This window comes from Hymenobacter terrenus, assembly GCF_000972495.1.
GTDB classification, from domain to species: domain Bacteria; phylum Bacteroidota; class Bacteroidia; order Cytophagales; family Hymenobacteraceae; genus Hymenobacter; species Hymenobacter terrenus.
The window spans coordinates 56,401-151,151 of the sequence record NZ_LATM01000012.1 but is presented as its reverse complement, the minus strand read 5'-3'; the positions used below and the strand labels follow the sequence as shown (position 1 = coordinate 151,151).

The following is a 94,751-nucleotide window of genomic DNA, read 5'->3' as shown; positions in this document are numbered from 1 at the left end:
GATTTTACGCCCATTGAACTAGCCTTCAGCAAGCTCAAAACCAGCCTGCGCACGGCCGCCGCCCGCTCCCGTGAGGCGCTGACGGCCGCCTTACAAGCGGCCCTGGCCTGGATAACGGCGCAGGATGCCCAAAACTGGTTTGGCCACTGTGGTTATCACGTACACTGACTGCAAAATCGCTCTAGGAAGATGGTGCCTTTGCTTCCTCCAGCTTATAATGTGGTCATAAAACCGGCTTTCTCTCCCGCTCGACCTGAACTGGCATAGCCTCGTGACTGGCACACTGGTTTTTGCTTAGACCCCGCCGGCCGGCAGTACCAGAGATGATGCCAGTGACGGTGCAGCGCAATATAGGATGAACTTCAGAGAAGCCTCCGTATCGACAGTAACGTGAGTTAGGCGTGATGCTGTAGCTATACCTTTCCTAGGTTGTACGGACAATTAACGAAGCCATAGCAGGGCTGCTACGAAATGCACCATTCCCCAAAAGCTGCTCGCCGTTTTATCGTAGCGTGTGGCCAGTCGGCGAAACGGCTTGAGGCGGCTGAAAAAGCGCTCCACTTTGTTGCGGTCCCGGTAGAGGTTTCGGTCAATCACGCGGTGGATGAGGCGGTTCTTGTTGCTGGGCATGACGGCCTGGGCCCCGAGGGCGGCCACGCTGGCGAGCACGGCATCGGTGTTGTAGGCTTTGTCGGCCAGTACGTTGCCGGCACCCCCGGCGGCCGAGAGAAGTTCCGCCACGCGCCGGCAATCGGTTTGCTGGCCGGGGCCGAGCACCACGCGCAGCGGGTTGCCCAACGCGTCGACCACCGCGTGGATTTTCGTCGTCAGCCCGCCGCGGCTGCGGCCGAGGGNTTTCGTCGTCAGCCCGCCGCGGCTGCGGCCGAGGGCTTCGTCGCCGACGCGGCTTTTTTTCGGCTGCCCGCCGCTTGGGCGTGGGCCCGCACGAGGGTCGAATCGAGCATGACCCAGTCCAAATCGGGCTCCTGCACGGCCTCGAACAGGCGTTGCCAAATCCCTTTTTGCGCCCAGCGCCAGCTGCGCTTGCGCAGCGTGTCGTGCTTGCCAAAACGGGCGGGCAGCGCGCGCCCGGCACACCCGTGGCGCGCCACCCAAAACACCGCATTGAGAAAGAGTCGGTTATCGGCCCCTGTTCGGCCAACGTCCCCGGCTTTGCCCGACAAATGGGGCGCTAAAGGGGCCCACGCACGGTCACTGATTTCATCCACATTGCTCACGAACGCAAAGATAATTGTCCGTATAACCTAGGCTAGTTTCTTACGCAAGAAGTGGTTCCTGCCACTGTTCAGTTGAACAAGTCCAGGAGTTCCTGCTGGGTGAGAGACTTGATGAGCGCCGCATTGGTTTTAATGAGAGCGTTGGCCAGCTTGTGCTTAGCGGCTTGCAGCTTCATGATTTTCTCCTCGATGGTATCGGGGCAGATGAGGCGCACGGCCACCACTTTCTTGCTTTGGCCGAGGCGGTGGCTGCGGTCGATGGCCTGGTTCTCCACGGCGGGGTTCCACCACGGGTCCACAATGTAGACATAGTCGGCCTCGGTGAGGTTGAGGCCCGTGCCACCGGCTTTGAGGCTGATGAGGAACACGCGCACGCCTTCATTTTGCTGAAAACGGTGGACGGGTGCGGCACGGTCGCGGGTTTTGCCGGTTAGGTATTCGAAGGGAATAGCGTGGGTGCGCAGCTCCTGCCTAATCAGGTCGAGCATGGTGACGAACTGCGAGAAGATGAGGATTTTGTGCTGGGGGGCCTTGTTTCGAATTTCTTCTACCAAGACCTCCAGCTTGGCTGACTGGGTGCCATAGCCGGCCAAATCGGGGAGCAGGGTGGGGGAGTTGCAAATCTGGCGGAGCTTGGTGAGGCCTTGCAGGATGTGCAGGCTGTTTTTGCGGGCCGTTTCTTCGTGCTGGCCCAGCAGCCGGTCGCGGAATTCCTTCTTGCAGGCCTCGTATACGCGGCGCTGCTCGGGACCCATTTCGCAGTAGAGTACCATCTCGGTTTTATCGGGCAACTCGCGGGCTACCTGGGTTTTGGTGCGGCGTAGCACGAAGGGGCTGACTTTCTGCTGAAGCGCGCGAGCCTGGTGCGCATCCTTAAACTTATCGATGCGGCTGGCATACAAGTCTTGGAAGTGCTGCTTGCTGCCCAGCAGGCCAGGGCAGGCAAACGAGAGCTGCCCGAACAAATCGAACGCGTTGTTCTCGACCGGCGTGCCGGTGAGCACCACGCGGTTGCGGGCCTGTAGCAGGCACGCGGCCTTATAGCGCTGCGAGTCGGGATTTTTGATGGCCTGGGCCTCGTCCAGAAACACGTAGTTGAAGCAATACTCCTTGAGTTGGCGGATATCGGCCACCAACGTGTTGTAGGTGGTTAGTACGATGTCGCAGGCGTCGAACCGCGCCGCTTCGCGCTGCCGGGCCGGGCCGTGCAGGGTGTGTACGCGCAGCGAGGGCGCAAATTTTTGCACTTCGGCCTGCCAGTTGAAGACCAGCGAAGTAGGCACCACTACCAGGCTGGGTGCGGCTGGGCTCTTGGCGCGCTGCAATACCAGGAAAGCCAGCACCTGCACCGTTTTGCCCAGGCCCATATCGTCGGCCAAGCAGCCGCCAAAGCCGAAGGTGTCGAGGAAGTTGAGCCAGTTCAGGCCTTGATGCTGGTAGTCGCGCAGGGTGGCGTGCAGGCCCTGCGGTATCGGTACGGGCTCGATGCCAGCAAAATTGGCTACGGCGGTCTGGTAGGTGGCCAGGCGGGCCTGGGCATCGGCGGTAATTACCGCCAGGTCGTACAGCTCCTGGATGGTGGCAAAGCCGATGCTGGGCGTGCGAATACGCTCCTCTACCACGTCGCCGGCCTCGAAATAGCGGGCGAATTTTTCTACCCACTCCTGAGGTAGGATGCCGCGGGTGCCGTCGTCGAGGCGCACGTAATGGCTTTTGTTGCGGATGGCCTGCTGCACCTGCCGCAGCGAGGCGCTTTGCGACCCAAACTGCACGTTGAGCTGAGTATCGAACCAATTCGTTTCGCCGGTTACGCGCACCGTGACCTTGGCCCGGTTGGGATTGAGGGTATTGTTTTTGAGCTTATTGAAGCCGAGAACGGTAATCTGCTGATTCTGCCAATCTTCAAAGGCGGTCAGAAACCATTCTTCCTGCAAAAATAGGGTTTTGGGTACGTAGAGCGAGGGCTGGTGCAACTGCTCCTGAAAATCAGGATATTGGCGCAGGAGGGCTACGGTGAAGCGCGCTTCGGCAGCGGCATCCCGTTCGAGCGCGAAAGGGCGGCCTAGTTCGTCGGTGCCCAGCAGCTGCCGCCGCGAAAGGATGGATACTTCCTTGGGGCCGTAGCGCATCACGGGCAGCAGCTCCACGTGCGGGCCAGCATCGGTGAGGTAGAGCAGCTTTTCGGGCTCCTGGTCGAAGCCGCTGGCTAGTAGCTGCTGGGGGGTAGCAGGCCGCACGTAGGAATAGTTGATGTGCAGCTGGTCTTCCAGATTAGCCAGCACGTCCTGCTGAAACTCGGCAAACTTGGTCCGATGAATCAGCAGGGTATTATTCCGTTTCTTGAAAAACTCGATGACGCGCCACGCGTCCACATTCTCAATCAGGTAAAGCACCTCGCCTACCGCCACAAAATACTCGTAGCGAATGGCGAGGCTCCTCAGGTCGACGGGCTGGTCGTGCAGCAGGAGGTGGCCGGCGATTTCAAAAAAGTCGCCCCGCTGGCTCACCCGCAGGCGCAGGTCGGTAGGCGCGCGGCGCAGCTGCAGGGGCACCAACGCCGGCGCCGTGAGCTTCTCCGATACAGCGGCATTGTGACCAAAAAACGGTAGCCCGGCGGGGTTACCCAGAATGGCCCGTAGCGCCTCAATCGCCCCGGCCGAGCGGGCCTCCTCGTAATTGTGCTGGAAGCGTGCTAACCCGGTATAAAACTTCAGCTCGGCGGCTACTTCCGTCTGCCCCAGGCCATCGAGGGGATTGAGCGTGGTTATGGGATTTTTGACTTTGCCGGCCGCAGTGAGGGCCGCTTCCGCCAGTTGCACGGTCAGGTGGCCGTAGTATTTATGCTTGCCAAATACAATGAGCCGCCGGCTATCTGGTGAAGGCAGCACGGGCTCGCGCCTGGTGGGCAGCAGCTCTTTCACCAGTTCCTGCTTCGCCACGGCAGTGGTGGGATAAAGGCCCGTTTGCCTGGGCGTAACCAGCAAGGCCGGGCGGGCGTAGGCCAAGTGAAAGTGCGCGTCGAGGTCCTGGGCATACTCCAGGCCGTAGTCGCGGGCGGTAGCTTTGAGCAGCTCGCGCCGCCGATGGGGGTCGAAGAACACCCGCAGCTCGTTGCGTTGCAAGATGCTGAGCAGCACCAGCGCCTGGTGCTCGCAAAGCGTGGTTTTTGGGGCCGGACAGGCGCAACTCAGCAGGAGCCCCTGCGCTTGCTGCTCCACTACGACGGCCGGAAACTTCTCGCCGCCCACCATTGGGACCGCGCTGGTAAACGAGCCGAAACCCAGTGTCAGCGTTTCGGGCTGAACGGCGGCCAGGGCCCGGCCCTCAAACGGTGGGAGCGCCGGGCAATGCCGGGCCACCGCCACGCTGGTCAGGGCCGCCAGCGTAGTTCCCGGGAGCCGGTACTGGTGGGGATGCGCCTCTTTGTCTGACAAAAGTGGAATCTGGGATTGTTCGGACATTGGGCAGCTCAGGTTACCAAGGTAGCAAGATAGTGGCTAGGGCCGGAGGCTAGAGTGGCAACTTTGTTCTTCGGCTTATTTTTGGGTTGGTGTATGCGGCGCGGGTGAGATGCCCCAAGTCCGCTGCGTACACCAGCCCGAGAACGGAAACTTAGGTTAAGTATCCACAACTGGCTGACTGACCCTGAACAAGTGCATATCTCTTGTGGGTGCAAGTGCTCGTGCCCCAGAAAGTGTACGCAACACCCCCGTCCCAAGCAGCAGTTAAGCCTTTTTTTGTGGCCCTATTGGGCCACTTTTGCTTTTCCTTTGTTGAAGAGCTTTGCTTTCGCTTCCTTAATCTATGCCGCTGCTTGAAGTTACGGATGCCCGCCTGGCGCGGCAGTTTATTGAATTACCGGCCCGCCTACACGGGGCGGTACCGCAGTATATCGGACCGCTGGAAAATGAAGTGGAGGCGGTGTTCGACCCGGCCAAGAATGCAAAATTCGCTAATGGTGAGGCCATACGCTGGGTCTTGACCGATGCTACGGGCACGGTTATCGGCCGGGTGGCGGCCTTCTTGAACCGCGATGCGGTGGACGTGCAGAACGTCGACCTGTCCACCGGCGGGCTGGGCTTCTTTGAGTGCATTGATGACCAGGCGGCGGCCAATATGTTGTTTGATGCTGGCCGGGCGTGGCTGGCGGCGCGGGGAATGCAGGCCATGGACGGCCCCATCAATTTTGGCGAGCGCGACCGGTTTTGGGGCTTGCTCATTGATGGCTTCGACCGGCCACCCAACTACGGCATGTTCTGGCACCCGCCGTACTACCAGCCGCTGTTTGAGCACTACGGGTTTCAGCTTTATTTCAAGCAATACACCTGCTACCGCACCACGGCCGCGCCGCTGCATGCCAGCTTTGCCAAGCGAGCCGAAGAGCACGCCGCTGAATTTCGCTTTGCCCACGCCCGCAAGCAGGACGCCGAAAAACTGGCTCAGGATTTCCACCACGTCTACAACCTAGCTTGGGCCAAGCATTCGGGTGTGAAACCCATGACCCTGGACCAGGCCCGTAACATCGTGCGCGAGATGAAGCCGGTGGTGGACGAGCGCCTGCTCTGGTTTGCCTACCGCGGCACCGAGCCGGTGGCCTTCTTCATCAGCCTGCCCGAGCTGAACCAGATTTTCCGGCACGTGGGCCGGCGGCTGAACCTCTGGGGCAAGCTGCGCTTTCTGTGGGCGCAATGGCGCTTCCTGCGGCGGCCCGACAAGCGGATGTTCGGCATTATCTACGGTGTAGTGCCCGAATACCAAGGTAAAGGCGTAGACGCGGCTATGCTGGTACACGCCCGCCAGGCTTTCATCGACGCGGGCTACGCCGACCTGGAGATGAACTGGATTGGGGATTTCAACCCGCGGATGCTGGTAACCACCCGCTCCATCGGCGCTACCATCGTGAAAACTCACGCCACCTACCGCTTCCTGTTCGACCGCGAGCGGCCATTTGAGCGCAGCCCGATAATTCGGTAGGATATATCTTCAAGCAAGCTTGTCCGACATCGGCTTAGAAAGGATAGCCAATAGCCAGATTCAGGCGGCCGGTGGTGCTGGTGGGCGTGCCGTAAGGGGCTTGCAGCGGAATAGCATAGTCGAAGCGGATGACGAAAAATTGCACATCAATGCGCAGACCGACGCCGGTGCCTACGGCCAACTGGCTGAGAAATGTGCCGGAGTTGAACTTGCCACCCGGCCGGCTGGGGTCCTCATTCACGAGCCAGATGTTGCCGGCATCTAAGAATACAGCCCCTTTGACGTAGGGGAATAAATCCTGGCGGTACTCTACGTTGCCTTCCAGGCGCAGGTCGCCTACCTGGTCGTAGTAGTTATTGATAATGTCAGAACCGGTGGGGCGGTAGGTGCCCGGCCCGATTTCGCGGGCGGCGAAGGCCCGGACGGAGTTGGGGCCGCCGATGCCGTACTGGCGCAGATAGGGCAGCGTGCCCCCGGCCGAATTACCGTAGGGCAGCCCTATTCCAATTTGCAGGCGGCCTACGATGCGGTTGCCGGAGGTGGGATTGGCCGAGATACGGTAGTACTCGCGCAGTTCCAAATCGACTTTAGTGTACTGCGCGAAGCGTTGGTTGGCAATAGTATAGAATTGGTCACCTTCTTTTTTGACAGCCAGGCCGCTTAGGGCGTTGGCAACGTTGCCACTGACTTCGAGCAGGCCCTGGAAGAAAATCTGTTGGCGGCGCTGTTCGAGCACTTGCTGGTTGAACGTGTAGCGGTACGAGCTGCCCAGGATGAACTGCTGCTGAAAGGCGGTGCGCAGAAACGGACGGCGAATGAGCACGGAGTCAAAAGCCGGCTGGCTCGAAAACGTGCTGTACGTTACGTCGATGGGCCGCAGCTCCTGCTCGTTTGTGATTTTCTTCTTCCAGCTGTAGCCATAATTGAGGTTGAAGCTGGCCGTGGTGAAGTACCCGGTGCGTGTAACGTAGCGAATGCCCGCCCCAAAGCTGGTACGGGGCTGGAAGTCAGAATTGGGCAGCTTCACGTCGAGTATTGGCAAGTTGGGGGCAATTAGCCGCGGCACAATCAGCTGGGCATTGAGGCCGAACTCAGTGGAAATAGCGCCGGTATTATTGCGGCTTTCGGAACCACTCGGGGCGCGGGTCTGCACTTCGTAGGACGCTCTGCCCGTTACGATTAGCTGCTCCGCCCCGCGCAGGGCCGAGCGATTACGGTAGCTGATGTTGATGCCCGGCCCGGTGAATTCGCTGGTCTTGTTCACCAGTTGCAGCTCGGCCCGCAGGCTTTTCTTCTTCAGCTGGGTCATGCGCACGTCGGCATCGAGGCGGCCGCGGCCGGCCGAATCACCCGCCGCCGCGGGGTTGAAGCGGATTTCCACAAATCGGAATGTGCCCAGGCTCATCAGGCGCGAGAGGGTTTGGTCGCGCCGCCGCTGCCGAAACAAGCTGTCGGGGTAAATGAAGACAGTATTGGTAATGGCCCGGGCCCGGAACATGTTCTCATCGGGCAGGTACTGGTACTTGCGAAAGCGAATGGGTGTGCGCCGGGTGGTGTCGGTCAGCACGAAATTGGTGTTCAGCTTCACTTCATCGAGCCAGTAGGGACGCAGGGCCCGCGCCGGAGCATTGGCTTTCACCTGCACGTCCACCGTCACCTGATTACGCAGCGTGCTATCAACGGCAAACAGCAGAATATCGGGCGTGAAATAGTAAAACCCCTGGTTTTTCAGGCTCGCGTCGATGCGCACCCGTTCCTGGGTCAGCACGTCCAGATTGTAAGGCTCGCCCACTTTCAGTAGGCTGGCTGCCTGGGTGCTGCGAATGGCGGCGAGCACCGCCGAGTCGCCGGCTGGGAAGTTTACTTCCTTGATTTTGTACACTTGGCCAGTCGTGGCCGTGTAGTTCACCTGGGCGGTTTTTGCCTCGGCCTTCACCTCATTCGTCACGGCCGCGTGGAAGTAGCCCCGGTTTTGCAGCCGATTGGTCATCAGCCCTCGCGTGGCCGCAATCTTTACCTGGCTCAGGAGCACCGGCGGCTCACCCAGCTTATCGGCCAGAAACTTGCCGATACCCTTGGTTTTGCCCACGCCCAGGTGCCAAAAGTACAGCTTCGGCCGCAGGCCCAGAAACGAGAAGTTGGGTTGCGGCCGTACCACGCCTTCCAGCTCGGTTTGCAGCGCGTCGGCATTTTTGGGTTTCTCCGGGTAATTGATTTTGACCTTGGTGCCAGTGTAGAGCTTTTCGTTGGCTGGAATGTAGCGCAGGCCCGAGCAGGCGGAAAACAACAGGCAGCCGAGAGCAAGGAAAGAGGAGCGGAGCTCTTCCCTCTTACCCAAGGCCCGCTTCAGCCATTCGGCCCGGCCCGGCAGCGCTCCGCGCAAACCACTATTGGTCCGTTGTCGAAACGACTGTTTTACTCCTGCCTCGCTCAATGGTACTATAATTCCGTTCATCATCAATTCTAGTTAGCACCCGCGATAGCCGGGGCCGCCTGGCGGCTCAGCGTACCACGCCTCTGGGGCAATACGGCCGCCGAGGCCGAGTCACGAGCTGCCTGGTCCTCTTGTTTCTGGTCCTCTCGGTCCTGCTTTTCCTGCTTGCGCGACTGTTTGCGCTGCTGCTTTACGTCCTGGCTCACCTTCTCAAACAGCTCCTTCACGTTGTTGTACTCGCGCTGGTAGATGAGGGCTGCGCCGGTCCGTACAATCTGGCCGTCAATGTCCTCGTAAGCATTCTGGCGGAAGGCGCGCAGGCGCAGGCGGCCATCGCGCAGCAGCGTGTACTCCAGGCTCACGTCGCCCGCCAGGTTGCTGGCCGTGCTGGCCCCCTGCGTCGACTGGGTGCCGCTGCCGCCTCCGCCGCCCGCAAGGGGCACGTCGGTGCCCACGCGTACGGTGAGGCGGTTGTTGAGCAGCTGGCGCCGCACGGCCACGTTCAAATCCGTGCGCGAGCCGGTGCTGCCGTCGGCCCCGTAATTAGCTTGGTTGGTCACGCCGAGGTCGAGGCCCAGGCCCGCCAGGTACTTACCCGTGAGGTTGTTGAGCTGGTCGGTGAGCACCGAGCTGACCGAGCCTCGCAGCTGCGAGGTGGCAAAGCTCTCTCCCGAGCTTGACTGAAAGGGATTTTGCTGGATAAACCGGCCCAGAATCAGCAGCGAAAACACTTGCTTGCTTTGCTCCGAGCTTTGGTCGGGCTGTCGCAGCTGGCCCAGCTTGGCATCGACCTGCCCGCCGAGGGCACCGCGCTGCTCTTCCGGCATGGTTATGTCGAAGCCAATGAGGGGCTTGGTAAGGTTGCCGGTTACGTTGATGAGCACGTTGAAGGGCAGCGTGTTGCGGGCCAGGCTTTGCGTTTCGGGGTTATCAGTTCCTTGGTTGGCCAGCAGCTCGGATGGTGAGGCCTTGAGCTTGTACACCGCCGTTAGGTTCAAGTCAGCGTTGTAGGGGTCGCCAGTCCAGGTCAGCGACGAGCCGCGGCGAATATTGAATTCCCGCGAAGTGAGGCCGTAGAGCGAAACGCGGTAGCTGCCGCGGGCCACCGTGAGCGCGCCACTGAGCGTAATGGTGCCGCTGGGGTCAATGTTGGTGGTCAGGGCGCCGTTGGCTCGCACCCGCAGGTTGTCGCCGCTGGCGGGGTCGATGATGAAGGTAAAAGGCGTGCGGTCGGTTATCTTAATACGAGCCGTCACGTCGTAGCCCTGGGTAGTCGTTTGCACTGTGTCCAGGGTCAGCTGCCGGGCCAGCGCGGTGTCGAGCGGAATGCTTTTGTCAATAAACTTGACAATGCCTTCACGTTCCTGCACCGACGGGTCGGCGCTCGGCGATTCCACCGTCAGGTCCGACCCATTGACCACTGTCACATCCGTATCGACTTTGATGAGCGTCAGCGGCCCGGTCAGGCGGGTATCGGAGTCGAGCACGAGGCGCCCGTAGTAGAGCGGATTGTCTTTGCGGGTGCTGCGTACGGCCATGAAATTACTGGTCGTGGCCCGCAGGTCGAAGGCGTAGTTGACAAAATCCTTAGTCAGCAAATAGCCATTGGCCACCGCCTTGTTCGACGCCGAATCGAGCACCGTGAAGTTGTTGAAGGCAATGCCCCGGTCATCAAACGTGAGCGCCTGGTTGGGCAGGCGGAAGGGCGAACCCAGCTGCGGCACGATGAAGCCGGCATCATCGGAGGTGGTGAGAGTGCCGCGCACCTGCGGGGCGGCGGTGGCACCCGTCACCGTCAGCCGCCCGCTGATGTAGCCGTTGGCGCTACGCAGCTGGCCCGCCGAGAAAGGCTCGATGAGCTTTAGATTGAGTCGGTTGGCATCGACGATAAAGTCGAGCGGGGTGGCGCTGGTGGTCACGTAGCTGCCGCGAATCTGCACGTCGTTGCCGGCTCCGCCCACGCTGCCCGCAGCGCCGCCGGTCAGGCGGGCTTCTACGTTGTAGCGGTCAGGCGCTGGGTTGGTGGCATCCACCGCAATGTCGCCGATGAGCGACTTTTGAAACACGAGGTTGCGCACCGTGGCGTTGGCGGTGAAGGCTTGGCGCTTGGTGCCCAGGTTGTCGATGCGAGCCGTGCCGTTGAGCGTGCCGGCCACCAGCGAATCCTGCTGCTGCACGATGCGGGCCAGCTCAGCCAGTTCAAAATCAGTAAACGTGACACCCAGCGGCGAGGCCGGCTCGGCCGGGTTCTGGCTTTGCAGGGCCAGAGCGCTGCGCCCGTTGCTGAGACGCAGACCATCGGCCACCACGGCGCCGGTGGGGTAGTAGCGCACGTAGTTGTTGGCGCCGGCTGTCCAGGCCGCGTAATTAAGAATCTGCTCGGGTGCGGCCGAAAACTGGTAGACCTGGCCCGTAACCCGTCGGTTATTAATTGTTACCTGTTCATCATTGATGGACAGCGTGCCGGCCAGTGCCAGCCGCTCCCGGTTGGCCGAGTCGCCGAGGATGGCCACGCGAGTGAAAACCTTGTTGTCGGCCACGTTGCCGGTGATGCTGGGGGCGCGCAGCTTCAGCGTGGTGTCCTGGGCGGCACGGGCCATGAGCAGGCTGTAGTTGAGCTTGCTGGCATCCGACCCCACATCCAGGCGCAGCGAATCGAGCCGATAGTTATTGTAGCGAATAACGGGAATGTCCGTCTTTGCCGTGAGGCGCGCGGCCTGACGGCTGTAGTCGCCGGCCAGCGTGAAAGGCGAAATCCGCTTCAGACCCGGCACCAGCTTCGTGGCAAGCGCGGGGTTTTTGAGTTGCAGAGAGTAGGTGAAGTGCCGGTCGGCGTTGCTGGCCACGTACTTCACGCCGGGCAGGTCGAAATAGCGGTCAACATGCTGCTGTAGCTCCGTGGCCAGGTCGCCGAGGTGGACGTTGCCGTCCAGGCCCACGTTGGCAATGTCGGATGTCACTGTCACGGCCGTGCGAGCGGGCGTTTGCACGATGCGACCATTCAGCGAGTCCAAGGCGAAGGGCTGGTTGTCGCGCGCAATCACAATTTTCTGCCCGCCAAACGTGCCGTTGAGGGAGTTGGCGTCGGCACCCCGTAGGTTGGCCACCAAGTTGCCTTGCACGCGCAGGTCGCCGCCGGTGTAGAAGCCCAGTGCCCTAAGATTAGCAGCGCGCAGGTTTAGCGAGTTCAACTCGTAGGTCGGGTTGCGGGCGTCGCGCAGATTCACCACGGCGCGCAGGTCGAGGTTCAGGTTGGGGTCGTCCTTGCTGCTGGCGCTGATAATGTAGCGGTTCTGGTCGAGGTCGACGGTGGCGCCCACGCCGCGGTAAGTGTAGCCGTTGTAGCGGGCGCTCTGCACGGTGGCTTTCACTTGGCCCACCAGCGTGGCCGGGTCTTTCAGATTGCCGGTAGCATTGAGGCGCCCAGTGGCCGTGACGCGGCCAAGCTGCGGGTTTTTCAGTAGTCGGCCAAAGTCAAACCCACTCACCGCGAACGTGCCCAGCAGCGGCTGCCGCCCGCTGGCCTGCGCCGCCCCCAGGTTGCCGCTGAACCCAATGTTGCCGTAGCTGGAGCGTAGGTTCAGATTGGTATCAAACTGCAGCGTGGTAGGCCGGCCGCGGAAAGTGCCACTCAGCGCCAGCGCGGGCGGAATGCTGATATTGTTCGGGATGCTACCCTTGGGGGCCAGGCTGCGAATGTCGGCTTCGGAAGTGCTGAACTGCTGAAGGTCGAGGTCGGTATATAGGCGCTGGTCGACGTTGGGCAGGCCCTGAATGCGGCCGCGCCGCGCTTTGAGCACGGTATTGCGCAGGCCCACAAACTCCAGGTTGCGCACCGTGAAGTCGCCTACCCGGCCGGTAATCTGCCCGTTGAGCAGCACCGACTGGTTGGGGCCCGTGTTGAAGGGGGAAGTGCCCGCCAGGTCCGGCGCCAGGTACAGAATATCGCGGAAGCCCAGGCGCACGTTGCGCAAATCGCCCTCAATCTTCATATTCGGCAGCTTCTTGGTGTCGCCGAGCGCGTCCAGCGACTCGTAGCCAATGGCCAGCGTGCGACGAATCCGGGTGTGGGGCGTCACCAAATCCAAGCTGTCGAGGCGGATTTGCACCGAGTCGTACACCACATTGGCTTTCCAGGAGTCGATGCGGAAGCCGCTTTGCTCCTTGCCCGCCAGGTTCTCGACCCGCGCCGTGGTCCGGTTTTCGGAGTACGACAAGTTACGGGTGTTCAGCACCAGGTCGGTGAAGTGCAGGTGGTTGTAGTCCATCGCCGGAATGCGGGTCCGTTGCTTGGGCTCGTTGAAGTTGTCAAAATTGACGGCCAGCCCGCTGATGTCGGACTGTTCCAGCAGCACGCGCCAGCCCGGCGAGGCGGCGGCCTGACCATTGGCGGCTTTCACTTTGTCGGTGGCCTCGTCGAGATTGCGCACGGCTTCGGCGGGGTTCACCACACGCTGCTCCACGGGCACGGCTTCGTTCTGAGCGTAGGCGAAGGTGGTACCCTTGAGAACGAGCTTGTTGAGGTTGATGCGCTGCTTTTGCAGGTCAATATCCCGAGCCGTAATGTCGGCCAGGCCAATGGTTGTGCTAATGAATTGCGCCGCCGGATTATTCTTATATGTAAACTGCACGCTGTCGAGCGTGGCCCTGTTCAGGCCGAATTGCAGCGTGAGCGGCTCGGTAGGAGCGGGGTTGTCCACTTCCGGAGCCGTTTTGGTTTGGACAATGCTGATGGCTGAGCGCCGCAAAGCCGCGTTATCCACTTTATACACCGAGTTATCCACATCCACCTCGTCCATATTGGCCGTGAATTCGCCAATGCGGGCCCGGATGTCAGAACCGGTCACCTGGTCTTGCTGGGTGAAGTAGATGTTGGTGAGCCGGGCCTTGCCAATGTCGTATTTCAGGCCCGAGGCGGTGGTATCCACTGGTGCGTTCGGGTCGCTGAACGCGGCGATGATGAAGTCGTAGTTGTTCACCGAATCGGGCTCGGTGCGGGTCAGGCGCACGCGGCCGTCGTTCAGCTCCACGTTCGAAACGTTGATTTGCTTGTTCAGCAGCGCCCAGATGTCGATATCAACGCCCAAATGCCCCACCGACAGCAGCGTATCGCGTTGCTGGTCGGCCAGATACACGCCGTCGAGGTTGATGGCGTGGCGAAAATCGGTGCGAAACCGCCCGATGCGCACCTCGGTTTTCAGCTTGCCCCGGAGGAAGCTTTCGGCTCGGCGGGCCACAAAATCCTGCCCGGCGGGGAATTGTAGCACAACTACCACCCCGATAATAAGCAGCAGGACCAGGGCGAATAACCCCAGCAATCCGTAAAGAGCGCGACGCAAAAATGTGGACAAAGCAGGAGGAAATAAGCACCAAACAAAGCGGGACGTCATTGCCAAACGCAAAATGAGCGGCTTGGGTTGGCAAGGGCGGCGCTTTATGTTATATAGAATAATAACTGTTCTAATTGGCGCGCGCTTTCGCGATGAGCCCGTTGGAAGGGGCATTAGCCGGGTTTTCGGTGGCCTTGTTGGGCGCGATTTTAAAGCCACTTTCAGGGTGAGCCAACGTTTCCGAATCAGTAAGCAACCCTGCTGAAATGCCCGCCCGTCCCCAACCACTTAATCCCGCTGTTCCACTCTTGTACAATTCCTCGCGCAACTCCTCGTTAGGCGAAGCCTTATCTTGCGCGCCCAACCCCACCAACCCTCATGATACTACGTTTTTCCCTTCCCTACCGCACCGTATACGGCCAGCGCTTGGCCGTTTGTGGCTCTCACCCCAACCTGGGTGCCTGGCAGCCGGCCGCGGCCGTGCTCATGCAGTACGACGAAGCCACCACCTGCTGGAGCCACGAGCTCACCGTTGCCGATGCCGTGGGTGCACTTACCTATAAGTATGTTCTGCTCGATGCCAACACCGGCAGTGAGCAGTGGGAATTCGGCCCCAACCGCACGGTGACGTACGATGCGGCCCGCACCCCGCTCCTCAACCTGGCCGACTACTGGCGCGCCCCCGCCCAACCCGAAAACGAACTACTGACGGCCGCTTTCACCAAGGCCCTGTTTCGCCGCTCTGCCTCCGCCCCGGCCCCTGCCGCACCTGCTGAGGAGCCCGCGCCCAAAGCCAAAAAGGCCAAGGCCAGCACCGCGAAATCGGCCAAAGCCGCCGCAGAGCCAACGGCTGCTTTCCAACAGCCAACAACCCATGCGCCCGCTGCGGGTGAAACTGTGTTCCGCCTCGTTGCACCCCGCGTTGCGCCCCAGCTCGGTCTGTGCGTGCTCGGCTCCGACCCCGCCCTCGGGGCCTGGGACAATACCAAATGCCTGGTGTTGTCGGACAGCGAATATCCAACCTGGACCGGCTCCGTCAAGCTCGAAAACCCCGCCGAAGACTGCTTCTATAAATACGCCGTGTGGGATGCGGCCGCTGGCCATGCCCTCGACATGGAAACCGGCGAAAACCGCGTCATCCCCGCCACTAACGACCACACCGTTGCCCGCGTTTTCAACGACGAAGCTTACCGCCATCCCGATGCCTGGCGCGGGGCGGGCGTGGCGCTGCCCGTCTTTGCCATGCGGAGCGAAACCGGCCTCGGCGTGGGCGAGTTTTCCGATTTGAGGCTGCTGACCGACTGGGCCGTGCAAACCGGCCTGAAGCTGGTGCAGATTCTGCCCATTAACGACACCACGGCTACCCACACCTGGGTCGATTCGTACCCGTATGCCGCTATTTCGGTATTTGCCCTGCACCCGCAGTTCATTCACCTCGAAGGCATCGCGGCCCTCAAAGACAAGAAAGCGGCCAAGGAGCTGGCTCAGCTTAAAGCCGAGCTCAATGCCAAGGATTTCGTGGACTACGAGCCGGTGATGAACGCCAAGTGGAAGTTCCTCAAACTGCTGTATCAGCAGGAGAAGAAGACCTTCCTGGCCGACGCCCGGTACCGCGAGTTTTACGCCAGCCAAGCCGATTGGCTGGTGCCGTACGCAGCCTTTTCGGCCCTGCGCGACCGGTTCCACACCGCCGATTTTCAGCAGTGGCCCGCGGAGTTCCGCACCCCGCAGAACCTGGCCGAGCTGACCGCCGAAACCGCCGCTGATTACGATCAGTACGGCCTGTTCTTCTTCGTGCAGTTTCACCTCGACCAGCAGCTGCGCGAGGCCGTGAGCTACGCCCGCAGCCGCGGCGTGGTGCTGAAAGGCGACCTGCCCATCGGCATCTACCGCCACTCGGTGGATGCCTGGACCCAGCCCGAGCTTTACCATATGGACCGCCAGGCCGGCGCCCCGCCCGACGATTTTTCCACCACTGGCCAGAACTGGCGCTTTCCCACCTACAACTGGACGCGCATGGCCGAAGACGGCTATGCCTGGTGGAAGCAGCGCCTGGGCCACCTCGCCCGCTATTTCGACACCTTGCGCATCGACCACATTCTGGGCTTCTTCCGCATCTGGGAGATGCCCATCGAGTCGGTCGAAGGCTTGCTGGGTCACTTCGCGCCGGCCTTGCCGCTGCACCGCCACGAAATTGAGCGCCGCCTCGGCTGGTTCGACTACAGCCGTCTGTGCGAGCCCTACATCCGCTGGCACATGCTTCAGGACATTTTCCAGGGCGAAGCCCAGGCCGTATTCGACGAGTACCTGTACGACGCCAGCTTCGGCCGCATCCACTTGAAGGAGCCCGTCAACAATCAGCGCAAGATTGAGGCCTACATCGCGGAGAAGGTGAGAGTTAAGAGTGAAGAGTTAAGAGTTAAGAGTGGAGAGGTAAACGTTGGGACGGACGGGCTAAACAATAGCACCCAGCTCTTAACTCTTAACTCTCAACTTTTAACTGAACTCACCGACTACTTTGCCTGGCTGCAAAAAGGCCTGTTTTCGCTGGTAAATGAGGTCCTGTTCGTGCCCGCCGGCGACGACTTCTACCACCCGCGCATCACGCTCAATAAGAGCTACTCGTTCCGGGAGCTGGACCGCGACGAAGACCGCCGCCGCCTTTACGACGACATCTACGTGGACTTCTTCTTCCGCCGCCATGAGGAATTCTGGCGCCAGCAGGGCCTCGTGAAGCTGCCGCCGGTGCGCTACGCTACCGACATGCTCATCTGCGGCGAAGACCTGGGCATGGTACCGGCCTCAGTGCCCGGCGTGATGAAGGAACTCGGCATCCTGGGCCTCAACATTCAGCGCATGCCCGCCAACCCCGAAACCGAGTTCGGCCATCCCGACGCCGCGCCCTACCTCAGCGTAGTCACAACCAGCAGCCACGACATGAGCACCATCCGCGGCTGGTGGGAGGAAGACCGGGTGCGCACCCAACGCTTTTTCGAAACCATTCTCGGCCATTGGCGCGAGGTGGCACCGTTCTACTGCGAGCCCTGGGTGGCGCGCGAAATCCTCGTGCAGCACCTGCACTCGCCCGCCATGTGGGCCATCTTCCCCCTCCAGGATTTGCTGGCCATGGACAGCCACCTGCGCCGCGCCAATCCGCACGAAGAGCAAATCAACGTGCCCAGCAACCCTACGCACTTCTGGAAATACCGCCTGCACCTCCCATTGGAAGAGCTGGTCGATGCCATAGGTTTCAACGAGCCCCTACGTGGGCTAGTGCAGGCCAGCGGCCGCGCCTAGCGGGGTTCTCTCAACATCAGGTTTAATAGCAAGGGCTGCGGCCGGTCTGGAGAAATCCAGGCCGCCTCAGCCCTTGCTGCTTTGGCAGTGGCTTGTTCGGCCCGCACAGCCGTCAGCAAGTCTTGCGTAGTTTGTCCATAGGGGTGAGTCGGTACGGGAGGCCTGGTCGGGCACGAATGGGTTTTGCCGCCCCACCTGCGGACTTAGGAGCCCGCCCGCTTGCCAACGCCAGCCATCGGGGTCGGAGAGCGTGACCCGGCACTGATAGGAGCCGCTGTCGGTGTCGCCGCTGGCAAAGAACTCCTGGTAGCCCCCGTAGCACGCCGCTTGCTATAGGGCTACCGAGCACCTACTGCGCTGTTGCGGCAGTGTCGGCGGCTATTTTAGCCCGGAGCTTATCCAATGCTTCGTGCATGGCCGTGTACCATTCTGCGGGTTGGCCGGGGCGCTCCACTAAGCGCTCGGCAAAAGCTAATAGTATCGCGTAGAAAGTTGACCGGGGTAAGACTTCATCTTCCCCTCCATGAACATAAATTTCTACGGAATCTGCTGGTATTGGAGGAGCGGTGGGGTCTAACTGCGCCAAACCAGCTGGAAAGTTTACGCCTGCCAACTCATCGTGGGCGCCGACTTCACCTGCCACCGCTTCGATAACCCTCGGGTATTTGTTCAATCTTATCCCCGTGAAAAAATCTGGCCAAATCGGCCCGCCAGGCACCGAGACAGCTATGCCGATGGACGGGTCCGAGGGGTTATCAATAATGCTCCAAAAAACGCTCATAATTACTTGAAGAAGAAAGTTTCTATTTTACCGTTGCGATTCGTGCCTCGAATTACATAGCCTTCGCGCGTGGTTCCTTCCCACCACGGAGAACTCAAGACCCCGTTATGGGTAGTGTGAGCATTTTGCACTGCCTCTTTCAATGCGCGTTCCAGCCGTGGCCGAGGCCAAATCTGTGGGTCATATATGGTTTTGGGAAATACTTCAGCTACTAGCCCGCCGGTGGGTTTGCCTTTGGGGTCAAGGGCGAAAATCTGGTAGTTGATGTTGTACACCCCCGGCACGGAAGGATGAGCGGTGCGGGTAACTTCTACGTATTCATTATTGTATTTCGCCCATTCCGCCGCGTTGTGAGTCCCGCCAATTCCTCGTTTTCGGGGCACGGAATAATCCCGGCTTTCCACGTGGTTCAGGGTACTTTGTAAATCTAGTTGGGCCAATTCCGGCGGCGCGGTGCGGTCCCATTCCTCATTGAAGCCGGCATCCGACAAGCTAGCCAACCGCAGCCCCTTGACCCTGGCCAGCAAGGCCAGCAAGTGGGCCTCCTCGTCGGCCGTCAGGGTGCCGTCGGCATGGCGGCGCTCCAAGTCGGCCAGTTCGGCGCGGTCCTTATCGGTGGGTGGGGTATTGCGGCGAATGAAATCCCACTCGGATTGGTAGCCCGGGTCGTCGCGGCTGTTGGTGGGCACGAGCACCGCCACCGCTGCTGCTACCCCTAACTCGGGCAGCAGGGCCAGCAAGCGTGCCAATAGCCCCAGCGGGGCGGGTGGTACGGGTACCTCCACCGGGGGCACTGGTACGGGTGGCACCACCGGCGTCTGCGGCAGCACGAACGGGTTCTGCTCGAAGGCCTGTGGGCTGGGGGCGGGGCCGCCGGGCTGCCAGTGCCAGCCGTCGGGGTCGGAGAGGGTGACCCGGCACTGGTAGGAGCCGCCCTCGGTGTCGCCGCTACTAAAAAACTCCTGGTAGCCCACGCAATAGGCTGCCGCGAAGCTTAGCGTTTCCAGGGTCTGGCCCGTGGCGTCGGAAAAGACGGCCTCGGCGGCCAGACGTTTAAGCGGGTCGCTGGCCCACCCTTCTAAAAAGTCGTGGTCGGGCACGTCGAGCACGAACTCGGCCAGGGTCTGGCGCACCTTGGCAGTGGCCCGGCTGCGGGCGTCAGTATCCTGCGTGCTGCCGTAGGTGCAATGCCAGATACGGAACACGTACCCCGCTACGCGTAGCTCGGCATAGAAAGAAGCCATCAGTAGAAGCAAGAAGTGGAAAGGAGCGCCGAAGATACAGCAGCGGCTGCCAAGCCATTCGGCTAGCGGTTGTAAGAGCTACCAAGCAGGCTGGCCCTATGTAACCGTTACGACAGCTGAGTTCAAAAATAGTTGCTACACATTTTGGACGCGTGGGAAAAATGTGTAGCACGTGTCTGCTACACATTTTTCCCACGCGTCCAAAATGTGTAGCAAGCCTAGCCGTAGCTTTATGCTCTCTAGGTGAATTATCTATGCCTGCCTCATTCACGAGTTCTCTTTTGCCCAGCTTGTGGGAAGAAGTACAGACCTATTTTGGGTTGAATCAAGCCGCGTTGGGTCGGATACTAGGCTTGAGTCGACATATGATGTTTCAGGTCACTACCGGCCGCCGTCCGCTGCCCTTGGCTGCCGCTCCCACCTGGGCCCGCCTCGTGCTGGCGCTGGGAGCCGACGCCAGCGAGCCCGTGATGGAAGAGCGGGAGCCCGCCGACAAGCCGCTGCTTCTATTCGAGGCCGCGCATCCGCTGGCCCGGCATGGGCAGGCCTGCGTGGCGGCGGCCCAGCGCTTGGCCGGGGAGCTTGCCGCGGCCCAGGCCCGCGCCGCCTGGGCCGAGCGGCGGCTGGCGGCCCTGCCCCGGCTGGCCACGCCGCTGCTGGCCACCGAGGCCCCCGGCCCGCCGCCCTGGCTGGTGGCGTTCGAGAGCGAGGCGCGGGTGGTGCTGGCCGAGTCCGGCCCGGTGGCGCAGGCCCGACTGGCAGTGCGCCGGGCCGGGCTGTTGCGCGAGGCCGAGGCCGTTCATCAGCTATTTAATGGTACAATAATATCTGATTTGGTAGATGAAGATGCGGCCGCTACCTTTAGCCGCATCTTCAACCCTTTACCAACCGTACCACTGATGGCGTTTTCCGTTGACCGTTTTAAAACTAAGGCCGAGTGCCAGAGCTATCTGGACAAAAAGTTGCCCGAGCGCACCCTGCTGGCCGCGCACCTGGGCACGGTGCAGGCCGAACTAGCCACCTGGGACCAGAAGGGCGACCCCGCTGCCGACCAGGCTACGGCCCAGGACCTGCTCGACAAGCTCACCCCCGTGCAGGCTGCCACCACCGACCCCAAGGAGAAGCTGCGCCTGAGCCGCCTGCTCAACTCCTACCGCTCCCGCGTCACCAACCTGGAGGGCCGCACCATCACCCACGGCACCGATGAGCTGCTCGACCGCGAGCAGGACCGCGATGAGACCACTAATAACCTGGCTGTGCTCGATGCCCTGATTTTGGCCGTCACCAACCACCGCGACGTTCTGTCTAGCTGAGCTACTTGACCCCTACGCAATAACGAAAAGCCGGCCTTGGATCAACCAAGGCCGGCTTTTCTATGCTAGAAGCTCGCTATACCTGCAATCCAAGCTCTGCTGTGAATCGTATAAAATCGCCGGCAAAATAAGCGCCTGGCTTGAATCCAGCAGCTTTTTATTTGAATAGCGAGTGTACAAGTCCAGTTCGCTCCTTCTTAGTTGCAAAAAAGACGCTTTCGTCGGTTGTGGATATTAGTTGGTCGAGGATGGTGGCGGCTGCTTTAAGCTCAAGGATAGCTTTACGGTCAATTCAAAATACGTTCTCTCCCATTCCCTACCCAAATACTGACTTAACCACTGTTTTTTCTCAATTACTCACATCTCTTTTTCATTGCCCTCATTTATGAGACGAACATTACCTATTCTAACCACTTGGTTGCTCGCCCTGCTGGCTTTCGTGCCAAATGCAGTAAGAGCCCAAACGGCCGGAACAGCTTTTTCCTGCGATGGTACCTTTTACCAAATCCGGCAGGTAGCCACTGGTTCGGCCGACCGCTCACAGCTATTCCGGGTAAACCGGAACGTGACCCCGGCGGCTGATCCTACTACCACGGCCTACACGTCCACCTTCGTGCTGGACTTAGGAACGGGGCTGGGGTTGCCAGCTACCACTGATTTTGTGGTTAACTCCTTGGCGTATAATGCCCAGGATGGGTTTATGTACGCGCTGACCTATCCCGTTAGCAATTCGGGTTTTCCGGTGGTCAATCTCTACAGAATCGGGATGTCGGGCGTGCAGGACCTGGGCACTATTACCATCAATGGGGGCACGCCTATTGGTACTGCGACGAACCCGGGTGGCTATCCACAGCTTGCCGGTGGGGTAATCGATAAAAATGGGTTTTACTACGCGGCTGCTCGGAGCCTCGCTGACCCGGCCTACAAAAACACGCTGTTCCGCTTCGACCTGAAACTGGCGACCAATGCCGGGAAGCGGAACGCGGTGACCATTCCGATGGATTTTTATACCACGGCCAGCCCCACCACCACGGTCACGCCAGCCAGTGTCCAGGACTTTAGCTTTATCGACCTAGGTTTTAACCCGGACGACAACCTGCTGTACGGCGTGTACAGCATCGGGTCAGTCTACCGGTTCGATTTGACGACTACGCCGGGCCGGGCCCGCGTAACGCGGATTGGTACGGCGCCGGCTACCGCTCCCAACTTTGGCTCGGTAACGTTTGACTTGGCTGGTAACCTCTTTGCTTACTCCAACGAAGGTGATTTCTACAGCGTTGATGTGGCCACGGGTGTGGCCACGGATATCGGCGACGTGCCCAATGCCAGCGTAACCGACGGCGCCAGCTGCATCAACCCCGACCAGCGGATCGATGTGGTGAAAGAGCTCAACAACGTTGTCCCCGTCAACGCCACTACGTATGACGTCAGCTATACTATCCGGGTGAAGAATACTGGGACGGTAACGGCTACGAACTTGCAGGTGACTGACTTTTTGCGGGGCGCTACGAACAACACTACTTTTCCCACTTCGACTTCGGTTACCATTCTATCGAATATACTGACTGCCAATGGCACGACCCTGCTATCAAATACCGGCTATACCGGCCAGGGTACTAACGCTGATTTATTGAGCGGTAACCAGGCCCTGACGGCTGGCCAGAGCGCGACAATTGCGATTACGGCGCGGGTAGTATTTACCACGGTTCCGGGTGCAATTCAAAACAATACGGCTTACGCCTCCAGCATTTCGGGCACTACGGCCAATCCGGGGTACTCGCTGCAAGGCACCAACGGCCTGCTGGTTGTGCCGCCCGGCGACCTGATTGCCAGCGATGCTTCGACCAACAGCGCCGTTTTGCCGGCTACGCCCAACGGCGATACGCCTTCGCCCACGCCCCTCACTTTTGCACCGAGCATCTCGGGTACCGTGTTTGAGGATATAAACTATGGTGGGGGCCTGGGTCGCTCACAAGGCACGAGTGGCGGCATTGGCCGCAGTGGCGTGCGCGTCGAACTCTACCGGATGACTGGAATGGCGGTTACTTACAACCAGTTTACTACCACGGCCAGCGACGGCAGCTACGCCTTCACGGGCCTGACCGCGGGCAATAGCTACGTCGTGCGCATCGTGAATAATACCGTTACCAGCAGCCGCCCGGGAGCGGTGAGCACCTTGCTGCCCGTACAAACCTTCCGCACGCAGGTAACGGCTGCGGGTACGACGGCTAACGAGAATCGGGTCGGGGGCGAAGACCCCTCACGGGTAGATGCCCCTACGGGTAATACCGGCACCGTGCTGACCAACTTAAGTGTCCCTAGCACCGGCTTAGCGGTAGGCAGCATCGCACAGTCGCAGGCGCCAGTGGCATTGAACGCTGTTGCGTCGCCGGCGGTGAATGTGGATTTCGGCTACAACTTCGACTTGATTGTGAATAATAACGACGCCGGACAGGGGTCGTTGCGGCAGTTCATTATCAACAGCAATGCCTTGGGCGGCGAAAACGCTTTGGCCCAGGTATACACTGCTGCCGGCGGCGCAACGACAGCCCTGGATATGGATGTCGAGTCGAGCATTTTCATGATTCCGAATGGGTCGGCGGTGCCCGGCCAGGTAGCGGGGCTCCCCAACGAGTTTGCCACCACCACGGGCACGAGCACGGCCACGACCATCGCACTGGCTACGGCTTTGCCCGCCATCACGGGCCCGGCCACGGCCATCGACGGCAGCACGCAAACCCGCTCAACGGGCAACACCAACGCGGCCGTGACCACGGCTGGGGCCGAATCGACCGGACCGGAAGTATTGATTAACCTCAATAACCTGGGTGGCCTTGCTGTTTCGGGCATCAACGACCAGATTATTGGCCTGGGTATTTCCAATTCACCTACCGTTGGCCAGGGCATTCTCATCAACGCGGGCGCTACGGGTACCGTGATTCAGGACAACACCATCAACAACAACCGGGCGAACATCACCTTCAATACAACGACTACGGCGAGTGCGGCGACCATCACGGGCAACATCATTCGCGAGTCGCAAGCAGCTAATGCCGATGGTATTGAGCTGAATGGTGGCAACAACAATATGACCATCAGCAACAACCAGCTGCTGCGCAATGCTGGTTACGGCATCGACTTTGCGGGCGGGGCCAATACGGGCAATACCATCACGGGCAACACTTTTGTGGGCAACGGTACTGCCACGACCACTACCCAAATCTCGGGGCTAGGCCTGCGCGGCGCGGGCTCGAACAACAACACTATCTCGCAGAATACCTTCATCGGTAATAATGGCGCGGGCATTGTGGCCCTGAACGGCACCACGGGCAACGTTTTCTCGCAAAACAGCTTTTATGGTAATGGACTAAAGGCCGATGGTACAGCCCTTACCGCGGGCCTCGGCTTGGCCATCGACTTATCGGCTGGTACCGGCACCAATGGCGACGGCGTAACCGCCAACGACAACGGCGATGTGGACGGCAGCGCCAACGGCCTGCTTAATTTCCCGATTATTACGTCGGCTACGTTGAGCGGTGCCAACCTGACGGTGTCGGGCTTCGCCCGGGCCGGCGCCAAGATTGAACTGTACGCTGTGGGCACCGTTGCCGACCTCACCGGCTTCGGCGAAGGCCAGACCTACCTGGGCACTGTGACGGAAGGCGCCGCGGCCGGCGGCGGCAACCTGGCCGCTGATACCGACAACCGCACCGGGCTGTCCTACTCGGGCTTCATCAACGGCACTAACCAAGGCTCGGATAACTCGGCCAACGGCTTCACCTTCGTGATTCCGGTGGCCTCGCTAGCCGGTGGCACGCTCTCCGTGAGCACCGTGCTGAGCAGCACAGCGACGCTAGGCGGCTCAACTTCGGAGTTTTCGGGTAACGTCATTGTGCGCGATGCCACGGTGGCCAACGACGACGATGTGACGACTACCCCCGGCACGGCCATCACCTTTGTGGTGACTGGCAACGACACGCCAAATGCTGAGCTTGCACCGGGCACCATCGACCTCAATCCCAACACGCCGGCCATCGACGCCACGATTACGACGGCTGAAGGCACCTTCACGACTGTAGGCGTACCGGCTGGCTCGGTAAGATTCACGCCCGTTAACGCAGCATTCGTGGGCATTGCCAACACCCCTTACACGGTGCAGAACAGTTCCGGAGCTACTTCTAACCAAGCCAATCTAATTGTGCGGGTGGAATCTCAGCTCGATCTGGCTACGACCATCAGCGCGCCGGCCACGGTGGGGGCTGGTGCCCAGGTAACCATCACGGGCACGACGGTGAATAACAGCCTGAGCGGCACAACGATTAACGCGGTGCAACAGGTGCAATTGCCAGTGGGCCTGACGGGTAACATTGTTGTCTCGCAAAATGGAGGAGCCTCTGCTATCCAGCCCATTCCGGCTGTGACGACGGCGACTGGTTTGTTCACTTTTGGCACTCTTACGAACTTTCCGGCCGGCAGCACTTCCAACTGGAGCCTGCGATTCACGGCTCCGTTGAGTGGGCCGTTCACGGCCACGGCTCTCGTGACGCCAAATGCTGGTGACATCAATCCGGCCAACAACACGGCCTCCGATGTGGTGAACATCACGCCCCAAACCGACCTTTCGACCAGCATCACCGGGCCGACAACTAACCCCTTGGCCGGCAATTTGCTGACTTATGCCGTGACTACTGCCAATAGCGCTACTTCTTCGCCCGCGACGGGTGTGGTGCAAACCGTGCAGCTGCCTACCACCGGCATTACCGGCGTATATGTTTCCAATGGCGGCGTGTACAGCCCCACTGCTGGTACCGTCACCTTCAATGGTGTGAGCTACCCTGTGGCGGCGGGTACGGTGACCTTTCCGCCGGTTGATTTGGCCGCTGGTCAGGTAGTAAATAATGCGGTAAGCTTTGTAGCGCCGACGGCCGGTACGGTACTCGGCACCATCACGGCCACCGTACCCACAACCAACGACGCGAACACGGCTAACAACAGCAGCACGGCCACGAGCGTGACTACTCAAACTGTTGCCCCCACGGCCCCCCGTGCCAATCTGGCGGTGACTGTGAGTGGTCCGGCGCAGGTAGCCACTGGCAGCACGGCAGCCTACATCATTCGACAGAACAATTTCGGCCCGAACCCCGCGGCTAACGTGCAAACCATTGTCTCTTTGCCGGCCGGCCTTGCTAACACCAACCTTACCTTGAACGGAACGAGCGGTTCGCTGAGCGGCAACATTATTACTTTCGGTAGCGGTGCCTCGGCTTCGACTTATAATACTACCACGGGTGTGTTCACGCTGCCAACCATTGCCACGCAAGCCAATGGAGCCGCCGAGCAGAGTTACGTTATCAGTTTCTCGGCCCCCGCTGCCAGCCCAGCCATATCGGTGACAGCAAGCGTTAGCTCGACTACGGCCGACCCCATGGCCGGCAACAACCTGGCGAACGTGCAAACCGAGGTATTGCCTTCGGCTGATGTTGCCATTAGCCTGATCAGCACCAATGGTACCGGTAACATTAACGCCGGCCAGACGCTAACTTATGGCATTCAAACGCAAAACAACTCGGACTACACCGCGCAGAACGTGCAGCAAACGGTAGCCATCCAGGCTGGTCTTACTACCAGCACGCTCCAACTCAATGGCGCAACGGGTACGCTGAATGCCGGTGTCATCACCTTCGGCAGCGGAGCCTCGGCCTCTACTTACAACGTTGCCAGCGGCTTGCTGACTTTGCCGTTGATTAGCTCGCTCCCCAAAGGTGTGTTAGTACATAATAATGTCAGCTTTGCTACCTCCGGCACCTCCACCGCAACCGACATCCGGGCCTTGGCTACGGTAACGAGCACGACGCCTGACCCAACGACGACAAACAACACTGCTACGGTCACCAACGGCATCAACAGCGTGGAAGACCTGACAGTGAGCCTAGCTGGCCCCACACAGGCCGTGATAGGCAGCCCAGTACTGTACACCGTGACCACTAAAAACAATGGTCCTTCGGCTACGGGCACGCAAACGACCACCGTACAGCTCCCCATCGGCCTGTCGGCGGTAGAAGTGCGGGATAACAGCGGAGCTATTGTCACGGGCGCCTACTCGGCCACTACTGGGGTGGTAACTTTTGCCACGGCTACCGCCGTTCCCAACGTCGGGCAGAGCATACAGGGCACTATTTCTTTCATTGCTCCTGAGGTTACGCAAATCAGCCTGGCCGCTGCCGTGGCTCTGACTTCTTCGAGCGCTGGTAACTTCGAAATCAATACAGACAACAATACCGCTCGCATCAGTACGCCGCTCGTCGGCCCCAGCCTGGCTAGTGCCGACCTGGCTACCACGTTTGCAGCTACCCCGCCTGCTACCCTGACGCCCGGTGCCACGGCTACCTACACCGTGACCACAACCAACAACGGGGCCGCTGCGGCTCAGAGCACCATGCAGCTCGTAAGTTTACCCGTGGGCCTGAACACCTTAACCTTGGGTGGAGCCAACGGCACGCTGGGCGCTGGCATTATCACCTTCGCCGGCGGCGCCACCTACAACGTGAGCACCGGCTTATTGACAATCCCCAGAACTGGTGAGCTGGCTTCGAGTGGAATTTTCCAAAGCACCATTTCTTTCCCGATGCCCGCTGCTAACATCACGGTAACCGCGACCTCGGCTTCGAATAACCCTGATGCTATTGCTACGAACAACATCGTGCGCAGCAGCACTACGACGTCAGCTTTGGCCGATGTTGTACTGGGTATCAGTGGTCCGGTTTCGGCCGCGGCCGGCAGCACGGTCAGCTACGATGTGGTGGCCACCAACAACGGCCCCTCAACGGCTGCCGGAGTTACGGTGAGATTCACCCTGCCGAGCGGCGTTACTAGCTACACTGTCAACGGAACGGCATTTACCGGTAGTGGTCAGGTCACTTTGCAGCCCTCTTCTCAACCCTTGCTGAATGGTGGTAGCTTGGCTTACGTGGTCAGCTTCACGGCCCCGACGACCACCTTTACCGTGCCTGCCGTTGTCACTACAAGTACTGCTGGTAATAATACTGCCAACGATAACGGCAGCGTGAGAACACTAGTGAACGTGGCCCCCGTAGCCAACGACGTGGTGAACACCAAGCAGTCGCCCGAGGGCAATACGGCCGTCACTGGCTTGTTGCTTTCGGCGCTGAGCGCCACCGATAGCGACGGCTCAGTAGCCAGCTATACCATCACTAGCATCCCGAATGCCACTACGCAGGGCACGCTTTCCTATGACAACGGTGGTACTTACGCTACCGTGGTTCCTGGTCAGGTGTTGACGACTACTCAGGCCACTACGCTGAAATTTGACCCGGTGTCCTCGTTCATTGGCAGTGCGTTCTTCACTTACACCGCCACCGATAACGGCAATGGCACCGCAGCCAACGCATTGACCTCACCGCCCGCTCGCTTCACCATTCAAGTTGGTGCCGATAACAACTCGGTGTACACGGCCACGCCCACCAAGGGCCTTGCCAACCGCTATATGGATAATGATGCCCTGGCTTATGTAATCGACCCCAACGCGGCCATATACAACGCGGCTCCGACTACTGGTCTGGTATACAATCCCAACGGCACCTTGGCTTCCGGCACCGTGAGCAACGGCTTGCCAACCACGGGTACGACCAATGCCGTGCTGGCTGCACCTGGCTCCGGCCCGGCTTCCAACCCGAACAATACCCTCCCAACGGGTGTAGCCCTGAATCCAACTACGGGCTTGATTTATGTAACCACTGCCTCGCTGCTTCCTCAGGTGAAGATAGCTACCACTTACAGTGTCAACGTAATAACGACCGATATCAACGGTGGTACCAACACTGTGCTGGCAACCTTCGTCATCGGAGCATACCCGCTGCCGGTAGAGCTGACGGAATTCACAGCCACGGCGGTGCAGAACGTAGACGCGTCGTTGGTGTGGCAGACAGCCTCGGAAAAGAACAATGACTATTTCGACGTGGAGCGCAGTCTGACCGGCACCGACTTCGTGCAAATCGCACGGGTGCAGGGACAAGGCAGCAAAGCCAGCGCGACCAGCTATGCGCTGACCGATGCAGGCATTGGTGCGAAAGCAACCGATGTGGTGTACTACCGCTTGCGTCAGGTGGATACGGACGGTATGGCCACCTACTCACCTGTGCGCCAAGTGCGCTTTGCCCAGGCCGGACTGATGCCAACACTGGCCTTGTTCCCAAACCCGGCCGCGGCCCAAACTCAGCTCGACCTGCGGCAACTGCCTAACGGCCGTTACACAGTGAGTGTGCTGGATGCCACTGGCCGTGTGGTACTCGGCGTGGAGTTGGAGGCAGGACTGGCTCATGGCCTGGACCTGCGCCCACTAGCCAGCGGTACCTACACCGTGTTGGTGCGCGGCCAAGCTAGCAGCGGCCAGGGCGTGAGCCTGAGCAAGCGCTTAGTGAAAGAGTAAAACGCAAGGTAGTCGCCGATGCGTGAAAAAGGCCCTTCCCGTCACGGGAAGGGCCTTTTAGCGTTTTATCTCGGCTCCAAAACATAACCCAGCCACACGCCGAGAGGGCAGTAACACTTAGCGTATGCTGCCCTTTCGGCGTGTGCGAGTTATGCGGTGACTTCTAATAATAGTCTGCTGCTTGATGTGCGGGCGGACCTCCATCTGCTACCCATACCGGGAATGAAGTTTCTCGCTCAAGCAGAGCATAGTTACTGAATTCGCCTCCATTTAGAAGAAATACGAGGTTTTTACTCACGCATAAATCCGCTCTCTATTCCATTTCGTAGAGTTTGTCCATTAAATGGAAAATGCACTGTGCGAATCATTGAGCAAGAGTCGTGCCCTGAAGTAGGAATAAATATCTGTCTTACAGATACATTTAACGAGATAATTTCCTCGAGAACAGTATCTGAAACTCAAATTGGGAAAATCTCTGATTTAGTAGTTGTGAATAACTATCGGGATACAGATACACGACATAGACCAACTCTGCATTAAATCTGACTTAACGCTGGATAAAACAGGACTAGATATAGCCGTTTATGGTGACTCTTATATGGGAAGGTTCCAACTGAGAGGATCTAGCTTATTGAATAACAGTTGATTGACAGCAAATTGGGGAATTTAGCTGTAAGTATTTAAAGATTGAATTGAAATTTAGTTCAGAAGCCTGCTTCTTTATGAGTACATTTTTATCATTCTCGTCGGCGGGAAATGAGCGGGGAAACCCTCCTTCGCCTTTGTCACCAACCCGCCAATATCCTTCATTATTCATTCGTGCCAGCTGGCTACTTCTCCTTATTAGCCTACTTGGCTTAGCTGGCCTCCCTTCAACCTTGGCACAAAGTCTGGTCACGGGTGTTACGGCTACGCCCGCCAATCCAGTGAATACCGGTACTACAGTCACGCTATCGGTGACCGTAGATAATACCGCTGGGGGAACCGCTAACAACATCGTGCGGACGCTCAGTGGCCTTCCTAAAGGGCTGACCACCTCTAGCGTAACAATTGGTGGCGCGGGTGCCGCGACTGGCAGTTATGATCCGGCAGCGGGTTCGGTAAGGTTTTCAGGAACGGGTTACAGCTTGGCGAACGGGAGCAGCAATCTGGATTACACGGTCAGATTCGCTATGCCGGGTAATCTAAGTTCTTTCACGGCCCTCTCTACCGTAATGGCGAGCAACGCCGCTACTGCGACTGGCAGCACCACAGTTACTCTGAACAGCCCTGAGGTAGAAGTAGTGGGGTTCACGGGTCCGACAAGCGCGGCGGCGGGCAGCTTCGCGACGTATTCGTTCACCGTTCGCAACAACGGCGGCGCGGCCGCTAGTAACGTTGTGCCCGTAATGCAACTGCCAGCGGGCTCGACTGAAGTTAGCGCCTCTACGCAGGGCACATACGACGCAACGACGAGCAGAGTAACCTTCCCCACCGTTGCAACATTGAACGCGGGGGCATCGGTGACTGATATTTATGATGCCACCAAGATTGTTACGTACCGCGTGCAGCTGCGAGTACCGGCTAGTGGAACCTATACCGTGCGGGCCAGCAGTACTGCGAGCACCAGCGACCCAGTGCCCACCAACAACACCAATCTTTCGGCTACAACTACCATCACCCAAGTGGCCGACGTATCCATCACGGCTAACGGCCCGGCGCAGGCGCTGCCTGGTGCCAGCATTACGTACAACGCCCTGGTGACGAACTATGGCCCGAGTCCAGCCACCAATGTCACCGCGCAGTTGACCTTTAGTGGCTCGACGCCGGCTGCCGGCACCGTAACAGTAGGTGGCAGCGGCGGCAGCTACAGCAGTGGTATCGTTACGTTTAGTATTCCCAACGGCGGCACGCTGGCGTCGGGGGCTTCCGCATCCTATACCATCCGTTTTCCCGCGCCCATGTCGGGTTCGGTAATGGGCACCGTGGCTAGTACCGTGGCTACTACCAGCACCGACCCGGTGCTAACTAATAACAACGGTAGCACGAGTGATGCCAAAGTGCAGACGGCTATTCTGACCACGCTGCCGAGTAATCAGTGCGTGGCCTTCCCGCCTGTTCTTATCAATGGCGTGTACAACAACGCGACCAGTCCGTCCATCAACACCTATTATGCTGGCACTGCCACCGCTAACGCGGGTCAGAAAGTCATCAGCATTGGTGCGGCGGCTCCTGTTGGCACTCCAGCCCCCACAGCCCTGGCGGCGGGCGACCTAGTTGCCATTGTGCAGGTGCAGGGCGCCGACATTTTCTCTAATAACGATGGCAGCTACGGCAACGGCGTTGCGGGCGAACCCGGCAATGGCCAGAAAAGCACCAACCTCACCGCCGGCCAATACGAATACGGTGAGGTGGCAAGCGTTACCGGAACCAGCATCACCCTGAAAAATAATCTGGTCAATACGTACCAGTCCCAAGGAATTGACGCAACCAATAAAATCGGTCAGAAGCGTTTCCAGGTAATCCGGGTGCCCAAGTACCAGTCACTGATTTTGCAGACCAATGTGACCAACGTACCCGCCTGGAATGGCAGGACCGGGGGTATATTGATACTCGACATTGCCGGACAATTTGATATGGGCGGCCATGTAATTGATCTAAAAGGTAAAGGCTTCCGCGGCGGTGCCGGTTTGGCTTTGGCCGGGACGGGTACTCCCAACGGTGCGGGTGGCGACTACTTCACTGCTGCGCCCGGCACCGCACCAACGGCTACTCCAACAACTGTGGTGGGCGCCAATGCCTCAAAGGGCGAAGGCATTGCTGGTACTCCGCGCTACGTGAATGACCGCGGTACGGCAGCCCTCAATACCGGCGAAGAAGGTTATCCGGCCGGCAGCTTTGGCCGGGGTGCCCCCGGCAACGCCGGTGGCGGTGGCACCGACAGCAATGCCAATAATAATGATGAGAACACCGGTGGCGGTGGTGGTTCTAATGCAGGCACCGGCGGCTTCGGCGGCACCGGCTGGTCTTCGAACCAGTCGTACGGTGGCAACGGCGGCGCGCCTTACCTGCAGGCGTCCCCTAGCCGCTTGGTGATGGGCGGCGGCGGCGGGGCCGGCACCACCAACAACGCGACTGGTACGCCGGCTCACGGCTTCGCCAGTTCCGGCGCCGCTGGCGGGGGCATCGTGCTGATTCGGGCAAGTACGGTAAGCGCTAACCCAGGAACCATCGACGTGAGCGGCAGCGATATGAATTTTGTGCCGGATAACGACGGTAGTGGTGGCGGTGGCGGTGGCGGCTCAGTGTTGCTGATTGCCAACAACAGCTTGACCAGCATTACTATCCTGGCCAAGGGTGGTAAAGGCGGCTCCAATACCGGCACGTATGACTCGGGTACAAGCGCGGGCATCGTCGCCGACCCCCACGGGCCGGGCGGCGGCGGTTCGGGCGGGGTAGCCTTCACTTCGTCGCCCACGAGCAGCGCTTCGTCGTTCGTACCCGGCGACAACGGTACCACTAGGGTTGGCACGGGCTCGAGCTTTGCGGTCGTGTCCTACGGTGCTACGGCTGGTACCACGGCGACGCCGCCTAACCGCAGCAATGTGACCCCGGGCGAAACACCTCTGCTCCAGACCGCGGCCAACTGCGTAGCCGACGTTACAACTACCCTCACGGGCCCGAGCACGGTGCCCGCTGGAGAAGCCACTGGCCAGTATACCGTCACCTTCACCAACAATGGCCTGGGGCCCGGCACCGACATCACTCGCACTGTAACGCTGCCCTCGGGTGCCACGATGACGACCACTCAGGTAGGTGCGCTGCCTTCAGGCGCTACCTATGATGCCGTCAACCGTATTATCAACTTCGGCACCTTGGGCTCGCAACCCAATAGTGGCACGGCTTCGTTCACTTTCAGCTTCACGGGCCCAACCACGCCTACGGTCGCTGGCGCTACGGTGCCGCTGACGAGCAATACCAGCACAACCACCAATCAGGGCAGCAACGCGGCCCCCGACGTGGCCACGATTAATCTGACAGTCAACAACTCGCCGATTGCCCAGAACGTGAGCAACGTGACCATTGCCAACAATAATGGAGCAGTGGCCCTGAGCCCCAATTTGAGGGGTACGGCCTTTGGCACAGCCAACGGAATGACCAATTCCATTGCCTCTTACACTATTGTGACGCTGCCAGCCACCGGCACCCTAACCTATATGAATGCCGGCGTAACAACTACAGTAACGCCCAATACAACTATCACGGCCGCTCAGTTAGCTTCGCTGAGTTACACCCCGGTAGCTGGCTCTACCACGACGCAGGCTTTCACCTATACCGTGACTGATGCTAGTGGCTTGAATAGCAGCACCAATCGCACTGGTACCGGCGTAGCAAGCGCCGGCCCGGCTACCTATACCATTCCGGTGGGCAGCGCGCCCATTGCCAATGACGACGATGTGACGACGCCGCTCAACACGGCCATCACGTTCAACGTGACCGGCAACGACCAGGCCAACGGCGGCTCGGCCATCGACCCAGCTACGATTGACCTTGACCCCAACGCGGCCGGAATCCAAACCTCATTTACGAACGCTGAAGGCACCTTTACCACGGTAGGTGCCCCAGCCGGCCTGGTCAAGTTTACGCCTATTAACGGATTTGTAGGCATTGCCAATACGCCCTACACCGTGCGCAACCTCGATGGCGCGCTCACCAACCAAGCCAACCTGATTGTGCGGATAGAAAGCCAACTCGACCTGGCCACGACCATCAATGGGCCTGCCGGAGCCGTACTAGCCGGTAGCCAAGTGACTTTCACAGGCACGACGAAAAACAACAGTCTGGCCGGCACTACGGCCAACGCCATACAGTCGCTACTACTGCCAATGGGCCTGACAGGCAATGTCACCATCACGCAAAATGGGGCTTCTTCTACATTTCCCATCTCGGCCACGACCACTTCAACGGGCGTGCTGACCTTCGCAACGCTCACCAATTTCGCTGCTGGCAGCACGTCTAACTTCAGCATCGCCTTCACAGCGCCATTGAGCGGACCCATCGCGGTTTCGGCGCTGGTGACGCCTACGGCGGGCGATATCAATCAAGCCAACAACGTAGCGACCGCCGTGGTAGCTATTACCCCACAAACTGACCTGTCGACAACCATCACCGGTCCGAGTACCAACCCGGTGAAGGGCGCCCAACTAACGTACGCCGTTACTACCGGCAACGCCGCGACATCGTCGCCCGCTACGAGCGTGGTGCAAACAGTGCAAGTACCGGCTGGCATCAGTGGCGTGTTCGCGACCAATGGCGGCGTGTACAGCGCCTTGGCAGGTGCGGTGGTATTTGACGGGGTAAGCTATACGGTGGCGGCCAACACCGTGACCTTCCCGCCCGTGAACCTGGCGGCTGGCCAAGTAGTCAACAATACGCTGAGCTTCGCGGCCCCGACCGTGGGTGCTACCCTGGTCCTGACGGCTACGGTTCCTACTACCAACGAGCCCAGCACGGCTACTCAGGCCAACAACTCGGCCACCGCCACAATCCTGACGGTGCAGCCGCCCAACACTGACCGCTCGAAGCAAGCTAACCTGTACGTAACCATCAGTGGCCCTGCTCAAGCAATGCCCGATGCTGCGAACAACTACAGCGTTACCTACACGGTGAACGAAGGCAATGACGGCCCCACTGCTGCCGACAACGTGCAAACCGTAGTATCGCTGCCCGCCGGGCTGAATGTGGCCAATGTCACCTTCACGGTAGATGGGGCCGCCAGCACAGCACCGACCTACAACGCCACAACAGGTGTCGTAACCTTTCCGGCATTGAGCGGCACGGCCGCGCAGGGCAGCACCGCCAGCAAGGTCTACACCATCACGCTCAAAGGCCCAGCAGCGACTACGGCCATCTCGGCCACGGCCAGCGTGACTAGCAGTACTACCGACCCCATGGCCGGCAACAATGTCGCCACGACGCAGACCGAAATCCTGCCCGCGGCCGATGTGTCCATCACGCTCAAGAGCATTGACGGCAACAACAACGTGACCGCCGCCCAGCTGCTGAGCTATGCCGTGCAAACCAAGAACAATTCGGCTTTCCCGGCTCAGAATGTGCAGCAGGCTGTTAGCATCCAGCCCAATCTGAGCGTGACCACCTTGCAGCTGAACGGCAGCACGGGTTCGTTGAGCGGCGGGGTTATCACGTTCGCCAGCGGCGCGACCTACACGGTCGTCAGTGGCCTGCTGACCTTGCCGGCTGTCGGCTCGCTCACCAGAGGCGCGTTGCTCAACAACATTATCAGCTTTCTGGCCCCAGCCTACGGGGCGGCGCGCGCGCTGGCTACGGTAAGCATCTCGACTCCCGAAACGAATCTGGCCAACAACTCGGCCATCCTCAACAATGGCATCGACCAAGTTGTGGACCTGACCGTAAGCCTGGCCGGTCCCACCAAGGCCATTGTGGGCAGCCCGGTGGAGTATACCGTGACCACGACCAATAATGGGCCGTCGGTAATAGGCGCCCAGACCACCACCGTGCAGCTGCCCACCGGCTTAGTGGGGGTGGAAGTGCGGGACAACAGCGGCAACGTAGTGGCGGGCGCTTACTCGGCCAGCACCGGCGTGGTTACCTTCGCTTCGACCACCATTGTCGAGGTGGGCCAGAGCACCCAGGGCACGATTACTTTCCTGATGCCCAATACTCCCCAGTTCAACCTGGCCGCCGCTGTCGCCCTGGACAGCCCCACCTCCAATAAGCTGGAAGCCAATCTGGACAATAACTCGGCCCGTCTGAATACCTCGGCTGCGACTTCGGCGCTGAGCAGCGCCAATCTGGCTACCACGTTCACGGCCGCTCCGGCCGGACCGCAGGCGCCCGGCGCGCTGCTCACTTACAAAGTGAGAACGGCCAACGCTGCCGGCAGCGCCACCGCCCAAAGCCCCGTGCAGCTTGTAAGCCTACCCGTGGGCCTGGGCACAACCAGCTTCCAGGTAAATGGGGTAAATGGCACGCTGAGTGCAGGCGTTATCACCTTCGGCAGTGGTGCCAGCGCCCCTACCTACGATGTAGCCTCGGGCCTGCTGACGATTCTGGGTGGTCCAACTCTGGCAGCCTCGGCCTCGGTTGAGAATACCATCACGTTCCCGGCGCCCGCCAGCAGCTTGACCTTGACGGCTAACTCGGCCATGAACAACCCGGATTCAGACCCGGCCAATAACGTGGTGCGCACCACCACAACCATCGCAGGGCAAGCCGACGTGGCCGTGACCCTGAACCATCCCGCCACTGCCGCTGCCGGCAGCCCGGTTAATTACGCCGTGGTGGCCACCAACAACGGCCCGGTGGCGGCCACTAACACTACCGTGAAGTTTACCATCCCGGCTGGGGTAACGAGCTACACGGTGAATGGTACCACCATCGGGATTCCCGCCAGTGCCAGCCCCACCACAGTTAACCTATTGCCTTCCAACAACAGCGTGCCAGCTGGGGGCGTGCTCAACTACCTCGTGAGCTTTGCCGCCCCCACCGCAACCTACAGCGTGACGACTACCGTGACGGCCGATGGCGACACCAACGTGGGCCCCGGCAGCAACAATGTGGCGAGTGGAACGACGGGTGTGAACATCGCGCCCACAGCCAACGACGTAGTCAACAAGCTACAGTCACCGGAAGGCAACACGGCTACTGCTGCGCTGCTGCTCTCCCCGTTGAGCGCTACCGATGCTGCTTCTGAAGTGAGCGCCGGTACGGGCAGTATTGCCAGCTACACCATCAGGAGCATCCCTAACACTACATCGCAGGGTGTGCTGTTCTATAACAGCGCGACTTCGGGCAGCGGGGGCACGCCTACGCCGGTAGCGCCGAACCAAGTGTTGACGACAGAGCAAGCCAAGACGCTGACTTTCGACCCCGTAAGCAGCTACGTTGGCAGCGTGTTCTTTACCTACACGGCTACCGACAACGGCAACGGCACCCCGGCCCAGGCCCTGACTTCGAACGTGGCGCGCTATACCATCCAGGTAGGTGCCGACTCTAGCGCGTTCTACACGGCCACGCCCACCAAAGGCGGTGCAAGTCGGTACGCGACCAACGACGTGCTGGCCTTTGTAATTGACCCCAACGGCGCGCAGTACAATGCCAAGGGTGCCATCTACACCACCGCTGATGTGGCGGGCGGCGACAAAGCCGGTACTCTGCTCACCAATACCGCCAGCGGCCTGCGCACCACCGCTACCACGGTAAATGCCGCCCTTGACAAGAGCGGCCCCACCGCTAACCCGACCAACGTGCTGCCGAGCGGTGTGCTGCTGAACCCCACCACGGGCCAGATTTACGTGAGCGACGCCACCCAACTGCCCAAAATCACCGCGCCCACCACGTACTCGGTGTTCGTCATCACAACCGACGTATACGGAGGGGTGAGCCGCACGCTGGCCCGGTTCACCATCGGCGCTTATCCGCTGCCGGTAGAACTGACCGTCTTCACGGCCCAGGCAGTAAGGAATACCGATGCTGCCCTGGCGTGGCGGACAGCTTCGGAGAAGAACAACGACCATTTCGACGTGGAGCGCAGCCTCAACGGCACCGACTTCGTGAAATTTAGCGAAGTGAAGGGCCAGGGCAGCCGCTCGACCCCGACCGACTACGCGCTGACCGACGTCGGCATCGGGGCCAAGGTGAGCGGTCCGGTATACTACCGCCTCAAGCAGGTGGATACCGACGGCACGGCCACGTACTCGCCCGTGCGCACGGTGACCTTCACGGGGCTGACCCCGGCCATTGGGCTCTTCCCCAACCCCGCCACGGCCACCACGCAGCTCGACCTGACTCAACTGCCTGTCGGGGACTACCAAGTCAGCGTGCTTGATGCCACCGGCCGGGTGATACTGGGGGTGAACCTGGCAGCCGGCCTCGCCCACGCGCTGGACTTGCACACTGTAGCTAGTGGCACCTACACCGTGCTGGTGCGCGGGCAAAGCGGCAGCCAAGTCGTGAACCTGACCAAGCGCCTCATTAAAGAATAACCCGGATTTTGCCGTTTTGATGAACAATAAAAAAGCCCTTCCCGCCGCGGGAAGGGCTTTTTTGCATTGCAGCTGGACTGTTGAGCGTAACCTCGGGCCACGAGGTAGGGTTAGACCACTCTTACCACCGTCACTCTTCTCTTCTGATGCAATACGATGTTCTTATCGTCGGCGCAGGCAGTGCCGGACTGTCGGCGGCGCTCACCTTGGGCCGTTGCTTGCGCCGCGTGCTGCTGGCCGATGGCGGTCCGCCGCGCAATGAAGCCTCGCTTGGGGTGCACGGCTTTTTATCGCGCGATGGCATCCGGCCCGCTGAACTGCTCCGCCTGGGCCACGAACAGCTGCGGCCCTACGAAACCGTGGAAGTGCAGGCTGTACAGATTGAAAGCATCACTTCCCAGGGCAGGGGGTTCCTGGCCACCGGTCATGGCACCGCCGACGATGCACCGGCCCACATCACGGCCCGGCGGGTGCTGCTTGCCACGGGCGTGTCTGACATTCTACCGCCGCTGCCGGGCTTCCGCGAGTTGTGGGGGCGGGGCGTGCTGCACTGTCCCTACTGCCACGGCTGGGAGGTGCGCCGTCAGCCCCTGGCCGTGTATGGGCAGGGGCGCATAGTGACAGGACTGGCCTTGCTGGTCAGTCGCTGGAGCCCCGATATTGTCGTGGTGACGAACGGACCCGGCCACCTCACGCCGAATGCCCGGCGGCGCCTGCGGCGCCATAAAATTGGTATTTGCGAGCAGCCCATTACCCGCCTGGTAGGTGCGCCAAATGGTAGCTTGCAGCGCATTGAGTTTACCGATGGCAGCCAGTTGGAGTGTGTTGCCCTGTTTTTGCACGCAGCTCAGCATCAGCGTAGTCCGCTGGCGGCCAATCTGGGGGTCCGCATGACGAGCAAAGGGGCCATCTGGGTCGATGCGGGTATGCAAACCACCATTACCGGCCTGTATGCTGCCGGCGATACCATCCCCGGTACCCAGCAAGCCCTTTTGGCCGCTGCCTCGGGCAGCCGGGCCGCCATTCTCATCAACGAAAGCCTGACCCGGGAAGAGTGCCCCCGGTAAAGGCTTCATCGGGGAGAATTACTGGGTCTCTGCCTCCCCGCTTCCCGGTTAGCTGCCAGCGCAGCCTGGAGCAGGTCCAGCACGGCCGGCTGAAATATGTCGGCCTCGGTGCGCACGAGCACGTGGCGGATGGCCTTACCCGTTCCCGTGAGCAAGCCTGTGGGGTCGGGAAGGCGGGTGCCGTGCACAAAGCCAAGCGCGACGTGCCCCTTTTTCAATTGCGGATTGAGGTAGCAGAGCAGCCCTTGGTAGCTGTAGAACGGCACCTGCCATTTGAAGCTCTCTACCATGGCCGGGTCCAGGCTTAGCAAAAGCGCCTGCAGGCGGCGGGTGAGAACCTGAAACGGGGCGGGCAAATCATCAATGAAGTTTTCTACCGCGTAGTTCATGGTGAGAGCGGGCAAGTAGGATTCAGTGGGCTAGCTGAGACAAGGCTTGCAGGGCTGCCCGCGTGCGGGTTTTCACAGTAGGGAGCGGGATGCCGAGCTGCTCGGCTGCTTCGGCCTGGGTACAGCCGCCAAAATAAATCAATTCGATGACTTCGCGCTGTCGGGGCTTGAGGCGCAGCGTAAGTTCGCGCAGCCCAATATGTTCGGGGTTGAAACTGGATGGGGCGGCGGCCTGCCAGGCGCTGCCAGCTTCCAGCGACTGGTTGCTGCGGTGGAACTTGTGGCGCGGGCTACGCAGCGCATCAATAGCCTGGTTGCAGCACACCCGCACCATCCAGGTGAAGAGACGCCCACGCGTAACATCGTAGCTGGTAATGCTCAACCAGACTTTCAGCAAGCCTTCCTGAAGCACATCCTGGGCCAATGACTCATCGCGCACGAGGCGGAAAATTACAGTGAACAGGCTCCTGGCGTACCGGTCATGCACTACGCTCAAGGCTTGTTCGTCGCGGGCTAGCAGGCGCTGCACAAGCGCCGCTTCATCCGTCGCGGTAAGAAACGCCGGAGTTGACTTCATAGACGAATAGGCGAAAGCACCTGCTTCCCCCTCTCATCAAGAGGCAGCAGGTGCTTTGAGCCAAAAAGGTGGACGGAAATAGTAGCTAGCGGGGAATAAAGGAAATTCTATGATTGAAAATTCGATGATTGATAGCAACGCTACCAGGTAGCAAGGCAAGCACCTACGGTAGCTTTTCCGGCGCGGATTGCGGTAGCCTTTTATTGGCTCACATTTTTCAGCCTTTTATCACGAAGACAGTGGCTACGTCGCTGCAGGAACAGCTTTGTAGTAAGTAGCATTATCCCAAGTAATAGGGGAGCTTTCCGGCGCTTATCAGGCGGCCATTCTTTTTTTGGATGAGATGTATGGTATTTTTGGATTTCATAAAAATACCATACACAATTAGGCTGCTATGCCCCGTCGTGCTGTCCCCTCTCTTTCGCTGGTAGCCCGCGTGCGGGCGTGGTTCGGCTTGCACCAACAGGAACTCGCGCTTTACCTGGGTGTCAGTCCCGCGCTGGTGCAAGCCCTGGAAAATGGCCGACGCTCCCTCTCCGCCGATGTCCTCCAAACGCTGCTCCCATTGGCGACACAATTGCCAGCCGCCCCACCGGCCCCGGAGGTAGCGGCGGAAGTGCTCCCGCCTAGCGCTCCGGACCCGGATGCGGGCACACTGGATTTTCGCCGCCGGGTGTGCCTTAAGCAAGCGGCCCGGCTGAGGGCGCAGGCCGCGCCGCTTGCGCAGCAGGCCCACCGGGCCGAGCGGTGGGCCCAGGCCCTGCCCGCGCTGCTTGAGGCTCCGGACTCGCCCAACATCGCCGCCGATAATGCCACAGCCCGCGCGGCTTGGCGGGCCGACTGGCTTCACCGGCAGGCCCGGCCGCTATCCGCTGAGGCCGCCACGCGCTGGCACTTGCTTCGGGCGCGGGTCGTCGCCCTCGAAGCGGAGGCCGCTGCCCTGGCCGTGGCGCTGCCGGGCTAAGGCGACACTACGGTAGTCAGGATATTGATGAAGTAGAGTAATGCTAGTCGCGGCATGACGGGCGCGACGGTCATTCGCTATTTAGCATCGGGGTATGGCGGCCCCGTTTTTCGGCTCAACCGCTTACCTAAGTGGTATTCCTTCCGGATGGTCACGTCAGGCGTGGTGAAGGTGGAGTTTCGCGTTACAACCTGCCAACCACTGCTTAACAGCCGTTGTTAGGAGTCGCACTAGCCCAGGAACAGAAATTCCCGCTAAGGAAATGAAAGAGGCATCAACGAGTTCATTTCACACTTTTGCTGCCTAATGCGTTCGAGAAACAGCTACTTTTTGCCTGGATTGTCCACTCCTTTTTTTCAATCAGCTGCCCATCGCGGTAGATTTCGACAAAATAGGGCGGCGGGCCATCCTTAAACTTTTCGCGCTTTAGCAACTCCCCTTTGCGATAGGTTTCGATGAAGAACAGCGTTGGGTTAATCCGGCTGTTGTAAGACCAACTTCCATCTGGGTGGCCAGCATTAAAATGCCATCGGTAATTGTGGGTAGGGGTTGTGATATATACAGTACTGTCTAATAAACGTTCTTTGGCTTCTTCAGGGCTGTAGACGTAAGGACCATGATTACGACGCAAGCCGTAGTACAAACCATCGCGTTGGTAGACCTCTACGGAGTCGTAAAGATGGAGCTTAATGTTAGTGTCTATAAGTTCTGCCATGCCAGGGCTACGTGAACGCCAATCAGGGGAGGGGGGGCTTGAAACGAGCGGGCACACCCGGTCACTAAAAGACACATAAGCAGGTTCTTCCGGGCGAATACGAAGCACTTCCTCATTTGGCGGCGTTTTTGGTACCGTAGTAGTTGGCCACGTCCGCCTGCATCAGCCGCCATTGCCACTGCCAGTAGGACAGCCGGATGGTGCCTGGTTCATAATCCATCATATTTTCTGTGGAAGACTTCCTGAATTTGAAGGCGTTCTGTCGATAAACGTCTAGACTAGTATTCAGCCGAGCAATTGCATTAGTCAGCGCCTTGACCTCTTGTTGAAATTGTTGAATAGCTGAGGCCTGAGTTGCAGTTGCTAAGGACTTTCGCGCATCTATGAGTTGTCCTTGTAGATTATCAATGGTCTTTCCATACGCTGTTGCATCTGCATCGTTCGTGTCTAGGAAGGAGTGGGTTAGACCCAGCACGTGGCCCAGCTCGTGGGCAATGGTGCGTTGGGAGCCCGTGCTTAGGCCCGTGCGGTAGATAATAAGCGTTTTGGCCTCGACGGGAAAGATAGTTCCCGCCGCATTCGTTACTGCGCCCGGTGCGGGCGGGGGCACGTCCAACTCGTGCACGAAAATAGTCAGGCCCGCAAACGGGCCTACGCCGGGCGTGGCGTTGGCCACCTTTTCGCAGTAGGTGGTTGCGTTGGCGCCGCCTTGGAGCAGGCCCCCGAGTACTATCCCATCCTTCTTGAGCTGGTCCTCATCCAGCAGTACCTGGTAGGCGGGGGCCAGCTTGGTAGTGGGTGGGGTCAGGGGGGGCTTGGGGGCGGTGACGACGCAGGTAATCAGGGCCTGGTTGAGCGTGTGGGTGTTAACGTAGTTAAGGAAGTCGAGGGCTTCAAAACCCTTTTGCAGCGTGGCCTGCGCGTGCGGGCTCGCGGCGTAGAGCGGGCGCGGCGGGGTCGCTCCCAACGGGTCCTTCGGATTCATGGGCCGGCCCAGTAGCAGGTAGACCACCCGCACCGGCAGTTCATACGCGAACTGGTTTTCGGCCAACGTCAACTCGCCCACGGCGGCCCCCAGCTCATCGACTATCTTGAGGCTCGTTTCGGGGGCCGGATGCAGGCACTCAATGGTCACGTCGAGCACCTGCTTGTCTACCGGGACCAGGTGCATGGGCCCGGTGTTGGGCTGGCCGTTGATGGTCACCAGGTAGTTGGCATCGGGCAGCACGGTGAACCAGTTGGTGGGCTGCACCGCGTTGCTGTTGAGAAATGTTACTTCCAGCTTGAGGTGGATGGTTTGGTGGGGTCGCAGGGAGCACCAAGGCACGTAGTAGTCGTTGCTCTGCACTTGGCGCTTATAGTAGCCCTTGTGCAGCTCCTGGTGATAGTACTGCTTGTAGAGTCCGGTAACGGGTGCGTAGCGGGGGGGGATGCCCGGTTTAGCCGGACGGGCAGGGTCGTCGGCAGCGGCGGGGGCGGGGGCAGCGAGGAAGCCATCGTAATGGGCTGGAGCGGGGCTTCCGGCGGGGCGGCCGGTGGGGCAGCGGCCGGGAGCGGCGTGCCGGGGGTGCCCGGTTGGGCGGGAATACCCGGGATGCCCGGGTCGAAGCATTCCACGAAGTTGCCAATGGCTGTTCCCGCGACGGACACCAGGTCGTCAAAGTCCGTGGCCGCGTTATTGGCCGAATTGCGGGTCCATTCCACCCAATCAAAGCCGTATTCGCCCTGGTACTTGGCCCCGCGCCGGAACTGCACCCAGTAGGCGACATTGGGCAGGGCGATGGGGTGGGTGTCTCGGGGAGCGCGGGCGCCAGTGGTTACCATCCTTAAGCAAGCTGACCAGGTTGAACAAAACGAATGGTTCCACCCAGGGCGCAGGGCAGTTTGGAGCACTCGAGGAGGGCCGGGGCCCCCGCTACCTCTACATCGAGCTTCACTTGGAGCCAGCGCCCGGGGTGGCAGGTGAGCAAGCAGGGCTTTTGGGTGAGGCTGCACACGCCAAAGTGGAGCTGGTTGACCAACGGGTCTTTGTCGTTGGCGTTAGCCATCGGCGGGCCCCCGATGGAAACGGAGCGGACCGGGATGACCAACTCTGACTCGGCAGGGTGCCTTTGTCGCAGCGGAGCAGTGCGCCGGCGCATATGTAGGCGTGTTGGGGGCCGGAGGATTCGTCGGTAGCGGAATCGGTGTCGGTAGCAGGGAGCATGTGGTAGTAGGCAGTAGAACGGGGTAAGGCCACAAAGTAACGGCACAAAGCCCCGGTGCTTTTATTTAATGTTATTCTATTATATTTGAAAAATAAATTTAACCATTTCCCTTTTTTCTCAACCCCTATGGATTATTCCTCTCCCACCACCTGGGCCGAATGCGACGAGGCCAAGGAAGAACTCGACTTCGAGCTGAAAACCTTCACCGTCCGCGACGCCTCCCTTGACTTGGCCTTCGAGCGGGCCGACCGCTCGAAGGCCAGCACCAGCTCTGAGCTGGCGAAGGTGGACAGCAAAATCGCGTCGAACACGGCCCTGCTGGGCGTGGCGAGCATTGATGCGCAAACCCGGGAAGAAGCCACCGACGAACTAGCGGCCCTGCAGGTGCGGCGCACGACCCTCACCAAGCGCAAGCGCCTGACCACGGGTGTGGTGCGCTTCCTGGGCGAAGTAGACGCTGAGCAGATTGCCAGCCAGGTAGCCACCCTAACGGCAATTAGAGACGGCATTGCTCCCCACCGGGCCACCCTCTCGGCCTAGGAACAGTATCAGCAAAAAGCCGCCCGCCGCATGTAGCGACGGGCGGCTTTTTGTTGTCCGACTGGTGCTGAACTATTGATTGGTCTTTGGCCAGAACCGCACCAGGAAATCTAAGGCGGGTTCGCGGCACTTATTAAATACCCTTGCGACTAAAAAGTGTATGTTATTTTCACAAAATCAAAAAATACCACACACTTTTTTATGTGATTGTGTGTGGTATTTTTTGATTTTGTGAAAATAACATACATCAAATTTTTATTGGTCCTGACAATGCGATGCTTTAGCCGAGCCTACTATGTCTGAAGCGCAACCCTGCTGCATGCTATTCACGGTGGCGTCCGGTGCCGGGCACTTGGTCCTAGTCGAAGCCGCGCTGGCGGGACGGGTGAGTATCCATGCTCAAGGCCGCCTGTGGTCTTTGGGTAAGTGCGTAGAATCGAGACCAGTTTACGGCGCTACGGGCGGGCTATCCGTAAGCAAGCATTCACCTATTTTATGTTATGGCTCACACCATTCTTGCGTTGCACTGCTGGGCCAGTGCCGGCCGCGAATACGATGTTCTGCGTTCCTTGCTGCGGCCCAATGTGGCTCTGCTGTCGCCGGACCTGCCCGGGTTTGGTCAGCAGGCGGTGCCGGTGGGGTTCGACTATTCGGTGCGCGCCTACGCTGATTGGATAGCGGAATATCTGCGGCAAAACAGCGTAAGCGACTTTACCTTGGTTGGGCACAGCATGAGTGGCAAAATGGCGTTGGCCCTGGCTGCTCGGCACCCCGCCCGTTTGCGCCGCTTGGTGCTGCTCTCACCTTCTCCGCCGGCGGGTGAGCCCATTTCCGATGATGACCGGGCCGCGTTGTTGGCAGCCCACGGCAAACCGGAGGAAGCCGAAAAGACCTTCGGCAAAATCACCCGGCGGCCGCTATCGGCAACGGTGCGCGCCAACGTCATTGCCGACAACCTCCGCAGCAGCCCAGCAGCTTGGGCCAGCTGGCTGCGAAAAGGCTCGCGGGAAAGCATTGCGGAGCTAATGGTCGCGCTGAAGGTGCCCTGCCACCTGCTGGTGGGGGAGGGCGACGTGGCCATTACGCCCGTAACGCAACGCGAGCTAACCCTGCCGCTGCTGCCGGCTGGCACGCCGTTCACGGTGGTGCCCGGCGCCGGGCACCTGCTGCCACTTGAAGCCGCGACGGAGGTGATGCAGGCGCTGAATTAGTTAGGCCAATTGGCCTTTTTATAACAACTGAAATGAAGTTACAGTAGGCCTTCGCCGTTGCAAGGGCGGGCGGCTCAATGCAGCTTCACAAAAAAGCAGGAGCCCTCGCCCTCCCGGCTTTCCACCCACAGCTTGCCGCGGTGCAGCTGCACAATCTGCCGGGTGATGAATAAGCCCAGCCCCGTGCTGGCCTCGCCGCCCACGCCGGACCGGGCCGAGGTGCTGAACTTCTCAAACAGGTCGGCTTGCAGCGCCTCGGGAATGCCAATGCCCGTGTCGCGCACCGTCAGCAACACGCAGCCGGGACACTCCTGCAGCCCCACGGTCACCCGCCCGCCGGCCGGCGTAAACTTCAGGGCGTTGCTCACCAGGTTGTCCACCACCCGCCCGAAGGTGTCGGCGTGCAGGTTGGCGCGCAGGGCCTGTGCCGGTAGGTCCAGCACCAGCGCGAGGCCCTTTTCCTGCGCGGCCAGCTGGTGGGTCGCCAGCCGGCTCACCAGCAAGGCGCTTAGGTCGGTGGGCCGCTTTTTGACGTCCCGGGCGTCGAGCGAGCCCAGCAGCAGCACGTCCTGGAGCAGCTTGTAAGCGTCGGCGCACGCCTGGCGGATGAGGGCCAGGTACCGGACCGTATCCGGGGCGTCGTCCGTCGCCAGCCGAGCCGCGTCTATCTGACGCTGGAGTAAGTCCGTGAGCAGCTGAATATGGGCAATGGGCGTCTTCAGGTCATGGCTGACGAGGTGCATGATGGTTTCCTGGGCGTCGTAGATGCTCTTGACCGACAGTTCCAGCGCTTTGCGGTCGCTGATGTCCTCCAGCTGCGTGAAGCCGAGTTCTTCGCCATTGTCGGGAAAGCGCATCGACGTGACCTGGCACCAGAACGAGGACCCGTCGATACGCACCAGACAGGTTTCGAGGGTGAAATGCGGCAGCTTGTGGGCCCAGAGCCGCTCCTGCAAAAAGCGCCAGTCCTCCTGGTGGTCCGGGTGCGCAAACTCCTGAATTTTATGGCCGACCACGTCTTCCAATTCTGCACAGCCGAGCATGTCCAGTACGGCCCGGTTGGCTTGCCGGATAACCAGGTCCGGGGTAATGATTTTCTGCCCGAGCGGGGAGTTCTCAAACACCGTCCGAAACCGGTCCTGGCTATCCGCGTAGCGGTCGGCCAGTGCCTGATGCTCTGCCTTGTCGACGCGTTCGGTCCGCATCCATTCTAGTTCCGCCCGCACCGAGCGCAATTCCGTTTTGAGAGAGTGGTAGGCGGTAGAAGGTCTCATAGCGGAGTATACGCGCCAAGCGCGAGAAGGTAGAAGCGGCGAAGTACGGAAAGCGGTTGGGAGAGTTGCTACGTGGTCTGCTTTTTCGCTCAAAGACCACCAGAACCCGGCAGGTGGCCTGCGAAGGCCTAAATAATTTTATCCCCGGCTGCTAAACCTAGTTAGAAATCCGATTTCGTGTCCTGCTTCGAAAAGCGCAGCATAACGACCAAAGGGGGGCTAAACGCTTCATTTTAGAGCCGTTTCGGGGTCGGTGTACTGCCCCGCTGTAGCGCGGACTTTTAGTCCGCGAGCCCACCTGAGCAGCTGAGGCGCGGGCTAAAAGTCCGCGTTACGGAACAGCGACTCCGAAACCGCTCTAAAAGGCCTGATTCAGGCAGCCGGAGCAGTTTTAGCTATGCCTCCGGCCTATTCCAGTGCCCGACTGCGGAACAGCAGGTAGCCCAAGTGCCCGTAGATGCTGAAGCGGCGCGTGGGGTCATCGTAGAACAGGGCATGAACGGCGAGCGGCCCCACGGGAGTCTGGAAAAGCACCCCCGTGCTGGCCGTCAGGCGGGGCCGCTCAAAGCCTTTTTTCAGCAGCGCCTCCTGGTTGGGGCCTTGGTAAAGCGCCTGGTAATTGACGTGTAAGTACACTTCGGAGCGCCATTCGAGCTTGGTTAGAAAGGGCTGGTTGTAGCGTAGGCCAGCCGCCGCGAAACGCGGTGAGCGATACGTATCCCTGAACGATGTGCGAGCATCGGGGAGGGGCGCAAACAAGGGGGCAGTGGTTATGCTGGAGCGGTAGTTGGAGAAGCGCGGCTGACCGCTGAATACGGCTTCGGCGAAGTAGCCCCAAGCGTGCCGGTCGCCCTTGAGGGGGAAGTAGCGCTCGGCGGTAGCCCGGAACTGTAGCCACTGGCGGTTGCGCGTGGCGGCTGCCCGGAGGGGGTCGGCAGTGGAGCCGGGGGTATATTTTTCCTGGCCGAATACGCTGCGCACGGTGCTCACTACCCGCAGGCCGCTGGTGGCGTACTGTTTACGGTTGAGCGAGTTTCGAGTGAATTGCAAGGCCACGGTGCCACCCCTGAAGGAGGTGACATCCAGAACCGCTCCGCTGTTGATTTCTCTTGTATTGGCGTAGGAATCGTTGTTGTAGAACGCGCCCGCGTCGAGTAGCAAGCGGCTGCGGTAGTTGGGGCTAACGCCAACCTGCGCCCCGATTTTGGTGTCCCGTTGCCGTACCTGGGTGCTCAGCACATCGCGCCCGAGTAGCCCCCCGGTGTTCTGATAATCCCACTGGTTGTAAGTGATACTGGGCTCAATGTAAAACGGAATCTTGTTAGGCACATTGATGCGAAACGAGCCGTGCGCGCCATTGTAAAACCGGCCCAGACTTACATCAGCCGAGGTTGTGTAGAGCAGCTTGCGGAGGTAGCGAAATTCAACCCCCACGTATAGATTATCGATGGGCCGGTTGCTGAGCACAAAGCCAACCTCCGCCGACACATTGTTATTACGCCGGGCATCGACGCTAAAAATATAGCCCTTGCGCGCTGCATCGTAGCGGATGCGCGGGTAGATATTCTTGAAGTAATCATCTGATGCCAGGCGATAGTAGCCCTCTTCAATATCATCAAGGGAATATTCACGGCCCTTACGCCGAAAAAATGAGGCCGCGTAATTATTCTGGTCACGCCGCAATCCATTCACATTTACCTCAATAAAACGCGGGGCGGGGGCGCGGTCCTGAAACGCGCGCCGGCGGTTTTGTAGCATGGTAGAATCCTGACGGCGGCTAATTCGCTGCTTAATGAGGTCCATTTTCAACAGCGTGGCCGTGTCGCCTTTGGCAATGAAGGTCTTCACCAGGTCGAAGTCGCCGACGCCCATGCCTTCGAGGTTGGGCTGAATGAAAATTCCATTCTTGCCTACGCTGCCCGTGTCGGCCACGCTGGTGCCCAGAAACAACAAGGTGGTGGTCAGCAGGGCATCATCGTTTTTGGGATACTTTTTGTAAGCCACATCGCCCACATTCACCCCAATAATGATGTCGGGCGCAAAGTTCTGTTTCATGGCCGTGGTGGGGAAGTTGTCATACACCGCACCATCGAAATAGTAACGCCCATCGAGGTTGCGAATGGGGCGGAATGCCAGCGGAAACGTCATGGAGTTGCGCACGGCATCCGACAGCGACCCTTTGCGCTGTACCACTTCCTGCCGCGTAAATACCTCCGATGCCATGCACCGAAAGGGCACGAAGAGGTTGTTGAAGTCGTAATTGCTGATGGCTCCGGCCGGGGCCATCAGTCGGGCCAGGGCCAGGTTTAGATTCAGGTCATTCACCAGGTTGGTGCTCACCCGCGTGCTGAAGGTGGAGTCGATGGCTACGCCTAATCGTAGCGACGATGGCGAGGGTTCGGCCGTGAGGTAGTTGAATGTTTTGCTTTCCAGCGTCTTACCCGAAGTCCAGTTCTGAAATTCTGGGCTGAGCACAATTTGCTCAATCTCAGTCGGTGAATAGCCTGCCGCGTACATGCCGCCAATGACGGCCCCCATGCTGGTACCCACGATATAATCGATGGGAATCTGGTTGCGCTCCAGCTGCTTGAGTACCCCCACATGGGCCAGTCCTTTCGCCCCACCGCCACTCAATACCAACCCCACTTTCTGAGCCTGGGTAGAAAAAGCAAAGCTGCCTGCTAGCAGTAATACCAGCAGTATTCGGGCGCAGAAGTGAGGCATATGGAAAGAGAATGCCCGGACAAAGTCCGGATTCATTGTTACGCTACGTGTACGGGTGAGGTTATAAGCAGATTAATGCTTGCGACAAGATTTTGTAAAACAGAGCTATATGCTATGATTGGATAAACCTGAATACCTGCCGCGGCTTTGCCTTATGCGCTGAAGTGTGCAGTCAAACACAGAGCAAAATCCGAGAATTCACTTGGGGAAAATGCAAATAGAAAATCCTCACGTGGCTGCCCCGAGTTGTAATGAAAAAAGCCTTTGCGGCCCACACCCACGCCGGCATCGGTGTAGGCATAGTTGGTGGGGCGGCTGGTGTTGCCCTGACCAGCCACGGTAGCTATCTGGGTAAAGGTTTCGCCATTGAAGCTGCGCTCCACGTCGAAATGGTCGTTATTTTTACGTCGAAATGGTCGTTATTTTTCTCCGAAGCTGTGCGCCAAGTCAGTTGCGCGTCGCGGCTATCCACGGCAGTTGCTTCGAACGAAACCAGTTCCACCGGCAGCGGACGATTGTCTACCGGAATGGTGAAGGTGGCGGTGTTGTTGCTGCCCGCACCGCTGTTGTCGGTGGCGGTGTAAGTGAATACGGCGCTGCCTACATAGCCGGCCACGGGGGCAAACATGAGCTGATTGGCTTGGCCGGAGGGAATAATCTGACCGGGAATGACCGGCGAACCCCCCAGGTACAGGATGCCGCTGGTCGTATTAGGCAACGTCTGGATAGTGAAGTTACTCAGTGGCGGACCACCAGTTACGGTTGCGCTCAGCGACGCAACGGTCTGGGCTGGTGAGGTGTTGCTCAACGCACCACTGATGATGTTGTTCACAACCAGCGACACGGCGCAGGTGCCGATGTAAAGGTCATCTAGGCCAAAGTCGTTGCCACTAAAAAGGAGTGATAAGCCGTTGCATCGGAGCCCACCATGTACAAGCCTTCGGGTACCAGGCTGCTGGCGCCGACGCCGGCATGGCTATAAAGTAGTAGAACCAAATGCTTAAGAAAAGTTGAAATACTAGTGTTTTATCCAAGCCAAAACCGTCAAATTTATGTGCTCGGCCGACCTTATTTATAAAAATAATAAAATAATCATACTAAATTTTGGCTTACCATTTCTTAAAAATTACATAAACTGCTGCCACTAGTAGCCCGAATCCCACTAAATGATTCCAGCCTAGCTTATCGGTTTTGAAGACAAATACCACGCACAGAGTGAATACCGTGAGGCTGATAACTTCCTGAATGACTTTGAGCTGAAATAGGCTGAACGAGCCGCCATTCTCTGCAAATCCCAGCCGGTTAGCGGGCACCTGAAACATGTATTCGAAGAGGGCGAGTCCCCAGCTTACCAGAACAACACCGCCTAGCCCCAGCTTGGCAAACCAGGCCATCTTCTTGAATAAGTGCAGGTGCCCGTACCAGGCGAAAGTCATGAACAAGTTGGAAATAGTGAGCAAAATGAGCGAATAGATGCCTTTCATGATGAGTTGGGGGAAAAATGAGTGAGTGTGCAAGGACGAAAACCGGAGCCTCATCGGCGGGTTTATCGAGGACGGATGTGCGGACGGGCTACATTCTCCACCCAAACTTCTATTTTTGATTTCCCACTTTCAATCCGCGTCCTCCAAGGCACCCCACCAACTCATTCCCTTCTCAAATGGCTACCCTCGACCCTGGCATTGGCGAAAAGTTCTCGCGCCGTACCAAGCGGGCCATCAACCACGACGGCTCTTTTAACGTGCGACGGCGCGGCGGGCCTCATCGCTACGACCTTTACCAATCGCTTATTCAGATGGATTGGTGGTCGTTTATTGGGCTATTGATCCTGTTTTTCAGCGTACTGAATGGAGTGTTTGCCTTTGTCTACCTAGGTCTGGGGCTCAATGACTTGCCTGGTGTAGCAGCACCGCGAGGCTGGTGGCAGGACTTCCTAAGCGCCTTGTTTTTCTCGATTCAAACCTTCACTTCCGTTGGCTACGGCCACGTGTACCCTGGTAGCAACGGCACCGGTTTAGTATCGAGCGTGGAGGCCTTGGTGGGCGTGCTCACCTTCGCGCTGGCTACGGGATTGCTCTACGGCCGGTTTTCGCGGCCCTCGGCGCGCATTCATTTCAGCCAGACGGCCATCATCAGCCGTCGTGCCGATGGTACGCCGTGCTTGCAGTTCCGCATCGCCAACCAGCGCTCCAACATCCTGATTGACTTACAGGCCCGCGTACTTCTTAAAACCGTAGACCCGGCCACGAGTAACCAGAAATACGATTTCCTACCCCTGGAGCGTGATTCTATCAGCTTTTTTCCCTTGAGTTGGACGGTGGTGCACGATATCACGCCCGACAGCCCACTATATGGCCTCGGCCCGGAAGACTACGAAGTTTTTGATATTGAAGTTATTATTCAACTCAAGGGCTACGATGATACCTTCGCTCAAGACGTGCACGCCCGCAATTCTTACACGCACGACGAGATAGAGTGGCACCGCCGCTTCGTCCGGGCCTACGAGGTGGGGGAGGATGGCATTGCCGTAGTCGACTTAGACCAACTCCATGTGACGGAGGCGCTTACTGAGGAACTGGTAATGAAAAACGAAGAAGTCAGTTAGACTTACGCTTTCATTAAGCGTCACTCATCATGCCCCGGTGCGCTTACTGTAGGCGCGGCAGCGGCTTCTTTGGCTTCGCGCTCCAACTGCTGCTTTTCGTTTTCGGAGGCTGTGCGGGGCAGCTTGCTCAGGTCCGGCGAGCCGCCATCAACCCAACACGTAAACCAGAAATTACCGATGAGAGAGGCTGCGTAGCGCATCTGGCGCTCTACTTGCCCGTTGAGCTTAGTGTGGTAGGCTTTGCTGAAATCGCGCGAATAGGTCCGCACTGTCTGATTGTTGCGCTGTTCGTAGCCGAACTTACGGTCGCCGGGGTACTGAGCCGTCAGCTCTTTCTCGAATAGCAGCACCGAGTCTACGGCGGCGTGTGAGCGAATCACGGCCGCCCAGATGGCCGTGGTGGGGTCTTCGAGGTACTTTGCTTTGCCAGTAAATAAATCATAGTCGGTGCTCAGCAGCTCGGGCAGCCGCGACTCCCATAGCCCGTGAATGCCGCGTTGGTTGGTGAGCTGACCATTGTAGTTTTTAGTGGTGTGCAGCGGCACGCAGGCATCGGCAATGTAGTGGCCCATGTCGCCGGAGAGCCGCAGAATCCGGTCGGTGTCGCGGGCCTTGAAGGCGGCGGTGAGCTGGTTTTTCATCATCACCACGTTCCAGGGCACGATGCCGTGGCGCAGCAGTGAGTCTTCGCCGTAGCGGGCCACGGCATCAGCGTATTTGCGGGGCATTTTATACTCGGCGCTGTCGCCGTAGCGGTCTACGTCGAGGAAGTGCTTGGGGGCTTCGCCGGGCACCACCATGCGCCGCGAATCGGGCCGTGTGGCGTTCACGGTCAGGTAGTCAATATTGGCTTTGTAGAAGCCTATCATGGCCGGTGGCAGTGTGTACACGGCTAGCCGGTTCAGCAGCCGATGGCCGAAAAACCCCCACGCCCACGCCTGGCGAGAGACGAGAAATAACGGTAAGCAAACGAGAAGCAGGAGTACATATTTTTTCACGGGTAAAAGATACGAGGAATGTCTATAAAGTCAAATTCTGTATCTTTAGGACAAAGCGTTTCGTTATAAACTCACTGCCAATAGCTGTGCAGCCCCGCTCAGTACCGGGCAAGCCTATTCCAGCCCTACTACAGGTCGCCTGACGCCTGCCCAATGCAAGTGCGGCGTGGCTGTGGGTGAGCGTCGCTCAGGGCCGTGCATCGCCTGATGATTACGGCGGGTTCCCGAGTAGCGAATTGGACCTTGGCAGCCAGGCGGCCGGGCTTCATCTGGTACGTTGCGAGAGCCGAAATTAGGCTGGTTTACCGCCGCTTGCCGTCTGTTGCGAACCTCATACGGTAGTCGTGCTTCACGTCGCCCTTGCTGATGCGGGCCAGCTTGCCCTTCAGCAGTTGCTTTTTGAAGGCCGAGAGTTTGTCGGTAAAGAGTACGCCTTCGAGGTGGTCGTATTCGTGCTGAATAATGCGGGCAGCCATGCCGGAAAAGGCCTCCTCATGCACTTGGCGGTTCTCGTCCTCATAGCGCAGCACGATGTCGGCGGGGCGGGTCACCAGCTCGCGCACGCCCGGAATGCTCAGGCAGCCTTCCTCAAAGCCCCATTCTTCGCCGGTTTCGCTCACCATCACGGGGTTGATGAACGCACGCTTTATGGGCGGCTCCAGTTCTTCGCGGTCTTCCTCGTCTACCTCCACCATCGGCCCGGAATCTATCACGAACAGGCGCACGCCTTTGCCAATTTGCGGAGCGGCCAAGCCTACGCCGTGGGCGTAGTACATGGTTTCGAACATGTCGGCAATCAGTTGCTGCAAGTCGGCAGCGGGTAAATCGGCAGCCAGGTTCTTGGCTTTGGTCTTCAAAACGGGGTCACCAATGGCGACGATGGAATAAATCATGGTTTGTGTAGGTAGTAATCAGTTGTCAAAAACGTCCTGTTGAGCGGACCGAATACGCTCTAGCGCGAAGTAATCAACGGCAAGCCCGGCAGCACATTCTCAGCTCATTAATTAAATATCCCGCATTAGCGGTGATTCAAGGAAGGACTGAAGAATGATGGTGGCGCTGATGCGGTCTACGGTAGCTTTGTCGCGACGGGCTTTCTGGCCAAGGCCCCCGGCCAACATGGTGGCGTGGGCCATGCGGGAAGTAAACCGCTCATCAAGCTCGTGCACGGGCACGTTGGGTAGTTCGCGGCGCAGGCGGCGCATCAGTCCCACCACGGCGCTGGTCACGTCGGTGGGCTCGTTGAGCAGCGTGCGCGGCATGCCCACTACCACAGCCCTCAGGGGCTCACGCTGATGGTAAGCCAGCACATACGCCACCAGGTCCTGGCTATGGATGGTTTCCAGCGGCGAGGCAATCATGCACAACGGGTCGGTGACTGCCAGGCCCACGCGTTTGTTTCCGTAATCAATAGCGAGGATGCGGCCCATGTGTCCGGCAGGGTGAGAGTAAGAGAGTAGCCTAATAGCAGGTGTTGCCCGCGCAAAGATACGGCAGCAGGGAAGCCTTCAATTCACCGGGCGGCCCATACCCGCACCAAGCTCCTGCTTAAACTGCTGAAGCGCTAATGCCAAAAACCACTTTGCTCCCCGGCTAATTCCCCGGCTTCGCCGGTAGCCCACGAGCGTGTTCCGGATAAAGTTATAGATTGCGTTTGAATCGACAGATGTACTTGCCTAGCCAGGTAAAGACTCGTTTGCTTTTTCAAAGTAAACTATTGCATTGATACGGGAAATACCATGATTGACAGCTGTGTCACGGCTTGGCTAGAAAAATTCAAATAATTTTGGAGTCTATATAATTCGCTGTTATCTGCCGACACCTTTACCTAAACTATGGCTGTTGCTTCGTCCGCTGTTCCGGAAACTGGTCGGTCCACTGCCCCACGGCGGCGTGGGTGGCTGCGGCAAGCGGGCTTACTGATGCTAGCCATGGGCTGCGGTATCTTGGTGGCCACCAATCCTTTTCGGCCTTCGGCCGACAACCCCGATGCGACGGCCCGCGGCTACCTGCGTTTCAAAGAAATTCTGAGCTACATCGACCGCGACTATGCCGATTCCGTCGATACCGAAGCCCTGGCCGACTACGCTGTAGTGCAAATGCTGGAGAAGCTCGACCCGCATTCCGTGTACATCCCGGCGCGCGACCGTGAAAAGACCGACTCTTTCCTCCAGAGTGACTACGACGGTGTTGGCATCGAATTTAACGTGTTCCGCGACACCGTGACTGTGGTGGCCCCGCTCAGCGGTGGCCCGGCCGAGCAGGCCGGCGTGCAGCCCGGCGACCAGATTATCAGCCTCGGCGGCAAGCGCGTATCGGGGGCGCATCTCACCACTGCCCGCCTCGCCGAGTTGCTGCGTGGTCCCCGTGGCAGCAGTGTCACTATGGAGTTGCGTCGCCACCGGCAGCCGCGTTTTAGCCTCACCATCGCCCGTAGCCGCATCCCCAATACTTCCGTCGATGCCGCGTACTTAATCGACAGCCAAACCGGCTACATCAAAGTTAGTCGCTTTGCTTCGAATACCTATGATGAGTTTAAGGCCGCTTTGGCCGACCTGCGCCACCAAGGGCTCACCCGCCTCGTGCTCGATTTGCGCGGCAACCCTGGCGGCTACCTCGACCGCGCCACCCGCCTGGCCGATGAGTTCATCGCCGGCTCGCGCAAAATCGTGTACACCGATGGCAAGGGCGAGCAATATGACTCGCAGACCTACGCCCGCGTAGCCGGCGAGTTCGAAGAAGGGGCCTTGGTCGTGCTGATAGATGAAGGCAGTGCCTCGGCCGCTGAAGTGGTGGCTGGCGCCTTACAGGACCACGACCGGGCTATTCTGGTGGGCCGTCGCACCTTTGGCAAGGGCCTCGTACAGCAGCCCATTGCGCTGAGCGATGGCGGCGAGCTGCGCCTAACCATTGCTCGCTACTACACACCCGCCGGCCGCTCCATCCAAAAGCCCTACGGCGCTAGCTACGCCGAATACAGCCGTGAGCTAACTGACCGCTCCGCCCGGGGCGAACTGGTTTCGGCCGATAGTATTCACTTTGCCAAAGAGCTGCGCTTCCGCACCGACCACGGCCGCACCGTGTATGGCGGCGGCGGCATCATGCCCGATGTCTTCGTGCCCCGCGATTCACTGTCGCATTCTGCCTATTTCACCCGGCTGTTGAGCCGGGGCGTCGTCCGCGCCTTCGCCTTATCCTTCTACCAAGCGCACAAAGCTGAGTTAGAAGGCCTGCGCTTCGAGCAGTTCAACGCTACGTTCCGCATTACCGATGCGCAGCTGGCGAGCTTGGCTGCGCAAGCTTCTTCGGACGGGGTGGCTACCAACATCGCGGCTGCCCGCCGGTGCGCGCCGCTCCTGCGCAATCAGCTCAAGGCCTACATCGCCCGCAGCGCCTACGGGTCGGTGGCGTACTACACCGTGCTTCGCGAGCAAGACGCGGAGCTGCAACGCGCCCTGCACGCCGTGAGCGACAGCACTGCGCAGCTGGCGCTGCTGGGGAAGTAGTGAAATTATTTAAAAAATCTCGGGGCCACGCGCTCTGGCATCAAGTTCCAGTCTCAGTGCTGGTGGTAGCAAATGCGGGACTACAAAGCCAGCATCTCCCGCTCGTAGTCTGATAAGATTTCAGGGTGGGTGCTGAGCAACTCGTGAATGCGGGCGATGACGCGATAGTGGCGTAGGTTGTCCAACTTGTTGTAGTACTGAGGCTGCTCTTCCAGGATGGAGCCGCTGAACTCGCGGTTCATTATAGCCTCCAACTCGGCTGCATATTGTGTGTACTCGGCTGCCTCAAGGCTGGCTGCCTACACCCTGGTATGAGTTCTCCAGTCGCAGGTCAGGGCCAGCCTGTCTCTTCCCTGCCAGGTATAAACCCTCCGCAAAACGCAAAGACTTTATACCTGGCAGGTATAAAACTTCTGACAAAACTGAGACGCTTTATACCTGTTAGGTAGAAAACCTCGTGAAAATTGAAACATTTTCTACCTAACAGGGTGCTACTGTCCGTACGCGCTGGCGCGGTTGTTAGCCTGCACGATATGGACGTGCTTCTTGCGCACTTGAGCAGCACTTCTCGCTCCACCGCCTATGCAGATGCTCCTATCTTTCTGCTCACTGACCTCCCGGCATATAGCGACAGTGTTAAATTGATTGGGGTAATTGCTATATGCTCGTGCAACCTCAGAAGATGGTTGAATTTTTTTAATTTGCCCCTTAAAAAGATTCCAGTCTAGTGCACCCATGGCTTCTATTCCTGATATCCCCAAGGCACCCTTCTACCGGCCGGACGGCCGTCTACTACGTTGCGAAGTGATAGCGGTATTTCCTGGTTGGGAACGGGAGCGCATGCTGCCGCCGGGCCACCACCGCCACGAGTTTCATGAGCTGCTGTGGATGGAGCAGGGCCATAGCCGCCATCTAGTCGATTTCCGCGAGTATATCCTAGGGCCAGCCGAGGTATTGTTCATGCCACGCGGTAGCATTCACCGATTCGACGGCGGCGAGGACTGTTGCGGAGGGCTGGTGCTGTTTGACGACGATTTCCTAACGTCGGCACAGGCCCACGCGCTGCGCTCGTTCCGCCTCTTCGATCCGCTTTGCCCGTCGCGGCTCTGTACGCCGACGTGCGCCAGTACTGTGCGGTTGCTTCAGGAGATTCGCCAAGAGCACGCCCAGCCAACGCTGGTAGGGGGAAGCACCGTGTTACAAAGTCTGTTGGTTGCGGTTCTCCATAAGCTCGAAGCCACTTGTTTGCCAGCAGAAATCTTGTGCCTGGATAGTGCGGCTGAACTCAACCAGCGGTTCAGCGCGCTATTGGAAGCGCATTTCCGCGAGCAGCATAGCGTCGGATTCTATGCCACGGCTCTGCACTGCTCTCCGCGACAATTGGCAGCAGCCATTCGCGCAGCTCGGGGCTACTCGACGCAGCAGTTGATTCTGGAACGGCTACTGCTGGAAGCCAAACGCTATTTAGGCTACACGGACCACCGCGTCAGCGAAATTGCTTTTTTGCTGGGCTTCGATGACCCCGCATACTTCTCGCGGCTGTTCCGGCTCAAAGTGGGCCAGAGCGCAGAAGTCTTTCGGAAACAGCTTGTCGAAAAGTCCATGTGAAAGGCGGTTTTATCTAGTAGGAACCGGCGGGGTCGGACTAGTTTTGCCTTCCTAAAGTCTTTACTTTCAGGCCTGACAAATCGTTAATCAACCCGCTCACATGACAATATCTCTCGCTCCGCCCTACGACGCAGAGCTTCAGCCTGCGCCGCCCATTCAGTGTTATACCTCCCGGCCGGAGGCCTTCTTTGTCAATTCATATCTGGTCGAGACAACCGCCGGTATAGTTGTCATCGACACACAGTTTCTGCTGTCGGAAGCTCAGGGACTGCGCGCGCAGCTTCGGGCCACGGGCCGGCCGCTGGCGGCCATCTTCGTGACCCATCCGCACCCCGACCATTTCAACGGCGTAGGTGTGCTGCTCGAGGATGGACCATCGGTTCCCGTGTACGCCACGCAAGCCACGGCAGACGGAATTGCAGCAGTCGAAGCAACTAAGCGTGCGTATTGGACACCCATCCACGGGGCCGACTACCCCACGCGTACTACCCTGCCGACGCACATCCTGCACCCGGGCGAAACCGTGACCGTCGGCGGCCTCGACTTCGTGGTTGAAGAATGGGGAGAGGGCGAAACCTCGAATATGATGACGGTGTACCTGCCCGCTTCCGGCACCTTGTTTGCCGGCGATTTGGCCTATCACCAGGTGCACCCGTGGCTGGCGGAAAGCCACTCGCAGGCTTGGTTGACGCAGTTGGCGCGGGCGCAGCAGCACTACCAGCACGCGCACGCCGTGTATGTGGGCCATGGCCAACCTGGCACCCCAACTATGCTGGCCGAGCAAGCAGACTACATTGTTTTTTTTAAGGGTTTGGTAGAACAGCACCTGTCAGCGTTTGACAACGCCCCCTTACCTGAGGCCGCCCGTGCTAGCATTCGGCAGGAGGTACTCCGACGTTACCCCGACCTACCACTGGCGGGCCTGATCGAACTGAACATTAACGGTATAGTGGCCGAACTGCAATCTAGTGCGCACTAACTGGCTCGGCCAGCTGGTCCCCCGCGTTTGATTTAATCTTAATGTATCATCTATCGTGATTCTACGTCACTTACTCGCAGCCGCACTATTTAGCATCGCTGTACCGATAGCTGGTCCGGCCAGTGCCCAACCCAACAAGCAAAACGTCAAACCCAACACGCAAAAGAAAATGGATGAATTTCGCACGCATAATGTAGTCTTGGTTCACGGGGCCTGGGCTGACGGTTCAAGCTGGAATGAGGTAATCGGTCTGCTCCAAGAAGCAGGCCTGCACGTGACGGCCGTACAAAACCCACTTACCTCCTTAGCCGATGACGTGGCCGCGACGCGGCGGGCCATAGCCCAGCAAGAGGGCCCCGTGGTGCTGGTTGGGCATTCTTACGGTGGCGTCGTCATTACTGAAGCGGGCACTGACCCCAAAGTGGTGGGCTTGGTGTACGTGGCGGCGCTGGCCCCTGATGCCGGAGAGGCGTTTGAGGACGTGGCCAAACGCTTTCCCACCCCGCCCGGTGGGGCGTTCATCCGCGTCGCCGACGGGTTCGCCCAACTCGACGAGGCCGGCTTCGTCGCGAATTTCGCGCCAGACATACCTCCGGCCAGGGCCAGGGTAATGGCCGCTACCCAAGGACCCATTTCGGCCACGCTCTTTTCTCAAAAGACCACCCAAGCGGCGTGGAAAACAAAGCCCTCGTGGTATGCCGTCTCCACCCTTGACCGCGTCATCGACCCGGGCCTGGAGCGGTTTTTGGCGCAGCGCATGAAGGCTCAAACTGTAGAGATTGCCGCCAGTCATGCGTCTCCGGTCGCGCGTCCCCGTGAAATAGCCGACCTTATTCTTGCAGCTGCCCGCAGGCAATAAGCTTAAATTAAGCCCTCAAAACAAACTACATTTTATTAGGCTTCTCAAGCTTTTCTAAGCCATCAGTAGTATGTGAATTTCTAGCTATTAATTTGGTGTGGGTCGGCCGGTTAGAAGCAGGGGCTAATCAACAAGAAGTGACAGAGGGCCCTGGCGAAGTTGGAAGGGCATACCAAATCAGTAAGAATCTGACACTAAACTCAGTGGCGGCTCTTCAAGCCCCCGTACGCCCTGCGCGTGCGGGGGCTTGAAGCGTCGGATGATGCTGTTACGATGCCACAGATCGAAATCGGACGAGTTAGCGTTCGGTACATCACAGGCAACTGTTGCGCGTCTACTTCTTGGCCTTAGGTTAAAAGGTTAGTCCAAAAGGCGTATGTGGGCAGCTGGCTTGTTTTCAGAGGTACTCTAGCTGCTTTAAAAAAAATATGCTATGCATTATTAAGATGGCTTTTTGCTCCTATTCTCGTGTCTCATAATCTCCGCAGATTGGGGTAATTTAAAGCAATCCAGACCAACCAGAGAGCCGCCTCATCCAAACTCAATGACTGGGCTAATTTCGCAATGACTACCGCAGCCCGTAACTTCACTGCCCTAATCCCACCCCCCTTTCTTATGGCTCATTACCACCGCCTCGGCCAGATTCCACGCAAGCGTCACACCCAATTTCGTCAGCCCGATGGCACACTTTACTCAGAGCAGCTAGTGGGCACGCTCGGGTTTCACGGCGTATCGTCGTTGCTCTACCATGTGCACCCACCCACACAAATCAAGCAAGTAGGGGAGCCCAAACCCTACGGGGCCAAGGTGCTGAAGGACCGGCCGCTCCAGCCCGAGCACTTGCGCACCCTGGCCCAAACCAGCACCGGCGGCGACTACCTCTCCGCTCGCCAAACCTTGCTCGGCAATGCCGACGTGACGATGAGCATCTGCAACCCCACGGCGCGGCGGATGGAGTACTACTATAAAAACGCCCAGGCCGATGAGGTGATTTTCGTGCACGAAGGCCGCGGCGAGCTATGGAGCCAGATGGGCAAAGTAGCTTTCGAGCCCGGCGACTACGTCGTGGTGCCGCGCACGGTCATTCACCAGCTACACTTTGAAGAAGGCCCGGTCCGGCTGCTGATTATCGAGTCGTTCAGTCCAGTGGAAACCGTGCGTCGCTACCGCAACCACTTCGGGCAGCTGCTGGAACACTCGCCCTACTGCGAGCGCGACATGCGTCCGCCATCGGAGCTGATTACCGACGATTTTCCCGAGGGTGATTACCTCGTGCAAGTTAAGAAGGAAGGCTTTTTACACCAGCTCACCTACGCGCATTCGCCGTTCGATGTGGTGGGCTGGGACGGGTATTTTTACCCCTATGCCTTCAGCATTCACGATTTTGAGCCCATAACCGGGCGGCTGCACCAGCCCCCGCCCGTGCATCAAACTTTCGAGGGGCACAACTACGTCATCTGCTCCTTCGTGCCGCGCCTCTTCGACTACCATCCGCTCAGCATCCCGGCGCCCTACAATCATTCTAACGTCGATTCTGATGAAGTGCTGTATTACGTGGCAGGCAATTTCATGTCGCGCAAAGGCGTCGATTTGGCCTCCTTCACCTGGCACCCCACTGGGTTGCCGCACGGCCCGCACCCCGGCACCGTAGAAGCTAGCCTCGGCAAAAAAGAAACCCACGAGCTAGCCGTCATGGTCGACACCTTCCGCCCGCTCTACCTCACCGAGGCAGCTCTGCCCTACGTAGACCCCCGTTATCCCATGAGCTGGAATCCTGGCTTCGTGCCCGACCCGCCTAAGTCAGCGGATATGATGGACTGATTTGCAGTTAGGTGGTCAATTAAACCTAAATTATATCAGCCCGTTCTGCTGAGCAGAGCCAAAGCAGGACGGGCTGATAATCGGTAATTGCTATTGAAAACTACCTTACGATGGCCATCCGGTTGTAATGGTCAATCATGCGGGCCACGTCGGTGGGCTGGGTGTATTGCAGATGCTGGATGCTCGCGAAGATGCGCAGGTCGTCGGCGCGCTTACCAAATAAGCGCAACACATCGGCCTGATTAAGGTCGAGCGGACGTAGCGCCTCGGTGGTCTCGTTGCCGGGCCCCACCAGGACCAGGGGGGCCGAAGAGATGCGGCCGGCCAACGCTGCGGCCCCCGAGTTGTAGAGCCAGACCAATAGTAATGGCCCGGTATCAACGGCGGTTAATACCTCTACATACTCGCGGCGGGTGCCGGCGCTGCCCTCCTTCACCAAACGTGTGCGGAAGCGGCGGAGGGCTGTCGCGCCAGTACCACCAATTTCTCCCAGGTCGAAACCGCGCAGGCTGCCTACGGGCCACAGGTGAGTCGAGTCGCCATCGATAGAATCCTGTGCTTCTACCAAGCGTAGGCCGGCGTGGAAACGCACACCCGGTACTGGCCGGTAGCGCCCATCAAAGGTCCGCAGGGCCCCTAACTGGAATGTGCCGTCACCCAGAAAGCCTGTTGATTGCTTGGTTAGCGCCGCCCGCAGGGTGTTCTTGGTTGGTGCCGAATTCGCCTGACGGTACAAGGTGTGGGCTTCAGCTTGGTCTCGTGAGGTTTGGGCAGTAGCGGGTTGCCAGCAGACTGCTAAAATAAGAGCGTATAAATAATAGGGATACTTCACAGATGTAGCTTGTATTACTGAAAGATGAAGAAAGAGGGGGCAAAACTACAATTTTATCAGTCTATTTCACATAGTTGGGGATTATTTTCAACTATCATGCCATTTAGCACTAAGTAGTTTCAGAAGAACTGGTAATAGGGACGTAGTGCCCAGTATACCCTTTAAAATCTCCTAGCCCTCGACTCGATATTACTGGCGTTGGCGTTGCCTGCCATATTTGAGTTTTGAACAAAGCGCTGATAATAAGGTCTATTTTATTGTTTTTTGGTTATAATATTCCACTATGCGTAGTACCTGGCCTAAGTCGGTGTAGCTGAGGTGCTCTTTAGTGGCGTAGGCTTGTACCTCGGCCGCGTGGGGGCCAAATAGACGTGTTACGCCGCGCTGGTTGAGCGTAACGGGGCGCAACGGCTCCTGGGGTGAGGCACCAGGCCCGGTCAGTACTACCTGATTGATGGCGGTGCGGGCCTTCCTGGTTTCGGTGCGCAGAACGGGGTCGATTGCGGCATCTTCGTGGAAATAAACGTGCTGCACACCCAGCACAATCGGGGGGGCATCGCCCTCCGTCAATATTTCAACGAAATCTTTCTTCAGGCTGCCGTCGCGCACGAGGCAACTGCGGAAGTGCCTTGCGTCGGACCCCTGGCCCATGTAAAACCCATCGATGCTGCCCACTGGCCAGACATGGCTTCCCGTCGAGTCCTGCGCTTCAACCAAGTGCAGAGCCACGTTGTATTTCAGGGCCGGCACCCGGATGCGGCGCTTGGTAAGCAGCACCAGCGTGCCCGGTTGGTCGATGGCCACCAAATAGGCTTCCGGGGCATCAATCAGGTCCTTGCGCATGCGTTCCAGGGCATTAGGGGCATTGGCGCGCTGGTATAATTCCAGGCCAATATCGGTCAGGTCGCGCGCGGCTTGGGCGTGGGCCGGGGCAGCCAGTAGGCCTAGGATAAGCCCACATAAAAGAGTAGCGGCTGGTTTCATTGACAATAGCTGAGCGTGTAAATACAGGTTATAGTAATTCTCGGGGTCGGTGTACCGTAGCGCCGTAACGCGGACTTTGTAGCCCGCGTCCCCGCGCCATTCGAATCGTTCGGGTGTCCGCCGGATACGCCGGACTACAGCATCCGCGCTACGGCCCAGTCCGCTACACCTACAGCGGTTCTCACGTTAGATACGATGTCATCAGGCTCCCCCTCTCTTTGGAGAGAGGCCGGGGGTGAGATTTCCCTGGCTGAGCGGCGTATACCAACCTGAGAACCCCTATTAAGATGAGTAGAGCGTCCTGCCGGCCTTGCTGAAGCAGGACGTTTTGCTGATTCTTTGCCTGGCTCCAAACCCTATCGGTTACGGCCATATTGCTCGTGGCTGCTTACCCAATCGGAGCTGCTGATGGCCGCGCCCAAACTTAATTCGCCGGCCAGTACTACGCCGGCCACGATTTCGGCAAACTTGCGCACCGTATCGCGGCCCACGCAGCCCAGCATTTGCAGGCACTCGTTCTGGGTGGCCAGGCCGGTGCCGCCGCCGTGGGTGGCCACGATGAGCGACGGAATGGTGATGCTGATGTACAAATCCCCTGCTGCCGTGACCTCCGAATACAGAATGCCGGCTGATGACTCACTCACGTTGGCCACGTCCTGGCCCGTGGCGATAAATAAGGCTGTGATGCCGTTGGCCGAGTGCGCACCATTGTTGTTGGCGCCCGAAATAAAGGCGCCTACGTTGCTCACCTGTCCGTGGTACGCCAGCTGCTCGGGCGTCACGCGCATGCGCTGTTGCAGCACGTCGCGCTTCACCACAGCTTCGGCCACTACACGCTTGCCGCGGGTGCGCATCACGTTGATTTGCGAGGCTTTTTTATCGGTAGCGAAGTTTGATTCGAGGTAAAAGTGTTCGATTTTGGGGCCTTTATAGTGTTCCAGAATCCAGGAGCAGGCCGCGAACGTGGCGCGACCCACCATGTTTTGCCCGGCCGCGTCGCCAGTGCTGAAATTGAAGCGCAGGTAAGCAAATTTGTTGCTCAGGTAGGTGTCGATGTACTGTAGCTTGGCCACGCTGGAGGTGCTTTCGGCCTGGGGACGAATCTGGTCGATGGCTTCTTCTACCCACTTGCCAAAGTCCCGCGCCCCGCGCGCATCCGCAAACACGAACACCGGTGCCCGCTGCATGGCGTCGCCGATAACGGTGCATTTCACGCCGCCGCACAGGTTCAGTACCTGCATGCCCCGGTTGTAGCTGGCCACCAGGGTGCCTTCGGTGGTGGCCATCGGAATGAGGAAGTCGCCTTGTGCGTGCTCGCCATTCACGGTGAGTGGCCCGGCCAGGCCCACCGGAATCTGGGCCACACCCATAAAATGCTCGCAGTTGCCCTGTAGCTTGTGAGCATCGAAGGAGTAGTGCTTGAGATGTGTAAATTGCTTGCCCGAAAACTGCTCGGCGAAGCCCTGCCGGGCGGTAATGGCGGCTTCGGAGTAGTCGTCCTCATCGGAGCGTGGAATGCGGGGCTTGTGATTCGAGGCACTCACAATGGCGTCTTCCACTTCCACATGCAGGTCGCCGAAGGCGTCCGTTGAAAACCATATTTGCACCGGATGAATCCCCTCCGCCAGGGCCGGCGTGTCGAGCAATACCACCAGTGTGCGGCCTACGGGCAACTCAATGGCCTGTTCATCGGCGTTGATGGCCGTGGCTGCCCGCCGCTCGCCATTGCCCATATCTACCACGATATTTTCGGCCGGCACCACTATTCCACCAATTTGCACCTGCTTAAAACCCGTCACTCTCACCATATCAAGCCGGTTTTTGATGCTGAAAGCCACACCCGCATTCTGGGAAAGATTGTGCAGACTGCCGCGGGTATAAAGTAGTTTCAAGAGCATGGGGCTAGGGGTGAAGACCATTTTTTTACGAGTTAAGATGAGCAGGAATTGAGGCGCCCAAGTGCGCGGTGGTGAAGGTGCGGAATTTTGGGCGGAATCGCCAAAGAATAGCCTGGCTTTCTTATCAGATTCCCCGGTAGGTCCCAATATAGAACAGGCTGCCCTTAGCCATTCTTCATCCTGACAGCCAGCAGGAAGAACTGGCCGAATAGACCGCGCTACTCTATAGAAGACTGCGCGCTCTGCCGCAGTTAATGGCCTCCGCATGAGGTGGATAAATGCTTGTGGTGTCAGTCATACAAGCCTCCCAGTCTTCCTGCTCCGCTTAAGGCTTCCGGAATTCGAATTACCCGCCGTACTTCCGCATCAAATAGCGCGAGAGTGTTTTTCACTAGCCCGCCCAAATTGAGGAGCACTCAGCCGGATTAGGCTGTCTACCGCTTATTCGGAGGCTTTTGAGACCTTTGCAATAGTATCTTGAAAACGTTAAGCCGGCACCCGGAGGTGTTCGGACAAAGGCATTACAGTATTTAATGTTGCTATTCGTCAGCGTGAGTTGGGCGGGTGGACTGTTTCATTATCCATTCACTCAGCTAGCGCACAAACCCCCGTGCTTCGGCGCGGTTATAGGCCCCGCGTTGCTTCCGGCTGCTGGCCGATAGGCAGGGGCTACGCTGCAAGTATTACCTTTGTGTGTCGTCGGGCAAACCCGGCGGCCGCCACTTTTCTGCTATGGCCTTATCTTCTGACTATCCACGTTTTACGCTTGGCAATACCCTTACCGCTGAGCAACGAGCCTTTTTCTCGAAATACGGGTTCCTCCATTTTCGCCCCTTCGCGTCCCCCGAATACGTTCAGCAAATTCTGAAGGCAACTCAGGAAGTGCAGGCAAAATGGCTGGCCAATGGCGTAGAGAAAGTAAACGGCGTGCCCATCAAGTATGGGCAGGACGTCGACGGTTCGCGCATTGTGCAGCGCTTTGCCTTTGCCTCCCAACACAGCCCGCTGCTACACGAACTTTTGCAGGATGAGCGGTTTAAAGCCCTCTTTCCGCTGCTCGAAGCCGAAGGAGGCCGGGTGGGCGAAAATGAGAAGGATGGCCTCGTAGTGAATCATTACGTGAACATTCCCGGTTCGGAGTTCTCTCAAATGGGCTGGCACACCGACTCTTTGCGCGACGTGTTCTACGGCAAGCGCATTGGCCCGATGCTCAACGTGGGCCTGCACCTTGATGGTACTAAGGCTACTAATGGCGGCTTGCGCGTGATACCCGGCACCCACCGTCAGGGCCTACACAAGATGCTGTTTCGGAAGAAGTACTATAAAGATGTCTTCTACGACCCCAACGAAATGGCTATCGAAACCGAATCTGGCGACCTCACCGTGCACGACGGCCGCATGTGGCATCGGGTAGCCCAGTCGCCACTCACCGGCGAAGCCAGTCGCCGCCGTGTGATGTACGTGCCGATTATTTCGGGCAAGTATCAGCCCAAAAGTGCGGACAGCCCCACGCCGTTCTACCTGCGGTTTTTGCACCTGGTAAAATAAATCCATCAATACCTTGCATTTGCAATTCAGCTGCGTCAGTAGAGGATTTATAGATGCTGGCTTGGCATTAGGTAATGATAGTGGAGAGTGCTAAATGATAAATCCTGACTGTTAAATGGCATACGCTCTCGTTACCGGCGCTTCGCGTGGCATTGGCCGGGCTATTTCGCTTCTGCTAGCCCAGCGGGGCTACGATCTGCTTCTAGTAGCGCGCTCCGAAGACCAGTTGACGGCTCTAGCTGAGGAAATTGGCCAAAAGCACCAGCACCAGGCTCGGATACTGGCCCTAGATTTAGCGGCTGCGGGCGCGGCCGAAGCAGTGGCTACCTGGGCGCTTCAGCAAACCGACCAGCTGGCCGTGCTGGTAAATAATGCTGGCTATGGTCTTTGGGGGCGCTTCGAGCAGCTGAGCCTGACCGAGCAGCAAAACATGTTGCAGCTCAACATGGCGCTGCCCGTGGCCCTTACCCACGCGCTGCTGCCCGCCTTGCACAAGGCACGCAAAGGTTATATTCTGAACGTATCCAGCACGGCGGCCTACCAGGCGGTGCCATCGTTGTCGCTCTACGCGGCCAGCAAGGCCTTTCTGCTGAGCTTCAGCCGTGGCCTGCGCTATGAATTGAAAGCCAGCAATATCTCGGTGTCATGCCTGTGCCCCGGCGCTACCACTACCAGTTTTGCCGACCGTGCCGGCATGGGTGCCGAACTTCAGGAAACCGCCAACAAGGTGTCGATGACCGCCGAAGCCGTGGCCGCAGCTGCCGTGGACGGCATGCTGGCGGGCGAGGCTGAAATTGTGCCCGGTGTGCTGAATAAGGTGTCGGCTGGTCTCACCAGCTTCGTGCCCAAGGGCATCGTGGAGAAGATTGCGGCGGGGATTTACGAGAAGTATTTGTGAGATAGCGCTAAGGCTTTATTCAAGAGACTGTTTGGGTTGGGGCTACGCAAACCAAACTATAGTGAGATTCGGTGCAAGTGGGATTTTGCCTTACCGAATCCTTAGCGTCTCTCGTTCATAAAATAGGCCGTCGGCTTGCTATCGTCTGCATTCCCGTGCATCGGTATCTGCTGGTATTTGGTCTCAATACGGCAAGCTGTTCGTTTTGCAGTTGATGGAACGACGTGGAACACGTGCATCCACTACTCCTGCCTGCCAAGTGAAAAGGCAGCTCAACCTGCTTCTTAGCGAGCTTCCTGGCATAGAATAATAACCGTATCTTCAGCTTGGGCGAGGGGTTTATTCTGACACACCTGCTCGGCCAGCCAGTACGCCAGCCAGGCAAAGAGCGGCGCGGCCAGCACGTCGTAAGAATAGTGCACCCGTTGCACCAGCACCAGCGTGCCCATAGCTACTGTTATCAGGCCCATGGCCCAGCGCCAGTGGTGACCGCGAACTACCAGCATCAGCAAAGTCATGGTGGCGGTGTGGCCCGAAAAGAACAGGTCGCGCACAATGGGCTCGGTGGTCACGTCAAAAAAGTGGTCAATCACCGGGTCGTGCAGAACGAGCAGACCAACTGGTGGCTCTAGCGGCACCAGCCACAGCGTAGCCATGCGTAGTAATTGCAGGAAGCAATACGCCCAGAGCCCTCGCAGTAGCAACTGAGGCCGAGGCGCCAGAAACGACAGGGTAGCGACGGTACTGCCATAAAGCAAGGCAAATATTGGCCCCGACATGTCGTATGCTGGCAACAAAGCCAATAAAGGGTCGGGGAGTAGTTGGCCACGGCGCCCCTGAATAAAGTGGTAGAATTGCGGCAATACTAGCATCAGGCCCAACAGCAGGAACACAATCATCCCAAAGCGCCCACGAAAGCCAGCGTGGGTCCACGCTGCTGGCCAGGATTGTGCCTGTGCGCGAGACCTGCGCTGTCTAGCCGTAGGGTGAGGTAAGCGGAGCGGTTTTAAGAGAGTAGCCACAACTACGGCCGTCAGGTAATTAGCTGGTAATAATACAGCCCGCAAAAGTACGCCATCTGCTGAACAGTAGCACGCTAGTTGGTAGCCTTGGCGTAACATTGCGATCCGGCCGCAATGCATTAGCCGTAGCCCACTCAATCACTCCTATTTGGTCTGTATGCACTTCTCTATTCCGACAGTTTCCACAACAATGCTCAGTCTGGCTCTGGGCCTGATTACCATGCCCGTGCAAGCCCAGAACGCAGCCCTAAATGCCCGTATCGCCCAACTGGCCACCCAGGAAGAAAGCAAGGTTATTGCCTGGCGGCGCGATATTCACGAGCACCCGGAGTTGGGCAACCAGGAAACCCGTACGGCGGCTCTCATTGCCGCGCACCTCAAAAAGCTGGGCCTGGAAGTGCAGACCGGTGTGGCCCGCACCGGCGTGGTGGGCATTCTGCGCGGTGGTAAGCCCGGCTCCGTAGTGGCCCTGCGCGCCGACATGGATGGCTTGCCCCTCACCGAAGCCAACGACCTGCCCTTCGCCTCCAAAGTGACCACGACTTACTTGGGCCAGCCCGTAGGGGTGATGCACGCTTGTGGACACGACACGCACGTGGCTATGCTCATGGGGGCCGCCGAAGTGCTGAGCCAGGTAAAAAAAGACCTGCCCGGTACCGTGAAATTCATTTTTCAGCCCGCCGAAGAAGGCTCGCTGCCGGGCGTAGAAGGCGGGGCCAAGCTTATGGTGAAGGAAGGGGTGCTCGATAAGCCCAAGGTCGATGCCGTATTTGGTATTCACATCAATGCCCAGACCGAAGTGGGCAACCTGACCTATCGCTCTGGTGGCGAAATGGCCTCAGCCGACCGGTTTACCATCAAGGTTCACGGCAAGGGTGCGCACGGTGCTTACCCCTGGAACAGCGTGGACCCCGTGGTAACCGCTGCTCAGATTATTCTTGGCCTGCAAACCATCGTGAGCCGCCAGATAAAGCTGATTGACGATGCCGCCGTGGTGACGGTAGGCACCATTAATGGCGGCGTGCGTTACAACGTTATCCCGCCCGACGTGGAGCTGAGCGGCACCATCCGGGCCCTCAGCCCGGCCGTGCAGCAGCAAATCTGGGCTTCCATCCGCCGCATTGCCACCAATATTGCCGAGAGCGCCGGGGCCACGGCCGACGTCAATATTGAGCCCTACGTGCCCGTGACCACCAATGCGCCCGACCTCACGGCCCGAATGCTCCCCACGCTGCGTGCCGTGGCGGGCTCGACGCACGTGCGCGAAATCAAGGCCGTGACCGGGGCTGAGGACTTCTCCTTTTACCAGGAGAAGGTGCCCGGCCTGTTTCTGTTCGTGGGTGGTATGACGCCCGGCACCGACCCCGCCACTACGGCTGACCACCACACCGCCGGCTTCCGCATTGATGAAAGTGGCCTCACGTTGGGCGTAAAAACGCTGGCTACGTTAGCAGCTGATTACCTGAGCGGAGCAAAGCGCTAGTGAAAAAGGTGTGAAGGAATGCTCTCAGACCTTTTAGTGTAAATGTATAATAAAGGAATTGTGCAATTTTGATTAATGCGCGCAGAATTGAGTAACGCGTATAAAATTCGGGCATTTTTAATCAAAAAGTTAATGATTGCTTAGAAATAAGTTGATGGTAGTTAAGTTGCGTAGGATTTGGTGTAAAATACTCAATGTTGCACAAGTCCTTCTTCTAACTAGTAACTCTATTTCTTTACATGAAAAAACAATACTCCGTCGCTGCGTTGATGATGCTCGGCACCCTGGCAGCTGCTACCACAGGACAGGCTCAGGACGCTTCGCGCATCCAGAATAAAGTAGTCGGCAATGACAGCCAGCCGGAGCTGGTGCTGTTCAGCACCGAAGGCAAGATGGCTCAACGCGGCCTCAGCAACGACCAAGTGCTGCGCCAGCAGCTAGGGCTAACCAAGGCCGACGAGATGCGTTCCACGAAAGTGGAAACCGACCAGCTCGGCTTCACCCACCAGAAATTTGCCCAGTACTATAAAGGTATTCGCGTCGAGCACGGCGACTACACCGTGCACGCCAAGGGTGGGGTCGTCGAGAGCATCAGCGGCGATTTTGAGAAAGTAGGAACCCTGAACACGACGCCATCGCTGAGTGCTGATGTGGCGCTGAAGCGGGCGCTGGCGTCGGTAGGCGCCCGTAAGTACATGTGGGAAAGTGCCGCCGAAGAGGCCGACCTGAAGGAGCAGGAAAACAACCCCAACGCTACTTACTATCCCACTGGCGAGCTGGTGGTGATACGCGACAATACGGCGGGCGAAAACGGCCCGCTGGTACTGGCCTGGAAGTTCAATATATACGCTGAGCAGCCGGTGAGCCGGGCCTACATCTACGTAGACGCCCAGACGGGTAAAGTCGTGTTGCGCGACGCCATCATCAAGCACGCCAATGCGACGGGCACGTTTGCCACGCGCTACAGCGGTACGCAGAGTAGCGGCACGGAGAGCATCAACGGCAGCTACCGCCTGCGCGATGCTACCCGCAGCGGGGGCATCCAGACCTTCAACGCCAAAAAAGGCAGGAGCTACGCCAACTCGGTCGACTTCACCGACGCCGACAACAACTGGACCGAGTATAACAACGCCAACTTCGATAATGCCGCTCTCGACGCCCACTGGGGGGCCCAAGCGGTGTACGACTACTGGAAAAACGTGCAGGGCCGCAACAGCTACAACAACAACGGCGCTGCTATCAAAAGCTACGTGCACTTTGATGATGACCTCACCGATGGCAAACCCATGGAAAATGCCTTCTGGAATGGCTCGGTGATGTCGTACGGCGATGGTGCTACGAACTTCAAGCCGCTGACTGCTCTGGACGTATGCGCCCATGAGATTGGCCACGCGGTGAACTCGTTTACGGCCAACATGGTGTATGAGAACGAGTCAGGTGCGCTGAACGAGGGCTTCTCCGACATTTGGGGCGCCGTGATTGAGAACTACAAAGCACCCAGTAAGCAGCCCTGGCTCATCGGCGAGGATATTATCAAAATATCGGGCTACAACTGCCTGCGCTCGATGAGTGACCCCGGCAGCTCTTCCGCCGCCAGCCGTGGCCCGTCTTACTACAAAGGCAATTTGTGGGCGCCCACCGTCCCGCCCGGCACTGGCAACAATGCGAATGACCAAGGTGGCGTGCACACCAATTCAAGCATCCTCAACTACTGGTTTTACCTCATTAGCGTGGGTAAATCTGGCACCAATGAGGTAGGTAACGCTTACTCGGTGGCAAGTATTGGTATTGCGGCGGCGGCTAAAATTGCCTACCGCGCCGAGAGTGTATACCTCTCGTCCAACAGCAATTATGCCAACGCCCGTACCTACACCATTCAAGCCGCTATCGACTTGCATGGCGCCGGCTCGACGCAGGTACAAGCCGTCACTAACGCTTGGTATGCCGTGGGCGTAGGAGCTGCTTACAGCGCTGGTGGCACTACTCCTCCTACCACTCCCACTACGCCCACCACTGCTACTTATTGCACCACCAAGGGCGGCAGCCAGCAATACGAGTGGATTGACCTCGTGAATCTGGGTGGCATCAACCGGACCTCGAGTGCCGACGCGGGCTATTACAATGGCACCGCGACCAGCACGAGCATTGCGGCCGGCTCTTCCCAGACCATCAACTTCTCGGCGGGCTTTGCGGGCGGAACCTACACTGAGAACTGGAAAGTGTACATCGACTATAACCGCAACGGCGTATTCACCGATGTTGGGGAGTTAATCGTGAACGGCACCAGCTCCAGCGCAGCTACCCTCAGCAGCACCTTCACGGTGCCAGCCACCGCCAAAACTGGCGCTACCCGCCTGCGGATAACAGTAAGCGACAACAGCGGCACCACCAGCTGCGGTAACTACAGCTACGGCGAAACCGAGGACTACACCGTGAACATCACGGGCGGCGCAGCCCTCAGCGGCCCGACCCCCAGTGGCCCGGCCTCGCTGACCGGCGACGCTACGCCTCTCGGCAACGAAGTGGCTAGCAAGCTGGAAGTGTATCCGAACCCTGCCACCGAGGCCGTGCGCCTCGTGCTGCCCGGCAACGCCAACGCCACTAGCGTAGAGGTAACCGACGTACGCGGCGCCCGCGTGGTAGGTACCAGCTTCAGCAACGGTACTCTCAACATCAGCAGCCTGGCCAAGGGCATGTATAACCTGAGCGTAAGCGACGGCCAGAAAGTGTTCCACCAGCGCTTCACGAAGCAATAAGAAGCTTAGAAGCGTAAGTAAAAAAGGGCCGTCAGCATTGCTGACGGCCCTTTTTAATGTTGGTTGACTATAGACAACTCTTTCAGGTACCCAGGGCTGGCGAGGGTCAGGAAAGGCTAGTAGCGCCCTCCCTGGTTTCGAGACTGTCGCTCTGCAAACGTCATAGGAACATACTTCTTCCGTGAGAGAGAAGAAAGATTTTCCTGACTCCAAACGATAGTATCCGATGGCAATGTGTATTGCCATCGGATACTATCGTTTGGAGTCAATACCAAAGGTGACATACTTTCCAGCATCGGTCAAATCAATGCTTGATGTGATATTGTAATAAACAGGCCTTATTTGCTGGTACTTTGGCTCCACTTGCTGTAGTTGTGCTCCTGCCTCCATAATGGGCATTATAGCACTGTAACGAATCAAATAGGTATTGATACCAGAGGGAAAAGAATAGACTTCGCTTAGATTTTTTTCTGTGCTATAGATTGCTTCCGGCGCTAATCTGACGATGATATGCGCGGCATCGCGCTTGCTGGGAGCGTTGACTTTGGAGGACGCTGTAAGTAAGCAGTTATCTCATCCTGAAGTCGAAATGTTCATGAGAGGCTACTCACTACGCTAACGAATCCCTCAAATGGTCCAGCAGTGATGAGTGACTGTTCGTCAGCTGGAAGCGCTCCAATGTGGTAAGCTGTTTCAACCGTGCTATTCGTAGTTACTGGAGTAATGAAACTTTCCGTGTATGGTGAGGCAAGAATATAGCCTAGTTCTATGAACAGCGTACGCGCTACGAGTGGACCCTGCGAAGGAGAGTAATCATATACTGTATAGGGCATAAGCGGCAAGCTTAACTCCATTACTTCTTCAATGCTTTCCCCAGGCAATACCCGGCTTAGACAAGGCGTTTGCAAGGCTTCCACAAGTATCCAGTCGGGGACATCTACCACTGCTTTGCCCACGGTCACACGTTCGGCGCTCAAGTGCACATTAACCAAGTTCGAGTCAATGTCGTAAACTAATGTGTTGGTTTCGGGGCGACGGTATAGTCTCTTGTAGAGTTGGTTGAATAGATAAAGAGGGAGTTGCGAAGCATTGTGTACGCGGTATCGTATGTGCAACGCAGTAGCCGTTGGATAGGTAATGGTCACTTCCAGACGACAGTCGGCATTAGCTGTGGATACAGTTTGAGCAACCAGCGGAGATTTTTCTAATGAATTCATGGCCTTTAACGCTGGTTACTGTTTACAGGGTGGCCTTATAAGGCTACTAGCTCGCGCTGGTATTTGGTGAGAATTTCCGGGTGAGCAGCCAGCAACGCGTGAATGCGAGCAATGACCTCGTAGCGGCGCAGGTTGTCAAGCTTGTTGTACTGTCGGGGCTGCTCATCTGGCTCCGACCCATCGAATTCCCGGTTCATGATGGCCTCCAATTCGGCCGCGTACTGGATATACTCAGCCTTGGTAAGGCAATAGATATAGTGGCGGCCCAATTCTGGGGTGTCGAGTGGGGGCAATTCTGGGTCGCGGCCTCGTTCGTACACTATTTCCACTAACTGGCCAGCTTGGTCTTCCTTTTCCAGCAACACCAACGGTGCCCCGGCTATCACCGTTTCCACACGGGCGCCGTCGGTAGTTTGAACAGCATCGGGATTGAGGGCAATAAAGCGTGCGGAATCTGCTGGGAAATCGTAAGTGGCGAAGTCATACGCGGGGCTCAAGGATACACTAAACCAATTGTTTAGTTGAATGCCGTAGATACCAGCATAATGTTCAGAACCCCCATTTTCAACGGTGTAAGGATAGACGTTGATGGGATAGTTGGCTTGCGGGCTAGGTTTCATATAACGTGATGAAAGCGTAGATTAAAGGAAACGTACCTGGGCAATAAGGTTGGTTAAATCAGGGAAATGCAGCTTGGCCCAGGAAATTCTTTCCGGTTTGGGTCTTGGGTCGAATAAATATTGGTTGTAAATACTTGCCCACTCCTCTATTCCTTTTCGATGGCTCTGCAATAACTCCACTGGTGACCCACGCTCCTGTAAACGCAAGAATTCCAACAGTCGGTTATGGTGCTCGGTTATCGCGTTTTGCCAAGGCGTTAATACATCTGGCGCATTTTTCACTAGCACTTCCCGGTCAGGACGTAGTTGCACCCACTTTTCGGTAGGCAAGTTGCCGCCGAGGTTGTCTTCGAGTTGAGTGACATGACCAGCTTCGTGTTCGAGGTCCAGGAAGCGCATTCCGGCCACCACGGCCACATGTTTTTCCTCGCGCAGTACCTCGCCTTGCTTGTTACACACACGCTTGAATACTACGTGTGGGTATTCTTGCTGGAAAACGAGAGGGTAGCCGCGCTGCGCCAAGTGCTGGACCAGAGCAGGATAGTCGGGATGCAACTCCATGGCCACTTCGCCCGTGCGAACGGTCTCGTGCGTGGGCGGCCGGCCCGCTTCCGACCCGGTACGCATCTTCAACTTCTCGCGTGGTACCGCCGCCCCCGGCCCGCCATGCTCCCGCGCTGCCGAGGCCACGAAGGCCCCAGCCGGCCCCCCAGGAGTAATGGAGAAGCCATCCGGGTCGGTGAGGCTCACGAAGGCCTGGTAGCGCCCGCGCCGGTTTCGAACTCCTCCTCGTAGCGCACGCAGTAGGCCCCAGTGTGGCTACAACGCCAGCATTTCTCGTTCGTGGGGCGAAAGAACTTCTGGATGCGTGGTTAGTAGCTCGTGGATGTGGGCAATAACGCGGTAGCGCCGCAGGTTCTCCAGTTCGTTGTAGTAGCGGGGCTGCTCTTCCAGTCTTGACCCGTCGAACTCCCTGTTCATGATGGCTTCCAACTCAGTGGCGTACATAGCATATTCGGCACTAGTAAGGCAATATATGTAGAAAGACCGTTGCTCGCCAACCGTAGAACCCAGGTGGTTATGGGCCAAGTACCAGCGCTGGTTGCTGTCTTGCTCGTAAATGACTTGAATAAGTGAGCCTGCTTGCTCATTTCTCTCTAGCAACACCAATGGACCTTCACTCATTATTGTCAGTGCCCGAGCGGCATCCAAGCTGTGAACGTCATCATCAGGATTTAGAGCTTCAAAGCGTCGCAAGTCCGGCGGAAATCCGTAAGCAGTACTATCGTAAGCCGGGCATAAACACACACTAAGCCAATGGTTAAGCTGAATACCATAAATGCCCGCGTAATATTCAGAGCCTCCGTTCTCAGCGATATGGGAGTAAACATTAATCGGGTAGTTAGCTTGTGGAGTCGGCTTCATAAGATTCAAGAGAAAACTAAGCGAATTGAACACTTTCTGTTAAATCAGCTAAGTCAGGGAAATATAGCTTCGCCCAAGCAATCCTCTGTGGGTTAGGCTTTGGAATAAACAGATACTTGTTATAGACGGCTTTCCAATCAGCTATGCCCTGTTGATGGTGGCGCAGTAATTCAGGAGACGCGTGGCGTCCCTTTAAACGCAGGTATTCTACCAAGCGGTTGTGGTATTCGGTTACTGCATTTTGCCATCCTTGTAGTACATCGGTGGCATTTTTGACCTCTACCTCTCGGTCAGGGCGCAGTTGCACGAACTTGACGGTCGGCACGGTGCCACCCAAGTGGTCCTCCAACTGAGTAACATGGCCAGCTTCGTGTTCGAGGTCTAGAAAGCGCATACCAGCCACGACGGCCACATGCTTTTCCTCGCGTAGCACGTTCCCCTGCTTGTCGCACACACGCTTGAAAACGACATGCGGGGCTTTCTGCTGAAAGACGAGCGGATAGCCGCGCTGGGTTAGGTGCTGCACCAGGGCGGGGTAGTCGGGATGCTGTTCCATGGCCACTTCGCCCGTGCGAATAGCCTCGGGCGTGGGCGGTAGGCCCGCTTCCGACCCGGTGCCCATCTTCACCTGCTCGACAATCGCCACTGCCGCCCCCGGCCCGCCATGCTCCCGCGCTGCCGGGGCCACGAAGGCCCCAGCCGGCCCCCCAGGAGTAATGGAGAAGCCATCCGGGTCGGTGAGGCTCACAAAGGCTTGGTAGCGCCCGCTCGCGCCGGTTTCGAATTCCTCCTCGTAGCGCACGCAGTAGGCCCCGGCCAGGCTGACGGTTTCGATGGGGCTGCCCCCGGCCGAATCCAGGAAGACGATATGCGCGGCATCGCGCTTGGTGGGGGCGTTGGCCCAGGCTTCGAGGAAGGCATCTTCGGGCACATCCAGCACCAACTCCACCAGGTCGTGGCGCACCTTGGCCGTGGTCCGGCCGCGGGCATCGGTAGCCTGATGCACGCCGTAGGTGGCGTAGGTCAGGGGATAGCGGCGACCGGCAACGTGCAGCTCCGCGACGATAGCGCCCATAGTAGAGATGGGTTATAGTGAGAGGAGTGGCAAAGCTAAGCGATTCGGGGTGGTGCCCCGAAAGCCAGGCCGCCCCGCCCGCGCGAGGCAGACGGGGCGGCGAATACGTACGCGGCGCTTATGGTCGTTTAGGAAATGGGCGTCTCGCCGGGACCGCCGCTGCCCTTGCGCCCACCGCCGCCAGAGTTGCCCACCCGGCGGGCGCGCTTGTAGGCATCATATAGGGAAGGGTTCAGGAAACGGAACACTTCCATGGGCTTATCCAGCTCATATACCTGCTGCATGAGGTCCTGGAGCAGGTCTTCGGCCGACTTATTACTGCCGCTGCGCTGGTCGATGAGGCTGCTGGTACTGCCCACAGTGCTCGCGAAAGCCGCGTGCAGGTCCCGCAACTGGGCCAGCACCGGCGCCGACAGCGCATAGCTGGCCAGGGCGGTGGCGTGGTCATCGGCCGTTGCGAACAGGGCCTTGCTCACGTCGCGCAGCTCTTCGGGCTTCATCTTGCGCAGCTGCCTCTTGCTCAGAGTAGCACGAGTCAGCAGGGCGGTATCACCGGTTTTGGTGGCAATGGCGCGCAACGGGCCCAGCAGTGCGGGCAGGGCTGCCAACAGCACCGTGCGGGTGGTACCGGCCTGCTCGGTCACCAGCTTGGTGTTGATGGGGGCCCTACCCACGGCCCCTTTCAGTAGCTCGTAGGCGGTAGGAATATCAGCTGCCTCGGCCGCAGCGGCAGGGCTTACCCCGATGGCTGCCAGGTTGTCGGCAATGAATTTGACCAGCACCGTGGTCATGGCGTACTGCTTGTCGCGCTCCGTGTTCATGCGGCTAAAAAATAAGGGCCGGCCCAGACCCCTGGCGGCCCTCAAGGTTACGGCTTTTTTCGCAATCGCCGTCCCAAGTGTTTTCCAGCGACAGATTTACACGCTTCAGAGCTGAGTTTACACAGTCCCGAGACGAGTTTACACGGTCCTGAGCTCGGTTTACACGGTCCTGAGCTGGGTTTACACGGTCCCGAGCTCGGTTCACACGGTCCCGAGATGACTTTGCACGGTCCCGAGACGAGTTCACACGGTCCCGAGATGATTTTACACGCCCCCGAGACGAGTTTACACGCTCCCGAGGTGACTTTACACGCCTCCGAGGTCGATTTACCGGGCCCCGAGCGAGATTTACACAGTCCCGAGCTGGGTTTACACGCTTCCGAGCCCGGTCTACATCCTCCGATGCAGCGCCCCAGGCCGGCGCCATCCCCTCAGATGAGCCCGGCCCGGTGCCCCTACTTCAGCGCATACTCCACCTTCAGCATCAGCGTGCCAAAGCCGTCCTTGCTGGCCGACGCCCCGCCGAGGCGCAGATTGCTCACATCGTCGAGCTGGTCGGTGGTGGTGAAGTAATAGTTGCCCTCGACGTTGGCCCGCAGCTGCTCGGTGAGGCGGATGCTGAAACCAGCCCCCACCGGAGCCAAGCCCGCCAGCGCCGGATAGTCGTTGCGCTCCGGGGCCAGGAAAACCGTGCCCTTGGTGGAGCGGGCGTTGCCCCGGTACGACTGTGGGTCGTAGAGCAGCAGCCCCGCGCCGCCCTGCACATACACCTGGAAGATGGGCGCGGTGCTCTGCGAAGCCGCAAATACAGACTCATCGGGCAGTAAGTCGAAGCGGAAGAAGACCGCGCCCAGGCCATTATTGCTGGTGAAAGCCAAGCCGCGCTCCTTGGTTTTGTCCCGGGCGCCCAGCGCCACGTAGGCAAACTCGGTGCCCACGTGTAGGTGCGGCGTGAGGCGGTAGAGCACCCCCAGGCTCAGCGCCGGGCTCAGGAAATTGTTGCCGGGGCTGTTGCCGAGGTCGCCATTATAGAGTCCCGTGCCAACGCCGAGCGTGACGTGCAGCGGGCCCCGGAAGTAGGCCCGGCCCTGGCGGTTGTAGTGGCGCACCGGGTGATGGTACTGGGCCTGGGCCGTCTGGCTGCCACATACGCCCGCCATTACTGCTCCAAAAATCAATGCACGAAACCGCATAGTATCTAGCTAAAGAAAAAAACACCTGTACGGCCGCAAACGAACGGCGCGTCGAAATTCGTCTGTGCGACCGGGTTATTTGAACGTCCCCTGGGGGTCGGGCAGCTTGGCCAGCAGTTCCGTAATAAGGTCAAAATCGAGGCTGCTGATGCTCAGCGCTTGGCCTTTGTGCACGGCGGCCCAAGCCTCGGCGTATTTCTCCTGGTAGTAGAGGCCGCGGGCCAGCTGCTGCCAGGCCACGGCATTGGCCGGGTCGAGGGTGGTGGCGCGCTGGAGCAGCTCCAGGCCGGTGGTAAGGTCTTTTTTCTTCTTGGTCTGGCCGTAGCGAATGAGGTGGCTGGCGCCGAGGTCACTCATAAGCTGAACGTTGCTCGGCGCCAGCGTCAGCCCCTTGGCGAGGAGGCTGATCGAGGCATCGGCCGTGGGCTGGGCGCTGGCCACCACGCCCAGGCCGCGGTAGGCTTCGGCGTTCTGCGGGTTCAGCAGCCAGGCCAGGTTAAAGCGGTAAACGGCGGTGTCAGGCTTGTTTTCGCGCAGGTAATCGAAGCCCTTGGTGGCGAAGAACGAGCTGGCTTCGGCCGCCGAGGCAAAGCTGGCGACAATGGCTTTGAGCTGTGCCTCGCCAATAACCTGGGTGGCCTGGGCCGGCGTGAGGCCGCCAAACAGCGGCTGCAAGCGGGCCGGCCGGGCGGGGGTGCCGGCGGTGGCAGCCAGGCTGCCATCGGGGTTGGCCACGGTGTTGGTGCGGCCCTTACGCTGGGCCTGGGCCGGCGCGGCCAGCAACAGCCCCAGGAGCAGAAACGCAGCCAACGACTGCGAAAAAGTTTTCAATGAAGCAGAAGTCAACACAAAAATGGATGAATAGTGAAGGAGCCCAGCCCATATAAAAAGGACCAGGTACGGTTTCTGACAAAGATAAAGCCAATAGCCGCACGGCCCGGTTCCATCCTTCGGCCACTCCGGCAAACTGCGCCGGGCCGCCCGGCGTAGGTGCGCCACACTGCTCGCAATCGGCAGTCGTCAGAATGAACCCTATGCGTCGTTTCCTCTTATTGATACCCGTGGCAGTGCTGCTGGCCGCCGTGGTCGTCGTGCTGGCCACCGAATACGTGGTGGCCCGCCCCAGCCACCGCACCAAAGACGTGCCCTACGTCCCCGCCACTGCTCCCGACTTCGACAAGGAGCGGCACCTGCTGGATGTGTACTCGCCCCGGCAGCCCGCGCCCAGCGTGGCCGGCTACCCGGTGGTGCTGTTCATCCACGGCGGCAACTGGAACAGCGGTAACAAGAACATCTATAGCTTCATTGGCCGGCGGCTGGCCAAGCAGGGCGTCGTGGCCGTGGTCATCAACTACCGCCTGGCGCCCGCCGTACTCGTGCCCGAGCAAGCCGCCGACTGCGCCCGCGCCCTGGCCTGGACCGTGCAAAACATCTATCACCACGGCGGCGACCCAGCCCGCGTGTTCGTAATGGGTCACTCCGCCGGCGGGGGCCTGGCCGCCCTCCTCGCCACCGACGACGCTCTGCTCGCCACCCACGGCCTGCCCCAAAACCCCGTGCGCGGCGCCATCATGGACGACCCCGCCGGGCTCGACATGTACAGCTACCTGAAAGAGCTGAAGTACGAGGGCGACGAGCAGTACCTCGTGCCGTTCGGCCGCGACCCCGCCGTCTGGAAGGCACAGTCGGCCATCTACAAGGTTAAGCCGGGCCTGCCGCCGTTCCTTTTCTTCATCGGTGGCAAAACGTATCCGAGCATCAGCAGCAGCTCCAGCCGCTTCCGCGCTCGTCTCAAGGAAGCCGGGCAACTGGCGCCCTACACTGTCATCCCCGGTCGGCACCACGTCCCGATGGTGCTGCAACTGTACTGGCAGCACAACATCATCTATCAGCAGCTGCTGAAGATGGTAGGAGCGTAAACCTCACCCCTGACCCCCTCTTTTTTGGAGAGGGGGTCAGGGGTGAGGTTAAACAGCCCGCCTTGCCGCGTAGGCTGCTCAAATTCCAGCAGCCACTTTTTGCGGTGCATGCCGCCGGCGTAGCCCGTCAGGCTGCCGTTGGCGCCAATCACCCGGTGGCAGGGCCACACAATGGCCAGTGGGTTTTGCCCGTTAGCCGCTCCCACGGCCCGCACCGATTTCGGGTTGTTCAGCCGCCTGGCCACGTCCAAGTACGAAGCCGTGCGGCCGTAACCAATGCCCAGTAGCGCCGTCCACACCTGCCGCTGGAAATCGGTGCCGAAAGCAGGCGCGTAAGTCAGGTTGAACTCGCGCAGCTCGCGGCCAAAATAGGCTTGCAGCTGCCGGTGCGCATCACGCAAACACGCCGGCACCGCATCAAAAGACGTGGCGCTATGGCCCTCGGTGTCGTGGAAGCTAACGGCGCTCAACCCCGCTTCAGAGCCGGTAATGGATAGCAGGCCCAGGGGAGAAGTGAGGTACGCCGTTGGGTTCATGGCTTAAAAATAGGGGCCGCGAGCGAAACGCGGGCCTGCAGGTTGCCGGTTTTCGCACCCTGCCTGCGCCGGGCCGACACGGCGGCCGTTATCAGGGCCTGGGCTTGGCGCAGGGCTTCGGCGCTGGGCTGGTGCAACACGCGGGCCGGGCCGGGCTGGCTCAGGTCAGCATCCCAGAGGCCCGACTGGTGCCATTGGTCCAGGTGGTCCCAGTCGGGCCGGTCGATGATGGGATAGATGCAGGTGCCCCACAGCGGCAGGCCCTGGCGCAGCACCTGGGCGCATTCTTCCCCAATCATGCGCCACCACAGCGGCCGGTCCACGCCGGGGTGGCTGGTTTCGGTGATGGCGAAGGGACGGCCGTAGCGGCGGTAGGCCTTGCGCAGCAGTTTGTGCAGCGGCACCCAGTTGGGGTCGGGCTCCGGGTCGTTCCACCCCAGCTTGCGGTAGGGGTGTAGCTGCCACTGGTTGTCGTAGTAATAGTTGAAGCCCACGATGTCGAGCAGCTCGGGCGCGCCGCCCAGCTCGGGGCACATTTGGCCGCACAGCATGTCGGTGGCCTGAAACTGATTGCGGTGCGAGTCGCGGGCCTCGCGGCGGTGCTGAGGCCAGGGGTTGGGCGGCGGTACGATGTTGATAAGCGGCTCGGTGGTGAGCAGACGGATGCCCGGGTCGGCCTCGCGCAGGGCGTAGCTGCCTTCAATGTAGGCCCGCATGAGGCCATATTTCACGTCCCAGCCCTGGTGATGGCAGTAGGGGGAGGTGCCGCGCACGTCGCCGCCCAGCCAGGAAATAAAGCTCACTTCGTTGATGGGTGTCACGATGAGCACGTCGTCGGGCCGCTCGGAGCGGTAAAAGTCCACGAAGGCCCGGCAGAGCGCGGCGAAGCGCCGGGCAAACATGGGGTGCAGCGGCGTAAGGTCGTCGGGGAAGCCGAAGTGGCACAGGTCCCACACCTGCTGGATGCCGTGGCGTTGGCCGGCCGCCAGCATGGTTTTCACGGTGCTGAAGTCGTACTGGTAAGGTGTTTTCTCAATCTGTGCCCAGCGGATTCCCTCGCGCACGGTGCGCACCTGAAACTGACCCAGGGCGCCGTAGTCATGGTCAATAAGAGGCAAATGGCCAGTCAGGTGCAGGAAGTCGACCCGGTTGCCGAAGCAGTTGAGCTGGTCGGTGCATTCGTAGCCGCCCCACCAGAATGAGCGAAAAGGGTTGTCAGTAGCTGTTGATTCAGATATCATATAAAGACGTCACTTCATGAAAATTGCCCGGCTGCGGGGCGCAGCTGGGCAATAGTCTCTTTACCGATAATGCGGCCGAAAGGTTGACCCTGGCCCCGCAGCTTAGGCCCGGCCAACCAGGTTTTTGGCTTCGATAAAAATACGCTTTACCTCGGGATGCTCGGCCCGGATGGCATCCTGCAATTGCTCCACGGCCATGGCCACCTGCCCGGGCAGCAGCGAATCGCCAAAGTCTACGTCGAGGGCCAGCACCACGTCATTAGCCCCGAGGTACATGGTCAGCGGCGAACGAATTTCCTTCACGTAGGGCTGGGCACGGGCAATGCGCTCCAGGTCGGTCAGCGTCTGGGCATCCACGCCCTCACCTACCAGCAGGCCCTTGGTTTTATAAATGAGAAAGACGGCCACACTCACCAATAGCAGGCCAATCCCGATGGAAGCTATTCCATCAAAAGTGGGATTCTCAAATAAGTGCCCAAAAAACACCCCGGCTAGGGCTATAAGGAGGCCTAGCAGTGCCGCTAGGTCTTCGAGCAGAATGGCAAATACCGCCGGGTCTTTGCTGCTGCGGATGCTGGCCCAAAACGGCCGGTCGCCCCGCTCACTATTGAACGCCCGGAACGCGAGAAAGCACGAAATGCTCTCGAACAGCAGCGACAGGCCCAGCACCACGTAGTTCCAGGTAGGGTCGGAGAGTGGCACCGGATGTTGCAGGTGCTGAATACCCTCGTAAAATGACATGCCACCACCCACTGAAAACACCAGAATGGCCACAATCAGCGCCCAGAAGTAAAGTTCTTTACTGCGGCCGAAGGGGTGGCGGGCGTCGGCGGGCTTCTCGGCCTGCCGCACGCCAAACAGGATCAGGACGCCATTGCCACTGTCCACCAGTGAGTGAATGCCCTCCGACAGCATGGCCGAGCTGCCGGTGTAAAACGCCGCTACAAACTTACTGATGGCAATAGCGACGTTGGCCCCAATAGCCCCGTAAATAGCAAATTTGGAAGAAGAAGCAGTTGAACTCATGCCCCGCAGTACGCAATTAGCGGGACCGGTGTTGGCCCCACTCTACTAAAGTCCGGCCCTCAGTTTATAGCCAGGGGCGCGGTGTTGCAGGTGTTGAATGCCTTGGTAAGGTGACATGCCACTACTCGCGGAAAACATTAGAATGACGAACCGTACGAACCTGGGGCGGGGCCAGGCGGAACGCCAAATGCCTCCATCAAAGGCAGAATGCTGTTAGGTGCATCAGAGTTTAAGAAATGCTTCAGCTGGGCGACATCATGAGCCTTCTGTCGCTCAAATTCTGCCTCGATATCCGTTCCACTATGGCCGGTTCTCCCTATCGTGCGCGGGTTGCCAACAGCCCGTGGCACATCGGGATGCTTTTCCGACGTGCTTTTGGGATGATACGTCCGTTGCAGAGCCGTGAGCTCGTCCTTGCTGGAGCGAAAAGCTTCTATGCGCCCAGCTTCACGCCGAATATCAGCTGGGCTGTGACCATAGGGGGCAACCGTGGCCTGGTGCAAGCCGGCTGCGTTGAAAGTATAGCCTTTCACATCAGAAATCAGGCTGACCGCCGATGCCAAGCCCCCGCCCAGAGAATGGCCCGCGGTAGTGATGCCCTTACCATACTTATTGACTGCTTGCTGCCCTACGGCAATAGCTTGGGCATATTGAGGGTCAACAGGCACATTGGGTACCTTTTTGAAAATACCCCTTCTTGCATTTTGCTGAATGATGCGCTGCCTCCTAGATTCCATGTGGGCCTGGTCCCAGTTCACTCCCACATCTTTGGGTATCATCGGCCCTCCAATACGGTTTAGCTCTGTACCAGTGAAGGCTAGCACGTATGGGTTGCCTTCCTCAAATGAGCTTTTATACAATACACCATTTAAGCCAGTGCTCGGGTCGTCAAACACCTGAACTACTTTCCATCCTTCGGGAGTCTTGCCTTTGCGAAACATGACTTGGCCCGCCTTTTTATTGTATTGCACGGCCGTCCAGTTCTTACTCCGGGCAAATTCGTAGTCTTTGGCGGTAGGGTTTGTTACTATTTGGTAATTATATGCGTCGGTAGCCAGCCGCCAGCGCTCCACAGCCACGTTGTTGAGCTTCAGGCGGTCAATAGATTTGCGAAACTCGTGGTTATTAATGGTCTTGCGTTTGGCTTCGGCTTTTTTAATCAGGTCCATGCGCTGCTGGTAGCGCTCCTTTTTAGCATCGAGCCGGCCCGTCTTGACAGGCTTTTTTCCGGCCGGCTTCTTAACCGGCTTTTTCGTGGGAGTTGCCATGAGTTATCGTGATGATGAGAGCTTGCGGCGCCGGCACGACTTTCGCTGGTGCGCTTTTCTAGCACGCTGCTGCTCGGTCTGGCGCTCATCAAGCCTTCAGTGCTTTGTTTTAAGACAAACAAGGAAAAAAGCAGGTAACTGAATTTGCTTTTGCGCTATCGCAATGTTGAGTGGTGGGCCGGTGCCGCTGCATCGGCCTGGGCCACTTGCAGCTTCGCCCAATTCTCAAAGGCCTCTTCGGCTTCTAGGCGTAGCTGCATGAGTGCTACCCCATCATCGTCGTCGGTCTCGTCGTCCACGGCCTGATGTACCCGCTCATTCCAGGTGCGTCCTGCCGGCGTGCGGCCCCATTGCTGGCGCAATTTCTCCTCGGCCACCCGCTTCTTCTCCCACTCCACGCTGGGGTCGGGCACCGGAAACTCCACGCCGCGCTGCTCCAGGCGGTGCCGGACGCGCTGATGCCACTTATACGCCTCGCCGTCCGGGTCTAGGTCGCGGCTCTGTACGGTGAAGGCCACCGTGCCGCCCGAGTCGTCAGCCTTCTTAAAGTCTGCTCCCTTATCCAGCAGGTAGAGTACCTGCTCAAACTGGTTCAGGTAGGCCAGAAATAGGATGGCTGTCAGGCCATCCGGTCGGGTCAGGTTGAGGTCGGTGCCCCGGTGCTCGACTAATAGGTGCAGCATCGGCCAATCGAGGACTTCGATGGCGCGGAGCAGGGCCGGCTGGCCCAGAAACTTGCTGTTGGGGTCGCCGCCGTGGGTCAGCAAGATGTGCACTTGCTCCGCGTCGCCATAGCCGGCAGCCATGGCCACGGGCTGCACAAACTGGTCGCGTCCAATGGTCGACACTTGGTTCGGATTGGCTTTCCAGCGCAGCAGTATTTGCAAGCAAGCGTGCTGGTGCGTGCTCAAGGCGAAGAGCAGCAAGGTCATGCCGCCTTCTCCCTCTGCGTTCACATTGATGAGCTTAAAGGTCAGGACTCGTTCCAGCGCAACTGGGTCGCCGGCAATAATGGCGTGGGCCGCTTCTAGCGCCCCGCCGTGGAAGTAGGTTTCAGGAAGTAATTCCTCCATAATGTTGGTTGCTGCCATCTGGGTTGTGAGTCATCACATTAGTGTATTTCAGATGGTCAATAGATTGCCAAAGGCGGGGTTCTGGATGGTCTTGCGTTTGGCTTCGGCTTTCCTAATCAGGTCATGCGCTGCTGACGGCGCTTCTTCTCAGCATCGAGCCTACCCGTCTTGACAGGCTTTTTCCCGGCCGGCTTTTTTGAAGCAGGTGTCATGAATTATCCTGACGCTGAAGGCTGGCTGCTACTTGTGCGACTCCTGCTCCCAGCGAAGAAGCTGTTTCGAGTAGCTGACCAGCCACCGGCAGAACCTGCCCAACGGCAGACACCAGCAGTTCCTGCCCGAGTTGGACTAGTTTCTGCTCCGCCATTCGCTGGCCCGCTTGCACCAGCTGTTGCAGCACTGGCCGTTGCAGCGCCCCTTGCTGAAGGGCTGGCCCGGCTCCCAACTGTTGAGCCGCTAACTGTTGGATTGGCAACTGCTGGAATGTGGGCCGCTGAAGTGCCAACTGCGCCAGCTTCTGTTGAGCATCGGTGGGTGGGGTGCGTGCGGGAATCGGCTTGGGTTCCAGCGACTCCCGCATGCCCGTTTGCCCGTGTCGGCTCACCGTTATTTCGCCGCCCATGCCGCACCGGTTCGTGCAGCATTCCAGGAGCGCCGGAGCGCCTCCCAGCCGGGTGTTGCGGAAATATTCTTCCCACCCGGCCAGGCTAGGCATTACGCAGGCTTTATTCGTGATTTTGCACACCCCGAAGGGAGTCACGTTGGCCATGGGGGTATTGTCGGTGATGTTGCTGCCCGGCTTGCCGCCCACGGTGGGGCGTTTGGCCAGCACTCGCAGCTTGCCCGGCTTACTGCCTTGGCTGCATTTTAGCGTCGCTCCGTCACAGACGTAGGCGTATTGAGACAGTTTGATCATCGCAAGAAATCAGTAGAAGAGCAGAGGACAAGACGGTAACGCGATGCTACAGGTAGTAGGAGTCGCTGGAGTCGGCTGTCAGCTTTTGGCCTCCGTCCAGGTGCATAATTTCTTCGGCTTTGCCCATTACTTCTTTGGCCTGGTAGGCAAGCGTTTCTTTGGCTACCAGCAGAATGTCCTTGGTGATGGAGTGAGCCACAATTTCCTCTTCGGCCTGCATCGTGATACGGCGAGCGTGCATATTAATCTCACCCAGCGGCCCGGCCTCCAGCGTGATGCTACTGCCCGACACGTGCACCGGTCCCAAGGTTTTGATGGTGACGTTGCCGGCCCCATCGAAGCCCAGTTGCATAGCCGTGCCTTTGTTGTTGGAGTTGGAAAGCAGCATCTGCATCGCTCCCGTCATATCGTTAAAAGTCAGCTTATTGCCCGCCTTCGATTGGATGCCCTTCACGTGGTTATTGGTGCGCGAGTACGAGGCGCCCTGACGGTTGTTGCCGTGCACCATATTGCCCACTACAAATGGCTGTTCGGCCATACCATCTTCGTAAGCGACCAGCACCTGGGAGCCAATCTCGGGATTAAACATCTGACCTTTGCCGTCGCCGCTGTACGGAGTTACGCCCCGGATCCAGCTGGTTTCGGCGTCTTGCTGGTCTTGCACGGGCCAGTAGTAGCGCACCCGTAAGCGGCCCAGTCTGGCCGGGTCGTTATCATCAATGACCTCGGCTAGCTCCGGGTTGCCGACGAGGATCCGCTCAACGGCATCGGGGTTGGCCGGTGGAATCTGGGCCTGAAACGGAATGGCCGTGAAGACATTGCTGTAGTTGCCTTTGGCATCGATGGTGTGGGTAATGGCCGTGATGCGGTACTTGCCGAAAGATTCGGGCGCATTGTGGCGGCTGCCCACGCCTTCGCTCCGGATATTCAGCACGCGCCCCACCTGCAGGTGCAGGTTGTCGCTGGTGCCTTGCACCGTAACCAGGCTGGCAACCGTGCTGGATTTTTGCCGCAGGGCCTCCGCGTCAAGCTCGCTGCTGCCTTGGGCTATCCGGTTCGACACCCGATGTGCCTCGTCGTACAATTTTTCCGACTGATTCAGGGCGTGCTGCACGAAAGGCAGGGTGTACCCTGCAAAAGACGTTCCCTGTAGCCCGGCTACCTGCTGGCGCTCGGTAGTACGCTGGAAATGCTCGTTCTTCTGGTAGTTGTACCCTGTCAGCCGCTCCTTGGCGGGCTGCAGGGTCATGCCAAACCGGAAGGTATTGTAACGACCATCGGCCCAGAAATCAACCTCCTCACTCGGGCCTGGTGTTCCCAGGCGCAGGGTGCGGCCATCGTAGTAAAACCATTCGCCATACTCCGCAGCCAGGCGGCTAAGGAAGTCGAAGTCTGTTTCCTGGTATTGCACCGCATACGGTAGCGGCTTCCGGTACAAGGGCGCAATGTCGCGGGCCAGCATGTTGGCCGGAAACGGCTTGAGCACCTTATTGAAGATGGTGGCCATCGTCTGGTTCACGAAAGTGCGCTTCTTGCGGCCACTGGCCAGCAGTTGGCAGGGGCTATAGCCGCTCACTACCACGCTGCCCGCAAATTCATTGTCCTTGCCCGTATTGAGGTGCGTAACTACTCCCTGAAATAGCAGTTGCTGCTCGCCATTGAAGAAATGGAATCCATCAGCCTCTAAGCGTATCGTGAGTGGCTGGCCCAGCAAGCGGGTATGGGCATCGGTAAAGAAGGGCGCCGTAGCACTTTCTACCTGGTCGAAAGGCAGTAAGACCTCGAATTTATGGTGGCCAAATACGTTTTGGCTAAGCGAAACCTGTTGAATGTCATAGGAGGGGCACAGTACGGCATTGTTACAACTCACGGTTGTACTTACAGGGCGCGGCATAGGCGTAGGCTAGGAGGATGATTGAAGGAAAGGGAGTTGGGGGCGGCAGGATGCCGCGCATGCTGCAAAGAGAACCCGACTTCATGACGGTGCCCAGCCGTGGCCAAAGGCCTCAACTTGAGCTAAGCCAAGTTCTCCGGTAGCCGCAGCTCGGCCGGTGCAGGCATATTAGTCTAAGCTCAGAAGACAGGAGTAAATCACGGCTGAATAGACGAATGAAAAGGCTTCATCAGGCAAGGTAGGATGAACCCTCCTGCCGATAAGGTCAATGGGTGCCTAATTTGGACCAACGACCAAATTTGTTATATCAACGACAAACCCAGACGGTGAATAAAAGCACCTGTTGCCTCACTGTACTCACTTGCTTAGCTGTAGGTGCAGTGGAAAAATTATATTGATTCTATAATTTAGGAAAGACCTGGCGCTGATCTAAATCTTCAGCGCCAAAGCCGGCCGTTGGCAAGCTGACAATGCTGGGTCGCTGGGCAATGGCGTGTCCGTGGCTAGAGTGGAGCGTTGCGGTTTTGGTAGCCTGGGGTGGGTAGTTGCTGCGAAAGCCCATTACTTTCGCCTTATGTCTGCACCTTCTCTTCAGCGCCGTCTTGGCCTGGTTCAAGCCACGGCGTTAAATATGATTGACATGGTGGGCATCGGTCCCTTTGTCACGTTGCCGCTCGTCATGGGCTTCATGGGCCCGAACTTCCTGCTAGCCTGGCTGGTGGGTGCGGCTCTGGCCTCAGTCGATGGCTTGGTTTGGAGCGAGTTGGGGGCTGCTTATCCCGAAGCCGGCGGTTCCTATCGCTTCCTCAAGCTGGCCTATGGTGAGCAGAAATGGGGCCGGTTCATGTCGTTTCTCTACGTCTGGCAAACGCTCATTCAGTCGCCGCTGGTGTTGGCTTCGGGTGCCATCGGCTTCGCTCAGTATTTCGGCTACCTCGTGCCCATGACCGAATGGTGGCAGCCCAAAGCCGTGGCCGGTACCGTGGTTCTACTGCTCATCGTACTGCTCTATCGCCGCATCGAAGACATCGGTAAGCTGGGCGTGGCCCTGTGGGTGGGGGTGCTCGGCCTGATGGGCTGGCTGATTTTCGGCGGTATCACCCACCCCAACCACCACGTCGACATCCTGCCTGCGGGCGGCATCCCGGCACTACCGGGCCTGCTGATATCGGCAGCTATGGGCCAAGCGGCCGTCAAAACCATTTATTCCTACCTTGGCTACTACAACGTGTGCCACTTAGGCGCCGAAATCCGGGAGCCGCAACGCGTGATTCCGCGCAGCATTTTCCTGAGTATTCTGGGCATCGCGGCGCTCTATTTACTCCTGAACTGGAGCGTGGGTACCGTCATTCCGTGGCAGGAAGTACAAAGCTGGCAAGCTGGAGCCGGCGACAAGTCACAGTTCATTATCAGCGTATTTATGGAGCGGCTCTATGGCCCGGCGGCGGCGCAGCTGGCCACGGCGCTGGTGCTGCTGGTGGCGTTTGCCTCGCTGTTCGCGGTGCTGCTTGGCTATTCGCGCATCCCCTATGCCGCGGCGGCTGATGGTGAATTTCTGCCCATTTTCGGCAAGCTGCACCCTACCAAGCAGTTCCCCTACGTGTCGCTGTTGCTGCTGGGCGGCACAGGCTTCGTGTTCAGCCTACTGTTCCGGTTGGGCGAGGTTATTTCGGCCATCCTCGCCATGCGCATCCTGGTGCAGTTCGTGGGTCAGGCCGTGGGGCTGATGCTGTTGCGCCGTCGGCGCGGCACGGCGGCGCTGCCCTTCAAAATGCCGCTCTATCCTGTGCCGGTCATTCTGGCTATTATGGTATGGCTGGCCGTGTTTTGGGGCATCGCGCCAGCCGAAGTAACTTGGGGCACGTTGCACTTCAAGCTGTATTTCCAACTGGCGGCTTTGGGCATGATGGCTCTTGGCACGGTGGCGTTTCTGCTCTGGAGCCGGCGGTTAGGACGGTGGCCGTTTGAAAGCTATGAATAATAAAAATAGCTTATGATTTATAATAAGTACAGCAGCAAAAGCTGGGTTTATCTGTTAATTATATTGATGTTATCTTCTTGTGCCGGTTCACGCGGATTGGATTATAGAAGCCCTGCTTTTAGTTCGACTACGTCAGTGGAGTTGGCTTATACTACGCCCTTGAGCACCGTAGCCCTCATTGTCGGCGACCGCGCACGGCTTCGTTCTGATAGATTTCTGTCGGCAATGGTTTCGCGGGTAATGAAGGAAGCCCTGATGACACATCGCGATGCGTTGCATCTGACCAATGAGGTAGTGATTGATTCATTACAACGACAAGCGGTGCTGCGTGAAGCTAGCATCGCTGTGCGACAGCTGGTGCTGAAAAAAACAACTGACTCGTTGCGATTTCCTTTGCTTGACCAACTCACTCAGCAACAAGAACGCAGATATGTCTTCCTGTCTTTGTGTACGGGATTTACCCGCACTAATGATAACTATTTGCGTGCCAGTGTGGCAAATGACAACCCGAGAAAGGCTAGTACAACAATTTATGCGTTGGTATACGACAAACAAAGTCAACGTATTGTATACGCCCAGGGACTAACCGAAAGCCATGAGCCACTGGACCCCGCTCGGATGGCCCAGCACCTACAGCGGTTACTGAACGCCGATTTTGGCTTTGCACAAAAATCCGCTGGCTACCCCAATGCCAATCCTGTCTCCGAAAGTCATTGATTAGCAGTGCCTTCTCGAAATCCGGCACCGTGTCATGAATAAACAACCCGGACAGCCTGAAAACCAGGCTGTCCGGGTTGTTTGCGCAATATAATTGCTGTAAGCTCCTTATGTAGTTTGTACGAAACGCTTGATGTCGCCGCTGGCAATGTAGGACTTGCCATCGGGCGCGGTGTTCACTTGGTCGACCACGAACAAAATGCTTTCCTCCCGGATGCCGCGCGGGAAGCGCATGTTCCAATTGGGGTCGTAGCCGTCGCTCACCACCCGGGCTCGCAGCTTGCTACCGTCCTTCACGCACTGAATCAGAATGCCCGAGCCAATGGTGTCGGTTTCCTCCAAATCGGCCAAGGTGGTGGGAGTGCGGGCTGGCCGTGAACTGCTGGCGCTGCTGGTGCGGCTGCGGGAGCCGCCGTGGTGGCCGCCAGCCAGAGGGTCGGTTTCGCCCGGTCGCACAAGGCGGGTGATGGTGCCCTTGGCCCGGTAAAACGTACCATCAAGGCTGCGTTCCAACTCGTCCACGATGTAGTGCGCACCCTCCGCCCGAATGGCCCGCGGAAACTGGATGTTCAAGTCGTCGTAACCCGGCGATACCACCCGCACGCGCAGCTTGCCCCCCTCGCGGAAGCAAACCAGCTCTACGCCGGCGCCGGCCTCAGTTACCACGGGTAGGGCGTGCGCCGCCTGGTCCACGCTCACGCCCCGGCCCGCCAAATCAACGCGGGCGCGGCGGCCCTGGAAGGCTTGGTCACGCAGCTCTTTCCGGCTTTCGTTGTCGAGGTGCCGGCTCGCAATCCGCTGGGCGTAGTGGTTGACCTGGTCGATTTCTTCGGCAATCTCGAAATGCTCATGCAGACCTCTGGCCGTTAGCTCGGCCACCAGCTGGCGCAGTAGAGTTTCGGCTTCCTGATGCTTGCCGGCATCGGCCAAATCCACGGCGCGCTCCTTGTCGCGGGCAATGCGCAGTCGGGCCAAATCCAGCGTGACGCCGTCAGTAGCCGCTGCTACGGCCTGAATGCCGCCAGCTGTTACCTGCACGGTATGCTCACCCACAATGGCTTCGATGCGGCCGTTGCGAATGGCATCAGCCCGGTATGCGATGTGTAGCAGTTGGTGGGGGCCGGTGGGCAGGGCTGGCAGCCGTAGCTGTAGGCCGAGCAGCTTGTCCTCGTTCTCGTGCACGTCGCCTAGGTGCAGTACCATGCGGCCATCGGCCTGCGGCTCTTGCCGCGCCAGGCTAAGCACGTCGGTTATTTCCGTCGGCCCAACGGGCGTGAGTGTCACGGTCAGATTCTGGGCTGCGATGGCTTTGAGGCTATCTAGCTCAATGCCGAACACGTCGGCCGCATCGTCCAAAGACTGAATAAAGTAGAAGTTGCCACCCGCCGCCCGTGCCATGCCAATCAACAGGTCTTCCTCAAAATGGCTGCCGAAACCCAGCGTAGAGGTGGTAATACCTTCCTCCGCCTTTTTGCCGGCCGTATTAATCAGCACCGCGGAGTTGGTGATGCCGTGGTTGGCCTGCCCATCGGTGAGTAGCACCACGCGGTTGACGTGCTGATCCGTCTTATGCTTGGCCACCAACTCGCAGCCCTGTAGCCAGCCACCGCTCAGGTTGGTGAGGCCCCCGGCTCGCACGCCCTGCAATATGTGCTTGATGCTCGCCTTATCGGTCACGAGCTGGGCATCCAGCAGCGTGCCCACCACATCGTCATACACCACAATGCTCAGCCGGTCCTCGGCCGTGAGACGGTCCACAAAATCAGCCGCCGCTTGCAGGGCGTAGCGGAGCGGTGCCCCGGCCATGCTGCCGCTGCGGTCAATAACGAGGGCCACGTTCAGCGGGCGTCGCTGCGGGTTGAGGACTTCTTCACGAAAATTTAATAGTAGACTAGTCGTGTCCGCCATGTTTTCGAGAAGCACCGGGTTGGTGGGCTGCTGCGTGATTTGCATAAGAAGGGAGGTGAAAGGTGAAAATGGAGCGACAAAGAGGTCTCGCTTTCGCGCCAGGATTAAGAGCACGAAAAGTAGTCAAAGAAATTAAAACAGCTATACGTCAGTAGTCATGCAGGCAATAGTGTGGCCTTATGCAGTCCGCCCAGGACGCACCCAAATGGTCCAGCCTGCCCGGCCTCATGCTACGTTTCAATGATGGGCCGATAGTCGTGCTCATTATCAAAGCCAGCCAGCCATGCCGCCGCACGGCGGCAAGTGCGCAGGTGCGGCGGTACCCGCAGCACGTAGGTGTGCGCCGTCGAGGGGCAGATAACGCGCAAGGCTACCACAGGCTCATCGCCTTCGA

Annotated in this window: 63 protein-coding genes and 1 pseudogene (1 of these 64 running past the window's edge); 22 read left to right on the top strand and 42 right to left on the bottom strand. The window is 58.6% G+C overall.

From position 1 onward, the window contains the following. Nucleotides 1-441: 441 nt before the first annotated feature. A pseudogene (locus tag WX88_RS29485) lies at nt 442-1,238 on the bottom strand (IS5 family transposase). A 68-nt stretch (nt 1,239-1,306) separates the two neighbouring features. Further along, nucleotides 1,307-4,699, bottom strand: a complete 3,393-nt coding sequence (locus tag WX88_RS15745; RefSeq protein WP_046245346.1) for a DEAD/DEAH box helicase — start codon at nt 4,697-4,699, stop codon at nt 1,307-1,309. A 343-nt stretch (nt 4,700-5,042) separates the two neighbouring features. Here WX88_RS15745 and WX88_RS15740 point away from each other — a divergent pair, with 343 nt between their 5' ends. Next, complete coding sequence (locus tag WX88_RS15740) at nt 5,043-6,212, top strand: hypothetical protein (protein ID WP_046245345.1); 1,170 nt, start codon at nt 5,043-5,045, stop codon at nt 6,210-6,212. 34 nt (nt 6,213-6,246) lie between these two features. Here WX88_RS15740 and tamL read toward each other — a convergent pair whose 3' ends face one another. Together tamL and WX88_RS15730 are read right to left on the bottom strand one after the other, a co-directional pair. Beyond that, nucleotides 6,247-8,667 (bottom strand): translocation and assembly module lipoprotein TamL, encoded by a 2,421-nt coding sequence (gene tamL / locus WX88_RS15735; RefSeq protein ID WP_231590726.1) that lies wholly within the window; start codon nt 8,665-8,667, stop codon nt 6,247-6,249. 8 nt (nt 8,668-8,675) lie between these two features. Continuing rightward, the gene (locus tag WX88_RS15730; protein WP_231590725.1) at nt 8,676-13,997 is read right to left on the bottom strand and encodes a translocation/assembly module TamB domain-containing protein; all 5,322 of its coding nucleotides are present in this window, start codon (nt 13,995-13,997) and stop codon (nt 8,676-8,678) included. 357 nt (nt 13,998-14,354) lie between these two features. On the opposite strand from WX88_RS15730, the gene WX88_RS15725 reads away from it, so the two are divergent. Next, entirely contained in the window at nt 14,355-17,273 is a 2,919-nt protein-coding gene (locus WX88_RS15725) for a 4-alpha-glucanotransferase (RefSeq protein ID WP_046245343.1), read from the top strand. A gap of 349 nt (nt 17,274-17,622) precedes the next feature. Here WX88_RS15725 and WX88_RS15720 read toward each other — a convergent pair whose 3' ends face one another. Continuing rightward, nucleotides 17,623-18,054, bottom strand: a complete 432-nt coding sequence (locus WX88_RS15720; protein WP_046245342.1) for a hypothetical protein — start codon at nt 18,052-18,054, stop codon at nt 17,623-17,625. Nucleotides 18,055-18,056: 2 nt separating this feature from the next. After that, complete coding sequence (gene tssD, locus WX88_RS27750; protein WP_052732735.1) at nt 18,057-19,298, bottom strand: type VI secretion system tube protein TssD; 1,242 nt, start codon at nt 19,296-19,298, stop codon at nt 18,057-18,059. Between the two features lie 254 nt (nt 19,299-19,552). On the opposite strand from tssD (WX88_RS27750), the gene WX88_RS15710 reads away from it, so the two are divergent. The 4 genes from WX88_RS15710 to WX88_RS15695 all read left to right on the top strand — a co-directional run bounded on the left by WX88_RS15710 (nt 19,553) and on the right by WX88_RS15695 (nt 39,129). Further along, entirely contained in the window at nt 19,553-20,611 is a 1,059-nt protein-coding gene (locus WX88_RS15710) for a hypothetical protein (protein ID WP_156176172.1), read from the top strand. A gap of 385 nt (nt 20,612-20,996) precedes the next feature. Further along, nucleotides 20,997-29,057 carry a beta strand repeat-containing protein gene (locus tag WX88_RS15705; protein ID WP_082116070.1) on the top strand — a complete coding sequence of 2,687 codons (8,061 nt, stop codon included), beginning with the start codon at nt 20,997-20,999 and terminating at the stop codon, nt 29,055-29,057. An 878-nt stretch (nt 29,058-29,935) separates the two neighbouring features. Continuing rightward, nucleotides 29,936-38,062 carry an Ig-like domain-containing protein gene (locus WX88_RS15700; RefSeq protein ID WP_197076807.1) on the top strand — a complete coding sequence of 2,709 codons (8,127 nt, stop codon included), beginning with the start codon at nt 29,936-29,938 and terminating at the stop codon, nt 38,060-38,062. Between the two features lie 146 nt (nt 38,063-38,208). Continuing rightward, a complete protein-coding gene (locus WX88_RS15695; RefSeq protein ID WP_046245338.1) occupies nt 38,209-39,129 on the top strand; it encodes an NAD(P)/FAD-dependent oxidoreductase in 921 nt (306 codons plus the stop codon). Nucleotides 39,130-39,134: 5 nt separating this feature from the next. Here WX88_RS15695 and WX88_RS15690 read toward each other — a convergent pair whose 3' ends face one another. Continuing rightward, the gene (locus WX88_RS15690; RefSeq protein WP_156176171.1) at nt 39,135-39,533 is read right to left on the bottom strand and encodes a DUF1801 domain-containing protein; all 399 of its coding nucleotides are present in this window, start codon (nt 39,531-39,533) and stop codon (nt 39,135-39,137) included. Nucleotides 39,534-39,540: 7 nt separating this feature from the next. Next, nucleotides 39,541-40,095, bottom strand: coding sequence for an RNA polymerase sigma factor (locus WX88_RS15685; RefSeq protein ID WP_046245337.1), 555 nt, complete (start codon nt 40,093-40,095; stop codon nt 39,541-39,543). Nucleotides 40,096-40,489: 394 nt separating this feature from the next. Between WX88_RS15685 and WX88_RS15675 the strand changes: the two genes are divergently transcribed. Then, nucleotides 40,490-41,059 carry a helix-turn-helix domain-containing protein gene (locus WX88_RS15675; protein WP_082116068.1) on the top strand — a complete coding sequence of 190 codons (570 nt, stop codon included), beginning with the start codon at nt 40,490-40,492 and terminating at the stop codon, nt 41,057-41,059. Nucleotides 41,060-41,342: 283 nt separating this feature from the next. Here the strand turns inward: WX88_RS15675 and WX88_RS30110 are convergent, their stop codons facing one another. From WX88_RS30110 to WX88_RS15665, 3 genes are all read right to left on the bottom strand, one after another. Next, complete coding sequence (locus tag WX88_RS30110) at nt 41,343-41,774, bottom strand: hypothetical protein (protein WP_156176170.1); 432 nt, start codon at nt 41,772-41,774, stop codon at nt 41,343-41,345. Nucleotides 41,775-41,886: 112 nt separating this feature from the next. Then, nucleotides 41,887-43,386 carry a hypothetical protein gene (locus tag WX88_RS15670; RefSeq protein ID WP_046245334.1) on the bottom strand — a complete coding sequence of 500 codons (1,500 nt, stop codon included), beginning with the start codon at nt 43,384-43,386 and terminating at the stop codon, nt 41,887-41,889. Between the two features lie 214 nt (nt 43,387-43,600). Further along, on the bottom strand, nt 43,601-43,915 hold the full coding sequence (locus WX88_RS15665) for a DUF4280 domain-containing protein (protein ID WP_072053028.1): 315 nt from the start codon (nt 43,913-43,915) through the stop codon (nt 43,601-43,603). Nucleotides 43,916-44,107: 192 nt separating this feature from the next. Between WX88_RS15665 and WX88_RS15660 the strand changes: the two genes are divergently transcribed. Together WX88_RS15660 and WX88_RS15655 are read left to right on the top strand one after the other, a co-directional pair. Next, the gene (locus tag WX88_RS15660) at nt 44,108-44,521 is read left to right on the top strand and encodes a hypothetical protein (RefSeq protein ID WP_046245332.1); all 414 of its coding nucleotides are present in this window, start codon (nt 44,108-44,110) and stop codon (nt 44,519-44,521) included. A 500-nt stretch (nt 44,522-45,021) separates the two neighbouring features. Then, on the top strand, nt 45,022-45,732 hold the full coding sequence (locus WX88_RS15655) for an alpha/beta fold hydrolase (RefSeq protein WP_046245331.1): 711 nt from the start codon (nt 45,022-45,024) through the stop codon (nt 45,730-45,732). A 74-nt stretch (nt 45,733-45,806) separates the two neighbouring features. On the opposite strand, the gene WX88_RS15650 is transcribed toward WX88_RS15655, so the two are convergent. The 6 genes from WX88_RS15650 to WX88_RS15630 form a co-directional block, all read right to left on the bottom strand. Beyond that, nucleotides 45,807-47,006 (bottom strand): PAS domain-containing sensor histidine kinase, encoded by a 1,200-nt coding sequence (locus WX88_RS15650; protein WP_046245330.1) that lies wholly within the window; start codon nt 47,004-47,006, stop codon nt 45,807-45,809. 408 nt (nt 47,007-47,414) lie between these two features. Then, nucleotides 47,415-49,730, bottom strand: coding sequence for a patatin-like phospholipase family protein (locus WX88_RS15645; RefSeq protein ID WP_052732733.1), 2,316 nt, complete (start codon nt 49,728-49,730; stop codon nt 47,415-47,417). A 152-nt stretch (nt 49,731-49,882) separates the two neighbouring features. Next, complete coding sequence (locus WX88_RS30870) at nt 49,883-50,113, bottom strand: hypothetical protein (RefSeq protein ID WP_046245328.1); 231 nt, start codon at nt 50,111-50,113, stop codon at nt 49,883-49,885. Then, nucleotides 50,074-50,574, bottom strand: a complete 501-nt coding sequence (locus WX88_RS15635; RefSeq protein ID WP_046245327.1) for a hypothetical protein — start codon at nt 50,572-50,574, stop codon at nt 50,074-50,076. The genes WX88_RS30870 and WX88_RS15635 overlap by 40 nt, the downstream gene beginning before the upstream one ends. A gap of 26 nt (nt 50,575-50,600) precedes the next feature. Then, entirely contained in the window at nt 50,601-50,726 is a 126-nt protein-coding gene (locus WX88_RS31805; RefSeq protein WP_262489845.1) for a hypothetical protein, read from the bottom strand. 113 nt (nt 50,727-50,839) lie between these two features. Further along, on the bottom strand, nt 50,840-51,214 hold the full coding sequence (locus tag WX88_RS15630; RefSeq protein WP_046245326.1) for a DMT family protein: 375 nt from the start codon (nt 51,212-51,214) through the stop codon (nt 50,840-50,842). Between the two features lie 176 nt (nt 51,215-51,390). Between WX88_RS15630 and WX88_RS15625 the strand changes: the two genes are divergently transcribed. Then, nucleotides 51,391-52,335 carry an ion channel gene (locus WX88_RS15625; protein WP_046245325.1) on the top strand — a complete coding sequence of 315 codons (945 nt, stop codon included), beginning with the start codon at nt 51,391-51,393 and terminating at the stop codon, nt 52,333-52,335. A 20-nt stretch (nt 52,336-52,355) separates the two neighbouring features. Here WX88_RS15625 and WX88_RS15620 read toward each other — a convergent pair whose 3' ends face one another. The 3 genes from WX88_RS15620 to ruvX form a co-directional block, all read right to left on the bottom strand. After that, on the bottom strand, nt 52,356-53,333 hold the full coding sequence (locus WX88_RS15620) for a zinc dependent phospholipase C family protein (protein WP_046245324.1): 978 nt from the start codon (nt 53,331-53,333) through the stop codon (nt 52,356-52,358). A gap of 302 nt (nt 53,334-53,635) precedes the next feature. After that, nucleotides 53,636-54,226, bottom strand: a complete 591-nt coding sequence (gene def / locus WX88_RS15615) for a peptide deformylase (protein WP_046245323.1) — start codon at nt 54,224-54,226, stop codon at nt 53,636-53,638. A 111-nt stretch (nt 54,227-54,337) separates the two neighbouring features. Further along, entirely contained in the window at nt 54,338-54,763 is a 426-nt protein-coding gene (gene ruvX, locus WX88_RS15610; protein ID WP_046245322.1) for a Holliday junction resolvase RuvX, read from the bottom strand. Between the two features lie 405 nt (nt 54,764-55,168). On the opposite strand from ruvX, the gene WX88_RS15605 reads away from it, so the two are divergent. Beyond that, nucleotides 55,169-56,839 carry a S41 family peptidase gene (locus tag WX88_RS15605; RefSeq protein WP_052732732.1) on the top strand — a complete coding sequence of 557 codons (1,671 nt, stop codon included), beginning with the start codon at nt 55,169-55,171 and terminating at the stop codon, nt 56,837-56,839. Nucleotides 56,840-56,919: 80 nt separating this feature from the next. Here the strand turns inward: WX88_RS15605 and WX88_RS30105 are convergent, their stop codons facing one another. Beyond that, complete coding sequence (locus tag WX88_RS30105; RefSeq protein ID WP_156176169.1) at nt 56,920-57,081, bottom strand: hypothetical protein; 162 nt, start codon at nt 57,079-57,081, stop codon at nt 56,920-56,922. A gap of 493 nt (nt 57,082-57,574) precedes the next feature. Here WX88_RS30105 and WX88_RS27745 point away from each other — a divergent pair, with 493 nt between their 5' ends. The 4 genes from WX88_RS27745 to WX88_RS15585 all read left to right on the top strand — a co-directional run bounded on the left by WX88_RS27745 (nt 57,575) and on the right by WX88_RS15585 (nt 62,106). After that, a complete protein-coding gene (locus tag WX88_RS27745; protein WP_052732731.1) occupies nt 57,575-58,447 on the top strand; it encodes an AraC family transcriptional regulator in 873 nt (290 codons plus the stop codon). Nucleotides 58,448-58,547: 100 nt separating this feature from the next. Continuing rightward, entirely contained in the window at nt 58,548-59,426 is an 879-nt protein-coding gene (locus tag WX88_RS27740) for an MBL fold metallo-hydrolase (protein ID WP_052732730.1), read from the top strand. Nucleotides 59,427-59,481: 55 nt separating this feature from the next. Beyond that, nucleotides 59,482-60,285, top strand: a complete 804-nt coding sequence (locus WX88_RS15590; protein WP_231590724.1) for an alpha/beta fold hydrolase — start codon at nt 59,482-59,484, stop codon at nt 60,283-60,285. 615 nt (nt 60,286-60,900) lie between these two features. Continuing rightward, nucleotides 60,901-62,106 carry a homogentisate 1,2-dioxygenase gene (locus WX88_RS15585; RefSeq protein WP_046245321.1) on the top strand — a complete coding sequence of 402 codons (1,206 nt, stop codon included), beginning with the start codon at nt 60,901-60,903 and terminating at the stop codon, nt 62,104-62,106. 100 nt (nt 62,107-62,206) lie between these two features. On the opposite strand, the gene WX88_RS15580 is transcribed toward WX88_RS15585, so the two are convergent. From WX88_RS15580 to WX88_RS15570, 3 genes are all read right to left on the bottom strand, one after another. Further along, entirely contained in the window at nt 62,207-62,938 is a 732-nt protein-coding gene (locus tag WX88_RS15580; protein ID WP_046245320.1) for a hypothetical protein, read from the bottom strand. Nucleotides 62,939-63,187: 249 nt separating this feature from the next. Then, on the bottom strand, nt 63,188-63,922 hold the full coding sequence (locus WX88_RS15575; protein WP_046245319.1) for a hypothetical protein: 735 nt from the start codon (nt 63,920-63,922) through the stop codon (nt 63,188-63,190). A 356-nt stretch (nt 63,923-64,278) separates the two neighbouring features. After that, the gene (locus WX88_RS15570; RefSeq protein WP_231590723.1) at nt 64,279-65,820 is read right to left on the bottom strand and encodes a hydroxymethylglutaryl-CoA reductase; all 1,542 of its coding nucleotides are present in this window, start codon (nt 65,818-65,820) and stop codon (nt 64,279-64,281) included. Between the two features lie 732 nt (nt 65,821-66,552). Between WX88_RS15570 and WX88_RS15565 the strand changes: the two genes are divergently transcribed. Together WX88_RS15565 and WX88_RS15560 are read left to right on the top strand one after the other, a co-directional pair. Beyond that, on the top strand, nt 66,553-67,368 hold the full coding sequence (locus tag WX88_RS15565) for a phytanoyl-CoA dioxygenase family protein (protein ID WP_046245317.1): 816 nt from the start codon (nt 66,553-66,555) through the stop codon (nt 67,366-67,368). A gap of 115 nt (nt 67,369-67,483) precedes the next feature. Continuing rightward, on the top strand, nt 67,484-68,266 hold the full coding sequence (locus tag WX88_RS15560; RefSeq protein ID WP_046245316.1) for an SDR family NAD(P)-dependent oxidoreductase: 783 nt from the start codon (nt 67,484-67,486) through the stop codon (nt 68,264-68,266). Between the two features lie 284 nt (nt 68,267-68,550). On the opposite strand, the gene WX88_RS15555 is transcribed toward WX88_RS15560, so the two are convergent. After that, complete coding sequence (locus WX88_RS15555) at nt 68,551-69,165, bottom strand: phosphatase PAP2-related protein (protein ID WP_052732729.1); 615 nt, start codon at nt 69,163-69,165, stop codon at nt 68,551-68,553. A gap of 313 nt (nt 69,166-69,478) precedes the next feature. Between WX88_RS15555 and WX88_RS15550 the strand changes: the two genes are divergently transcribed. Together WX88_RS15550 and WX88_RS15545 are read left to right on the top strand one after the other, a co-directional pair. Further along, nucleotides 69,479-70,771 (top strand): amidohydrolase, encoded by a 1,293-nt coding sequence (locus WX88_RS15550; protein ID WP_046245315.1) that lies wholly within the window; start codon nt 69,479-69,481, stop codon nt 70,769-70,771. 239 nt (nt 70,772-71,010) lie between these two features. Beyond that, nucleotides 71,011-73,527 carry a M4 family metallopeptidase gene (locus WX88_RS15545; protein ID WP_046245314.1) on the top strand — a complete coding sequence of 839 codons (2,517 nt, stop codon included), beginning with the start codon at nt 71,011-71,013 and terminating at the stop codon, nt 73,525-73,527. Between the two features lie 593 nt (nt 73,528-74,120). Here WX88_RS15545 and WX88_RS30100 read toward each other — a convergent pair. From WX88_RS30100 to WX88_RS15510, 8 genes are all read right to left on the bottom strand, one after another. Beyond that, entirely contained in the window at nt 74,121-74,744 is a 624-nt protein-coding gene (locus WX88_RS30100) for a hypothetical protein (protein ID WP_156176168.1), read from the bottom strand. Between the two features lie 35 nt (nt 74,745-74,779). Continuing rightward, nucleotides 74,780-75,364, bottom strand: coding sequence for a hypothetical protein (locus tag WX88_RS15540; protein WP_046245313.1), 585 nt, complete (start codon nt 75,362-75,364; stop codon nt 74,780-74,782). 21 nt (nt 75,365-75,385) lie between these two features. Then, on the bottom strand, nt 75,386-76,114 hold the full coding sequence (locus tag WX88_RS15535; RefSeq protein ID WP_046245312.1) for a hypothetical protein: 729 nt from the start codon (nt 76,112-76,114) through the stop codon (nt 75,386-75,388). A gap of 69 nt (nt 76,115-76,183) precedes the next feature. Further along, nucleotides 76,184-76,789 (bottom strand): hypothetical protein, encoded by a 606-nt coding sequence (locus WX88_RS15530; protein ID WP_156176167.1) that lies wholly within the window; start codon nt 76,787-76,789, stop codon nt 76,184-76,186. 16 nt (nt 76,790-76,805) lie between these two features. Beyond that, on the bottom strand, nt 76,806-77,864 hold the full coding sequence (gene tssD, locus WX88_RS15525) for a type VI secretion system tube protein TssD (RefSeq protein WP_046245310.1): 1,059 nt from the start codon (nt 77,862-77,864) through the stop codon (nt 76,806-76,808). A 128-nt stretch (nt 77,865-77,992) separates the two neighbouring features. Next, nucleotides 77,993-78,685: a hypothetical protein gene (locus WX88_RS15520; protein ID WP_046245309.1), complete on the bottom strand. Its 693-nt coding sequence runs from the start codon at nt 78,683-78,685 to the stop codon at nt 77,993-77,995. Between the two features lie 455 nt (nt 78,686-79,140). Continuing rightward, nucleotides 79,141-79,878, bottom strand: coding sequence for a hypothetical protein (locus WX88_RS15515; protein WP_156176166.1), 738 nt, complete (start codon nt 79,876-79,878; stop codon nt 79,141-79,143). A 75-nt stretch (nt 79,879-79,953) separates the two neighbouring features. Next, a complete protein-coding gene (locus WX88_RS15510) occupies nt 79,954-80,727 on the bottom strand; it encodes a tetratricopeptide repeat protein (RefSeq protein ID WP_197076806.1) in 774 nt (257 codons plus the stop codon). Between the two features lie 185 nt (nt 80,728-80,912). On the opposite strand from WX88_RS15510, the gene WX88_RS15505 reads away from it, so the two are divergent. Continuing rightward, entirely contained in the window at nt 80,913-81,797 is an 885-nt protein-coding gene (locus WX88_RS15505) for an alpha/beta hydrolase (RefSeq protein ID WP_082116065.1), read from the top strand. Here the strand turns inward: WX88_RS15505 and WX88_RS32000 are convergent. The 7 genes from WX88_RS32000 to WX88_RS15470 all read right to left on the bottom strand — a co-directional run bounded on the left by WX88_RS32000 (nt 81,767) and on the right by WX88_RS15470 (nt 89,751). Further along, a complete protein-coding gene (locus tag WX88_RS32000; RefSeq protein WP_072053027.1) occupies nt 81,767-82,333 on the bottom strand; it encodes a methylated-DNA--[protein]-cysteine S-methyltransferase in 567 nt (188 codons plus the stop codon). The two genes, WX88_RS15505 and WX88_RS32000, sit on opposite strands and share 31 nt — an antisense overlap. After that, a complete protein-coding gene (locus tag WX88_RS15495; RefSeq protein WP_231590722.1) occupies nt 82,330-83,574 on the bottom strand; it encodes an amine oxidase in 1,245 nt (414 codons plus the stop codon). The genes WX88_RS32000 and WX88_RS15495 overlap by 4 nt, the downstream gene beginning before the upstream one ends. A gap of 102 nt (nt 83,575-83,676) precedes the next feature. After that, the gene (locus WX88_RS15490) at nt 83,677-84,600 is read right to left on the bottom strand and encodes a cation diffusion facilitator family transporter (RefSeq protein WP_046245306.1); all 924 of its coding nucleotides are present in this window, start codon (nt 84,598-84,600) and stop codon (nt 83,677-83,679) included. Nucleotides 84,601-84,737: 137 nt separating this feature from the next. Then, nucleotides 84,738-85,868 (bottom strand): hypothetical protein, encoded by a 1,131-nt coding sequence (locus WX88_RS15485; protein ID WP_046245305.1) that lies wholly within the window; start codon nt 85,866-85,868, stop codon nt 84,738-84,740. A gap of 155 nt (nt 85,869-86,023) precedes the next feature. After that, nucleotides 86,024-86,959 carry an ankyrin repeat domain-containing protein gene (locus tag WX88_RS15480; RefSeq protein ID WP_156176165.1) on the bottom strand — a complete coding sequence of 312 codons (936 nt, stop codon included), beginning with the start codon at nt 86,957-86,959 and terminating at the stop codon, nt 86,024-86,026. Nucleotides 86,960-87,149: 190 nt separating this feature from the next. Next, nucleotides 87,150-87,857: a DUF4280 domain-containing protein gene (locus WX88_RS15475; RefSeq protein WP_046245303.1), complete on the bottom strand. Its 708-nt coding sequence runs from the start codon at nt 87,855-87,857 to the stop codon at nt 87,150-87,152. A gap of 46 nt (nt 87,858-87,903) precedes the next feature. Continuing rightward, nucleotides 87,904-89,751 (bottom strand): type VI secretion system Vgr family protein, encoded by a 1,848-nt coding sequence (locus WX88_RS15470; RefSeq protein ID WP_046245302.1) that lies wholly within the window; start codon nt 89,749-89,751, stop codon nt 87,904-87,906. Between the two features lie 574 nt (nt 89,752-90,325). Between WX88_RS15470 and WX88_RS15465 the strand changes: the two genes are divergently transcribed. Both WX88_RS15465 and WX88_RS15460 read left to right on the top strand, forming a co-directional pair. Beyond that, nucleotides 90,326-91,732 carry an APC family permease gene (locus tag WX88_RS15465; RefSeq protein ID WP_046245301.1) on the top strand — a complete coding sequence of 469 codons (1,407 nt, stop codon included), beginning with the start codon at nt 90,326-90,328 and terminating at the stop codon, nt 91,730-91,732. Between the two features lie 159 nt (nt 91,733-91,891). Continuing rightward, the gene (locus tag WX88_RS15460) at nt 91,892-92,449 is read left to right on the top strand and encodes a hypothetical protein (RefSeq protein ID WP_156176164.1); all 558 of its coding nucleotides are present in this window, start codon (nt 91,892-91,894) and stop codon (nt 92,447-92,449) included. A gap of 108 nt (nt 92,450-92,557) precedes the next feature. On the opposite strand, the gene WX88_RS15455 is transcribed toward WX88_RS15460, so the two are convergent. Then, a complete protein-coding gene (locus WX88_RS15455) occupies nt 92,558-94,402 on the bottom strand; it encodes a vWA domain-containing protein (RefSeq protein WP_046245299.1) in 1,845 nt (614 codons plus the stop codon). A 185-nt stretch (nt 94,403-94,587) separates the two neighbouring features. Beyond that, nucleotides 94,588-94,751, bottom strand: partial view of a DUF6745 domain-containing protein gene (locus WX88_RS15450; protein ID WP_156176163.1) — the 3' end only. It continues 790 nt past the right edge of the window; 164 of the gene's 954 nt are visible here — the last part of the coding sequence; its start codon lies beyond the right edge, outside the window — the gene reads right to left on this strand; its stop codon occupies nt 94,588-94,590.

Excerpts from the sequence above, each read along its gene's own strand:
- WX88_RS15745 (WP_046245346.1), bottom strand. The coding sequence starts at position 4,699 with ATGTCCGAACAATCCCAGATTCCACTTTTGTCAGACAAAGAGGCGCAT.
- WX88_RS15740 (WP_046245345.1), top strand. The coding sequence starts at position 5,043 with ATGCCGCTGCTTGAAGTTACGGATGCCCGCCTGGCGCGGCAGTTTATT.
- tamL (WP_231590726.1), bottom strand. The coding sequence starts at position 8,667 with ATGAACGGAATTATAGTACCATTGAGCGAGGCAGGAGTAAAACAGTCG.
- WX88_RS15725 (WP_046245343.1), top strand. The coding sequence starts at position 14,355 with ATGATACTACGTTTTTCCCTTCCCTACCGCACCGTATACGGCCAGCGC.
- WX88_RS15720 (WP_046245342.1), bottom strand. The coding sequence starts at position 18,054 with ATGAGCGTTTTTTGGAGCATTATTGATAACCCCTCGGACCCGTCCATC.
- tssD (WP_052732735.1), bottom strand. The coding sequence starts at position 19,298 with ATGGCTTCTTTCTATGCCGAGCTACGCGTAGCGGGGTACGTGTTCCGT.
- WX88_RS15710 (WP_156176172.1), top strand. The coding sequence starts at position 19,553 with ATGCCTGCCTCATTCACGAGTTCTCTTTTGCCCAGCTTGTGGGAAGAA.
- WX88_RS15705 (WP_082116070.1), top strand. The coding sequence starts at position 20,997 with ATGAGACGAACATTACCTATTCTAACCACTTGGTTGCTCGCCCTGCTG.
- WX88_RS15695 (WP_046245338.1), top strand. The coding sequence starts at position 38,209 with ATGCAATACGATGTTCTTATCGTCGGCGCAGGCAGTGCCGGACTGTCG.
- WX88_RS15685 (WP_046245337.1), bottom strand. The coding sequence starts at position 40,095 with ATGAAGTCAACTCCGGCGTTTCTTACCGCGACGGATGAAGCGGCGCTT.
- WX88_RS15675 (WP_082116068.1), top strand. The coding sequence starts at position 40,490 with ATGCCCCGTCGTGCTGTCCCCTCTCTTTCGCTGGTAGCCCGCGTGCGG.
- WX88_RS30110 (WP_156176170.1), bottom strand. The coding sequence starts at position 41,774 with ATGGCAGAACTTATAGACACTAACATTAAGCTCCATCTTTACGACTCC.
- WX88_RS15670 (WP_046245334.1), bottom strand. The coding sequence starts at position 43,386 with ATGCTTCGACCCGGGCATCCCGGGTATTCCCGCCCAACCGGGCACCCC.
- WX88_RS15665 (WP_072053028.1), bottom strand. The coding sequence starts at position 43,915 with ATGCGCCGGCGCACTGCTCCGCTGCGACAAAGGCACCCTGCCGAGTCA.
- WX88_RS15660 (WP_046245332.1), top strand. The coding sequence starts at position 44,108 with ATGGATTATTCCTCTCCCACCACCTGGGCCGAATGCGACGAGGCCAAG.
- WX88_RS15655 (WP_046245331.1), top strand. The coding sequence starts at position 45,022 with ATGGCTCACACCATTCTTGCGTTGCACTGCTGGGCCAGTGCCGGCCGC.
- WX88_RS15650 (WP_046245330.1), bottom strand. The coding sequence starts at position 47,006 with ATGAGACCTTCTACCGCCTACCACTCTCTCAAAACGGAATTGCGCTCG.
- WX88_RS15645 (WP_052732733.1), bottom strand. The coding sequence starts at position 49,730 with ATGCCTCACTTCTGCGCCCGAATACTGCTGGTATTACTGCTAGCAGGC.
- WX88_RS15630 (WP_046245326.1), bottom strand. The coding sequence starts at position 51,214 with ATGAAAGGCATCTATTCGCTCATTTTGCTCACTATTTCCAACTTGTTC.
- WX88_RS15625 (WP_046245325.1), top strand. The coding sequence starts at position 51,391 with ATGGCTACCCTCGACCCTGGCATTGGCGAAAAGTTCTCGCGCCGTACC.
- def (WP_046245323.1), bottom strand. The coding sequence starts at position 54,226 with ATGATTTATTCCATCGTCGCCATTGGTGACCCCGTTTTGAAGACCAAA.
- ruvX (WP_046245322.1), bottom strand. The coding sequence starts at position 54,763 with ATGGGCCGCATCCTCGCTATTGATTACGGAAACAAACGCGTGGGCCTG.
- WX88_RS15605 (WP_052732732.1), top strand. The coding sequence starts at position 55,169 with ATGGCTGTTGCTTCGTCCGCTGTTCCGGAAACTGGTCGGTCCACTGCC.
- WX88_RS30105 (WP_156176169.1), bottom strand. The coding sequence starts at position 57,081 with ATGAACCGCGAGTTCAGCGGCTCCATCCTGGAAGAGCAGCCTCAGTAC.
- WX88_RS27745 (WP_052732731.1), top strand. The coding sequence starts at position 57,575 with ATGGCTTCTATTCCTGATATCCCCAAGGCACCCTTCTACCGGCCGGAC.
- WX88_RS27740 (WP_052732730.1), top strand. The coding sequence starts at position 58,548 with ATGACAATATCTCTCGCTCCGCCCTACGACGCAGAGCTTCAGCCTGCG.
- WX88_RS15585 (WP_046245321.1), top strand. The coding sequence starts at position 60,901 with ATGGCTCATTACCACCGCCTCGGCCAGATTCCACGCAAGCGTCACACC.
- WX88_RS15575 (WP_046245319.1), bottom strand. The coding sequence starts at position 63,922 with ATGAAACCAGCCGCTACTCTTTTATGTGGGCTTATCCTAGGCCTACTG.
- WX88_RS15570 (WP_231590723.1), bottom strand. The coding sequence starts at position 65,820 with ATGCTCTTGAAACTACTTTATACCCGCGGCAGTCTGCACAATCTTTCC.
- WX88_RS15565 (WP_046245317.1), top strand. The coding sequence starts at position 66,553 with ATGGCCTTATCTTCTGACTATCCACGTTTTACGCTTGGCAATACCCTT.
- WX88_RS15560 (WP_046245316.1), top strand. The coding sequence starts at position 67,484 with ATGGCATACGCTCTCGTTACCGGCGCTTCGCGTGGCATTGGCCGGGCT.
- WX88_RS15555 (WP_052732729.1), bottom strand. The coding sequence starts at position 69,165 with ATGATTGTGTTCCTGCTGTTGGGCCTGATGCTAGTATTGCCGCAATTC.
- WX88_RS15550 (WP_046245315.1), top strand. The coding sequence starts at position 69,479 with ATGCTCAGTCTGGCTCTGGGCCTGATTACCATGCCCGTGCAAGCCCAG.
- WX88_RS15545 (WP_046245314.1), top strand. The coding sequence starts at position 71,011 with ATGAAAAAACAATACTCCGTCGCTGCGTTGATGATGCTCGGCACCCTG.
- WX88_RS30100 (WP_156176168.1), bottom strand. The coding sequence starts at position 74,744 with ATGAATTCATTAGAAAAATCTCCGCTGGTTGCTCAAACTGTATCCACA.
- WX88_RS15540 (WP_046245313.1), bottom strand. The coding sequence starts at position 75,364 with ATGAAACCTAGCCCGCAAGCCAACTATCCCATCAACGTCTATCCTTAC.
- WX88_RS15530 (WP_156176167.1), bottom strand. The coding sequence starts at position 76,789 with ATGAAGCCGACTCCACAAGCTAACTACCCGATTAATGTTTACTCCCAT.
- tssD (WP_046245310.1), bottom strand. The coding sequence starts at position 77,864 with ATGGGCGCTATCGTCGCGGAGCTGCACGTTGCCGGTCGCCGCTATCCC.
- WX88_RS15520 (WP_046245309.1), bottom strand. The coding sequence starts at position 78,685 with ATGAACACGGAGCGCGACAAGCAGTACGCCATGACCACGGTGCTGGTC.
- WX88_RS15515 (WP_156176166.1), bottom strand. The coding sequence starts at position 79,878 with ATGCGGTTTCGTGCATTGATTTTTGGAGCAGTAATGGCGGGCGTATGT.
- WX88_RS15505 (WP_082116065.1), top strand. The coding sequence starts at position 80,913 with ATGCGTCGTTTCCTCTTATTGATACCCGTGGCAGTGCTGCTGGCCGCC.
- WX88_RS32000 (WP_072053027.1), bottom strand. The coding sequence starts at position 82,333 with ATGAACCCAACGGCGTACCTCACTTCTCCCCTGGGCCTGCTATCCATT.
- WX88_RS15495 (WP_231590722.1), bottom strand. The coding sequence starts at position 83,574 with ATGATATCTGAATCAACAGCTACTGACAACCCTTTTCGCTCATTCTGG.
- WX88_RS15490 (WP_046245306.1), bottom strand. The coding sequence starts at position 84,600 with ATGAGTTCAACTGCTTCTTCTTCCAAATTTGCTATTTACGGGGCTATT.
- WX88_RS15485 (WP_046245305.1), bottom strand. The coding sequence starts at position 85,868 with ATGGCAACTCCCACGAAAAAGCCGGTTAAGAAGCCGGCCGGAAAAAAG.
- WX88_RS15480 (WP_156176165.1), bottom strand. The coding sequence starts at position 86,959 with ATGGCAGCAACCAACATTATGGAGGAATTACTTCCTGAAACCTACTTC.
- WX88_RS15475 (WP_046245303.1), bottom strand. The coding sequence starts at position 87,857 with ATGATCAAACTGTCTCAATACGCCTACGTCTGTGACGGAGCGACGCTA.
- WX88_RS15470 (WP_046245302.1), bottom strand. The coding sequence starts at position 89,751 with ATGCCGCGCCCTGTAAGTACAACCGTGAGTTGTAACAATGCCGTACTG.
- WX88_RS15465 (WP_046245301.1), top strand. The coding sequence starts at position 90,326 with ATGTCTGCACCTTCTCTTCAGCGCCGTCTTGGCCTGGTTCAAGCCACG.
- WX88_RS15455 (WP_046245299.1), bottom strand. The coding sequence starts at position 94,402 with ATGCAAATCACGCAGCAGCCCACCAACCCGGTGCTTCTCGAAAACATG.